The 111,915-nt window shown below is 67.3% G+C and carries 110 protein-coding genes, 2 tRNA genes, 3 rRNA genes and 2 pseudogenes (2 of these 117 cut by a window edge); 51 read left to right on the top strand and 66 right to left on the bottom strand.

Annotated features, from left to right (window positions below):
* From MLG_RS02060 to leuS, 11 genes are all read right to left on the bottom strand, one after another.
* Positions 1 to 432: the 5' end (the start) of a YhdP family protein gene (locus MLG_RS02060; protein WP_041717875.1), read on the bottom strand. Its footprint begins 3,459 nt before the window's first position; the window shows 432 of its 3,891 coding nt (coding positions 1-432); the start codon lies at positions 430 to 432; its stop codon lies beyond the left edge, outside the window.
* Between the two features lie 69 nt (positions 433 to 501).
* Positions 502 to 1,980, bottom strand: a complete 1,479-nt coding sequence (rng, locus tag MLG_RS02055; protein WP_011628159.1) for a ribonuclease G — start codon at positions 1,978 to 1,980, stop codon at positions 502 to 504.
* Between the two features lie 2 nt (positions 1,981 to 1,982).
* On the bottom strand, positions 1,983 to 2,591 hold the full coding sequence (locus MLG_RS02050) for a Maf family protein (protein WP_011628158.1): 609 nt from the start codon (positions 2,589 to 2,591) through the stop codon (positions 1,983 to 1,985).
* A gap of 39 nt (positions 2,592 to 2,630) precedes the next feature.
* Positions 2,631 to 3,116, bottom strand: coding sequence for a bacteriohemerythrin (locus MLG_RS02045; protein WP_011628157.1), 486 nt, complete (start codon positions 3,114 to 3,116; stop codon positions 2,631 to 2,633).
* A gap of 161 nt (positions 3,117 to 3,277) precedes the next feature.
* Positions 3,278 to 3,745 carry a 23S rRNA (pseudouridine(1915)-N(3))-methyltransferase RlmH gene (gene rlmH, locus MLG_RS02040; protein ID WP_011628156.1) on the bottom strand — a complete coding sequence of 156 codons (468 nt, stop codon included), beginning with the start codon at positions 3,743 to 3,745 and terminating at the stop codon, positions 3,278 to 3,280.
* A gap of 3 nt (positions 3,746 to 3,748) precedes the next feature.
* Positions 3,749 to 4,120: a ribosome silencing factor gene (rsfS, locus tag MLG_RS02035; protein ID WP_011628155.1), complete on the bottom strand. Its 372-nt coding sequence runs from the start codon at positions 4,118 to 4,120 to the stop codon at positions 3,749 to 3,751.
* Between the two features lie 12 nt (positions 4,121 to 4,132).
* Entirely contained in the window at positions 4,133 to 4,807 is a 675-nt protein-coding gene (gene nadD, locus MLG_RS02030; RefSeq protein ID WP_011628154.1) for a nicotinate-nucleotide adenylyltransferase, read from the bottom strand.
* Between the two features lie 7 nt (positions 4,808 to 4,814).
* On the bottom strand, positions 4,815 to 6,077 hold the full coding sequence (locus MLG_RS02025) for a glutamate-5-semialdehyde dehydrogenase (protein ID WP_011628153.1): 1,263 nt from the start codon (positions 6,075 to 6,077) through the stop codon (positions 4,815 to 4,817).
* A gap of 73 nt (positions 6,078 to 6,150) precedes the next feature.
* Positions 6,151 to 7,167 carry a DNA polymerase III subunit delta gene (holA, locus tag MLG_RS02020; RefSeq protein ID WP_011628152.1) on the bottom strand — a complete coding sequence of 339 codons (1,017 nt, stop codon included), beginning with the start codon at positions 7,165 to 7,167 and terminating at the stop codon, positions 6,151 to 6,153.
* Positions 7,168 to 7,169: 2 nt separating this feature from the next.
* A complete protein-coding gene (locus MLG_RS02015; protein ID WP_011628151.1) occupies positions 7,170 to 7,709 on the bottom strand; it encodes an LPS-assembly lipoprotein LptE in 540 nt (179 codons plus the stop codon).
* 57 nt (positions 7,710 to 7,766) lie between these two features.
* A complete protein-coding gene (gene leuS / locus MLG_RS02010; protein WP_011628150.1) occupies positions 7,767 to 10,361 on the bottom strand; it encodes a leucine--tRNA ligase in 2,595 nt (864 codons plus the stop codon).
* A 172-nt stretch (positions 10,362 to 10,533) separates the two neighbouring features.
* Here leuS and MLG_RS02005 point away from each other — a divergent pair, with 172 nt between their 5' ends.
* A complete protein-coding gene (locus MLG_RS02005; RefSeq protein WP_011628149.1) occupies positions 10,534 to 11,085 on the top strand; it encodes a zinc ribbon-containing protein in 552 nt (183 codons plus the stop codon).
* Between the two features lie 43 nt (positions 11,086 to 11,128).
* Here MLG_RS02005 and lnt read toward each other — a convergent pair whose 3' ends face one another.
* The 5 genes from lnt to miaB all read right to left on the bottom strand — a co-directional run bounded on the left by lnt (position 11,129) and on the right by miaB (position 16,583).
* Complete coding sequence (gene lnt, locus MLG_RS02000) at positions 11,129 to 12,646, bottom strand: apolipoprotein N-acyltransferase (protein WP_011628148.1); 1,518 nt, start codon at positions 12,644 to 12,646, stop codon at positions 11,129 to 11,131.
* A 2-nt stretch (positions 12,647 to 12,648) separates the two neighbouring features.
* A complete protein-coding gene (locus MLG_RS01995; RefSeq protein WP_011628147.1) occupies positions 12,649 to 13,524 on the bottom strand; it encodes an HlyC/CorC family transporter in 876 nt (291 codons plus the stop codon).
* An 81-nt stretch (positions 13,525 to 13,605) separates the two neighbouring features.
* Positions 13,606 to 14,106: an rRNA maturation RNase YbeY gene (ybeY, locus tag MLG_RS01990; protein WP_011628146.1), complete on the bottom strand. Its 501-nt coding sequence runs from the start codon at positions 14,104 to 14,106 to the stop codon at positions 13,606 to 13,608.
* Complete coding sequence (locus tag MLG_RS01985) at positions 14,087 to 15,073, bottom strand: PhoH family protein (RefSeq protein WP_041718195.1); 987 nt, start codon at positions 15,071 to 15,073, stop codon at positions 14,087 to 14,089. The genes ybeY and MLG_RS01985 overlap by 20 nt, the downstream gene beginning before the upstream one ends.
* Positions 15,074 to 15,236: 163 nt before the next feature.
* The gene (miaB, locus tag MLG_RS01980) at positions 15,237 to 16,583 is read right to left on the bottom strand and encodes a tRNA (N6-isopentenyl adenosine(37)-C2)-methylthiotransferase MiaB (protein ID WP_041717873.1); all 1,347 of its coding nucleotides are present in this window, start codon (positions 16,581 to 16,583) and stop codon (positions 15,237 to 15,239) included.
* Positions 16,584 to 16,800: 217 nt separating this feature from the next.
* Here miaB and MLG_RS01975 point away from each other — a divergent pair, with 217 nt between their 5' ends.
* The gene (locus MLG_RS01975; protein ID WP_011628143.1) at positions 16,801 to 17,142 is read left to right on the top strand and encodes a hypothetical protein; all 342 of its coding nucleotides are present in this window, start codon (positions 16,801 to 16,803) and stop codon (positions 17,140 to 17,142) included.
* 229 nt (positions 17,143 to 17,371) lie between these two features.
* Positions 17,372 to 18,280 (top strand): phytanoyl-CoA dioxygenase family protein, encoded by a 909-nt coding sequence (locus MLG_RS01970; protein WP_011628142.1) that lies wholly within the window; start codon positions 17,372 to 17,374, stop codon positions 18,278 to 18,280.
* A gap of 89 nt (positions 18,281 to 18,369) precedes the next feature.
* Here MLG_RS01970 and MLG_RS01965 read toward each other — a convergent pair whose 3' ends face one another.
* From MLG_RS01965 to MLG_RS15330, 10 genes are all read right to left on the bottom strand, one after another.
* Positions 18,370 to 20,190 carry an ABCB family ABC transporter ATP-binding protein/permease gene (locus tag MLG_RS01965; protein ID WP_011628141.1) on the bottom strand — a complete coding sequence of 607 codons (1,821 nt, stop codon included), beginning with the start codon at positions 20,188 to 20,190 and terminating at the stop codon, positions 18,370 to 18,372.
* Between the two features lie 3 nt (positions 20,191 to 20,193).
* The gene (locus MLG_RS01960; RefSeq protein WP_011628140.1) at positions 20,194 to 20,673 is read right to left on the bottom strand and encodes a phosphatidylglycerophosphatase A family protein; all 480 of its coding nucleotides are present in this window, start codon (positions 20,671 to 20,673) and stop codon (positions 20,194 to 20,196) included.
* 355 nt (positions 20,674 to 21,028) lie between these two features.
* Complete coding sequence (locus MLG_RS01955; RefSeq protein ID WP_011628139.1) at positions 21,029 to 22,717, bottom strand: IS1634 family transposase; 1,689 nt, start codon at positions 22,715 to 22,717, stop codon at positions 21,029 to 21,031.
* A gap of 32 nt (positions 22,718 to 22,749) precedes the next feature.
* A complete protein-coding gene (locus tag MLG_RS15050) occupies positions 22,750 to 23,259 on the bottom strand; it encodes a DUF6998 domain-containing protein (RefSeq protein ID WP_011628138.1) in 510 nt (169 codons plus the stop codon).
* Between the two features lie 41 nt (positions 23,260 to 23,300).
* On the bottom strand, positions 23,301 to 23,894 hold the full coding sequence (locus MLG_RS15340) for a hypothetical protein (RefSeq protein WP_156774620.1): 594 nt from the start codon (positions 23,892 to 23,894) through the stop codon (positions 23,301 to 23,303).
* Between the two features lie 85 nt (positions 23,895 to 23,979).
* A complete protein-coding gene (locus MLG_RS01950; RefSeq protein WP_011628136.1) occupies positions 23,980 to 25,095 on the bottom strand; it encodes a DUF3800 domain-containing protein in 1,116 nt (371 codons plus the stop codon).
* 92 nt (positions 25,096 to 25,187) lie between these two features.
* On the bottom strand, positions 25,188 to 25,763 hold the full coding sequence (locus MLG_RS15045) for an SLATT domain-containing protein (protein ID WP_011628135.1): 576 nt from the start codon (positions 25,761 to 25,763) through the stop codon (positions 25,188 to 25,190).
* A complete protein-coding gene (locus MLG_RS15040) occupies positions 25,741 to 26,622 on the bottom strand; it encodes an SMODS domain-containing nucleotidyltransferase (RefSeq protein ID WP_011628134.1) in 882 nt (293 codons plus the stop codon). The genes MLG_RS15045 and MLG_RS15040 overlap by 23 nt, the downstream gene beginning before the upstream one ends.
* A gap of 85 nt (positions 26,623 to 26,707) precedes the next feature.
* Entirely contained in the window at positions 26,708 to 27,118 is a 411-nt protein-coding gene (locus tag MLG_RS15335) for a hypothetical protein (RefSeq protein WP_156774619.1), read from the bottom strand.
* 168 nt (positions 27,119 to 27,286) lie between these two features.
* On the bottom strand, positions 27,287 to 27,562 hold the full coding sequence (locus MLG_RS15330) for a hypothetical protein (protein WP_156774618.1): 276 nt from the start codon (positions 27,560 to 27,562) through the stop codon (positions 27,287 to 27,289).
* A 280-nt stretch (positions 27,563 to 27,842) separates the two neighbouring features.
* Here MLG_RS15330 and MLG_RS15640 point away from each other — a divergent pair.
* Positions 27,843 to 28,100, top strand: a pseudogene (locus tag MLG_RS15640) (phage integrase N-terminal SAM-like domain-containing protein); the annotation flags it as partial.
* Complete coding sequence (tnpC, locus tag MLG_RS01945) at positions 28,080 to 29,927, top strand: IS66 family transposase (protein ID WP_269490054.1); 1,848 nt, start codon at positions 28,080 to 28,082, stop codon at positions 29,925 to 29,927. The pseudogene MLG_RS15640 and the gene tnpC, both read left to right, overlap by 21 nt.
* A gap of 287 nt (positions 29,928 to 30,214) precedes the next feature.
* Here the strand turns inward: tnpC and MLG_RS15325 are convergent.
* From MLG_RS15325 to glyA, 11 genes and pseudogenes are all read right to left on the bottom strand, one after another.
* A pseudogene (locus MLG_RS15325) lies at positions 30,215 to 30,397 on the bottom strand (IS66 family transposase); the annotation flags it as partial.
* A 173-nt stretch (positions 30,398 to 30,570) separates the two neighbouring features.
* Entirely contained in the window at positions 30,571 to 31,209 is a 639-nt protein-coding gene (locus MLG_RS01935) for a class I SAM-dependent methyltransferase (RefSeq protein WP_041718192.1), read from the bottom strand.
* A 40-nt stretch (positions 31,210 to 31,249) separates the two neighbouring features.
* Positions 31,250 to 32,215 (bottom strand): thiamine-phosphate kinase, encoded by a 966-nt coding sequence (gene thiL / locus MLG_RS01930; RefSeq protein ID WP_011628131.1) that lies wholly within the window; start codon positions 32,213 to 32,215, stop codon positions 31,250 to 31,252.
* A gap of 10 nt (positions 32,216 to 32,225) precedes the next feature.
* On the bottom strand, positions 32,226 to 32,354 hold the full coding sequence (locus tag MLG_RS15635) for a DUF2889 domain-containing protein (RefSeq protein WP_232209274.1): 129 nt from the start codon (positions 32,352 to 32,354) through the stop codon (positions 32,226 to 32,228).
* Positions 32,355 to 32,356: 2 nt separating this feature from the next.
* Complete coding sequence (nusB, locus tag MLG_RS01925) at positions 32,357 to 32,893, bottom strand: transcription antitermination factor NusB (protein WP_011628130.1); 537 nt, start codon at positions 32,891 to 32,893, stop codon at positions 32,357 to 32,359.
* Positions 32,890 to 33,360 carry a 6,7-dimethyl-8-ribityllumazine synthase gene (ribH, locus tag MLG_RS01920; protein ID WP_011628129.1) on the bottom strand — a complete coding sequence of 157 codons (471 nt, stop codon included), beginning with the start codon at positions 33,358 to 33,360 and terminating at the stop codon, positions 32,890 to 32,892. The genes nusB and ribH overlap by 4 nt, the downstream gene beginning before the upstream one ends.
* Positions 33,361 to 33,372: 12 nt before the next feature.
* Complete coding sequence (gene ribBA / locus MLG_RS01915; protein WP_011628128.1) at positions 33,373 to 34,488, bottom strand: bifunctional 3,4-dihydroxy-2-butanone-4-phosphate synthase/GTP cyclohydrolase II; 1,116 nt, start codon at positions 34,486 to 34,488, stop codon at positions 33,373 to 33,375.
* Positions 34,489 to 35,154: a riboflavin synthase gene (locus MLG_RS01910; RefSeq protein ID WP_011628127.1), complete on the bottom strand. Its 666-nt coding sequence runs from the start codon at positions 35,152 to 35,154 to the stop codon at positions 34,489 to 34,491. It abuts the gene before it with no gap.
* Positions 35,155 to 35,185: 31 nt separating this feature from the next.
* Positions 35,186 to 36,295, bottom strand: a complete 1,110-nt coding sequence (gene ribD, locus MLG_RS01905) for a bifunctional diaminohydroxyphosphoribosylaminopyrimidine deaminase/5-amino-6-(5-phosphoribosylamino)uracil reductase RibD (RefSeq protein ID WP_011628126.1) — start codon at positions 36,293 to 36,295, stop codon at positions 35,186 to 35,188.
* A 10-nt stretch (positions 36,296 to 36,305) separates the two neighbouring features.
* Positions 36,306 to 36,758 carry a transcriptional regulator NrdR gene (nrdR, locus tag MLG_RS01900; protein WP_041717871.1) on the bottom strand — a complete coding sequence of 151 codons (453 nt, stop codon included), beginning with the start codon at positions 36,756 to 36,758 and terminating at the stop codon, positions 36,306 to 36,308.
* A gap of 12 nt (positions 36,759 to 36,770) precedes the next feature.
* A complete protein-coding gene (gene glyA, locus MLG_RS01895) occupies positions 36,771 to 38,030 on the bottom strand; it encodes a serine hydroxymethyltransferase (protein ID WP_011628124.1) in 1,260 nt (419 codons plus the stop codon).
* Between the two features lie 272 nt (positions 38,031 to 38,302).
* On the opposite strand from glyA, the gene MLG_RS01890 reads away from it, so the two are divergent.
* Entirely contained in the window at positions 38,303 to 39,154 is an 852-nt protein-coding gene (locus MLG_RS01890) for a hypothetical protein (protein ID WP_011628123.1), read from the top strand.
* Between the two features lie 78 nt (positions 39,155 to 39,232).
* Positions 39,233 to 40,027, top strand: coding sequence for a thymidylate synthase (locus MLG_RS01885; protein ID WP_011628122.1), 795 nt, complete (start codon positions 39,233 to 39,235; stop codon positions 40,025 to 40,027).
* A gap of 12 nt (positions 40,028 to 40,039) precedes the next feature.
* Here the strand turns inward: MLG_RS01885 and nudE are convergent, their stop codons facing one another.
* A complete protein-coding gene (gene nudE, locus MLG_RS01880; protein WP_041717870.1) occupies positions 40,040 to 40,594 on the bottom strand; it encodes an ADP compounds hydrolase NudE in 555 nt (184 codons plus the stop codon).
* Between the two features lie 92 nt (positions 40,595 to 40,686).
* Here nudE and yrfG point away from each other — a divergent pair, with 92 nt between their 5' ends.
* The 3 genes from yrfG to rho all read left to right on the top strand — a co-directional run bounded on the left by yrfG (position 40,687) and on the right by rho (position 43,278).
* The gene (yrfG, locus tag MLG_RS01875) at positions 40,687 to 41,373 is read left to right on the top strand and encodes a GMP/IMP nucleotidase (protein ID WP_011628120.1); all 687 of its coding nucleotides are present in this window, start codon (positions 40,687 to 40,689) and stop codon (positions 41,371 to 41,373) included.
* Between the two features lie 181 nt (positions 41,374 to 41,554).
* Positions 41,555 to 41,881: a thioredoxin TrxA gene (gene trxA, locus MLG_RS01870; protein WP_011628119.1), complete on the top strand. Its 327-nt coding sequence runs from the start codon at positions 41,555 to 41,557 to the stop codon at positions 41,879 to 41,881.
* Positions 41,882 to 42,021: 140 nt separating this feature from the next.
* A complete protein-coding gene (gene rho / locus MLG_RS01865; protein ID WP_011628118.1) occupies positions 42,022 to 43,278 on the top strand; it encodes a transcription termination factor Rho in 1,257 nt (418 codons plus the stop codon).
* A 319-nt stretch (positions 43,279 to 43,597) separates the two neighbouring features.
* Here the strand turns inward: rho and MLG_RS01860 are convergent, their stop codons facing one another.
* On the bottom strand, positions 43,598 to 44,809 hold the full coding sequence (locus MLG_RS01860; protein ID WP_011628117.1) for a class I SAM-dependent rRNA methyltransferase: 1,212 nt from the start codon (positions 44,807 to 44,809) through the stop codon (positions 43,598 to 43,600).
* A gap of 234 nt (positions 44,810 to 45,043) precedes the next feature.
* Between MLG_RS01860 and MLG_RS01855 the strand changes: the two genes are divergently transcribed.
* The 5 genes from MLG_RS01855 to MLG_RS01835 all read left to right on the top strand — a co-directional run bounded on the left by MLG_RS01855 (position 45,044) and on the right by MLG_RS01835 (position 50,876).
* Positions 45,044 to 45,697, top strand: coding sequence for a TIGR04211 family SH3 domain-containing protein (locus MLG_RS01855; RefSeq protein WP_041717869.1), 654 nt, complete (start codon positions 45,044 to 45,046; stop codon positions 45,695 to 45,697).
* A gap of 37 nt (positions 45,698 to 45,734) precedes the next feature.
* A complete protein-coding gene (gene argE / locus MLG_RS01850; protein WP_041717868.1) occupies positions 45,735 to 46,895 on the top strand; it encodes an acetylornithine deacetylase in 1,161 nt (386 codons plus the stop codon).
* A 4-nt stretch (positions 46,896 to 46,899) separates the two neighbouring features.
* Entirely contained in the window at positions 46,900 to 48,234 is a 1,335-nt protein-coding gene (gene argA, locus MLG_RS01845) for an amino-acid N-acetyltransferase (RefSeq protein WP_011628114.1), read from the top strand.
* 549 nt (positions 48,235 to 48,783) lie between these two features.
* Entirely contained in the window at positions 48,784 to 50,133 is a 1,350-nt protein-coding gene (locus MLG_RS01840) for an adenosylmethionine--8-amino-7-oxononanoate transaminase (RefSeq protein ID WP_011628113.1), read from the top strand.
* Positions 50,130 to 50,876 (top strand): 16S rRNA (uracil(1498)-N(3))-methyltransferase, encoded by a 747-nt coding sequence (locus MLG_RS01835; protein WP_011628112.1) that lies wholly within the window; start codon positions 50,130 to 50,132, stop codon positions 50,874 to 50,876. The genes MLG_RS01840 and MLG_RS01835 overlap by 4 nt, the downstream gene beginning before the upstream one ends.
* 29 nt (positions 50,877 to 50,905) lie before the next feature.
* Here the strand turns inward: MLG_RS01835 and MLG_RS01830 are convergent, their stop codons facing one another.
* The 6 genes from MLG_RS01830 to MLG_RS01805 are packed head-to-tail and all read right to left on the bottom strand — an operon-like array spanning position 50,906 to position 59,996.
* Positions 50,906 to 51,466: a chemotaxis protein CheW gene (locus MLG_RS01830; protein WP_011628111.1), complete on the bottom strand. Its 561-nt coding sequence runs from the start codon at positions 51,464 to 51,466 to the stop codon at positions 50,906 to 50,908.
* Positions 51,463 to 56,967, bottom strand: coding sequence for a hybrid sensor histidine kinase/response regulator (locus MLG_RS01825; protein ID WP_011628110.1), 5,505 nt, complete (start codon positions 56,965 to 56,967; stop codon positions 51,463 to 51,465). Before MLG_RS01825 ends, MLG_RS01830 begins: the two co-directional genes overlap by 4 nt.
* Positions 56,960 to 58,642 carry a methyl-accepting chemotaxis protein gene (locus tag MLG_RS15805; RefSeq protein ID WP_011628109.1) on the bottom strand — a complete coding sequence of 561 codons (1,683 nt, stop codon included), beginning with the start codon at positions 58,640 to 58,642 and terminating at the stop codon, positions 56,960 to 56,962. Before MLG_RS15805 ends, MLG_RS01825 begins: the two co-directional genes overlap by 8 nt.
* Before the next feature lie 28 nt (positions 58,643 to 58,670).
* The gene (locus MLG_RS01815; protein WP_049753504.1) at positions 58,671 to 59,219 is read right to left on the bottom strand and encodes a chemotaxis protein CheW; all 549 of its coding nucleotides are present in this window, start codon (positions 59,217 to 59,219) and stop codon (positions 58,671 to 58,673) included.
* A gap of 8 nt (positions 59,220 to 59,227) precedes the next feature.
* On the bottom strand, positions 59,228 to 59,593 hold the full coding sequence (locus MLG_RS01810) for a response regulator (RefSeq protein WP_011628107.1): 366 nt from the start codon (positions 59,591 to 59,593) through the stop codon (positions 59,228 to 59,230).
* Positions 59,594 to 59,636: 43 nt separating this feature from the next.
* Entirely contained in the window at positions 59,637 to 59,996 is a 360-nt protein-coding gene (locus MLG_RS01805; RefSeq protein WP_041718188.1) for a response regulator, read from the bottom strand.
* Positions 59,997 to 60,268: 272 nt separating this feature from the next.
* On the opposite strand from MLG_RS01805, the gene gshB reads away from it, so the two are divergent.
* From gshB to MLG_RS01750, 11 genes are read left to right on the top strand one after another with little or no spacing between them, the layout of a single operon-like run.
* A complete protein-coding gene (gshB, locus tag MLG_RS01800; protein WP_011628105.1) occupies positions 60,269 to 61,213 on the top strand; it encodes a glutathione synthase in 945 nt (314 codons plus the stop codon).
* Positions 61,210 to 62,262, top strand: coding sequence for an FAD:protein FMN transferase (locus MLG_RS01795; protein ID WP_011628104.1), 1,053 nt, complete (start codon positions 61,210 to 61,212; stop codon positions 62,260 to 62,262). The genes gshB and MLG_RS01795 overlap by 4 nt, the downstream gene beginning before the upstream one ends.
* The gene (locus tag MLG_RS01790; protein WP_011628103.1) at positions 62,259 to 62,621 is read left to right on the top strand and encodes a NusG domain II-containing protein; all 363 of its coding nucleotides are present in this window, start codon (positions 62,259 to 62,261) and stop codon (positions 62,619 to 62,621) included. The genes MLG_RS01795 and MLG_RS01790 overlap by 4 nt, the downstream gene beginning before the upstream one ends.
* Before the next feature lie 2 nt (positions 62,622 to 62,623).
* Positions 62,624 to 63,169, top strand: coding sequence for a Gx transporter family protein (locus tag MLG_RS01785; protein WP_011628102.1), 546 nt, complete (start codon positions 62,624 to 62,626; stop codon positions 63,167 to 63,169).
* The gene (locus MLG_RS01780; protein ID WP_011628101.1) at positions 63,166 to 64,053 is read left to right on the top strand and encodes an energy transducer TonB; all 888 of its coding nucleotides are present in this window, start codon (positions 63,166 to 63,168) and stop codon (positions 64,051 to 64,053) included. The genes MLG_RS01785 and MLG_RS01780 overlap by 4 nt, the downstream gene beginning before the upstream one ends.
* A gap of 52 nt (positions 64,054 to 64,105) precedes the next feature.
* Positions 64,106 to 64,681, top strand: coding sequence for a YqgE/AlgH family protein (locus MLG_RS01775; RefSeq protein WP_011628100.1), 576 nt, complete (start codon positions 64,106 to 64,108; stop codon positions 64,679 to 64,681).
* On the top strand, positions 64,674 to 65,108 hold the full coding sequence (gene ruvX, locus MLG_RS01770; protein ID WP_011628099.1) for a Holliday junction resolvase RuvX: 435 nt from the start codon (positions 64,674 to 64,676) through the stop codon (positions 65,106 to 65,108). The genes MLG_RS01775 and ruvX overlap by 8 nt, the downstream gene beginning before the upstream one ends.
* Complete coding sequence (pyrR, locus tag MLG_RS01765; RefSeq protein ID WP_011628098.1) at positions 65,105 to 65,614, top strand: bifunctional pyr operon transcriptional regulator/uracil phosphoribosyltransferase PyrR; 510 nt, start codon at positions 65,105 to 65,107, stop codon at positions 65,612 to 65,614. Before ruvX ends, pyrR begins: the two co-directional genes overlap by 4 nt.
* A complete protein-coding gene (locus MLG_RS01760; RefSeq protein ID WP_011628097.1) occupies positions 65,611 to 66,576 on the top strand; it encodes an aspartate carbamoyltransferase catalytic subunit in 966 nt (321 codons plus the stop codon). Before pyrR ends, MLG_RS01760 begins: the two co-directional genes overlap by 4 nt.
* Positions 66,573 to 67,853, top strand: a complete 1,281-nt coding sequence (locus tag MLG_RS01755) for a dihydroorotase (RefSeq protein ID WP_011628096.1) — start codon at positions 66,573 to 66,575, stop codon at positions 67,851 to 67,853. Before MLG_RS01760 ends, MLG_RS01755 begins: the two co-directional genes overlap by 4 nt.
* Complete coding sequence (locus tag MLG_RS01750) at positions 67,837 to 68,553, top strand: ferredoxin reductase domain-containing protein (protein WP_011628095.1); 717 nt, start codon at positions 67,837 to 67,839, stop codon at positions 68,551 to 68,553. Before MLG_RS01755 ends, MLG_RS01750 begins: the two co-directional genes overlap by 17 nt.
* Positions 68,554 to 68,812: 259 nt before the next feature.
* Here MLG_RS01750 and MLG_RS01745 read toward each other — a convergent pair whose 3' ends face one another.
* Together MLG_RS01745 and MLG_RS01740 are read right to left on the bottom strand one after the other, a co-directional pair.
* A complete protein-coding gene (locus MLG_RS01745; protein ID WP_011628094.1) occupies positions 68,813 to 69,970 on the bottom strand; it encodes a PilT/PilU family type 4a pilus ATPase in 1,158 nt (385 codons plus the stop codon).
* A 60-nt stretch (positions 69,971 to 70,030) separates the two neighbouring features.
* A complete protein-coding gene (locus MLG_RS01740) occupies positions 70,031 to 71,068 on the bottom strand; it encodes a type IV pilus twitching motility protein PilT (RefSeq protein ID WP_011628093.1) in 1,038 nt (345 codons plus the stop codon).
* A 107-nt stretch (positions 71,069 to 71,175) separates the two neighbouring features.
* Here MLG_RS01740 and MLG_RS01735 point away from each other — a divergent pair, with 107 nt between their 5' ends.
* From MLG_RS01735 to MLG_RS01705, 7 genes are all read left to right on the top strand, one after another.
* Entirely contained in the window at positions 71,176 to 71,889 is a 714-nt protein-coding gene (locus tag MLG_RS01735) for a YggS family pyridoxal phosphate-dependent enzyme (protein ID WP_011628092.1), read from the top strand.
* A complete protein-coding gene (gene proC / locus MLG_RS01730; protein ID WP_011628091.1) occupies positions 71,886 to 72,713 on the top strand; it encodes a pyrroline-5-carboxylate reductase in 828 nt (275 codons plus the stop codon). Before MLG_RS01735 ends, proC begins: the two co-directional genes overlap by 4 nt.
* Positions 72,713 to 73,291 carry a YggT family protein gene (locus tag MLG_RS01725; RefSeq protein WP_011628090.1) on the top strand — a complete coding sequence of 193 codons (579 nt, stop codon included), beginning with the start codon at positions 72,713 to 72,715 and terminating at the stop codon, positions 73,289 to 73,291. Before proC ends, MLG_RS01725 begins: the two co-directional genes overlap by 1 nt.
* Positions 73,292 to 73,370: 79 nt before the next feature.
* Positions 73,371 to 74,525 carry a homoserine O-succinyltransferase MetX gene (gene metX, locus MLG_RS01720; protein WP_011628089.1) on the top strand — a complete coding sequence of 385 codons (1,155 nt, stop codon included), beginning with the start codon at positions 73,371 to 73,373 and terminating at the stop codon, positions 74,523 to 74,525.
* Positions 74,522 to 75,130, top strand: a complete 609-nt coding sequence (gene metW, locus MLG_RS01715; protein WP_011628088.1) for a methionine biosynthesis protein MetW — start codon at positions 74,522 to 74,524, stop codon at positions 75,128 to 75,130. The genes metX and metW overlap by 4 nt, the downstream gene beginning before the upstream one ends.
* Before the next feature lie 111 nt (positions 75,131 to 75,241).
* Positions 75,242 to 75,949 (top strand): spermine/spermidine synthase domain-containing protein, encoded by a 708-nt coding sequence (locus MLG_RS01710; protein ID WP_011628087.1) that lies wholly within the window; start codon positions 75,242 to 75,244, stop codon positions 75,947 to 75,949.
* A gap of 19 nt (positions 75,950 to 75,968) precedes the next feature.
* Positions 75,969 to 76,892 (top strand): histone deacetylase family protein, encoded by a 924-nt coding sequence (locus tag MLG_RS01705; RefSeq protein ID WP_011628086.1) that lies wholly within the window; start codon positions 75,969 to 75,971, stop codon positions 76,890 to 76,892.
* 24 nt (positions 76,893 to 76,916) lie between these two features.
* On the opposite strand, the gene zapE is transcribed toward MLG_RS01705, so the two are convergent.
* Positions 76,917 to 78,035: a cell division protein ZapE gene (gene zapE, locus MLG_RS01700; protein ID WP_011628085.1), complete on the bottom strand. Its 1,119-nt coding sequence runs from the start codon at positions 78,033 to 78,035 to the stop codon at positions 76,917 to 76,919.
* Between the two features lie 99 nt (positions 78,036 to 78,134).
* Positions 78,135 to 78,404, bottom strand: a complete 270-nt coding sequence (locus tag MLG_RS01695; protein WP_049753503.1) for a hypothetical protein — start codon at positions 78,402 to 78,404, stop codon at positions 78,135 to 78,137.
* A 79-nt stretch (positions 78,405 to 78,483) separates the two neighbouring features.
* Here MLG_RS01695 and sohB point away from each other — a divergent pair, with 79 nt between their 5' ends.
* The gene (gene sohB, locus MLG_RS01690; RefSeq protein ID WP_011628083.1) at positions 78,484 to 79,482 is read left to right on the top strand and encodes a protease SohB; all 999 of its coding nucleotides are present in this window, start codon (positions 78,484 to 78,486) and stop codon (positions 79,480 to 79,482) included.
* Positions 79,483 to 79,624: 142 nt separating this feature from the next.
* Positions 79,625 to 79,990, top strand: a complete 366-nt coding sequence (locus MLG_RS01685; protein WP_011628082.1) for a phasin family protein — start codon at positions 79,625 to 79,627, stop codon at positions 79,988 to 79,990.
* Between the two features lie 52 nt (positions 79,991 to 80,042).
* Here MLG_RS01685 and MLG_RS01680 read toward each other — a convergent pair whose 3' ends face one another.
* Positions 80,043 to 80,285, bottom strand: a complete 243-nt coding sequence (locus tag MLG_RS01680) for a sulfurtransferase TusA family protein (RefSeq protein ID WP_011628081.1) — start codon at positions 80,283 to 80,285, stop codon at positions 80,043 to 80,045.
* 123 nt (positions 80,286 to 80,408) lie between these two features.
* Between MLG_RS01680 and MLG_RS15520 the strand changes: the two genes are divergently transcribed.
* The 3 genes from MLG_RS15520 to MLG_RS01665 all read left to right on the top strand — a co-directional run bounded on the left by MLG_RS15520 (position 80,409) and on the right by MLG_RS01665 (position 82,720).
* Positions 80,409 to 80,576: a hypothetical protein gene (locus MLG_RS15520; protein WP_011628080.1), complete on the top strand. Its 168-nt coding sequence runs from the start codon at positions 80,409 to 80,411 to the stop codon at positions 80,574 to 80,576.
* Between the two features lie 24 nt (positions 80,577 to 80,600).
* Positions 80,601 to 81,275 carry an OmpA family protein gene (locus MLG_RS01670; RefSeq protein ID WP_011628079.1) on the top strand — a complete coding sequence of 225 codons (675 nt, stop codon included), beginning with the start codon at positions 80,601 to 80,603 and terminating at the stop codon, positions 81,273 to 81,275.
* A gap of 89 nt (positions 81,276 to 81,364) precedes the next feature.
* Positions 81,365 to 82,720 (top strand): TrpB-like pyridoxal phosphate-dependent enzyme, encoded by a 1,356-nt coding sequence (locus MLG_RS01665; RefSeq protein WP_011628078.1) that lies wholly within the window; start codon positions 81,365 to 81,367, stop codon positions 82,718 to 82,720.
* A gap of 201 nt (positions 82,721 to 82,921) precedes the next feature.
* On the opposite strand, the gene rrf is transcribed toward MLG_RS01665, so the two are convergent.
* The 5 genes from rrf to MLG_RS01640 all read right to left on the bottom strand — a co-directional run bounded on the left by rrf (position 82,922) and on the right by MLG_RS01640 (position 88,220).
* Positions 82,922 to 83,038: ribosomal RNA gene (rrf, locus tag MLG_RS01660) — 5S ribosomal RNA — on the bottom strand.
* Positions 83,039 to 83,165: 127 nt separating this feature from the next.
* A 23S ribosomal RNA gene (locus MLG_RS01655) occupies positions 83,166 to 86,055 on the bottom strand.
* A 225-nt stretch (positions 86,056 to 86,280) separates the two neighbouring features.
* Positions 86,281 to 86,356: transfer RNA gene (locus tag MLG_RS01650), tRNA-Ala, on the bottom strand.
* A gap of 170 nt (positions 86,357 to 86,526) precedes the next feature.
* A tRNA-Ile gene (locus MLG_RS01645) sits at positions 86,527 to 86,603 on the bottom strand.
* 78 nt (positions 86,604 to 86,681) lie between these two features.
* Positions 86,682 to 88,220 (bottom strand): 16S ribosomal RNA (locus MLG_RS01640).
* Together the 16S, 23S and 5S rRNA genes with 2 tRNA genes alongside form the textbook arrangement of a ribosomal RNA operon.
* Before the next feature lie 515 nt (positions 88,221 to 88,735).
* On the opposite strand from MLG_RS01640, the gene MLG_RS01635 reads away from it, so the two are divergent.
* Positions 88,736 to 89,548: a DUF1365 domain-containing protein gene (locus MLG_RS01635; protein WP_049753502.1), complete on the top strand. Its 813-nt coding sequence runs from the start codon at positions 88,736 to 88,738 to the stop codon at positions 89,546 to 89,548.
* On the opposite strand, the gene MLG_RS01630 is transcribed toward MLG_RS01635, so the two are convergent.
* The 5 genes from MLG_RS01630 to MLG_RS01610 form a co-directional block, all read right to left on the bottom strand.
* Positions 89,545 to 92,010 (bottom strand): heavy metal translocating P-type ATPase, encoded by a 2,466-nt coding sequence (locus MLG_RS01630; protein ID WP_011628076.1) that lies wholly within the window; start codon positions 92,008 to 92,010, stop codon positions 89,545 to 89,547. The genes MLG_RS01635 and MLG_RS01630 overlap by 4 nt on opposite strands.
* Before the next feature lie 21 nt (positions 92,011 to 92,031).
* A complete protein-coding gene (locus MLG_RS01625; protein ID WP_011628075.1) occupies positions 92,032 to 92,322 on the bottom strand; it encodes a metal-sensitive transcriptional regulator in 291 nt (96 codons plus the stop codon).
* A complete protein-coding gene (locus MLG_RS01620; RefSeq protein WP_011628074.1) occupies positions 92,322 to 92,522 on the bottom strand; it encodes a heavy-metal-associated domain-containing protein in 201 nt (66 codons plus the stop codon). The genes MLG_RS01625 and MLG_RS01620 overlap by 1 nt, the downstream gene beginning before the upstream one ends.
* 115 nt (positions 92,523 to 92,637) lie before the next feature.
* Positions 92,638 to 93,504: an ion transporter gene (locus MLG_RS01615; RefSeq protein WP_011628073.1), complete on the bottom strand. Its 867-nt coding sequence runs from the start codon at positions 93,502 to 93,504 to the stop codon at positions 92,638 to 92,640.
* 15 nt (positions 93,505 to 93,519) lie between these two features.
* Positions 93,520 to 94,356: a hypothetical protein gene (locus MLG_RS01610; protein WP_011628072.1), complete on the bottom strand. Its 837-nt coding sequence runs from the start codon at positions 94,354 to 94,356 to the stop codon at positions 93,520 to 93,522.
* 158 nt (positions 94,357 to 94,514) lie between these two features.
* Between MLG_RS01610 and MLG_RS01605 the strand changes: the two genes are divergently transcribed.
* Positions 94,515 to 94,967, top strand: coding sequence for an Hsp20/alpha crystallin family protein (locus MLG_RS01605; RefSeq protein WP_011628071.1), 453 nt, complete (start codon positions 94,515 to 94,517; stop codon positions 94,965 to 94,967).
* A gap of 74 nt (positions 94,968 to 95,041) precedes the next feature.
* Here the strand turns inward: MLG_RS01605 and fnr are convergent, their stop codons facing one another.
* Entirely contained in the window at positions 95,042 to 95,830 is a 789-nt protein-coding gene (fnr, locus tag MLG_RS01600) for a fumarate/nitrate reduction transcriptional regulator Fnr (RefSeq protein WP_011628070.1), read from the bottom strand.
* Positions 95,831 to 95,954: 124 nt separating this feature from the next.
* Positions 95,955 to 96,818, bottom strand: a complete 864-nt coding sequence (trxA, locus tag MLG_RS01595; RefSeq protein ID WP_011628069.1) for a thioredoxin — start codon at positions 96,816 to 96,818, stop codon at positions 95,955 to 95,957.
* A gap of 129 nt (positions 96,819 to 96,947) precedes the next feature.
* On the opposite strand from trxA (MLG_RS01595), the gene MLG_RS01590 reads away from it, so the two are divergent.
* Both MLG_RS01590 and MLG_RS01585 read left to right on the top strand, forming a co-directional pair.
* Entirely contained in the window at positions 96,948 to 98,204 is a 1,257-nt protein-coding gene (locus MLG_RS01590; protein WP_041717865.1) for an SAM-dependent methyltransferase, read from the top strand.
* 77 nt (positions 98,205 to 98,281) lie between these two features.
* Positions 98,282 to 99,220 carry a Gfo/Idh/MocA family protein gene (locus tag MLG_RS01585; RefSeq protein WP_011628067.1) on the top strand — a complete coding sequence of 313 codons (939 nt, stop codon included), beginning with the start codon at positions 98,282 to 98,284 and terminating at the stop codon, positions 99,218 to 99,220.
* Positions 99,221 to 99,268: 48 nt separating this feature from the next.
* Here MLG_RS01585 and MLG_RS01580 read toward each other — a convergent pair whose 3' ends face one another.
* Positions 99,269 to 99,709 (bottom strand): universal stress protein, encoded by a 441-nt coding sequence (locus MLG_RS01580; RefSeq protein WP_011628066.1) that lies wholly within the window; start codon positions 99,707 to 99,709, stop codon positions 99,269 to 99,271.
* Positions 99,710 to 99,958: 249 nt separating this feature from the next.
* On the opposite strand from MLG_RS01580, the gene MLG_RS01575 reads away from it, so the two are divergent.
* From MLG_RS01575 to MLG_RS01565, 3 genes are read left to right on the top strand one after another with little or no spacing between them, the layout of a single operon-like run.
* Positions 99,959 to 101,719: a carbon starvation CstA family protein gene (locus tag MLG_RS01575; protein WP_011628065.1), complete on the top strand. Its 1,761-nt coding sequence runs from the start codon at positions 99,959 to 99,961 to the stop codon at positions 101,717 to 101,719.
* A gap of 51 nt (positions 101,720 to 101,770) precedes the next feature.
* Positions 101,771 to 102,046, top strand: a complete 276-nt coding sequence (locus MLG_RS01570; protein WP_011628064.1) for a cory-CC-star protein — start codon at positions 101,771 to 101,773, stop codon at positions 102,044 to 102,046.
* A 9-nt stretch (positions 102,047 to 102,055) separates the two neighbouring features.
* Positions 102,056 to 103,012, top strand: a complete 957-nt coding sequence (locus MLG_RS01565; RefSeq protein WP_011628063.1) for an ArsA family ATPase — start codon at positions 102,056 to 102,058, stop codon at positions 103,010 to 103,012.
* Between the two features lie 10 nt (positions 103,013 to 103,022).
* Here the strand turns inward: MLG_RS01565 and MLG_RS01560 are convergent, their stop codons facing one another.
* The 3 genes from MLG_RS01560 to MLG_RS01550 form a co-directional block, all read right to left on the bottom strand.
* The gene (locus MLG_RS01560) at positions 103,023 to 103,847 is read right to left on the bottom strand and encodes a LabA-like NYN domain-containing protein (RefSeq protein WP_011628062.1); all 825 of its coding nucleotides are present in this window, start codon (positions 103,845 to 103,847) and stop codon (positions 103,023 to 103,025) included.
* A 105-nt stretch (positions 103,848 to 103,952) separates the two neighbouring features.
* Positions 103,953 to 104,384, bottom strand: a complete 432-nt coding sequence (gene irrA, locus MLG_RS01555; RefSeq protein ID WP_011628061.1) for an iron response transcriptional regulator IrrA — start codon at positions 104,382 to 104,384, stop codon at positions 103,953 to 103,955.
* A gap of 131 nt (positions 104,385 to 104,515) precedes the next feature.
* Positions 104,516 to 106,174 (bottom strand): BCCT family transporter, encoded by a 1,659-nt coding sequence (locus tag MLG_RS01550; protein WP_011628060.1) that lies wholly within the window; start codon positions 106,172 to 106,174, stop codon positions 104,516 to 104,518.
* A 108-nt stretch (positions 106,175 to 106,282) separates the two neighbouring features.
* On the opposite strand from MLG_RS01550, the gene MLG_RS01545 reads away from it, so the two are divergent.
* From MLG_RS01545 to MLG_RS01520, 6 genes are all read left to right on the top strand, one after another.
* Complete coding sequence (locus tag MLG_RS01545) at positions 106,283 to 107,716, top strand: phospholipase D-like domain-containing protein (protein WP_011628059.1); 1,434 nt, start codon at positions 106,283 to 106,285, stop codon at positions 107,714 to 107,716.
* 19 nt (positions 107,717 to 107,735) lie between these two features.
* Complete coding sequence (locus MLG_RS01540) at positions 107,736 to 109,169, top strand: FAD-binding oxidoreductase (protein ID WP_041718183.1); 1,434 nt, start codon at positions 107,736 to 107,738, stop codon at positions 109,167 to 109,169.
* Positions 109,159 to 110,226, top strand: coding sequence for a ligand-binding sensor domain-containing protein (locus MLG_RS01535; RefSeq protein WP_011628057.1), 1,068 nt, complete (start codon positions 109,159 to 109,161; stop codon positions 110,224 to 110,226). The genes MLG_RS01540 and MLG_RS01535 overlap by 11 nt, the downstream gene beginning before the upstream one ends.
* Before the next feature lie 29 nt (positions 110,227 to 110,255).
* The gene (locus MLG_RS01530) at positions 110,256 to 111,143 is read left to right on the top strand and encodes an MlaA family lipoprotein (protein WP_011628056.1); all 888 of its coding nucleotides are present in this window, start codon (positions 110,256 to 110,258) and stop codon (positions 111,141 to 111,143) included.
* Between the two features lie 73 nt (positions 111,144 to 111,216).
* Positions 111,217 to 111,507, top strand: a complete 291-nt coding sequence (locus MLG_RS01525; RefSeq protein ID WP_011628055.1) for a hypothetical protein — start codon at positions 111,217 to 111,219, stop codon at positions 111,505 to 111,507.
* A protein-coding gene (locus tag MLG_RS01520; protein ID WP_011628054.1) for a DUF2845 domain-containing protein crosses the window boundary here: on the top strand, positions 111,494 to 111,915 show its 5' portion. Its footprint extends 175 nt past the window's final position; 422 of the gene's 597 nt are visible here — the first part of the coding sequence; it begins with the start codon at positions 111,494 to 111,496; its stop codon lies off the right edge, out of view. Before MLG_RS01525 ends, MLG_RS01520 begins: the two co-directional genes overlap by 14 nt.

Genomic DNA, 111,915 nt, shown 5'->3' with positions numbered 1-111,915 from the left:
GGGCTCTTCGGCCAGGGTCAGCCCCTCCAGCCCCCGGACCACCGGCCGGCCGCGCTCGTCCAGCCCGGCCTCCAGGCGCAACCCCACCAGCGCCAGGTCCCGCACCACCGGCTGCCAGTGCACCAGGCTCGCGACCGGGGCCAGCTCCACGCGCAGGGCCTGAAACCCCAGGGCCTGATCGTCGGGGCCCACCTCGACGCCGTCGGCGTACAGCACCGGCCGCCAGCCCTGCCAGTCGAGCCGGAGCGCTTCCACCGCCACCGGCTGATCCAGTTCCTCGGCCAGTCGCAGTTCCAGGGTGGCCCGGTAGTCGGGCACCAGGGCCGGCAACGCCAGACGCAGGGTCCACAACACCAGGGCCAGCAACAGCAGGCCCAGGGCGAGGGCGCGCAGGGCATAGCCGGGAAGCTTGTCAGTGAACGCTGGATGCAAGGGCGACTCTCCGGCCCCGTTCAGGCCTGTACGACCCACCCAGCCCCTGACGGGCGCGCGGGCCGCACCTTACATGAGCACCACATCGAACTGTTCCTGGGTGTACAGGCTCTCGGCCTGCAGTTCGATGGGGCGACCGATGAACTCTTCCAGTTGTGCGAGGCTGGTACTCTCGTCCTCGAGCAGCAGGTCCACCACCTCGGTGGCCGCCAGCACCACCAGGCGGCGGGACTCGAACTGACGGGCCTCGCGGAGGATCTCGCGGAAGATCTCGTAGCTGACCGTCTCGGCGCTTTTCACCGAACCGCGGCCACCGCAGGTTGGACAAGATTCGCAGAGCTGATGTTCCAGGCTCTCCCGGGTGCGCTTGCGGGTCATCTCCACCAACCCGAGGGCCGAGACGCCGCTGATCTGGGTCTTGGCGTGGTCCTTCTGCAGGGCCTTCTCGAGCGCCCGCAGCACCTGGCGCTTGTGCTCCTCCTCCACCATGTCGATGAAATCGACGATGATGATGCCGCCCAGATTGCGCAGGCGAAGCTGGCGGGCAATGGCCTGGGCAGCCTCCAGGTTGGTCTTGAAGATGGTCTCTTCCAGGGTGCGGTGGCCAACGTAGGCGCCGGTGTTGACGTCCACGGTGGTCATGGCCTCGGTCTGGTCGATCACCAGATGCCCGCCGGATTTGAGCGGCACCCGGCGATTGAGCGCGCGCAGGATCTCGTCCTCAATGTTGTAGAGGTCGAACAGCGGCCGCTCGCCGGGGTAATACTCCACCCGCGGCGCCATCTCGGGCAGGAAGCGGCGGCAGAAGGAGACCACGTTGAGGTAGTTCTCCCGCGAGTCCACCCGCACCCGCTCCACCTCGCTGCCGGCCAGATCGCGCATGGCGCGCACGGTGAGCGGGAGGTCCTCATGCACCCGCTGACCGGCAGAGGCATGCGCGGCCCGCTCACTGATGGACTGCCAGAGCCGCAGCAGGAAGTCGAAATCGGCCCGCAGGGCCTCCTCGGCCACCTGTTCGGCGGCGGTGCGCACGATGATGCCCATATCGCCGCGGTCGGCCAGCAGCGACTCGCCGATGGCGCGCAGGCGCTCGCGCTCCGCCGGATCCTCCACCCGGGCGGAGACGCCCAGGGCACGACTGCCCGGGGCCAGGACCAGGTATCGGGAGGGGATGGTGATATGGGTGGTCAGCCGCGCCCCCTTGCTGCCAATCGGGTCCTTCAGCACCTGGACCACGACCTCCTGGCCCTCGGTGAGCAGCTCGTCGATGGGCAGGGGGGGCGGCCGGCCATTCGGTTCGTCCCCCACCGGGGCGGGCTCGGCGCGGGCGATGTCGGAGGCGTGCAGGAAGGCGGTGCGCTCGAGTCCAGCCTCGATGAAGGCCGCCTGCATCCCCGGCAGCACACGCACCACCCGGCCTTTGTAGAGATTGCCCACCAGCCCCCGCCGGCGGGCCCGCTCCAGGTGCAACTCCTGGAGCACCCCGTTTTCAACCAGGGCGACCCGCGTCTCGCGCGGGGTGACGTTGATCAGGATTTCCTGGGCCACGCCTACCAGTGCCGTTGGTAGTCGATTTCAAACTCGTCCAGTAACTGGGCGGCTTCGAACAGGGGCAGTCCCATCACGCCGGAGTAACTGCCCTCCAGGTGCTCGACGAACACGGCGGCGCGGCCCTGAATCGCGTAGCCGCCCGCCTTGTCTTGGGGCTCGCCGGTGGCCCAGTAGCGCTCGATCTCGGCGCGCTCGAGCTCACGGAAGGTCACATGGCTGACCGACAGCCGGGTGGCCTCCCGGTCGTCCACCAGGGCCACGCCGGTAAGCACCCGATGGGTGGTTCCGGACAGGGACTGGAGCATCTCCAGGCCGTGCTCGCGGCCGCGCGGCTTGCCCAGGAGCTCATTGTCCAGCACCACGACGGTGTCGGCGCCCATCACCGGCAGCAACTCACGCTCGGGGTCCTCCTGCAGACTGCGGTAGCCGGCGCGCGCCTTCTCCAGCGCGATACGCAGCACAAACACTTCGGGGCTCTCGTCCTCGCCGAGCACCTCATCCACCCCCGGGTCCATCCAGGCGTAGTGAACGCCGATGCGATCGAGCAGTTCTCGTCGTCGTGGCGAATTCGATGCAAGATAGATGTGCGGTCGATATTCCGGTTGCATGACCATCCTCGGGTGTCAGCTCTTGTTATCTGGCCGGGATCAGTGGCCACGGCCGAAGAAGCGCCGCAGATTGCGCGCCAGCCAGCCCTCCTTCTTTGCGCCGTCGCCCGCCTCGTCGCGCTCCAGGGCCTGCATGTTGGCCTTGACGTCGTCCACGTAGGCTGCATCGTCATGCCTGATGTGGTTGAACAGCCAGCGCTGCAGCAGATTGAGCAGCTCTTCGGCCACGTCCTCGCCGGCGTCGAAGCGGCGGCAGTACTCCCCCACCTGTTTGATGAACAACTGATGGACCCGCCGGTGCCCCCGCAGCAGCGGGTAGCCCGCGTCCTCCATCATCTGCTCCTCGAAGGCGAAGTGGGACTGGGTGTAGTCCACCAGCCCCTCGAGCACCTCGCCGATCAGCGCGCGATCGCCCTGGCTGCGGGCGTCCTCGAGCTGATTGATGTACTCGACAATACGCCGGTGCTGCTTGTCGATGGCGTCGATACCAGTGTCCAGATCGCTGGACCAGGAAAGGTAACTCACGGCGCAAGCTCCTTCTGCGGGACGAGGATACCGCCCGGCGCATCGCGGCCACGCGGAATGGCGGCTGGTGGCCCGGGCGGTCGACCCGGCCGTTTGGATCGCCAGGGCAGGTTAGCAAGAAGTGGCGCCCCGCTCCACCGGGCCCGGTGTCGCAGCGCTGCTCAGGCCCGGTGGTAGGGATGCCCCTGGAGCAGGCTCCAGGCCCGGTAGAGCTGCTCGGCCAGCAGCACCCGGACCAGCATGTGGGGGAAGGTCAGCGGCGAGAGCGACCAGCGGCGCTCGGCGCGGGCCAGGCAGTCCGGGTGCAGGCCGTCGGGCCCGCCCACCAGCAGGGCCAGGTCGCGGCCGTCGTGCAGCCAGCCGTCCAGTTCACGGGCCAGCGCCGGGGTGTCCCAGGCCTTGCCGCGGACGTCCAGGGCCACCACCTGTTCGTCACCCAGGGCCTTGAGCATCCGCCGCCCCTCCTCGTCCAGGGCCCGGCGGGGGTCGGCCCCCTTGCCCCGCCGCCCCAGGGGGATCTCCACCAGCTCCAGGCTGATCCCGCCGCCCAACCGCTGGGCGTATTCCCGGTAGCCCTCGGCGGCCCAGCCGGGCATGCGCCCGCCGACGCTGATCAAGCGGATACGCACCGCTCAGTCGCGGCCGCCCTGGGCCGCCTCGCCGTGCTCCTCCACGCTCCAGAGCCGCTCCAGGCGGTAGAAGTCCCGCGCCTCCGGCGTCATCACGTGCAGCACCGCGTCGCCCAGGTCCAGCAGTATCCACTCTGAACCCGGCTGACCCTCGACGCCCAACGGGCGGATGCCGTGCTCACGCAGATCGTCGGCGACGCTGTCGGCCACCGAGGCCACGTGGCGGGTGGAACGGCCGGTGGCCACCACAATCAGGTCGGTCATGGGGGTCCGTCCCCGCACATCCAGGCACACCACGTCCTCGGCCTTGATGTCCTCCAGGGCCTCGCGCAGCAGGGTCTCCAGCTGTTCCAGGGTGATCTCGGCTTTACTCATGCAATGCAGTCCTCACACCTGCGGATAACCGTACAGGCCTTGCTGATGGATATGGCGGCGCACCGCCTCGGGGAGCAGAAACCGCACCGACCGGCCCTGGGCCAACAGCCGGCGGATGCGGGTGGCGGAGATCGCCAGCGGGGTGACCGGCAGCCGGTAGAAACCGCCGGCGGGGGCGTCCCGCAGCGCCCCGGGCCCATCCAGCCAGCGCCCGGCCACCTCGGCGGCCACCTCACCGTCCGGTTGGGAGGCGTGGCCCGGGCGGTCCAGCACCACCACGTGGGCATAGTCGAAAAGCTCCCGCCAGCGGTGCCAGCGCCCCAGCCCGGCCAGGCTGTCCGCCCCCATCAGGAGCACCAACGGCCGCGCCGAACCCTGCTCCTGGCGCAGGTGGCGCAGGGTGTCCACCGTGTAGGAGGGGCCGGAGCGGTGCAGCTCGCGATCGTCCACCCGGAAGCCCGGCACCTCGCGGGCGCCCAACCGCAGCAGATCCAGCCGCTGGCCGGCATCGCGGCCGGGCCGGGCGCGGTGGGGCGGAAGCCGGCAGGGCAGCAGGCGGACGCTGGCCAGGCCCAGCGCCTGCTGGGCCTCCAGCGCCGGGCGCAGGTGGCCGTAGTGCACCGGGTCGAAGGTACCGCCAAACAGGCCCAGCGGGGTGCGGCCGGTCAGTGCTCGGGGCTCGGTCACGATAGCGCTATTCGCGGATGTGGCCGTCGCCGAGCACGATGAACTTCTCGGTGGTCAGCCCCTCAAGACCGACCGGGCCGCGGGCGTGCAGCTTGTCGGTGCTGATCCCGATCTCCGCCCCCAGGCCGTACTCGAAGCCATCGGCGAAACGGGTGGAGGCGTTGACCATCACCGAGCTGGAGTCCACCTCGCGCAGGAACCGCCGGGCCCGGGACCAGTCCTCGGTGAGGATGCTCTCGGTGTGGCCGGAGCTGTGCCGGGCGATATGCTCGATGGCCTCATCGAGGCCGGGCACGATGCGGATGGAGACGATGGCGTCCAGGTACTCGGTGGACCAGTCCTCCTTGGTGGCCGGCACCGCATCCGGGATCAGCCGGCGGGTGGCCTCACAGCCGCGCAGCTCCACCTCCGACTCGCGGTAGCGGCGGGCCAATTCGGGCAGCACCCGCTCGGCGATGGCCTCGGCCACCAGCAGGGTCTCCATGGTGTTGCAGGTCCCCAGCCGCTGGGTCTTGGCGTTGTAGGCCACGCTGATGGCCTTCGCCGGGTCGGCGGAGTCGTCGATGTAGACGTGGCAGATCCCGTCCAGGTGCTTGATCACCGGTACGGTGGCCTCGGCGGTGATCCGCTCAATCAGGCCCTTGCCCCCGCGCGGCACCAGCACGTCCACGTACTCGTCCATGCGGATCAGCTCGCCGACGGCGGCCCGGTCGGTGGTCTCCACCACCTGCACGGCCTCTCCGGGCAGCCCGGCGCGCTTCAGCCCGGCGCGCACGCAGGCGGCGATGGCGGCGTTGGAGTGGCGGGCCTCGGAACCGCCGCGCAGGATCGCGGCATTGCCGCTCTTCAGGCAGAGGGCGGCGGCGTCGGCGGTCACATTGGGGCGCGATTCGTAGATAATGCCGATGACCCCCAGCGGCACCCGCATCCGGCCCACCTGAATGCCGGAGGGGCGGAAGGCCAGATCACGGATGGCCCCCACCGGATCAGGCAACGCGGCGATCTGGCGCAGCCCCTCGGCCATGCCGTGGATGCGCTCATCGTTCAACTCCAGGCGGTCCAGCAGGGCCGGGTCCAGGTTGTTGGCGCGGCCGTTCTCCAGGTCGTCGGCGTTGGCGCGCTTGAGATCACCGGCGTGCTCCTCCAGGGCGTCCGCCATGGCATGGAGCGCGGCGTTCTTGTGGCCGGTGTCGGCACGAGCCATCTCGCGAGCGGCCTCGCGGGCCTGCCGGCCCAGGGTCTGCATGTAAGCACGGATGTCTTCGGTCATGAGGCTGAGGTTCGTCCTGTTGGCTTGGGGTGACGGTACCTACCGGGTAGTTTATATGCTGTGCGGGCCAGACTCATCCCGCCGCGGCCAGGCGGGCGGCGGCGTCCACCAGCCGGGCCAGTTCATCCCAGGGCCGGCCCTCGCCGACCCCCTTGACGGTGCGGTCCACGCCGGCACAGCGGGCCAGCAGGTGCAGCCAGTCCTCGCGCCGGCCCCGCCGGGCGGCGCCCACCACCCGCGGCACCCGCGGTTTGAAGACACCGTGGGCCCGCAGGAAGCGCTCCCACTCCGGTCGCGGCGGGCGCTTGCAGCGCAGGTCGGCCACCGCCCGCAGGTCCCGGGCCAGGGCCCAGAGGACCAGCGGGGCCGCCGTGCCCTCCTCGCGCAAGCCCTGCAGCACGTGGTAAGCGCGGCCGCGCTCGCCCGCCAGCATGGCGTCACCCAGGTCGTTGAGCTCATAGCGGGCGCTGTCCGCCACCGCAGCGGCGGCGGTATCGCCATCCAACGGACCGCTGCCGTGCAGCAGGGCCAGCTTTTCGATCTCCTGGTTGGCGGCCAGCAGATTGCCCTCGGAGCGCGCCACCAGAAGGTCCACGGCGTCGTCACTGGGCTGCAGGCCGTGGGCCTGAAGCCGCCGGCGCAGCCAGCCGGGGAACTCATGCCCGCCCACGGGCCAGCAGTACACCATCGCCCCCAACCCCTCCAGGGCCTTCACCCAGGCGCTCTGCCGCGTCTTTCCGGGCAACCGGCCGCTGATCACCAGCAGCAGGGTGTCGGGCGGCGCCTGCCGGCAGTAGCCCTGGATGGCCTTGGCGCCCTGGCTGCCGGGCTTGCCGTCGGGCAGGCGCAGTTCGATCAGCCGCCGCTCGGAGAACAACGAGAGGTTGCCGGCAGCGTGGTGCAGCCGCTCCCACTCGAAGCCGGGCTCCACCTCCAGCACCTCGCGCTCGTCGTAGCCCTGCGCCCGGGCCGTGGCGCGGATGGCGTCCACACTCTCCTGGATGAGCAGCGGCTCATCGCCGGCCACCAGGTAGGCGGGCAGCAGGTCGCGCTCGAGGTGGCGGGCGATGTCGTGGGGTTTGATCTGCACGGTCAGTCCGCCGCTGCGGCGTTGTCGTCGGTGATCGGCTCGGCGTCCCGGTGGGCCGCGACCTGCAGCAGCATCAGGCGCACGGCGTCCCGGCGCAGGTCGATGAGCAACTCCTCCTCACGCCCCTCGGTGCCCACCGGGTCGTCCCGATCGGCGCGGAAGCCGCGGACGGCGTTGACCTGGCTGCGTGCCAGCAGGTGTTCGCCGTCGGCGTTGTCCAGTTCGAAGGTCAGGCGGTAACGCAGTTCGTACTCCCGCGCGCGGATATCGCGGTCCACGGTCAGGGTCCGCCGCTCGCGGGCGTCGCCGACGATGCGCAGCACCAGGTCGGCGGCCTCCGCGCTATCCACCTGCCGCGCGCCGCTCACCGACAGGCCCTCGTCCACGGCGTCCTGCAACGCCCGCGCCGGGCTGCCGGCCACGTAGACCGCGGTGCCATCAAGACCGGCGGCACCGCCGCCAACGCCGCGCAGTTGCCAGCCGCAGGCGCTGAGCAGCAGGGCCAGCAGCAGGGCCATTCCAAGCGTTGCCGGGCGGTTCATTCTCCTTCCCCCCATGGGCATGGGTCGGTGGTGGCGTGGCGCCGCGGCGCCGGCGGGTCAGTTGGCGACAATATTCACCAGTTTACCCGGCACCACAATCACCTTGCGCACCGTCTTGCCCTCGGTGAAGCGCTGCACCTTTTCGTCCGCCAGGGCCGCCGCTTCGGCCGCCGCCTTGTCGGCGTCGGCGGGCAGCTGCAGCCGGCTGCGCAGTTTGCCGTTGACCTGCACCACCAGCTCAATGGTGTCGCGGGTCAGCGCCGACTCGTCCACCGCCGGCCAGCGGGCATCGATCACCGCCTCATCATGGCCCAGGGCCTGCCAGCAGACGTGGGTCACGTGCGGCGCGATGGGCGCCAGGATCAGCGTGGCCGCCTCCAGCCCCTCCTGCAGCACCGCGCGCGCGGCCCCGGACGGTTCGTTGGCCGCCGCCTTACCCAGGGCGTTGCACAGCTCCATGACCGCGGCGATGGCGGTATTGAAGGTGTAGCGCCGGCCCACGTCGTCGGAGGCCTTGGCGATGGTCTCGTGGACCTTGCGACGCAGGTCGCGGGCGGCGTCGTCCAGGGACGCCACGTCCAACGCCGGCACCGGGCCGGCGGCCACATGGTCGCGCACCAGCCCGTAGTACCGGCGCAGGAAGCGATAGGCCCCCTCCACGGCGGAGTCGGACCACTCCAGGGACTGGTCCGGCGGCGCGGCGAACATGGTGTAGAGGCGGACGGTGTCGGCGCCGTAGCGGTCGATGAGCGCCTGCGGGTCGACGCCGTTGTTCTTGGACTTGGACATCTTCTCGATGGCGCCCATGACCACCGGCTCGCCATCGTCCTCGAGCACCGCGGAGACCGGCCGCCCGCGCTCGTCCCGCTGCACGGTGACCTCGGCGGGGTTGTACCAGTCCTTGCCGCCATCCCCGCGCTCCCGGTAGTAGGTTTCAGCGATGACCATGCCCTGGGTAAGCAGGTTGCGGAAGGGCTCGTCGCTCTGCAGCAGGCCCTCGTCGCGCATCAGCTTGTGGAAGAAGCGGGCGTAGAGCAGGTGCAGGATGGCGTGCTCGATGCCACCGATGTACTGGTCCACCGGCAGCCATTGATCGGCCCGCTCATCCAGCATGGCCCCCTTTTGGTCGGCGCAGGCGAAACGGGCGTAGTACCAGGAGGATTCCATGAAGGTGTCGAAGGTGTCGGTCTCACGCCGCGCCTCGCCCCCGCATTGGGGGCAGGTGGTCTGGTAGAACGCCGGCAGGTCCTTGAGCGGCGAGCCGCCCCCGGTGACGTCCACATCCTCGGGCAGCACCACCGGCAGATCCTCGTCCGGCACCGGCACGTCGCCACACGCCGGGCACTGGATCATGGGGATGGGCGCGCCCCAATAGCGCTGGCGGGAAATGCCCCAGTCGCGCAGCCGGTAGTTAACCGTACGCTCCCCCTTGCCCAGGCCCTCCAGCTTCTCGCCGATGGCCTGGCGGGCCTCGGCGGAGGGCAGCCCGGAGAACTCGCCGGAGTCGGCCAGCACCCCGTCGTCGGTGAAGGCGCCCTCGCTCACGTCCGCCCGCTCTTCGGCGGAGGGGTGCACCACGGGGCGGATATCCAGGCCGTACTTGCTGGCGAACTCCCAGTCCCGCTGGTCGTGGGCCGGCACGGCCATCACCGCGCCGTGGCCGTATTCCATCAGCACGAAGTTGGCCACCCAGATGGGCACCTGCTCGCCGGTGAGCGGGTGCACCGCCTTCAGGCCGGTGTCCATGCCGCGCTTTTCCATGGTGGCGATATCGGCCTCGGCCACCCCGCCCTTGCGGCAGTCCTCGATGAAACGCTGCATCTCCGGGTTGCCCTCGGCCGCTTCCGCGGCCAGCGGGTGTTCCGGGGCCAGGCCCACGTAGGTGACGCCGTAGAGGGTGTCCGGGCGGGTGGTGTAAACCCGCAGGGTGTCGCTGTGCCCCGCCACCGCAAAATCCAGCTCCACGCCCTCGGAGCGGCCGATCCAGTTGCGCTGCATGGCGCGCACCTGCTCCGGCCAGCCGGGCAGCTCGTCCAGCGCCTCCAGCAGCTCGTCGGCGTAGTCGGTGATGCGCAGGAACCACTGGGGGATGTCCCGCCGCTCCACCACCGCACCGGAGCGCCAGCCCCGGCCGTCCACCACCTGTTCGTTGGCCAGCACGGTCTGGTCCACAGGGTCCCAGTTGACGGTGGCGGTCTTTTTGTAGACCAGGCCCTTCTTGTAGAGGCGGGTGAACAGCCACTGCTCCCAGCGGTAGTACTCCGGGTCGCAGGTGGCAAACTCGCGGTCCCAGTCGTAGGCGAAGCCCAGGCGCTGGAGCTGGCCGCGCATGGTCTCGATGTTCTCGCGGGTCCAGCGGGCCGGGGGCACGCCGTGTTTCATGGCGGCGTTTTCGGCGGGCAGGCCGAAGGCGTCCCAGCCCATGGGCTGGAGCACATTGCGCCCCTGCATGCGCTGGTAGCGGCTGATCACGTCGCCGATGGTGTAGTTGCGCACATGGCCCATGTGCAGACGCCCGCTGGGATAGGGGAACATCGAGAGGCAGTAGAATTTCTCGCCCTCACGCTCCTCGCGGGCGGCGAAGCTCTGCTGCTCGTCCCAGTAACGCTGGGCCTGGGCCTCGATCTGTTCGGGTTGATAGCTTGCGTCCATGGGCCTTTATCACGTTGAACGGTTGGCGGGTTGCGGGCGCGGCGGCGCGCCCCGGGAAACCCGCAAGGATACCGCAGGGGGCGGCGACACTCCACCGAGCCGCCCGGCGGCTGGCCAAGCCGGGCCACACGCGTTTAAATGGGGTGAACGAGCCAGACAACGGAGCGCGGCCATGAACGACGAACAGAAAAAAGAAGAGCAACAGCACCTGCTGCGCGGCTACGATCGCATGCTGGATCGCATCCGCGAGCGCATCAAGGGTGACCGGCACAGCGTGGCCGATGCGCTCCAATGGGCCAAGGAGCAGGCGGTGGAACTGGGCGAGCTCACCCGCGACGAGGCGGAGAACATTGCCGAGTACCTGCGCCGCGACGTGGAGGAGGCCGGGCGCTTCCTGGCCCACACCGACGAGCGCGACCTGCGCGGCTGGTTCCAGATGGACCTGCAACTGCTGGAGAACTGGCTCTGGGACGCCTTCTCCTCGGTGGCCGACCGCACCCGGGTGGAGTGGCTGGAGTTCCAGCGCACCGGCCACGTGCGCGAGGAATACCGCACCGGGGAGATCACCGGCCCCGGGGTGCTCGAATGCCAGGAATGCGGGCGCAACATGACTTTCAGCCAGACGGGCCACGTCCCCCCCTGCCCGGCCTGTCACGGCACACGCTTTGTGCGCCGCACCGGCTGGGACCAAGAGGAGCAGGAGGAGGAGAAGAACGCGAACTGACCCCACCCGGCCGGCCACCGCGCCGGCCGCCCCGGACACCGCCTCAGCCCGGGCGGCGCCACCAGCGCCATCCGGCGAGGCCGGCCATCACCAGCAGTACCAGCCCCACCACCGGCCCGTTGAGCCAGCGGGCGTAGGGGGTGAGGCCGTCCCGGCCCTGGACCGGCTGGGCGGCGTCGGCCAGCGCCAGGCGGGGCAGGCGCTCCGCCACCCCGCCGTCGTGGTCGATGAAGGCCGAGATCCCGGTGTTGGTGGCCCGGACCATGGGCCGCTCCACCTCACGCGCCCGCCAACGCGCCTTTTGCAAATGCTGGTGCGGGGCCAGGGACTGGCCGAACCAGGCGTCGTTGGAGACATTGACCAGCCAGCGCGACTCCCGGGCCAACCGGGCGATGGTGGCGCCATAGACCACCTCGTAGCAGATGGCCACCCCCACGGGCTGACCCTGCACCGTCAGGGGCACCGGGCGCGGCCCGCGGGTGAAATCGGCCAGCGGTGCCCCCAGCACATCGAGGGTGCCGCCCAGCCAATCGCGCAGCGGCACGTACTCCCCAAAGGGCACCAGATGGTGCTTATGGTAGGCCTGCCGCGTCTCGCCAAAGGCCACCAGGCTGTTGTAAATGGCGTCGCGGTCGGACGCGTAGACGGGCAGCCCCACCACCAGCTCGGTGCCCTGGGCACGCAGCGCGTCGGCCAGGGGTGACAGCCAGTCCTCGTCCACCTGGTGGAGAAAGGCCGGCACGGCGGTCTCGGGCCAGATCACCACGTCCGCCACCCCGGCGTGGGGCAGGGTGCGGTCGCGGTAACGCTCCAGGGTGGGCACCAGATACTCCGGCAGCCACTTGATGTCCTGGCCCATGTTGCCCTGGACCATGGCCACCCGCAGCGGCTCACCCGCCGGCGCGGTCCACTCCCGGTCCAGCGCCCAACCGCCGACGCCGAAGGCGACCGCCAGGCCGGCCACCACCCCCCAGTGCCGGGGCGACTGCGGCCGGCGCAGGGCGCAGGCCAGGCCGCCGGCCAGCAGCGCCAGCCAGGCGCTCATCCCCAGCACGCCGAACACCGGCGCCCAACCCACCCAGGGGGTGTCCAACTGGCTGTACCCCAACAGCAACCAGGGGAAGCCGGTGAACAGCCAGCCCCGCAGCCATTCCAGGGCCACCCACACGGCGGGCAGCGCCAGCCACAGGTGGGCGGCCCCGCCGGGCCGGGCCAGCCGGCGGGCCGACTCCACCAGCAGGACCGGGAACAGCGCCAGGGCGAGGACGAAGGCGGCGGTGGTAAGGCCCGCCAGCAGCGGCGGCGCGCCGCCGAACTGGTGGATGCTGACATAGACCCAGGAGACCCCGGCGCCGAAATAGCCGATGCCGTAGCACCAGGCGGCCCAGCGGGCCGCGCGGGCCGGGAGCTCCGCCGCCAGCAGAAAGAGCACCACCGGCGAGAGCAGCGCCAGCGGCCACCAGCCCAGCGGCGCGAAGGCCAGTGGCAGGGCGGCGCCGGCCACCAGAGCCAGCAGGGCGGCCAGCCGCGGGTGGCGGCCCAGGGCGTGCAATCCCCCCATAATCAGCCGGCGCCGGTCCCGTCCGTCGGGGCCCCGTCCCGCTCGGCGCGATAGACCTTCAACAGGTGCACCCGCCGCTTGTCAGCCCGAACGACCTTTACCGTCAGGCCGTCCAGCTCCAGCACCTCGTCGCGATGGGGGACGTGGCCGAGACGACCGGCCACCAGGCCGCCGATGGTATCGAACTCGTCATCGGGCAGCTCGAGACCGAAATGCTCGTTGAAATCCTCCACCGGGGTCAGCGCCTTGACGATGCTGGAGCCGTCATCGTGGGTGAGAATGGCGGTGTCCTCGTTGTAGTCGTGCTCGTCGTCGATATCGCCCACGATCTGCTCGATGACATCCTCGATGGTGACGATCCCGGCCAGACCGCCGTATTCATCCACCACGATGGACATGTGGTTGCGGGCCTCGCGGAACAGCTTGAGCAGGGCGTCCAGGCGCTTGGACTCGGGGATGAACATGGGCGGGCGCAACACCTCCCGGGGCCGGAAGTCCTCCCCCTCCTCCATGAAGCAACGCAGCATGTCCTTGGCCAACAGGATGCCGATCACATCATCCCGGCTCTCGCCGGTGACCGGAAAGCGGGAGTAGCCGGTGCGCACCACCGTCGGCAGCATCTCGCGGGGCGGCATGTCCCGGGGCAGCACCGTGACCTGCGACCGGGGGATCATGATGTCGCGCGCCTGCAGCTCCGAGACGTGCAACACCCCCTCGATCATGGCCAGGCCATCGGCATCCATCAGGCCGCGGTCGTGGGCGTCCCGCAAGACCTCCAGCAGGTCATCGCGGTCGCGGGGTTCGCCCGAGAGCACCTGGGCGATGCGATCCAGCCATCGTCGCGGGTACTGGGAAGGGGTCGATTCGTCCTCGCTCATCAGGCCATTTCAGGTTGCCGGGGAAGCCGTCCATTGCCTGATGGGACGCGGGTGCAACCCATCAGGCAATGGCGGGCCGGGTTATTGTTCGTCAAGGCGGTAGGGGTCGGCAATACCCAGGCCGGCCAGGATCCGCCGCTCCAGCCCCTCCATCGCCTCGGCCTCCTCCGCCGCCTCGTGATCGTAGCCCAGCAGGTGCAACACGCCGTGGACCACCAGGTGGGCCCAGTGATCGGCCTCGGGCTTGCCCTGCTCGCGGGCCTCCCGCTCCACCACCGGGGCGCAGATCACCAGATCGCCCAGCTCGGGCAAGGGCTCGTCCAGCCCCGGGGGCGCCTCAAAGGGGAAGGAGAGCACGTTGGTCGGGTAGTCCCTGCCCCGGTAATCGTGATTGAGCCGGCGGCCCTCGGCCTTGTCCACCACCCGGACCGCCAGCGCCGCGGGGCCCGTGTGCCCCCCGGCCGCCAGGGCCGCGCTCACCCAACGGCGGAACGCCGCCTCCGGTGGCAACCCGGCCCGCCACGCCACCACATACTGGACCTCCAGGTCCAGGGCGGGGGCGTCATTCACTGCGGCTGTCATAGGCCTGCACGATACGCTGCACCAACGCGTGGCGCACCACGTCGCGGGCGGTGAAGAAGGTGAAGCTGACGCCGTCCACATCCCGCAGCACGTCCACCGCGTCGCGCAGCCCCGAGGGCTTGTCCCGGGGCAGGTCGATCTGGGTGACATCGCCGGTGACCACGGCGGTGGAACCGAAGCCGATGCGGGTGAGGAACATCTTCATCTGCTCGACGGTGGCGTTCTGGGCCTCGTCCAGGATGATGAAGCTGTGGTTGAGGGTGCGCCCGCGCATGAAGGCGAGCGGGGCGATCTCGATCACCCCCCGCTCGATCAGCCGACCCACCCGCTCGAAACCCAGCATCTCGAACAGGGCGTCGTAGAGCGGGCGCAGGTAGGGGTCCACCTTCTGGGCCATATCGCCGGGCAGGAAACCGAGGCGCTCGCCGGCCTCCACCGCCGGGCGCACCAGCACCACCCGGCGCACCTCGTCCGCCTCCAGCGCCTGCACGGCGCAGGCCACGGCCAGATAGGTCTTGCCGGTGCCGGCGGGGCCGACACCGAAGTTGAGGTCGTGGGTGAGCACCCGGCGCAGGTAGGCACGTTGGTTGGGGCCACGGCCCCGGACCTGCGCCTTGCGGGTGCGGATGATCACCTCGCCTTCCTTGTCCGCCGCCTCCTCCTCGTCGGTCTCGACGGCCTCGGGCTCGTCCTCCACCCCCACATCCTGGATGCACAGATGCACCGCCTCGGGCTCGATCAGCTTGCGGGCCGAGTCGTCGTAGAGTTCGTGCAGGACACGCTCGGCGGCGGCCACGGAGTCGCCGTTGCCGATAACGCGGAAGTGATGGCCGTTGTTGCGGATCTCCACCCCCAGGCGGCGCTCCACCTGGCGGATATTCTCGTCGAATTGCCCGCACAGACGCGCCAGGCGCTCGTTGTCGGCGGGCTCCAGGTCAAAATCGAGGGCTTGCGGACGATTACTCAATTTGGCGTCTACTGTCTCTCGGCAGGGCCGGGCCCCGAGGCCCATGGCCCGGGGTCCGGCGGGTTATTGGTTTGCTTACCGCTAGCCTAGCGCAACGGCCGGGTGTGTGGAACGGAGGCGAACGTGACGATACGGTGACGGCGCCATGGCCGGCCAGCGGGGCTCAGGCGGCGGCCATGTCGTCGTCCAGGCCCAGCAGCTCGCCGCGCAGGGAATTGGGCTTGGCCTCAGTGATGCGCACCTCGACGAAGTGCCCGATCAGCCGCGGATGGCCGGCGAAGTTCACCACCCGGTTGTTCTCGGTGCGCCCGGAGATCTCGTTGGGGTCCTTGCGCGAGCGGCCATCCACCAGCACCCGCTGCACCGTGCCCACCATGGACTCGCTGATGCGCCGGGCGTTGGCGTTGATGGTCTCCTGCAGCCGGTAGAGCCGTTCGCGCTTGACCTCCGCCGGCGTGCTGTCGGACAGGGAGGCCGCCGGGGTGCCGGGGCGCGGGCTGTAGAGGAAGCTGAAGGACTGATCGAAACCCACCGCCTCGATCAGCCGCAGGGTGTCCTCGAAATCGGCCTCGCTCTCACCGGGGTAGCCGACAATGAAGTCGGAGGCGATGCTGATCCCGGGACGCGCGGCCTTGATGCGCTCGATCTTGTCCAGGTACTCGGCGGCGGTGTGGCCGCGCTTCATCAGCTTGAGCACCAAATCGGAGCCGCTCTGCACCGGCAGGTGCAGGTGGCCGGCCAGTTTCGGCTCCTCGCGATAGGCCTCGATCAGGCTGTCGGAGAACTCCACCGGGTGCGAGGTGGTGAAACGGATCCGGCCGATACCGTCCAACGCCGCCACGTAGTGGATCAGCAGGGCCAGGTCGCAGACGGTGCCGTCGGCCATGGGGCCGCGGTAGGCATTAACGTTCTGCCCCAGCAGGGTCACCTCGCGCACGCCCTGCTCGGCCAGGCTGGCCACCTCGGCGATCACGTCCTCGAAGGGCCGGCTGATCTCCTCGCCGCGGGTGTAGGGCACCACGCAGAAGGAGCAGTACTTGCTGCAGCCCTCCATGATGGAGACAAAGGCCGTGGGGCCCTCGGCGCGGGGCTCGGGCAGGCGGTCGAACTTCTCGATCTCGGGGAAGGAGACGTCGACGACGGAACGGCCACCGTCCCGGGCGCGGTCGATCATCTCCGGCAGCCGGTGCAGGGTCTGCGGGCCGAAGACCACGTCCACGTGCGGCGCGCGCTGGACGATGGCCTCGCCCTCCTGACTGGCGACACAGCCGCCGACACCGATCACGGCACCGTTTCGGGTCTTGTAGTCCTTCCACCGGCCCAGCTCGGAAAAGACCTTCTCCTGCGCCTTCTCCCGCACCGAACAAGTGTTGAGCAGGATCACATCGGCATCGCCCGGACTGTCCACACGGGTATAGCCCCGTTCCTTGACCAGCACATCGGCCATCTTGTCGGAGTCGTACTCATTCATCTGGCAGCCGTGCGTCTTGACGTATACGCGACCAGTCATGGCATCACCGTGGTGTCGTTCGAGAGCGGGTCGGGCCCCGGAACCGGGAAAGCGGAAGTAACCCGGTAGCTTAACCGCCAGCGCCCGTTTCCACAAACCCAAGCCAAGCGCTAAGGTATCCTCCGGGGTGAGCCCGCCCCATCCGGCCCCGCCGGGACTTGCGGCCGACCGCCACCCCATCTAAAAACAGGGATGCGACCCCACCGGGAGGACCTGGATGAGCACCACCCTCGCCCCGCTCTCACAACGCCTGATCGCCCTGGGCAGCATGCGCTGGTTTCTGATGCTCTGCGCGCTGCTCTGCCTGGTGCTGCGCCCCGAACCCGGGACCGGTATCATCACCGAGGGCTGGGCGCTGGTGCCCACGCTCCTGGCGCCGGTGCTGGCACCGCTGGTAGTGGTGGTGATGCTGCTGGACGCGCTGATGGCCCGCGTCTTCATGACCGACACCGCCGGGCCGCAGCGCCAGCACTACCGCCTGGCCATCCTGGTCAATGTGGCCATCGCGGTGGTGGTCACGCTCTACTGGCTGCCCTATTACCTGGCCATCGGCCAATAGGGTTGAAAAATTCCAACCCTGCCATTACATCTATAGGTGGCTGCACCGAAGGGGGGCACTAGAGCGCCCGCCCCCCTCGGGTGTCCGGCCGGTCCCCCACCGGCCCCTGCGGCACGCGGTCGTCGTGCAGCCCCTTAAGACATTTGCCAACAGACATGCCTGCCACCCGGCAGGGTGCGGTCTGCGCATGTCTCCTTGACCTAGGGAACTGGAAGAGGAGGTAGGCCTTATGTTGATGCCAAACGATCTCTATCCCAGCCGCCAGGGGCGTGCGGAGGCCATTGGTGAACGCCAGGACCCCGTGGTGTTCGGCAATGCCTCTGCCCGCAGCGAGTACAGCCTGTCCGAGGACCAGGTCCGCAGCTACGAGCAGAACGGCTTCATCGCGCTGCCCGGGCTGATGAAGGACGTGGTCGAGCCGATGCTGGAGGAGGTGCGCCGCCTGGGCCGCGAGATGGGCCACCGCAAGGAGGTGGTCACCGAGCCGGACTCCGACGAGGTCCGCTCCATCTTCGCCGCCCAGAACTTCAGCCCCATGGTGGACCGCATCTCCCGCGACCGCCGGCTGCTGGACGTGGCCCGTCAGTTACTCGACAGCGAGGTCTATGTCCACCAGTCGCGGGTGAACGTGAAGCCGCCGATCAAGGGCAAGTCCTTCCAGTGGCACTCGGACTTCGAGACCTGGCACGTGGAGGACGGCATGCCCCGCTGCCGGGTGCTGACCGGCTGGGTCATGCTGACCGACAACACGCCCTACAACGGCCCGCTGTTCGTCATCCCCGGTTCGCACCGTTGGTACGTGGCGGTGGCCGGCGAGACCCCGGAAAACAACTACGAGCAGTCGCTCAAGAAGCAGGTGGCCGGCGTGCCGAGCCTGGAGAGCATCGAGTGGCTGACCAAACGCTGCGGCGAGATCCAGGGGGTCTATGGCGAGCCCGGCACCGTGGTCTTCCACGAGGGCAACATCATGCACGCCTCGCCGGACAACATCTCGCCCAACCCGCGCACCAATCTGATGTTCGTTTACAACAGCGTGGAGAACACCCCGCATCGTCCCTTCAGCGGGCAGGAGCCGCGGCCGGCGCACTTGGCCAACCGCGACTTCACCCCGCTGGCGCCGGTGGACCCGCCGCGGTAAGAGAGCGTGGCGCGCCCCGAGCGCGCCCGGCCAAGGCGCTGCGCCCCGGGTCGTCAACGGCCCGGGGCTTTTTCATGGCGCCGAGGCGGTCACCGTGCGGCCACCGTCTCCTGGTTCGTGGCCAGCCGTTGCTGTCGGTCCTGGTAGTGCCACAGGCGCGCATACGGCCCATCCCGGGCCAGCAGCTCGTCGTGGCTGCCCCGCTCCACCACCCGGCCGGCCTCCAGCACCAGGATGGTGTCGGCATCGCGGATGGTGGAGAGCCGGTGGGCGATGGCCAGCGTGGTGCGGTCCTCGGCCACCTCCTGCAACGTGGCGAGGATGGCCTGCTCCGAGGCGGAATCCAGCGACGAGGTGGCCTCGTCCAGCACCAACAGCGGCGGGTTCTTGAGCAGCACCCGGGCGATGGCGATGCGCTGCTTCTCACCGCCGGAGACCTTCAACCCGCGCTCGCCCACCACCGTCTCCAGCCCGTTGGGCAGTTGCTCGATGAAGTGGTCCAGGTGGGCCCGGCGCACGGCATCAAGAATCTGCGCCTCCGTGGCCTCGGGATTACCGTAGGCGATGTTGTAGCGGATGGTGTCGTTGAACAGCACGGTGTCCTGCGGCACCACGCCGATGGCCGCGCGCAGGCTCTCCTGGGTGACATCGCGGATGTCCTGGCCGTTCACCCGGATGCGGCCGCTGTCCACATCGTAAAAGCGGAAGAGCAGCCGGGCAATGGTGGACTTGCCCGCACCGCTCGGGCCCACCAGCGCCACCTTGTGCCCCCGCGGCACGGTGAAGCTCACCCCGTGCAGGATGGGCCGTTCCGGCTGGTAGCCGAAGTGCACATCCTCGAAGGCCACCTCGCCCCCGTTGCCCCGCAGCGGCACCGCATCCAGGCGGTCCGCCACCTGCGGCGGCTGGTACAGCAGCCCGAACATCCGCTCGATGTTGATCAGCGACTCGCGCATCTCGCGGTAGACAAAGCCCAGGTTGTTGAGCGGGATGAACAACTGCAGCAGGAAGGCGTTGATCATGGTGAGATCGCCCAGACTCATCCCGCCGTGCATCACCTGCCAGGCCGCCATGCCCATCATGCCGGTCATGGCCAGGGCGATGATGGCCGCCTGCCCGGTGTTGAGCGCGGCCAGCGACAGGCGGTTCTTCACCCGGGCGTTCTCCCAGGCATCCAGGTCGCGGTCGTAGCGCTCGGCCTCGTAGCGCTCGGCGCCGAAGTACTTCACCGTCTCGTAGTTGAGCAGGCTGTCCACCGAGCGGGTGTTGGAGCGGTTGTCCATCTCGTTGGCCTCGCGCACGAAGCGGATGCGCCACTCGGTCACGTACAGCGAGAAGATCACGTAGAACACCACCGCCACCGCGATGGTGAGCACAAAGTGCACCTGGAAGGCGACCATCAAAATGCCCGCCACCAGCAGCACCTCCAGCCCCGTGGGCACGATGTTGAACAGCGCCGAGCGCAGCACGAAGCTCATCCCCCGGGTGCCGCGCTCGATGTCGCGGGCCAGCGCGCCGGTGCGCCGGGCCAGGTGAAAGCCCAGGTCCAGCCGGTGCAGGTGCTGGAAGACCTGCAGCGAGGCCCGGCGCATGGCCCGCTCCGCCACCCGGGCGAAGATGGCGTCACGCAGCTCCTGAAAGGCGGTGGAGGCGAAGCGCAGCAGGCCGTAGGCCAGCACCAGGAAGAAGGGCAGCAGGAAGACCACCTCCGCCCCGCGGGCCTCGTCCAGGTAGTCCACCAGGAACTTCAGCCCCACCGGCACCCCCACCGTGGCCAGCTTGGCCAGCACCAGAAAGGCCAGGGCGGCGATCGCCCGCCCGCGGAACTCCGCCAGGTAGGGCAGCACGCTGGCGACGATCGCCCAGTTAGGCCGCGCGCCGCTGTAGGCGTTACCACTGCTCCCGCGCATGCCCTACCCCACCAGCCAGACCAGCGCGTGCAGCACCACCAGGGCGAACACCCCGGCCAGGATGTCATCGACCATGATGCCCAGCCCGCCGTGCACGTGGCGGTCCAGCCAGCGGATGGGCCAGGGCTTGAGGATGTCGAAGAACCGGAACAGCACGAACCCGGCCACCACCCAGACCAGCCCCAGCGGCACCGCGATCATAGTGATCAGGTAACCGGCGATCTCGTCCCAGACAATGGCCGGGTGATCGTGTACGCCCACGTCGTGGGCGGCGATATCGCAGATCCAGACCCCCGCCACGCAGACCGCCACCACCGCCAGCAGATAGGCCCACAGGGGCAGCGGCGCCAACAGCAGGTAGACCGGGATGGCCGCCACCGTGCCGAAGGTGCCGGGGGCCTTGGGCGCCAGGCCGGAGCCGAAGCCCAGAGCGAGGAAGTGCCAGGGGTTGCGGAGTTGGAAGCGGTCGGTCGGTGCGGTCACTGAGGTTGGGCTCCCGGGTGGTTGTGGTTGGGCACTGGAACGGGCGCGGCAAAGCCAGGGCGCCCCGTGGATTGCGGGTTAGTGTAACGTCGGGTGGGTTGTTTTCCCCAACGTGCCGGGGCTTGCGTGGTCGGCAGACGCCGGTGCCCGTTCAAGCCAGCGGCTCGGGACCGGCAGCGGAAAAGCCGGTCGGCGTGCGCGCATTGTTCGGGACCAGCATCGGGAGGCGTTGCCCTTCCGGAACCTGCTGCATGACCGCCTTGAGGCGCTTCAGCGAGACCTCCCAAGTTCCACAGTTAACGCCGTAACTATCTGATCCTGTTAGGCCCGGAATTCGAAAAATGCCACAACACGGTCAACGAGGGGCCTTCGGAACCTCCACGCCGGCGGCTTCGAAAAGGTCCAGCTGTTCCTGGTTGGGTCGGGTAAGCCCTTCGTAGGCGCGGCTACCCACACGCACCGTGTGCCGCTGGATTTGCCGCAGGCTCCGTAGCAGCTTTTCCGGTGAGCAGGCGCTGCCGGCGGCCTTGAGGCGCCCGCGCAAGACCCGGTAGAGCACCAGCGCGAGGAAGCAAATCAACGCGTGCGCCCGAATGCGCTCCGGCAGCCGGTGGTAGACCGGCGCGATTTCAATCTCGCTCTTGAGTACCCGGAATCCACGCTCGATATCGGCCAGGGAGCGGTAACGCTCTACCACGGCTTCCGCCCCCATGTCGGTGAGGCTGGTAACCAGCAGTAGCTTGCCGTCCAGACGTTCGGCAGCCGCCCAGGCGGGCTCATCGATGGTGTAGCTGAATTGCGGCGAGCCGAGATCGGCCTTGATGATCGCGCTCATGCGCCTCTCCAGCACGGCCTTGTGGAAGCGCTGGTAGGCACTACGGTCTGTGGAACGCCGCCCACGACCGGGCTGGCCAGCATCCTGATTATCGAGTCGCTCGGCGAGTTGGGCACCAAGGGCGTCAAGCTCTTCGATGGTCTGCCGACGCTGCGCGCTCTGCTCGGCGGCCCGTTCGGCATTGTGGGCCACCACCAGGCGTCGGCCCTGCCAGGTGGTTTCGGTCACCACGTCCTGACTAGGCTCGGTGACGGCGGTTTCCAGTTGCGTATGCAGAGACTCCATCACCTCGGTGAAGTCCCCGTAACGCCGGGCGGGTACAGCCAGAATGTAGTCGACCGCCAGCCCCTGCTCGACGCCCAGTGCCTCCAGAGTGTCGATGTTATCGAAGCTGAGCAGGCCGCGGTCGGCGACCGCCACCACGCGGGCGAGCGCGAAACGCTCCAGCAGACGTTCAATCATTGGGGCCAGGGTGCGCGTCTCGGCGACATTCCCCTCGAAGACCTCGTGGGCGATCGGCAGGCCTTCGGCAGTCTGGACCACCCCCAGCGCAAATTGGCGGCCAATACCGGCGGTGTCCTTGCTGAGGCCATGCTGACGGATATCGTCTTCCATCGCATGGGTGCCGTGGATGCGTACCGTGGTGAGATCGTAAAAGATGACGCTGAGATCCTGGTCAAGCAGCGGCCGCAACTGGCCGGCTACCGCACGCTCCACGGCCTCCTTGTGGTCCTCCAACGCATCCATGGCACGCAGGAGTTGCTCGTGGTGCACGGTCGAGGCATCGAGCCCGGGCATGCTGGTGCTCTCGCGCAACCACTCCAGCGTGCCGCGTTTGCTGCTCGGCTCAGCGAGGCGGTTGAAAACCATGGCTCGGATGAGTGCCTCGGCATCGAACTGTCGTCGGGAGGAGCGCAGAGCCCGTTTCAAGGCCCCATCCAGGCCTAACTCCTGCCAGAGCTGATGGAGGGTCCACACATCGCCAAAGGCGCGGGCGGTCTCGAACTGAGGCGCTTCAGGCAATGATTCAGGACGCCCCACCGCCCGTTGGAGTCCCTTGATGAGCGGCTCTAGGTCGGCTGCCTCAAGCTGATCAAGGCGACCCAGGCTGGCTACCACACGCTGTTTAACCTTGCCGTTGGCGTCTCGGTAGCCCTCGACCAACTGCAAATAGCGGCGCGGGCCGGACTTTGTGATGCGCGTGTACATGGCATGACATTATGCCACCCAGAGACCTGCAATCAATAGCCAGTATAGGATTCGCGTGACACAACAGCGGCTTGGCTGGTTCTGGCCGCGCAGATCAATCGCTTCAAGCACTTACGTCCCACAACCCCTTGGGTTTTCGATCTGAAGTGTGGAACTTGGGAGACCTGGTACTGGCCATTACTCGGCCGTGGCTTACGCTCCAGCTCTTTCCAGACGGGTCTGCCGGGGCCATTGTAGACCTCCGAGAACCCGCCCCGCTTATTCAGTTTGAGAACCAGCAGGTGCTCCGGGCCGCTCCGAAGCGCAACGCGTTGGCCTTGGGTTGCCTTGATTTCGACCTTCAGCTCGCCTTTTATGGCATCCACGCCCGGGGAAGAGGCTGTCAGCAGTTCCAAGCCGTAGTGGTGTGCCGCCAGACACTCGCCAAGGCTCCCAACCAGATGACCATCGGGGGTGAAGTGCCTGCCGGGGAACATTGCCTCCAGCTCGCCCACGACGCGGTAAAGTTCTTCTATCAGTTGTGGAAGGCGTTTCTGATCCACCTAGCCCCCTGTGTTGCCCAACGCCAAGCTCAGCGGCGAGTTTACGAATCCGCTGGAGCTACTTGTTGGGCGATCTTCGTAATACACCCGCTCAGCTTATGCTGCCGCGCCTTCAAAAGGCTAAATGTATTCAGAACATCGTTCTCAAAGTGGTCTGGCCAGTTGGTAGATGAAGTCCACGGATACTCACCTCCCTCCTTTTCCCACCGAGCATATCTAAGCCTCCATGAACTTTCGTGCTCAATAAAATCGGAATAGGACTGTGGTATGCCATCATCTTCTATAAGGTGCGCATTCAACTCCAACAAGTCACGAATTCTCTTATTTCTTGGCAAGAACTCGTATTCAACCCAGAACCTCCAAATTTCTTGCTCGTCTTCTGGTATCTCACTGGCTCCATCGAAGACAATATCCCGCCCAAGGACCGCCAAAAGGTCAGACCAAGTTCGTCTACCTTCAAGTATTACAAATGCCAACGGACCGTAAAGCTTTTCCAGTTGCTCTTTTGTGAAATTCAAATTTTCTTGAACTTCGACACGTATTGCTTCTCTGCGTGAGTTCAATATGTGGTTTATTAACCAACCGAGGGCCGTGATTGATCCGGCTATAAGTGCGACAGCGATATTAATGTCCATGCTCTTCTAAGCCCAACGCCTGCGTAATGGGCTGGTTTGGAGCGCTAGCGGAAAACCAGTCCCGTTAACGCATTGGTTATAGGTGTCAGATTTTGAATAAGGTTGTGACATCAATTCCGTCTACCTCGTCCTCACCAAGCTGAAGATCTAGCGCGTGAATAACCCTGCCAGCCATCTCATCTTTGTAGTTTTTATCACCGGTGTGGTTAAGCCTTCGGTTAATCGCGCCTGCGATGAGATCGGCAAGCTGCACCATAGGGCTTTTTCGAGAAGAAACCGATTCCAGCGTGCCCATCGCCATCTCATCACCAAACCTGTCTTCAAAATGAGAATTAACCCTACGTTTCACCTCAGCGAGAGTAATTGCATCTAAAGACTGCTCTTCGTCCAAAGTAACGTTGATAGTCTGAGGCGGGCTAATGCGATGATGTTCGACCTCGTGCTCTACGCCATTTATGAGCATATGCTCGTGCAGCTTCTCGACAACAGCTTCAATCTTTCGCTTTGTGCGACTGCGCTCTACTGCTATAGCCTTAAAGCTTAAAAATTCACGATTCGCCTGAATTATGTTCAGATATTCAGCGAGCGTGTCACTGTCTCTTTTGCCAAACTTTGTGAAGTGGATTTCTCTGTTGGCCCATAGGGATGAGCTTTGCCAGTCTAAGATGCTCTTGCTTATTGTATAAACCGCTCTTCCGGTAAGAACCCAGACTGAGGCCACAACGACATAGTTTTGGTTCTTACCTGTTTCGTCGGCAAAGACAGTGACAACCTTCCGAGGGCTGGCGTCTTTCAGAACCTCATCCTGCATTTCCTCTTCACGCTTCTTGCGGAATTTTTTTACGGGTGAGTCAGAGGTGAATAGGCCATATTCATTCTGAATTTTCGCTCTCGCGCGCACTATGTAGTGCAACCTTTCCAATTTAAAAAGGTCCTTGGGGAGAATGCCCGATTCGTTATAAATATCAGGCTGAAAAGTTTCCCAGTATTTTATTGATAGAGTAATGTCGCTGTTGCGAGCCTGCGGGTACAAATTCAGGATATAGGCGACTTTCGTCTTCAGCGTGGAGAAATCGCCTCCGGCCAACGATGCCAAAAGCTCCTTCTTTTCTTTTTCTAGCTTCGCCAGCTTTTCTTCCCGCTCAGCCTGTTCTTCCTCGCTGAGCAGATCGATTTCTTCTTCGTTCTCTTCTTCCCTCATGCCTACATCCCTATTTGACTACGATGACCTATAACGCTTGACTTTGCGGCGTGCTGGAGCGAAGCGTAGGCACGTCCGCCAACAGCCACTTGTTAGCACTTTTTCAGACTCTTTGGCAAAAATGCGTCAATTTCCTCATCGGAAAAAGTCATATCTTCAAGGTTCTTCAGGGCTTCTTGTGCTTTTTTATATGCTTTAAAATTAGTGCTGGGCGCACCTGAATAAAGAGCATGCAACTCGGTTAATAAGTCATCTCTCTTTTCTCGCAATTCATCTTCACTGCTTGAATTGGAACGCAAGTCGGTCAGAAGGGAGAGATACTGCTCGCGAATCAGCCAGAGGTCAGCAGCAGCTTGACGATGCTTCTGCGCCAATTGACCGAGGTCGTAATCTTTTGTGTACCCATTCAGAACAAGTAATGCAACCGACACTAAGCCGCCAGCAATCGCCCCAACTTCCCCAGTTCCAAAAATTATCGAAACGAAACCGGCTGTACTAAGCGCAGACAATATAATTTGTGCAATCTTTATACTTGAAAGCCGACTCAGAAGAATATCGGCGCATTTCTCATGTGTTTTATGCGAATAAACGACCCGGCCATAGCACTCCCGAATCTGCTCTTCGAGGTATGCCAGTCCTTTATTGCTAGTTTGGGAATTTGGTTCCAAAAATTTCTCTCCAGCTCTGTTTGGCTGACCATTCACGTTTAGGGTCTGCTGACTCGTGCTTACATGCCTCTATTGCGATATTGCAACAACGTCTTGCTTTCCATTGGAACAAATCTTTGCCATAAACGTACTGACCACTACCGGGGGCTTTCCAGTATTCCTTTGTTTTATCCTGATTTGCCATAAAATTAAAAAAGTCGCGACACATCCAATCATAGTACACAAATGATTTATCTCTATACTCCCAATTTTCAATAAACTGGTAGGCCAACGTGTCTATCAGCAAGCCTCCTATCGGAACATCCCATTTTCTTTTCCAAATACGCATCATCCTACAAAGCCAAATCAGGTTTTTGTTACACTGGTTGTTCCTCGTCCTGATTGCTTCAATTTCTGGTTTTGGATTGGTGGTACGCCAACGGCCGCCATTATTTGCATCAGGATAGGTGAAGCTATCATCTTTATTAACAAATGCAGGAACAACCTCGTAAGTGAGACCATCATCAAATGGAACCAGAATTACTTGACCGTCACCACGAATCTTGGTGGTGGCATAGGTTCGTTCTATGGAGCGCTTTACTTCCTGGAGCAATGCAGACTGGCCGTTTCCATTATAATTGTTGTATCGTTCGTAGACGCTATATGGCAAACGAAACAACATATCAAGGTCACTAAAGCCCCCCACGGCGGTGTTTCTACCATAGGATCCGACATAAAGACTGTGCGAAGTGTCAGAAACTGTATCCCAAAAATCAGTATTCAGTCTTCTTGTAATAGCTTTATATCGTCTTGATATTGAGTCCTTATTACTGACCTTGATATTCCCACAGAATGTGCTGAACCAATCTCCTACGGCCATCTTTGCTCCTTCTTGCTAACGCCAGTGGTAACGGGCACCAACGGAGCGCAGCGTAGTTGGCGTCCCGTTGACCACCTTGTTAGCACTAGATTTTGTCGACCTCAGCAATGGCCTTCTCGACCTTGCCATCAATTTGTTTGAGAACTATTGGGGTTGAATAGCCCAGGACCAATGCTAGCAACCAAACTCTGCCAACTGCACTGCTTGTTGGCTGTATAGCCCCAAGGAAAAGTAGAGCCAAGCCCAAACCAATTCCTGCCCCGGCCAGTAACATCCCAACTACCCAGTAGCTTCGTTGTCTTTTATTTTCGGAGGTTTGTTTTGGTTTTCTATCTTCTTCGTCTGGACTAAGGGTTTCATATACCGGGGGTTTCACTAGATCTAACTCAGAAGTCCACCCCCTAACCAAACTGGCCGCTCCGGCGATAACCGGACAAGTCCAAAGTAACGCAACGTCCTGGCAAGTCATATTGAAGGTTTCTACGAGGCCAGACACTTACACTCTCCCTGAAAATCTGAGTATTGCTAACGTTTGAGCTAAGCGGCGGCTTTGGAGCGCAGCGGAAAAGCCGTCCGGCGGAGGCCCGCCAGGGCCGTAGCGAACTTGAGCGACTTGTTAGGCGATCCGAAGCTGCTAAGGATCGGCGGAAACACCAAGCTCACTCTACTGGTGTTCTTTGTAGAACCTGACAGGCGGCAAAGAGTCCGAACCCTCGGGCAGTATCTCCGAAGCCAAGTCGATGCACCACCCCCTCTCAGAACCCCAATTTCTCAGAGAGACATCATCAATCATTGGATGTTCAAAGGTGCGAGGATGCGGATTCGAGGAAGGGAAAGCCTTAGCGATCTGACCATAAGGAATCACCAAATCGGTCTTGTCGGTTGCCTTAAGCTCCGCTTCGAGCGCATCTCTCCATTGGCTGGACTCACAATCACTCATTGTTGAAACTCCTTACTTCATTCGCCTAACAGGTAGTAGACGGAATGTTTCCGGTTTTAAACACGGACGGAGGCCACCTTTCCACGCACGGACCTAGCGTGCCACAGACCGCTGTGTGCCGGTAATTTCTCCATCCACCCAGCAAGTTGGCTTTGCGCAGCAGGCTTCCCCAAGCGGCCGGACCCTGCACGATAGAGGGAACGCGTCCGCCCATCTCCGGTTGCGTACCCCTAGGTCTCACGCTAGTGTATATAAATACAGCACTCAGGGAGGAGCCGCCATGGCTAGACGATCGCCGTTTCTCGATCAGGTACGTGATGCCATCCGGGTTCGGCACTATAGCATCCGCACTGAACAAGCCTATCTGACATGGATTCGCCGCTATATCCTGTTTCACGGAAAGCGCCATCCGGGGGAGATGGGCGCGGCACAGGTGAGGGCGTTTCTCACCGACCTGGCCGTCGAGCGGCATGTCGCCCCAGCGACGCAGAATCAGGCACTGAACGCGCTGGTCTTTCTGTATTCGAAGGTCCTTGAGCAACCACTCGGGGAGATTGGCGGCACAGTACGAGCGAAACGGCGGGAACGGCTCCCGGTTGTACTGAGTCGCGACGAGGTCTCCCGGCTGCTTGCAAATCTCTCCGGGGCGTACTGGTTGATCGCCTGCCTGCAGTACGGCTCGGGACTTCGGCTTCTGGAGAGTGTTCGACTGAGAGTGAAAGATGTCGATTTCAGGCACCGGGCCGTCTTCGTTCGTCGGGGAAAGGGTGGCAAGGATCGGGTCGTCACACTGGCCGACGAGTTGATCACGCCCCTGCAGCGTCAGGTCGCTGAGCTGGAGAAAAAGCTCGCCGAAAAGGACGCCCTGTTGGCCACCAAGGAAGCCCACTGGGCTGCCCGCGAGTGCTCCATGTTCGAGCAGATCCGGCTGCTGCTCGACAGCCGTTTCGGCCCCTCCACCGAACGCTACCACGTCGATCAGCAGCAACTGCAGTTCGACGAGGCCGAGCAGTATGCCGATGCACCGGTCACCGAACCGGAGGCAGAGGCCGCTCAAGCCGGCGAGACGGCCCCGAGCGTGCCGGCCAAGCGCCGGAACCGTGGCGGCCGCGTGCGGCTGCCCGCGGAACTGCCGCGGGTCGAGGTGGTGCACGATATCCCCGAGGCACAGCGCTACTGCCCGCATGACGGCAGCGAGCTGACCTGCATCGGCGAAGAGGTCACCGAGCAACTGGATGTCATCCCCGCCCGGGTGCAGGTCCGCCGCCACATCCGCCGCAAGTACGCCTGCAGATGCTGCGAAGAAGGCGTGCACACCGCAAGCATGCCGCCCCAACCGCTGCCCCGGAGCATGGCCAGCCCCGGATTGCTGGCCTACATCGCCACCGCCAAGTACGAATACGGGCTGCCGCTCTACCGCCAGGCCAAGGGCTTCGAGCGCAAGGGCATCCCGCTGCCGCGTAACACCCTGGCGCGCTGGATGGTGGGCGTCGGCGAGCTGCTCACCCCGCTGGGGCAGGCCCTGCAGGACCATCTACTGGCCCAGCCGCTCATCCACATGGATGAGACCACGGTCCAGGTGAACACCGAGCCGGGGCGAACGGCCTCCAGCACCTCCTACATGTGGGTCCAGCGCGGTGGTCCGCCCGGTGAGCAGGTGGTGCGCTACGACTACGACACCAGCCGCTCCGGCCGGGTCCCCCAGCGCCTGCTCGGCGACTATGCCGGCGTGCTGGTTACCGACGGCTACGAGGGCTATGCCCAGGTGGTGCGGGAGAATGGCATCACCCATGCCGGCTGCTGGGCGCATGCCCGGCGGAAGTTTGTCGAGGCCCAGAAGGTCCAGCCCAAGGGCAAGACCGGCAAGGCCGACTGGGCGCTGAGTCTGATCGGCAAGCTCTACCGCGTCGAACGCGAAGGCAAAACCCTGGACCCGGAGGATCGTCTGGTACTGCGTCAGCAGCAGAGCCGGCCGCTGATCGATAAACTCCAGCGCTGGCTGGAGAAGTCCATCACCCAGGTGCCGCCGAAGACCGCCATCGGCAAGGCCCTACGCTACCTCCAGACCCAGTGGCCCCGGCTGACCCGCTTTCTCGATGATGGGCGCATCCCGCTGGATAACAATCCGGCGGAGAACGCCATCCGGCCTTTCGTAGTGGGCCGAAAAAACTGGCTATTCAGTCACACCACCCAGGGCGCGGCGGCCAGCGCGATGATCTACAGCGTGATAGAGACGGCCAAGGCCAACGGGCTGGAGCCCTACGAGTACTTGGAAGATGTCCTCACCCGCCTGCCGGCTGCGGACACCGACCAGGCGATTCAAGCCCTGCTGCCCTGGAACTGGGGGAAGACCATACAGGCCTGAGACCGAGCTCGGTAAGTGGGCGGGGTGGACCGCTTACCCTTATCGAAGGCCCTACGTGGGATCGATGGTGGTCAGCCGGAGCCTCAGCCGGACCAGGCCGGTGCCTTTCAGTGGTGGCGACGGGCGCGTATGGCTGGGGGAACAGGCCCCGGTGGTCCAGCAGGCGTGGGCGACGCCCATCGGCACGGTGCTGGTCATCGGCCTGCTGCTCGGTGCGGCCGGCCTACTTTGCGGTGTTAGCGCATCACCATCTGAGGCGGTTTTTTTCGGCCCACCACGAAGGGCCGGATGGCGGTCTTCGGCGGCACCTGGGTGATGGACTTCTCTAGCCAGCGCTGGAGTTTGTCGATCAGCGGCCGGCGCAGCGCCAGGCAGCCGTCGGCATCGAGGGGCTTGCCCTCGCGTTCGATGCGGTAGAGCTTGCCGATCAGGCTCAGCGCCCAGTCGGCCTTGCCGGTCTTGCCTTTGGGGGTGTCACTTCCATATCGGAAAGGCGCGGCGTTACGTGGCGAGGTGGCGCACTTGGGGGCATTCATGGTTTCGGCCTACATTGCCGCTCGTGCACTTCTCCAGGCGGTCGGGGCGGCAGCGGGGCTGGTACTTGGTTTACACCAAACCTAGCGCGCTCTTCTGTGCGAATCCACTAAGGGCGTTGGTGGGTTGGCCACGGTCCTGATGCATGCGCTGGCCGCGCGACCGCGATGCAAGACGCACGACTGCCGTGGTGTGCCAACAGGGTAAATTCCTCCAACGCCAACCCGGCCGCCCGAATCTCCGCCCTGAATTCGTCCTCGTAGGTCACTCGGCCGAAGTCGATGGTGGTGACCCGCTTCAGCATCGGCTTAAGGGTTTCCATCCACCGGCTGGGCCGCTTCTGGATGGTCTGGGTGAAGTAGATGCGCCCGTCCGGTTTCAGCAGCGAGGCGCAGTGGCGCAGCGCCTGCTCGGGCTCCGGTAGCAGCATAAAACTGCCGGAGAAGTAGACCGCGTCGTAGGGGCCGCCCTGGTGGTCGTAGACGGACTCCAGTTGCACGCCGACGCGATCGGCCAGGGCGGAATCGCGAATCCGGCTGCGGGCGCGGTCCACGTAGTCGGTGTCGATGTCGATGCCGGTGATGCGCAGCCGTTTTTGCACGACCCGGTCCGCGTTTGCCAGCAGCGCACCGGCGGTGCCGATACCTACATCCAGCAGGGTCGCGTCTTCAGGCAGGCGATCAAGCACCTCGGCATACCACCGGGAGGTGAGCCTGAGGATGAGGGTGTCGTATATGAGGCTTCGAATCATGCCGTCCGATTGGCTTGGGGCCGGCCACCCCGGCCGGCTAGTTGAAGTGCTGATACCCCTGGCGGGTCAGGACCTGCGCCTTTCCGTCCCCTTGCAGGGTAATCGCCGAATCCTCGGTGATCCAGCCAATGCAGGTGCATCCAGCCGGCACATGTTGCAGGGCCGTTTGGAATGCCGCCTCGTTCTCGGGGGCCACCGCAAACAGCAACTCGTAGTCGTCGCCCCCGGACAGGGCCGCCCGCCCCGGTAAAGAGTCTTCGCAGTGCGCGCGGTACGCGGGCGAGAGCGGCAGGCTGTCGGCCTGCAGCACGGCCCCCAGCCCTTCGCCACCTTCCAACAGGTGCCCCAGGTCCGCGAGCAGGCCGTCGGAGATATCGATGGCGGCCCGAGCCAGGCCCGCCGCCGCGCGGCCTGCGGCCATCCGGGGGGTGGGGCGGTGCAGCCGGTCGATCAGAAAGCCGGCCGGGTCATCTCCGCCGGCAGACCGCACGCCCCGCTGCCACAGGGCCAGCCCCTGGGCGGCATCACCCAGGGTGCCGGTCACGTAGAGCCGGTCGCCGGCGCGGGCGCCGGTCCGGCGCAATGCCTGCGCGGGCGCCACCTCGCCCATGGCCTGGACCGTGATGGTGAGGGGCCCGCGGGTGGTGTCGCCGCCGACCAGGGCCACGTCCTGCTCGGCGGCCAGGCGGTGCAGGCCGCTGGAGAAGGCCGCCAGCCAGGCCTCGTCGATCTCCGGGAGGGTGAGCGCCAACTGGAACCAGCGGGGGCGGGCGCCCATGGCGGCCAGGTCGCTGAGGTTCACCGCCAGGGCCTTGTGGCCGACGGCGTCCGGCGGGGCGTCTTCGGGGAAGTGCACGCCGGCCACCAGGGTGTCCACGCAGGTGACCAGCAGTTGGCCCGGGGCGGGCTGCAGCAGGGCGGCGTCGTCACCCACCCCCAACACCACGCCCTCGCCCCTGGCGTCGGGCTGGAAGTAGCTGCGGATGAGTTGAAATTCGTCCATCCGCCGGGCCTCACTCCTCGGGGCGGAAGTGGCGCGGGTACAGCACCTGGACCGCTTCGCCAGCCTCGCGCCGATAGCCGTCGCACTCGATCTGGCGGCGGTGGATGGGGGTGCGCTCGGCGGCGGGTGGGAGGGGCATGGTCAGCGCCCCCGGCGTTTGCGGTCGGCCTCGATCTCGGTGGCGCGCAGGGGCAGGCCGCGGGCGAGCTTGTCCAGTACGCCGTTGATGTAGCGGTGGCTCTGCTCGGCGCCGAAGCGCTTGGCCAGGTTGACCGCCTCGTTGATGATCACCCGCCAGGGGGTGTCCATGCGCTCGGACAGTTCCCAGGCACCCAGGCGCAGCAGCGCCTTCTCCAGCGGGTCGAGGGTGCGCAGCGGGCGGTCGAGCAGCGGCTCCAGCGCCTGGTCCAGGTCGTTGAGCCGGGCGGGCACGCCGTGGAGCAGGGCCCGGAAATAGGGCCGGTCCAGGCCGTCGTGGGGATAGCGCGGGTAGTGCTCGTCGTCGCCCGCCTCCACCGGCGGCTCCTCCGGGTCGATCTCCAGGTGCTGGGCCTCGATGGCGCCCAGGTCCTGGCCGGTCATCTGCCACTGATAGAGGGCCAGCAGGGCCAGTTCACGGGCCCGGGCGCGGGCGCGGCGGCCCTGGCCGGGGGTGTTGGGGGACTCCGATGTGCTCATTCCGCCAGCTTCTTCATCAGCGAGACCATCTCCAGCGCCGACAGGGCGGCCTCGGCCCCCTTGTTGCCGGCCTTGGTGCCGGAGCGCTCGATGGCCTGTTCGATGGTGTCCACGGTCAGCACGCCGAAGGCGATGGGCAGGCCGGTGTCCATCATGGTGGCGGCCACGCCCTTGGTGCACTCCGAGGCCACGTACTCAAAGTGGGGGGTGCCGCCGCGGATCACCGCGCCGAGGGCGATGACGGCGCTGTAGCGGCCGGCCTCGGCGGTCTGTTGCACCGCCAGCGGCAGCTCAAACGACCCGGGCACGCGGATCAGGTCGATGTGGTCGTCGGGCACGCCGTGGCGGCGCAGGGCGTCGGCCGCCCCTTCCACCAGGTGGCCGACCACGAAGTCGTTGAACCGCGCCGCCACGATGGCGAAGCGGGCCGATCCGGGATTCTGAAAGTCGCCTTCGATGATATTCATGGGCCGTTCCGTCTATTCAGGCTCTACGTATTCCACCACTTCCATGCCGAAGCCGGAAATGGCGTGCATACGCTTGGGGGCGGACAGTACGCGCATACGGCGCACGCCCACGTCGGTGAGGATCTGCGCGCCCAGGCCGTAGGTGCGCAGATCACTGCTGGAGCGCGCCTCCTCGCTCTCGTCGGCCTGACTGGCCTGCACCTGGTAGGCGCGCATGCGCTTGAGGATGTCGTCGCTGTCGTCGCGCCGGCGCAGCACCACCACCACGCCCTCCCCGGCCTCGGCCACCTGGCGCATGGCGGCGCGCAGCGGCCAACCGCAGTGCGGCCCATCGCTGGCGAAGACGTCGGAGAGGGTGTTCTGGACGTGCACCCGGACCAGGGTGGGGGTGTCCGGCTGGGGCCGGCCCTTGACCAGGGCGAAGTGCAGGGCATTGTCCACGTTGTCCTGGTAGGCGTAGAGGTGGAAGATGCCGTGCTCGGTGGGCAGGTCGCATTCGCCCACCCGTTCCACCGAGCGCTCGTTGCGGACGCGGTAGGCGATCAGGTCGGCGACCGTGCCGATCTTCAGGTTGTGCTCGCGGGCGAAGGCCATCAGGTCGTCGCGCCGGGCCATGGTGCCGTCCTCTTTGAGGATCTCGACGATCACCGCCGAGGGCTCGAAACCGGCCAGGCGGGCCAGGTCGCAGCCGGCCTCGGTGTGCCCGGCGCGGGTGAGCACGCCGCCGGGCTGGGCCATGAGCGGGAAGATGTGCCCCGGTTGGACCAGGTCCTCGGGCTTTGCGTGCGGCGCCACCGCGGCCTGCACGGTGCGCGCCCGGTCCGCGGCGGAGATGCCGGTGGTCACGCCGGTGGCGGCCTCGATGGAGACGGTGAAGTTGGTGGACTGGGCCTGCTCGGTGTCCTGGACCATGAGCGGCAGCCGGAGCTGCTCGCAGCGCTCGCGGGTGAGGGTCAGGCAGATGAGACCGCGGCCGTAGCGGGCCATGAAGTTGATGTCGTCGGGCCGGACCATGCTGGCCGCCATGACCAGGTCGCCCTCGTTCTCCCGGTCCTCGTCGTCCAGGATGACCGCCATGCGCCCTTCGCGCAGGTCCTCGATGATCTCGTCGATGCTGTTGAACGCCATTCACTTGCTCCCCGGCACCCGGCCAAAGCCGTGCGCCTCCAGGAATTCTCGGGTCACGCCCTGACCACCCGTGCCGCCGGCCGTCAGCAGGCGCTCCAGGTAGCGGGCGATGATATCCACCTCGAGGTTCACCCGGCTGCCCGGGCGCAATTGCCCCAGACGGGTGACCTCCAGGGTGTGGGGCACCAGGTTGACCTCAAACTCGGCGCCGTCCACCCCGTTCACCGTGAGGCTTACACCGTCCACGGTGATCGAGCCCTTGGCGGCGATGTAGCGGGCCAGCCCCTCGGGGGCGCGGAAGCGCCAGACCTCGCTGCGCCCGGCGGGGCGGCGCGAGACCACCTCGCCCAGGCCGTCCACGTGGCCGCTGACCAGATGGCCGCCCAGCGGGGTCTGCAGGGTGAGGGCCAGCTCCAGGTTGAGCGCATCGCCCTCGCCCAGGTCACCCAGGCTGGTGAGCCGCAGGGTCTCCACCGAGACATCGGCGGCGAAGGCATCGGCCGTCAGCTCCACGGCGGTGAGACAGACGCCGTTGACGGCGATGCTGTCGCCCAGCCGCACGCCGGTCAGGTCCAAATCGCCGGCGGCGATCCACAACCGCATGTCCTCGCCCCGGGGGTCCCGGCGCTGGATACGGCCCACTGCTTGTACGATCCCGGTGAACACGACACCCCTCCCACAACAACCCGCGAGTCTATCAGGTCCCGCTCCCCAGCCGCAGCGTCAACCGCAGATCCGGCCCCACCAAGCGGCAGTCCTGCACCCGGAGGGGCTGGCGCTGGCTCATCGTCTCCAGCCCCGGCCAGTGCAGCAGCGGCCGCGCCGCGTCGCCCATCAGGTGGGGCGCCAGGTAGAGCAGCCATTCATCCACCAGACCGGCGCGGCTCAAGGCCCCGCCCAGGGTCGGCCCGGCCTCCACCAGCACCTCATTGCACCCCTGACCGCCCAGCCAGTCCAGGGCCGCGCCCAGGTCCAGGCGCCCGTCCGCCAGCGGCAGCGCCACGCAGTGGGCGCCGGCGTCGGTCAGCCGCCGGATCTGTCCGGCGGCCACGTCCGGGCCGTGGAACAGGGTCGCGCCCTCGCCGCGGAGCAGGACCGCGTCCGCGGGGGTCCGCAGGTCGCGGTCGAGCACGCAGCGGCGCGGCTGGCGCGGCGCCTCGATGCCGGCATCGCGGACATCCAGGCGCGGGTCGTCCGCCAGCACGGTGCCGATGCCGGTGAGCATGGCGTCGCTGCGCGCCCGCCAGCGGTGGACGTCGGCCCGGGCCTGGGGCGAGGTGATCCAGCGGCTCTCGCCGGAGGCCATGGCGGTCCGCCCGTCGAGACTGGCCGCCGATTTCAGCCGCAGCCAGGGCCGCCCGGTGCGCATCCGCTGGGTGAAGCCGGGGTTCAGCGCCGCCGCCTGCTCGGCCATCAAGCCGGTGGCCACCTCCAGCCCGGCGGCGCGCAAGCGGCGCAGCCCGCGGCCGGCCACCTGCGGGTTGGGGTCGGTCATGGCCGCCACCACCCGGACCACGCCGGCCGCCAGCAGGGCCTCGCTGCAGGGCGGGGTGCGGCCGTGGTGGCTGCACGGCTCCAGGGTGACGTAGGCGGTGGCGCCGCTGGCCTGCTCGCCGGCCCGGTGCAGGGCCATGGCCTCCGCGTGGGGCTCGCCCGCCCGCTCATGCCAGCCCTCGCCGACGATAAGCCCGTCGCGCACCAGCACGCAGCCGACGGCGGGGTTGGGATGGGGCGGCTGCTGCGGGCGGCGGGCCAGGCGCAGGGCCCGGCCCATGAAGAGGTTGTCGGCGGGGGAGAAACCGGACATGGCGGGCGCGCTACCGCTTCTCCAGCCCTTCGATGACCTCCCGGAAGGCGGACACGTCCTCGAAGCTGCGGTAGACGGAGGCGAAACGCACGTAGGCCACCTGGTCGAGCTCGCGCAGCTCCTCCATGACCCACTCGCCGAGCTGCGAGGCCGACACCTCGCGCTCGCCGGTGGCGCGCAGGCGCTGACGGATGCGGAACAGCGCCGCCTCCACCGCCTCGGTGGCCACCGGCCGCTTTTCCAGCGCCCGCAGCATGCCCTGGCGCAGCTTGCCCTCGTCCCAGGGCTCGCGGGTGCCATCCCGCTTGACGATGCGCGGCAGCGCCAGCTCGGCGGTCTCGTAGGTGGTGAAGCGCTCGCCGCAGCGGTTGCACTCGCGGCGGCGGCGCACCTGCTCGCCCTCACTGGCCAGGCGGGAGTCGATCACCCGGGTGTCCTCGAACTGGCAGTAAGGGCAACGCATCACGTAAAGGCCTCAGCCCTGTTGGTAGACCGGCAGGCGGCGGCAGACCTGGGTGACCTGCTCGCGCACCCGCGCAATCACGTCCTCGTTCTCGATGTCATCCAGCACGTCGGCCATCCAACCAGCCAGCTCGCGGCACTCCTCTTCCTTGAAGCCGCGGGTGGTGATCGCCGGGGTGCCAATGCGCAGGCCGGAGGTGACAAAGGGCGACTGCGGATCGTTGGGCACGGTGTTCTTGTTGACCGTGATGTGCGCCTTGCCCAGGGCGGCGTCGGCGGCCTTGCCGGTCAGCCCCTTGTCCACCAGGTCGATCAGGAACAGGTGATTGTCGGTGCCGCCCGAGACCACCTTGTAGCCGCGCTCGATCAGCCCCTGGGCCATCGCCCGGGCGTTTGCGACCACCTGCTGCTGATAGGCCTTGAACTCCGGCTCCAGGGCCTCTTTGAAGGCCACGGCCTTGCCGGCGATGGCGTGCATCAGCGGCCCGCCCTGGGTGCCGGGGAAGACCAGCGAGTTGAGCTTTTTCTCCACCTCGGCGTTGGCCCGGGCCAGGATCAGGCCACCGCGCGGGCCGCGCAGGGTCTTGTGGGTGGTGGTGGTGGTGACATCGGCGATCTGCACCGGGCTCGGGTAGACACCGGCGGCGACCAGGCCCGCCACGTGGGCCATATCCACCAGCAGGTAGGCGCCCACCGAATCGGCGATGTCGCGCAGGCGCTGCCAGTCCACCACCCGGGAGTAGGCGGAGAAGCCGCCGATAATCATCTTCGGCTGGTGCTCCTTGGCCAGGCGCTCGAGCTGGGCGTAGTCCAGCTCGCCGGTGTCGGGGCAGACGCCGTACTGCACGGCGTTGAACAGCCGCCCGGAGAAGTTCACCTTGGCGCCGTGGGTCAGGTGCCCGCCGTGGTCCAGGCTCATGCCCAGGATGGTGTCGCCGGGCTGGAGCAGCGCCAGATAGACGGCCGCGTTGGCCTGGGAGCCGGAGTGCGGCTGCACATTGGCGTAGTCGGCGCCAAAGAGCTGCTTGGCCCGCTCGATGGCCAGGCGCTCGGCCTCGTCCACATGCTCGCAGCCCCCGTAATAGCGCTTGCCCGGGTAGCCCTCGGCATACTTGTTGGTGAGTACGCTGCCCTGGGCCTCGAGCACCCGGGGGCTGGCGTAGTTCTCGGAGGCGATCAGCTCGATGTGATCCTCCTGCCGACGGCGCTCGGCCTCCATGGCCTCGGAGAGTTCCGGGTCAAAGCTGGCGATGGTCATATCACGGGAGAACATTGAGGCTCCTGCACTGCACGAGACTGACGTGGTTGTCGGGTAGGCTTGGGACGGACGGGCTCCGGCCTCGCCCAGGATAGACCCGCCATGATAACCGATGCGGTGGATCGATGCATCGCCTCCCCGCCCTTTCCGGCCTGCCGCTGGAGTGGCGCAGCCAGGCACGATAGTATAAAAGGACTAGAGATGGGCCGACTGCGCCGCCGGGTGCCTGTGGCTCCGGGCGGCGACCCCCCGGTGTGGTCCGCCGCCCCCTTCAGGCTGAGGCTGATATGCAGAGCGCGAAATCGGGCGACCCGAACCCCACGCATCAGCAGGAGATAAACCGGCTCCGGCGCGAGCTGCAGGAGGCGCGCGCCCGGCTGGCGGAGGACGCCGCCTATTACCGGGCCGAGCTCGAGGCCAGCCGCCAGCGTATCGAGAACCGCCACCTGCGCTCACAGGCCAGCGAGGTGGCCAAGCGCCGGCGCGCCGAGGAGAGCCTGGCCCATCTGCGTGGCGAGCTGAAACGCACCAAGGCGGAACTCACCCAGCTGCGGGAGCAGCATGAGGAACTCACCCAGAAGCTGCTGGATCAGGAGGAGGCCCTGCAGGGCCGGGCCGGCGTCGACCCCGAGCGGGTGCACGAGGCCAGCCGCGCCGCCTGGGCCAACACGGAGCAGGAGCTGCACCGGATCCGCACGGAGAACGAGCGCCTGCGCAAGGCGCTGAGCCGGGAGCGCACCCTGCGGCGCCAGCTCGAGGCCACCCTCAGCCGCATCCACGCGGCGGGGCGACACCAGCGGCGCGAGCCCCTGCGCGGCGCCCCACAACCGGCCGGCTCCATCGGCACCAGCCGGGCGGGCCGCGGACAATACCAGGAGCTTTCGGCCCGGGGCATCCAGAGCGTCTATCAGGCCTACCTTCGCCCCACCGGGGCGCAGGAGGAGTATCGCCGGCCTTCCGACCCCGGCGGCTTCAGCGAGCAGATGCCGCGGCTACGCCGCGCCCAGGACGAGAGCATCTGGCAGCAGCAGCGGGTGCCGCTGCCGGTGGACGATATCGACGAAAGCTTCCTGGAACTGCCCTCCGACCGCTCCATCCAGGCCACGGACGAAGACACCGAGTCGGATCCCAAGGCATAATCCCGGTGGGCACCCGCTGCCGCCGCCCCCACTGGTGCGGCGGCGGGCACTCTCTGAACCCCGGACCTCACGGAGCTTATGCAAGCCTACCTGGACCTCATGGCGCACGTGCGCCACCACGGCACCCCCAAGAGCGATCGCACCGGTACCGGCACCCTGTCGGTGTTTGGCCATCAGATGCGCTTCGATCTCAGCCGCGGCTTCCCGGTGGTCACCACCAAGAAGTTGCACCTGCGCTCGATCATCCACGAGCTGCTCTGGTTTCTCAGCGGCGATAGCAACATCGCCTACCTCAAGGCCAATGGCGTCAGCATCTGGGACGAGTGGGCGGATGAGAACGGCGACCTGGGGCCGATCTACGGGGTGCAGTGGCGCTCCTGGCCCACCCCCGATGGCCGGCGGGTGGATCAGCTGGCCCAGGTGCTGCGGGACCTGCGCGAGCACCCGGACTCCCGGCGCCACCTGGTCTCGGCCTGGAATGTGGGTGAACTGCCCAATATGGCGCTGCCCCCCTGCCATACCCTGTTCCAGTTCTATGTCGCCGAGGGCCGGCTCTCCTGTCAGCTCTACCAGCGCAGCGCGGACATCTTCCTGGGGCTGCCCTTCAACATCGCCAGCTACGCCCTGCTGACCCATATGGTGGCCCAGGTCTGCGACCTGAAACCGGGGGAGTTCATCTGGACCGGCGGCGACTGCCACCTCTACACCAACCACCTGGAACAGGCGGACCGGCAGCTGCAGCGCGAGCCGCTGCCCCTGCCGCGATTGCGCCTGAACCCGGAGGTCCGGGACCTGTTCGCCTTCCGTTACGAGGACATCGCCCTGGAGGGTTATCAGCACCACCCGCCGATCAAGGCGCCGGTGGCGGTCTGAAGCGCTGGCCGGTTACCGGGCCTCGCGGGCCCGCAGGTGGTCGCGGGCCAGGTAGAGGGCGGCGAGGCTGCGCGCTTCGCTGAAGTCCTCCTGGGCCAGTAAGCCCTCCAGGTCGTCCAGCGCCCAGGGCACCACCTGGATAGGCTCCGGTTCGTCGCCGGGCAGACGGGAGGGGTAGAGATCCTGCGCCAGGATCACCTCGGTGCGGTGGGCGAGGTAGCCGGGCGCCAGGCTCAGCGAGCGCAGCCACTCGAGCCGCCGGGCGGCCACGCCCACCTCCTCCTGCAGTTCACGGTTGGCGGCATCCAGCAGCGGCTCGTCCTTCTCCACCCGCCCCTTGGGCAGGCCCAGCTCGTAACGCCCGGTGCCGGCCGCGTATTCCCGGATCAACTGCGCCCGCCCCTGGCCGTCCACGGCCACGATCAGCACCGCACCGTGGGAGGTCCCGCCCAGACGTTCGTACTCCACCTCGGCACCGTTACTGAAACGCAGCCCCACCGCCTCGACGCGGAAGAGCCGCGAACGGGCCACCGTGCGGCGATGCAGGATCTCGGGGTACTTGCTCATGGGGCGCGGCACTCTCAATCCGGTAACCAGGTTTCGATTGTACACGCCCGCCGCGCATACCCCAGTACCGCCCCGGGTGGTAGAATCCAGCCATGGCAACCACCGCGCCCACCATCGATTGGTCCCGCACCGACACCGTCCTGCTGGACATGGACGGCACGCTGCTCGATCTGCGCTTCGACAACCTCTTCTGGAAACACCACCTGCCCCACCGGCTGGCGACCCTGAAGGGCCTGGAGCCGGCTCAGGCCGAGCAGGAGGTGTTCCCGCGGATGGCACGGCTTCAGGGGCGGATCGAGTGGTACTGCCTGGATTACTGGAGCCGGGAGCTGGCGGTGGATATGATGGCGCTGAAACGGGAGATCGCCCACCTGATTGACTGGCGCCCCTACGCCCGGGACTTTCTCCAGGCCCTGGGCCGCAGTGGCAAGCGCCGGGTCCTGGTGACCAATGCCCACCCGGATGTGTTGCGACTGAAGATGGCGCACACGGGCCTGGCCGCCCACCTGGACGCGGCGGTGAGCGCCCATGAGCTGGAGCGGCCCAAGGAGGAGGACGGCTTCTGGCACCGGCTGCAACAGCGCGCGCCCTTCCGGCCCGGGCGCAGTGTGCTGATTGACGATAACCTGGCCGCATTGGCCAGCGCCCGGCGCTATGGCATCGCCACGGTACTGGGCATCCGCCAGCCGGACAGCGGGTCCGCGCCGCTCATGGCCGCCGACGTGCCGCTGCTGGGCTGCTTCCGCCAGGTGCTGCCGCCGGCCCAGGTCACTGGATAAACGCGACATTACGCCATTTGACACGCCAACCCGCGCCCGCTATCGTTAGCGCAAAATAGGTAGGCTCATACCTGCAGCCAGCGTCATCCCGGGTACCTGCTCAGCCAATAAGCGAGTACTATCCCCTTAAATCCCCTAAGCGCATCATTTTACGCCGAACAGCCAATCGGGAGGCTTTATCGTGAGCGGACAGATCGTGCACGCCACCGATCAGAATTTCGAAGACGAAGTGATCAAGGCCGGCGAGCCGGTACTCGTGGACTACTGGGCCGACTGGTGCGGTCCGTGCAAGATGATCACCCCGATCCTGGACGAGGTCGCCTCCGAATACGCGGGCAAGCTCAAGGTGGTCAAGCTGAACATCGACGAGAACCCGGAAACCCCGCCGAAGTACGGCATCCGTGGTATCCCCACGCTGATGCTGTTCAAGAACGGCGGTGTGGAGGCCACCAAGGTGGGTGCCCTGTCCAAGTCGCAGCTGACGGCTTTTATCGACAGCAACCTGTAAGCCCCCAAAGCCTTTAGCCGGGGCGCCCCTGCGGCGCCCCGCCTCCCCAGCTCAAACAGCACCTGTATCCAGACTCCCAGTCGCAAAGGCACCGCCCGGTGCGCTTTGCCCGACCCCGCCATGATCCGAAAGCAGACACCATGAACCTGACGGAACTAAAACAGAAACCCGCCGCTGAACTGATGAAACTGGCCCAGGAACTGGGCGTGGAGGGGACGGCCCGCTCGCGCAAGCAGGACGTCATCTTTTCCATACTCAAGTCGCAGGCCAAAGGTGGCGAACCCATCTACGGCGATGGCGTGTTGGAGATCCTGCAGGATGGCTTCGGCTTTCTGAGGTCTGCCGACAGTTCATACATGGCGGGGCCGGACGATATCTACGTCTCGCCGAGCCAGATCCGGCGCTTCGCGCTGCGCACCGGCGACACCATCGCGGGCAAGATCCGCCCGCCCAAGGATGGTGAGCGCTACTTCGCGCTGCTCAAGGTCAATGAGATCAACTTCGAGCCGCCGGAGAACGCCAAGCACAAGGTGCTGTTCGAGAACCTCACGCCGCTGCACGCCACCGAGCGTATGCGCATGGAGCGCGGCAACGGCTCCACGGAAGATCTCACCGCGCGGATCATCGACCTGATCGCCCCCATCGGTAAGGGCCAGCGCGGCCTGCTGGTTTCGCCGCCCAAGGCGGGTAAGACGATGCTGCTGCAGCACATCGCGCAGAGCATCACCGCCAACCACCCCGAGACCTATCTGATCGTGCTGCTGATCGACGAGCGCCCGGAGGAGGTCACGGAGATGCAGCGCTCGGTGCGCGGCGAGGTGGTCTCCTCGACCTTCGACGAGCCGGCCAGCCGCCACGTGCAGGTGGCGGAGATGGTGATCGAGAAGGCCAAGCGGCTGGTGGAGCACAAGAAGGATGTGGTGATCCTGCTGGATTCCATCACCCGTCTGGCCCGGGCCTATAACACGGTGGTGCCTTCGTCGGGCAAGGTGCTGACCGGCGGTGTGGACGCCAATGCCCTGCACCGGCCGAAGCGTTTCTTCGGTGCGGCGCGCAATGTGGAGGAAGGCGGCAGTCTGTCGATCATCGCCACGTCGCTGGTGGACACCGGCTCGCGGATGGATGAGGTGATTTACGAGGAGTTCAAGGGCACCGGCAATATGGAGCTGCACTTGGACCGGCGCATCTCCGAGAAGCGGATCTACCCGGCGGTGAACATCAACCGTTCGGGCACCCGCCGCGAGGAGTTGCTGATGAAGCCGGACGAGTTGCAGAAGGTGTGGATCCTGCGCAAGCTGCTGCACCCGATGGACGACCTGGCCGCCATCGAGTTCCTGCTGGACAAGCTGAAGGACACCAAGACCAACGGCGAGTTCTTTGACTCGATGAAGCGGTGACCTGCTAGCGGGACCCCGCTGCGCTGACCAGCCGGCCGGTGCGGGGGTGTTTTTCGGGCTCAGTCCGGGGTGCACGCTCTGTCAGGCTTACGGTATATCCGGGTCGGTCCTGCCGAGAGGCCCTTGGGGTGCTTCGGTTGCGGATCGTAGGCCGCAGGGATGCGGCCTTCGAGCGTACAGGGATGTATTCACAGCGTATCCGCAACCGAAGCACCCCAAGGGCCGACCCGCACCCCCCGAAGCCCCCGGCAGACCCAGCACCCGCCATACCAAAGCGGAGCCCCAGCACCAACTAGCGGAGAGGGCCGCCAAAAGCCCGCTAAGGCATGCTCCCCGCCGGCAACACCCGGCAGAAGGCGGCCTTCAGGTAGCGGGTCTCGGGGATCGCCGGGTGCACCGGGTGGTCCGGCCCCTGGTGACCCAGGGCCACCACGCGCAGGCTGCGCTCCAGGTGGCGCGCCCCCGCCTGGGCCGCGTCCAGCAGCCGCTGCTCCGGCAGGTGCGCCGAGCAGGAGGCCGTCACCAGCAGGCCCTCCTTGTTCAGCAACTGCATCGCCATCCGGTTCAACCGCTGATAGGCCTTGAAACCCTGACGGAAATCCTTCTTGCGCTTGATAAAGGCCGGCGGGTCCACCACCACCACATCGAAGCGCTCATTGGCCTGGCGCAACTCCGCCAAGGCATCGAAGGCGTCCCCCTGTACCCCCGCCACCTGGTCGGACACGCCATTCAGGGCGGCATTCTCCGCGACACCGTCCAGGGCCTGCTCCGAGCTGTCGACGCAGAAGACCTCGGCCGCGCCGGCCACCGCCGCCTGCACCCCCCAAGCGCCCATGTAGCTGAACACATCCAGCACCCGCCGCCCCGGGACCCAGGGCCGCAGCGCCTGACGGTTCATCCGGTGGTCGTAATACCAGCCGGTCTTCTGCCCGGTGGTCGCGGGCACCTGGAAGCGCACCCCGTTCTCCACCACCTCCAGGGTCTGCGCCTCCGGCCCACTGCCCCAGGCCTGATACCGCGTCAGCCCCTCCAGCTCGCGCACCGCGCTGTCACAGCGCAACAGCACCGGCCCCTCACCCAGCACCCGGCCCAGCGCTGTGACAATGCTGTCGCGGACCCGCTCCATCCCCGCCGTGTTCACCTGCACCACGCAGGCATCACCGAACCGGTCGATCACCAGCCCCGGCAGGCCGTCCGCCTCACCATGCACCAGCCGGTAATAGGGCGCATCGAACAACCGCTCCCGCAGGCCCAGCGCCAGCTTCAGCCGGTGGACCAGCAGCGACTCATCCAGCCGGTACCGGCTGTCCCGGCTCACCAGCCGGGCGCAGATCAGCGAGCCCGGGTTGACGTACACCGTGCCCAGGGCGTGGCCGCGGCTGTCCACCAGGAGCGCGTCCTGGCCCGGTTCGAAGGCCTTCAGCGGGGTCGCGTCGATATCCACCTCGTTGCTGAACACCCACAAGTGGCCGGCGCGCAGGCGCTTGTCCTCACCGGGTTTCAGGCGTAATGGGGGCAATGCTGCCGTCATCGGGACCTCCTCGAAGCGGGCTTGGTGGGCGGGGCGGCATTGTCGCACCCCCGCCCGCGTTCACCAAGCAGCGCCGCGTGCCGCCGGCCGCACGCAAGCAACCCGCGCACGCACGGTTTTTACCCGCCCGCCCATCGGCTAAACTCTGCCCTCCCGCCCCGTTTTCCGCGGGCTCCGGGAGGGCGAAGCGACTCTCGCCCCAGTCCACCCCACTCGAAGCCCTGGAGGTTGCCGGTGCGCCGGATTTGCTTGCTGTTGCTCCTGTTACTCACCGCCCTGCCCCTGACCGCCCATGCCCAGGTCTACGTCAGCGATCAGCTCGAGGTGGCCAAGCGCAGCGGCCCGAGCATGCAGCACCGCATCCTGCGCTTCGTAAGCTCCGGCACGCAGTTGCAGCAGCTGGACAGCAGCGGTGACTGGACCCAGGTGCGCGACGGCCAGGGCCGTGAGGGCTGGATCGAGACCCGGCACCTGATGAACGAGCCCAGCGCCCGGCAGCGGCTGGAGGCGGCCAACCGCCGGGTGGAAGCGGCCGAGGAGGCGCGCGAGGAGATGGCGGCGCAACTGGCCGAGACCCGCGAGCACGCCGACGAGCTGGCCGAACGGGTGGCGGCGCTGGAGAGCGAGCGCGACCGCCTGGAGGCCCGCCTGGAGGATGCCCGCGAGGGCCTTGAGCTGGCCGACGAACACCAGCGCCTGCAGACCACCATCAGCGATCTGCAGGCGGAGATCCGTGAACTGGAGGCGGACAAGACCGCCCTCGCCCGCCAGACCCAGCGCGACTGGTTCCTGGCCGGGGCCGGCGTGCTGCTGGTGGGGCTCATTCTCGGCCTTATCCTGCCGCGGATCCGCTGGAAGCGCCGCCGTGGCTGGGGTGATACCCTGTAACGACCTGGGACAAGCAGCGGAGAACAACGGGGTGGCCATGAGCGGTGAGGCGCCGGCATTGATGGACATGCTGAGGGGGCTGATTGCCACCCCCTCGGTCAGCAGCGTGGACCCGGCCCTGGACCAGGGCAACCGCGAGGTCATCGATCTGCTCGCCGGCTGGGCCGAGGCCGCCGGCTTCGTGTGCGAGATCCAGCCGGTACCCGGCCATCCGGACAAGGCCAACCTGATCGCCACCCTGGGCCGCGGCCCCGGCGGGCTGGTGCTCTCCGGGCACACCGATACCGTACCCTACGACGGTGCGCTCTGGACCTCTGACCCCTTTGTGCTCACCGAGCGCGACGGCCGCCTTTACGGCCTGGGCACCACCGACATGAAGTCCTTCCTGGGCCTGGCCCTGGAGGCCGCCCGCGGCCTGCGCGCGCAGGACCTCAAGCAACCGCTGGTGCTGCTGGCCACCGCCGACGAGGAGTCGGGCATGACCGGCGCCCGCGCCCTGGTGGAGAGCCAACACCCCCTGGGCCGGCACGCGATCATCGGCGAGCCCACCAACGGCCGCCCGGTGCGCACGCACAAGGGCATGATGATGGAGGCCATCCGCATCGAGGGACACTCCGGCCACTCCAGCAACCCGGCCCTGGGCCGCAACGCCCTGGAGCTGATGACCCGGGTGCTCAACGCCCTGCTGGAGTGGCGCGGCGAGCTGCAGGCGCAGTACCAGGACGCCCGGTTCGACGTCCCGGTGCCCACCATGAACCTGGGGCACCTGCACGCCGGCGACAACCCCAACCGCATCTGCGGCGAGGCGGAGCTGCACATCGACATCCGCCCGCTGCCGGGAATGGGCCTGGAGGAGCTGCGCTACCTGCTGCGCCAACGGCTGGAGGCGGCGCTGGGCGAGCAGGCCCGCTACCTGCACCTGCGCTCGCTGTTCCCGGGGCTGCAGCCCATGGCCACCCCGGAGACGGCGGAGATCGTGCGCGCCAGCGAACAGCTCACCGGCTTCCCGGCCGAGGCGGTGGCCTTCGGCACCGAGGCACCCTTCCTGCGCGACATGGGGCTGGACGTGGTGGTGATGGGGCCCGGCGACATCGCCCAGGCCCACCAGCCGGACGAATACCTGGCGCTGGACCGGCTCACGCCCACGGTGGAGCGGCTGCGCCGGCTGATCAAGCAGTTCTGCGTCGACCCGGCCTGACCCGATGAAGACCAGCGATCTGGACCCGGAACTCTACGTGCGCTGGTTCCGCAACAGCGCGCCCTATATCAACGCCCACCGGGGGCGCACCTTTGTGGTGGCCTTCTCCGGCGCGGCGCTGCAGGACGGCGACTTCCCCGACATCATCCACGACCTGGCGCTGCTCTCCAGCCTGGGTGTGCGCCTGGTGCTGGTGCCCGGGGCCCGGCCGCAGGTGGAGGCGCGCCTGCGCGAGCGCGGCGCCGAGCTGCGCTATGTCAACGGCCTGCGGATCACCGACGATGCGGCCCTGGCCTGCGTGAAGGAGGCGGTGGGCGCGGTGCGCCTGGAGATCGAGGCGCTGTTCACCATGGGCCTGGCCAATTCGCCGATGGCCGGCGCGCGCCTGCGACTGGCCTCCGGCAATCTGGTGACGGCCCGGCCCCTGGGGGTGCGCGACGGGGTGGACTACCAGCACACCGGTGAGGTGCGCCGGGTGGATGCCGAGGGCATCCGCGCCCGCCTGGACGATGGCGATATGGTGCTGCTCTCGCCGCTGGGCTGTTCGCGCACGGGCGAGGTGTTCAACCTGGCCGGCGATGAGGTGGCGCTGGAGGCGGCGCGGGCGTTGCGGGCCGACAAGCTGATCTTTCTGCAGGAGGGCGAGTCGGTCTGCGATGACCGGGGCCAGCGGGTGGGCGAGATGACGCTGAGCCAGGTCCGGGCCCTGCTGAACGCGCCGCCGCGCTGCCTGACGAAGGAGACCGGCCGCCTGCTGGAGCGCGCGCTGCGGGCGTGCAGTTCCGGGGTGCATCGGGTGCACCTGCTGGACCGGCACCGAGACGGGGCCCTGCTGTTGGAGTTGTTTACCCGCGACGGGGTGGGGACGCTGGTGACGCCGGAGCGGTTTGAGACCCAGCGCCGCGCCACGCCGGAGGATGTGCCGGGGATTGTGGCCCTGCTGGAGCCGCTGGAGCGGGATGGCACGCTGGTGAGCCGGCCGCGGGATCTGCTGGAGACGGATATCGACCACTTCATTGTGGTGGAGCGCGATGGCAGCATTATCGCCTGCTCGGCGCTCTACCCGATCCCGGGCTCGACCACGGGCGAGCTGGCGGGCTTCGCGGTGCATCCCGATTACCGGGGCGGTGGCCGGGGCGACGCCCTGCTGGCCCAGGTGGAGGCCGACGCCCGGGCGGAAGGGCTGGACCGGCTTTACGTGCTGACGACCCGGACGGCGCACTGGTTCCAGGAGCGGGGGTTCCAGCCGGCCGCGCCGGAGGACCTGCCCGAGGCCCGGCGCAGGGCCTACGATCAGAATCGGGCGTCGCGGGTTTTCGTCAAGTCCCTGGTTGGTTGAGTGTCGGGCCCGGTAGGTTTCGGAGCATGTGCCGGCTTCGGGCCTTCGGGCCTTTGGGGCTCTCGGGGGCTTCGGAGGGGGGTCTTCTCCGGGGCGGGGATAACGGTCGCGGACACGCAGCAAGTACGTCCCTGTAGCTCGTAAGCGGCATCCCTGCCGCTTACGGTCCGCGACCGTTATCCCCGCCCCGGAGAAGACCACGACACATGATTGGCGCCGGTGTCATTCCTTTGAGTGTCCCCCTCCCAATGCAAGGCGGCGAACAGATAGCTGGGGGCACCGGCGTGTCTGCGTGCGCATCACCAGCGCCGAGAGGAGTAGGGCTAACGAAGGAGACGGCATCGGGGACACCCCGGCCCCAAACGGATGACAGGGGGAGCGGGGGCTTCCGTTACGGATCGTAGGCGGCAGGGATGCCGCCTACGAGCTACAGGGACGTACTTGCAGCGTATCCGTAACGGAAGCCCCCGCTCCCCCGACCCACACCCCCACGAAGCCCCGACACAACAATCTCACACTCACACCCACGCCAACCCCAAAACGATACCCATGAAAAACAGCGATATCGTCAAACGCGACCTGGACGTCCTCTGGCACCCCTGCACCCAGATGAAGGACCACGAGTGGCTCCCCCTCATCCCGGTCAAAAAGGGCGAGGGCGTCTGGCTGGAGGACTTCGACGGCAACCGCTACATCGACGCCATCAGCTCCTGGTGGGTCAACCTCTTCGGCCACTGCCACCCCCACATCAGCGGCGCCGTACAACAACAGGCCGCCGAACTCGAACACGTCATCCTCGCCGGCTTCTCCCATGAGCCCGTCGTGCGCCTGTCCGAGAAGCTGGTGCAGATCACCCCACCCGGGCTCAGCCGCTGCTTCTACACCGACAACGGCTCCTCCGCCGTCGAAGTGGCGCTGAAGATGAGCTACCACTACTGGCGCAACACCGGCAAGCCGGAAAAGCTCAAATTCATCACCCTGTCCAACAGCTACCACGGCGAAACCCTGGGCACCCTCGGCGTCGGCGACGTCGCCCTCTACAAAGAGACCTACAAGCCCCTGCTCATGGAGGCCATCACCGTCCCCTCCCCCGACGCCTTCCTGCGCGAGCCGGGCAGTAGCTGGGCCGAGCACGCCGAGCGCATGTTCGCCCACATGGAAGCGGCCCTGGAGCGCCACGCCCACGAGACCGCCGCCGTGATTGTTGAGCCGCTCGTCCAGTGCGCCGGCACCATGCGCATGTACCACCCGGTCTACCTGGAGCGGCTGCGCGAGGCCTGTGACCGCCACGGGGTGCACCTGATCGCCGACGAGATCGCCGTGGGCTTCGGCCGCACCGGCACGATGTTCGCCTGTGAGCAGGCCGGCATCAGCCCCGATTTCATGTGCCTGTCCAAGGGCCTGACCGCCGGCTACCTGCCCCTGGCCACCGTGCTCACCCACGACCGCATCTACCAGGCCTTCTACGACGACTACGCCACCCTGCGCGCCTTCCTCCACTCGCACAGCTACACCGGCAACCCGCTGGCCTGCGCCGCGGCCCTGGCCACCCTGGAGCTGTTCGAACGCGACGACGTCATCGCCCGCAACCGGGAGCTGGCACGCGAGATGGGCGAGGCCTTCGCCCACTTAGCCGATCACCCCCACGTGGGCGAGGTGCGCCAGACCGGCATGGTGCTGGCCGCCGAGATGGTGCCCGACAAGCACAAGCCCGAGCCCTACCCCTGGGAGGAGCGCCGCGGCATGATCGTCTACCAGCACGCGTTGAAGAACGAGGCGCTGATGCGCCCGCTGGGCAGCGTGGTCTACCTGATGCCGCCCTACGTGATCACCCCGGAACAGATCCGCCACCTGGCCCGGGTGGCCACCGAGGGCATCGACCTGGCCACCCGGGCATGAGCCGCGCACGCATCCACGTGGACACCCCGCTGGCGGCGGGTGCGACACTGACCCTGCCGGCGGAGACGACCCAGCACCTAAAGGCCTTCCGGCTGCGCCCCGGCGACGAACTGGTGCTCTTCGACGGTCGCGGCGGCGAGTACCGGGCTCGGCTGGAGGCGCTGGAGCGGCGCGAGGCGCGCCTGGCCCTCCTCGGTCACCACCCGGTGGAGCGCGAATCACCGCTGGCGCTCACCCTGGTCCAGGGCGTGGCCCGCGGCGAGCGCATGGACTTCACCGTGCAGAAGGCGGTGGAGCTGGGGGTGCGGCGCATCGTGCCGGTCTTCACCGACAATGGGGTCGTACGGCTGGAGGCGCGGCGCCGGGAAAAGCGGCGTCAGCACTGGCAGCGGGTGGCGGTGGCCGCCTGCGAGCAGTGCGGGCGTAACCGGGTGCCGGAGGTGGCACCGCCCCGCCCCCTGGCCGAGGTCTGGCCGGAACTGGCCGGGGGGGAGGCGGGTCAGGGGCTGGTGCTGACCCCGGGCGGGCGCTCCCTGCGGGCCCTTGCCGACGCCCACCCCGAATTACGACGGGCCTGGCTGCTGATCGGCCCGGAGGGGGGGTTGTCCGACGCCGAGGTGGCCCGGGCCTGCGAGGCCGGCGCCGAACCCGTCGGTCTGGGCCCGCGTATCCTGCGCACCGAGACCGCCGGCATCACGGCCCTGGCGGCCCTGCAGTTGCTCCACGGCGACCTGGCCGGCTGACGGCGCCCGGTGCCGCGACCGGCTGGCGGTCAGTCCGCTTCGCCGTCCATCGGGGTCTCCCCCGCCGCCGGCAATACCGCCATCAGCCGGTCCTCCACCGCGGTCAGGTCAGGAATCAGGCCGGGGGCGCCCCCCACCATCACCGGCCGGCCCGGCAGGTCCTGCGCCCGCGGTTCATCGTCTTCCGGGTCGCGCACATTGCCGGGGCGGATCGCCACCAGCTGCGGGATGTCCTCGGCCGCGATGCCGTAGAAGGGCAGGTCCCGGTGGTGCTTGAGCCCCTTGACCACGACGATGCGGCTGGCCGGCCCCGGTTCCGGGGCGGCCACCCCCTCGGCCAAGCATTGCACCGCGACCAGCGGCAGTCGCATCGCCCGCCAGTCGAAGGCCCCCAACAACCACTCGGGCACCTCCTGGGGGTAGGCCAGCGGTGTCACCCAGGCGATCACCTCGGCCACCACCGCCCCGGGCAGCAGCAGCTCGGTCTGGTCTGCATCCACCCGCATACCCGGGATCAGGTCGGACCCGGCCGCCTCGCGGCCGGTGGGCGCCGCCGCCCCGGGGTGATCCGGTCCGCTCGACTCGCTCATGACGGGCGCTCCTCCTCATCCTGCGGACGACGGCCCTCCACCAGTTCGCGGATGGCCGCGAGCAGTTCGCTCTCCTGGTACGGCTTGCCCATGTAGCGCTGGACGCCGATGTCCTCGGCGCGGCGGCGGTGTTTGTCACCGACCCGGGAGGTGATCATGATAATCGGCACCTCACTGAACTCCGGCTGATTGCGCATGTGCGTGGCCAGCTCGAAGCCGTCCATGCGCGGCATCTCGATGTCCAACAGCATGACGTCCGGCACCTGCTGCTCCAGCCGGGTCAGCGCCTCCATGCCATCGCGGGCGGTGACCACGTCCATGTGGTTGCGCTCCAGCAGGCGGGTCGCGACCTTGCGCATGGTGATGGAGTCGTCCACCACCATGACCAACGGCCGCTCGGTGTCCCGCTCCGGCACCGCCTCGGCCTCCGGCAGCCAGTGCGGCACGGCGGCCTGCTCGGCGTCCATCCGGGCCAGCGCGGAGACATCGAGAATGAGGATAACGCGGCCGTCTGCCATCACCGTGGCGCCGTAGATCCCGGGCACGGCACTGATCTGCGGCCCCACCGACTTGACCACGATCTCCTGGTTGCCACGGATGGCATCCACCTGCAGCGCCAGGCGCCTGCGCCCGGCGTTGACCAGCAGCAGGTGCACCGGCCGCCCCCCGGCCGGCCACTGCGCCCGGCCACCCCCCAGCAGCACCTGCAGGCTGCGCAGGTCGTAACGCTGGCCGGCAAACTCGTACCGGGCCCCCTCGGGATCGGCGAGCTGCTGCAGCGCCTCCTGCCGGTCCATGCGCGCCACCCCCTCGATGCTAGACAGCGGGATGGCGTAGACCTGATCGCCCACCTCGCAGAGCAGGGCGTGGTTGATCGCCAGGGTGAAGGGCAGCCGGATGGTGAAGGTACTGCCCGCGCCCGGCTCGGATTCGATCTCCAGGTTACCGCCCAGCTCACGGATGGCGGTGTCCACCACATCCATCCCCACACCGCGCCCCGCCACCTGGGTCAGCGACTCGGCGGTGGACAGGCCCGAGGCCAGAATCAGCCGCAGGGCCTGCTTTCGGCTGAGCGAATCGTCCGGGCGCACCAGACCGGCGGCCTCGGCCTTGGCGCGGATGGCGTCCGGGTCGATGCCGCGGCCATCGTCGCTGACGGTGACCACGATGTCCGCCCCCTCGCGGTAGACATCCAGCGAGACGGTGCCGGTCTCCGCCTTGCCCGCCGCCCGGCGCTCCTCCGGCGGCTCGATGCCGTGGGAAAGGGCGTTGCGCAGCATGTGCTCCAGCGGCGGGGTGAGCCGCTCGAGCACGGTGCGATCCAGCTCCCCCTGGCTGCCCAGCAGCTTCAGCTCGGCCTTTCGGCCCAGCTCCTGCGCGGTCTGGCGCATGATCCGGCGCAACCGCGGCAGCAGGTTGGCGAAGGGCACCATGCGGGTGCGCATCAGTCCATCCTGCACCTGGGCGTTGAGCCGGGCCTGGTCGGTGAGCAGGGACTCGGACTCGCGGGCCAGGTAGCCGAGCATCTCCTCGAGGTTGCTCAAATCAGAGACGCTCTCCGCCAGCGCGCGGGAGAGCTCCTGGATGTGGGAGAAACGGTCCAGTTCCAGAGGGTCGAATTCCGCCCGGCGGGCATCCTCCTGGTCGCGGTTGAAGCGGTAGAGGATCTGCGCCTCGGTCTCGATCTCCAGGTCGCGCAACTGCCGGCGCAGACGGTTGACCGTCTCGTCCAGTTCATTGAGGTTGAAGCGCAGGGCGCCGCTGTTCTGCTCCAGGCGGGCCCGAACGATGCTGACCTCGCCGGCGTAGGAGACCAGCTGATCCAGCAGCTCCGCGCGCACCCGCACCGCGTCCTGGTGCGCCACGCGCGGCTGTTCCCCGGCACGCTCCGCGGCCTCCGGTTCGGGCGGGGTCGACTCCGCCTCGTAGACCGGGGCCTCGTCGGCGAGGGGTTCTGCCGGCGGGGGGGGCTCCGCGGTCTCCACCGTTGGCTCTGGGGCCGGAGGCTGCGGGGCTTCGACAGGGGCCGGCCCGGCGGTCTCGGCCTCGGGTTCCTCCGGCTCGGGTAGCTGCGTCGCAGGCTCCTCCGCCTGGGGCGCTTCCGTCTCGGGCGCCTCCGCCTGGGGCGAGGCCGGCCCCTCGCCACGGACCCGGCGCAGCAGGGCCTCGTCCGCCTGCGGCCAGTAGCCCTGCTTGACCTCCTCGGTCATCTCCGCCAGGCGATCCAGGCCGGCGTTGAGCAGGGAGAAATAGGCCGCATCGGCGCTCTGGGGGGCCCCGGCCACCTCGGCGGCCCTGGACTCCAGGGCGTGGCAGAGATCGCCAATGGCCCGGAAGCCGGCCAGCCGGGCACCGCCTTTGAGGGTGTGCAGTGAGCGGTGGACCTCCCGCAGGGCGCCTTCGCCGCCCGCGCCCGAGGCCCAGTCGTGAATGGTGGTCTCGAGAAAGCCGAGCAGGTCCTCGGCCTCCTCGGTGAACAGCGCCACCAGGTCCGGATCCATGCCGTCGCTGGCGGTCCAGCGCCGGGCCGCCTCTTCGTCGTCGAGTTCCATGGCCGATCCCGCCGCGCTCTCGGCCTCCAGGTCCGCCAGCTCCCGGATCAGCTCATCGGCCTCGTCGTCCGGCTGCTCGGCGCTCGCCACCCCGGCGCCCTCGACGTAGCGGTGCAGCAGGTCCACGCCCCGGCTGAAGGCATCCACCTCGGCCGGACTCAGCGGTTGCCGCAGTTCCATCCGGTGGCGGGCGAGGGTCTCCAGCGCCCGGCCCAAGCGCGCCATACCGTCGATGCCGGCGGTCCGCGCGCTCCCCACCAGGGTGTGCAGGGCCCGGTTCAACCCCTGACCGATCTCGCATTGCCCCTCGGTATGGCAGCGTCCGACGAACTCGCGGACGGTGGCCAGATGGGTCTCGCTCTCGGTATGGAAGATCTCGAGCAGCGCCGGATCCACGTCCTGTTCCTGGGGCGCCGCTGCTTCTGTCGGTTCCGTGGGCTCGCGGGGCTCGTCGGACACGGCCGTCTCCGGCTCCTCCTCTTCCGCCTCCGACCCGCTCTCGGCCAACGCCTCCTCCGATGGCGGGACCACCGGCGCCGGTTCGGCCGCCACCGGGGGCAGCCAGTCGTCCAGAGCGGGATCGGCCAGCACCGCGGCGCGCCGGATCAGCGGCCGCACCCCGGCCGGCGGCGCTGTCCCGTCCCGGAGGTGGGCCACCAGTCCGGGGAGGTGATCGAGCGCCTCCGCCACCACGGCAAAGAGATCCGGCCCGGGGGTGAGCTTGCCGGCCGTGACCCGATTGAGGAGGTTCTCCACCGCCCAGGCCATCTCGCCCATGAGCAGGGCGCCCGCCAGCCGGCCGCTGCCCTTCAGGGTGTGGAAGGCGCGCCGGGTCTCCACCAGGGCGTCGTGATCGTCGGGGTTGCGGTGCCAGCGCTGGAAGGACTCGCGCAGGGGGCCGGCCAGGTCGCCGACTTCCTCCAGGTAGATCTCAACGATCTCCGGGTCCGAATCCTCGGCCAGGGCCGGCACCTGGGGGTCCGGGGTGCCGGCCTGCTGGCGCGTGGCGGCCGGGGGCGCCGACGCGGGCCCCTCCGTTGCCGGTGCCTCTGCTGCAGGCTCCTCTGCTGCGGGCTCCGCTCCAATCGGCTCCGCTTCGATGGGCTCCTCGGTGACCGGGATGTCCGCCGCCGGCGCCTCTTCCTCTGGGGCCGGGGCGGTGTCCGCCGCGGTCTCGGCATCCGGGGGCCCAACCGGCTCGCCGCCGGTCTCCGCGGCCGCTTCGTCCACCGCCCCGGTCGCCGGCACGGCCTCGCTCAGGCGCTCCGCCGCCGCCTCGGCCACGGCCAGGGCGGCGTCACGGTCCGCCCGGTCCTCGGCGATCCCCTGGAGGTGGTATTCCAGTCCGGTGACGGCCTCCGCCAGCGGTTCCAGTAAGCCGGCCTCCGCAGGCGCCAGGCCGTCCCGGATCGCCTGCACCAGCCGGCGCAGGGCCGCATCGGCCCGTTCCAGCCCGACCACGCGCAACAGCCCGCCGACCTCCTCCAGGCTGTCGCCCGCTTCCCTGAGGGCATCGTGATCGGCGTTATCGATGTAGCGGGTGAGCGCCTGCTCGATGCGTTCGAAGCCGTTCAGCGCCTCGTCCAGCGCCTGCGCCAGCGCCTGGCGGTACTCGGCCTCGAACACGGTCTGTTCGGTCTCTCCGGGCGCTTCCCCCGGTGCCTGGACACGGGTGGCGGCCCGCGCCGGGCCGGCCCCGGTGATGTGCTCGACCCGCCCCTGCAGCGCGGCCTCCACGTAGAGCAGGGCGCGCGCCACCTGGTCCAGGCTGCCCTCATCGGCCGGCCGCTCGCCGCCGCGGATGGCGTCAACGGTAGCCATCTGCTCCCGCACCTCGCGGACCGCGGGCTCCAGCCCCAGGGTGTCCAGGGTATGGGCCAACGGCTCCAGCAGGGTCTGCAGGGAATCCAGCCGCTCGGTGTCCTCACCATTTGAGCGCGCGAAAAGGTCCAGGGCATCCTTCGCCGAGGCGATCTCCTCGCGCAGCACGCCGGCCACCGCCTCCATCACCTCGCCGTTGAGGCCCTGTGGCCCGGCCTCGGTCGCCGGCGGGAGCTGTTCCTCCAGCCGGTACCGCTCCGCGATGGCCCGGAGCCGTTCCGTCTCCGGTCGGGCCCGGGCGATGTGGTAGAGCAGCTCGCGCAGGAGCCCGGCGCGGGCCTCGCCGCCCTGGTCGTCCTGCCCGGTGTCGGCCACCCGGCGCAGTTCGCGGTCGACCCGCCCGAGCAGCAGGCGCAGGGACTGATCCAGGGTCAGCAGGCCCTGCTCCAGGGCCTCCACCACCCCCCCGGCGATCCACCAGAGCGCGCCCTGTTGATCGTCCGTGCAGGCCCGGTCCAGCTCATCGAGAACGGCACGCAACCGCCCCAGGTCCGCCTGCGGTTGCTCGGCCCGCAGGACGCCCAGCAGGGCCCGCTGGTAGGGCGCGCGCAGTCGCCGCGCCGCAGCGGCCAGGCGCTCGCCGCCGGGCTCGCCCTCATGGGCCCGTTGGTCCTCCCCGCCGTCCGCTGCCGGGTCCGGGCGGAACCAGGCGCTGGCCGACAGAGGCGGCTCGCCACCCGCCTGACGCAGCCGGTTGATCAGCCCCAGAAGGTGCACCGGGTGGTCGCGCAGGCGCCCGGACTGCACCTGCTCCAGGTAGTCCGGCAGTTGCAGCAGCGCCCCCATCAGCGCCTCCTGCGCCGGCGCCGGTTCCGCGATCGCCTCGTCCAGCAGCCGGGAGGTCAACTGTTCCATCGCCTCGACCAGCCGTTGACCGCCCTCCAGGCCGAGCAGGGCGAGCACACCACGGACGTGGCGCAGCGCCTCGAGCGAGGCCTCCAGGTCGTCCACCGCCTCCCGGTCCTCGCTGGCGCACTCCAGGGCATCGGCGGCCTGGCGCAGGGCCTCCCTGAGCTCGTGGCGGACCCAGCCCAGGCCGCTGCGGTGGATGGCGGCGGAATCAGTCATGGTCCGGCAGTTTGAACCCGGCCACGGAGCTGCGCAGATCGCTGGCCAGCGCCGTGAGGTTTCCGATGGAGTCGGCCGTCTCCCGGGTGCCCGCCGAGGTCTCGTCGGTGATCCCCTGGATGACCTTCATGGTGTCCGAGACGTTGGCCGCGGCATTGGCCTGCTGGCGGGAGGCCCGGGAGATGCTCTGGATCAGCGCCGCCAGGTCAGTGGAGACGGATTCGATCTCGCGCAGGGCATCGCCGGCGTTTTCGGCGAGCTGCGCCCCCTCCACTACCCCGGCGGTGCTCTGCTCCATGGACAGCACCGCCTCGTTGGTGTCGGTCTGAATGGTCTTGACCAATGCCTCGATCTGTTTGGTGGCGTTGCCCGAGCGCTCGGCCAGGCGCTGCACCTCGTCCGCAACCACCGCGAACCCGCGCCCGGTCTCGCCGGCCATGGCGGCCTGGATGGAGGCGTTGAGCGCGAGGATATTGGTCTGATCGGAGATGTCGTTGATCAGTTCGACGATGTTGCCGATCTCCTGGGAGGACTCACCCAGGCGCTTGATGCGTTTGGCGGTCTCCTGGATCTGCTCGCGGATGGTGTCCATGCCCTCGATGGTGGCCCGCACCGTCTCCGCCCCCTTGGTGGCGATATTCACCGCCTGCTGGGCGACCCGCGCCGACTCCTCGGCGTTGCGGGAGACCTCGTCGATGGATTGGGCCATGTCCTCGATGGCGGTGGAGGCGCTGCTGATCTGCTGGGCCTGCTGGCCGGAGGCCTCGGCGAGCCGGGTGGCGGTGGCCTGGGTCTGCTCGGCGGAGGCGGAGACCTGCTCGGCGGTGCGGTTGATGGTGGCCACCAGGCTGCGCAGGTTGTCGATGGCGTCGTTGAAGGCGTCGGCGATGGCGCCGGTGATCTCCTCGCCCACGGAGGCCTGGGTGCGCAGGTCCCCCTCGCGCAGGTCCTCGAGCTCGTCGAGCAGCTTGAGGATGGCCTCCTGGTTGCGCCGCGACTCCTCGTCCACCCGTCGCTTATCCTCGGCGCGGGCCGCCAGCACCTCGCGGAACACCCGGGTAGAGAAGAGCGCGGCGCTGGCCAGCAGAATCAGTGTGATGCCGCCCAGTCCGCCCGCCAGCGCCGGCTGCAGCCAGCGGTCATCGGCCCGTTGCCGCAACCGGGTACTGAGTTCGCCGGCGGGCTCGCGGAGCTGGTCACTGGTGCGGAGCAACTCCCGGGCAACCTCCCGCACCGCCAAGTCCGGCGCCTCCTGGCCCGCGGCGCCAGCCAGCCGGCTCAACAGCCGCTCGCCGGCCGACGTGACCGCCGGCAGGCCCTCGCTGACCGTGCGACGGGCCTGCACCAGCGCCGGCGGGGCGCCGTATCCGGCCACCGGGTCGACCGACGTTAGGGTGTCGGCATGGCCCCTGACATCGGCCAGCGCCTGTTCCAGCCGGGCCACCTCCACCGGGTCGCCGCGCCCGGCGCGCGCCGCCTGGTCACGAAGCTCCAGCAGCTCCACCTCGAGACCCTGGCCGGCCGCCAGCTGCCCCCGGTCGGCCGCCTGCAGGTGCAGGGTCAGGCCGATCACCAGCGCGGTGAGCACCGTGGTGATCGCCGCCAGCGAGGTAAAAAGGCGCGCCTTCGACTGGGTGGATCCCTGCTGTGGTTTGTCTGTTCGAGCCGCCGTCATACTGAATCAACCTCTCTGTGCATCCTGCTCAGGCCGCCACCCGCATGAAACGGGGGTCACGCACCAGCCGCACCGGGCGAAAGACCGGCCAGTCACCATCCTCGCGCTGAAACACCCCGGCGATGCAGCGCGCCAGGTCGGACGACAGCCCGCCCGGCACCTGGGCCAGCCAACCGCCGCGAGCACAGGGGCGCAGCCCCAGCACCTCGTCCACCAACAGGCCGGCCACCACCTCCCCGGCGCGCATGATGACAATGCGTGTCAGGTGGGACATGTTGACCGGGCCCTGGCCGAAGAAGCCGTCCAGGTCGATGACCGGGATCAGGGTGCCACGGACGTTGGCCACGCCCTTGACCCAATCGCGGGTGTGGGGCACGGGGGTCAGCGGGGGGCAGGGCATCACCTCCGCCACTTCGTGCATCGGCAGCAGGAAATGGCGCCCGGAGAACCGCACCGCCACCCCGTACCATTCGGACTCGCCCCCCTCGTCGACCGTCAGGTCCAGGGGATGGGCACGGCCCATCCGATCCAGGGCCCGCAGGGCATCGAAGGCGGTGGGCTGTTCCTCCAGGCTCAACACAGCGCTCAGCCGCCCAACACCGCGCGTACCTTCTGGAGCAGTTCATCGCGCTCCACGGGCTTGGCGATGTAATCCACCGCGCCCTGGCGCTTGGCCCAGATCCGGTCGGTGGCCTGGTCCTTGCTGCTGACCATGATCACCGGGATCGAGGCGGTCTCGGCGTCGCGGTTGAGCCGCCGGGTGGCCTGGAAGCCGTTCATGCCGGGCATGACGATGTCCATGAGGATAAGATCGGGATGGGCGCTGCGCGCCTGTTCCAGCCCCTGCTCCCCGTCACCGGCCTCAATCAGCTGGTGCCCCTCCCCCTCCAGGATGGAGCGGATGGCGTGGAGATCGGTGGGTGAATCGTCGATAACCAGAATGCGCGCCATGGTGTGAACTCCCCGTCCTTAGATGATGTCCTTAAAGAGTGTGTCAGGCCGTCTGCGTGATATGGCGGCGAATGGCGTCCAGCAGCTCGCCCCGGGTAAACGGCTTGGTGAGGTACTGCTCGGAACCGACAATGCGCCCCCGCGCCCGGTCGAACAGGCTGTCCTTGCTGGAGAGCATGATCACGGGCGTGGCCCGGAAGGCGGGGTTGTTCTTGACCAGCGCGCAGGTCTGGTAGCCGTCCAGGCGCGGCATCATGATGTCAATGAAGATGATATCCGGCCGATGTTCGGCCACCTTGGCCAGGGCCTCGAACCCGTCGGTGGCCGTGATCACCTCGCAGCCTTCCTTTTTGAGGAGTGTCTCGGCCGTGCGGCGGATGGTCTTGCTGTCGTCGATGACCATCACCTTCAGGCCCTGCACGTCCTGCTCTGACGCTTCGCTTTCCACCCGCGCCCCCTCGTCGATGGCAGAAATCCCGCTGCCCGCCGGACGGCAGCGGCACGAGTTCCTCCCCCAGGTATTTACCATAGGTGTCCGACCGAATACTACCTTACGACTAACTGGGTACCGGCGCCGACGCCGCCCCGCCCCTCATACTCAGCGCCGACACGCGGTATCATGCGGCCATCGTATTCACTTGACGCGGGCAACCGCCCCGGCCCCGAGGAACCTTCATGAGCGTACGACTGGGCGTGGTCATGGACCCCATCCACGCGATCAAACCCTGGAAGGACACCACCCTGGCCCTGTTGCTGGAGGCCGAGCGCCGCGGCTGGGTACTGCATTATCTGGAGACCGGCGATCTGGCCCTGCGCGACGGCCGACCCCTGGGCCGAAACCGGCCACTGACGGTGCGGGACGACAACCGGGACTGGTTCGAGCTGGGCGAACCGGCCTGGGGCCCGCTGGAGGCGCTGGACGTCATCCTCATGCGCAGCGATCCACCGGTGGACACCGCCTATGCCTACGCCACCCACGTACTGGAGCTGGCTGAGCTGGCGGGGGTCCAGGTGATCAACCGCCCGGAGGCGCTGCGCGACTGCAATGAGAAGCTCTTTACCGCCCAGTTCCCGCAGTGTTGCGCCCCCACCCTGGTCAGTGCCGATGCCGGGCAGCTGCGGGCCTTCATGGCCGAGCAAGAGCATGTGGTGCTGAAGCCGCTGGATGCCATGGGCGGCGCCTCGATCTTCGTGGTCCGGGATGGCGACCCCAACACCAGTGTCATCCTGGAGACCCTCACCCGGGAGGGCACCCTCCAGATCATGGCCCAGCGCTACCTGCCGGAGATCGAGGCGGGCGACAAGCGGATCCTGATGATCGGCGGCGAGCCGCTGCCCTGGGCGCTGGCCCGTATCCCGCGCGAGGGCGAGACCCGGGGCAACCTGGCCGCCGGCGGGCGCGGCGTCGGGGTGGAACTGACCGACCGCGACCGCTGGATCTGCGAACAGGTGGCCCCGGAATTGCGCCGGCGCGGGCTGGATTTCGTCGGCCTGGATGTGATCGGTGATTACCTCACCGAGATCAACGTCACCAGCCCCACCTGCGTCCGGGAGCTGGACGCCATTTACGAGACCAATATCTCCGCACGCCTGATGGACTTGGTGGAAACCCGGCTATGAGCCGTTTCCGCCTGATACGGCTGGCCACCCTGCTCGGTCTCGCCGCGCTGGTGCTCAACGCCTGCAGCGGTGAGGAGCTGCAACACCGGGAACGCTTCTACGCCCTGGGCACGCTGGTGGAGGTCACCATCCACGGCCAGCCCGAACGCACCGCCCTGGCGGCGGCCGATCGGGTGCGCCGGCGGCTGGAGGATTACCAGCAGCGCTGGCACCCGGCCGGCGATGGCGAACTGGGCCAGATCAACCGCGCCTTGGCCGCCGGCGAAACCAGCCCCGCGGCCAGCGACGAGCTGCTCGCCCTGCTGGCCACCGGCCGGGAACTGGAACGGCTCAGCGGCGGCCTGTTCACCCCGGCCATCGGGGAGTTAATCCGCCTGTGGGGTTTCGAGGACGACGGCCGCGACGCCCAACGGCCCGACCCGCAGGCGCTCGAGGCCTGGCTGAGCGCCCGGCCCAGCCTGCGCGACCTGCGCGAGGAGGATGGCCGTCTGGCCAGCGACCACACCGGGCTGCGGCTCAACCTGGGGGGGTACGCCAAGGGCTATCTCATCGGCCAGGCGGTGGACGATCTGCGCCGTCAGGGCATCGAGCGTGCGGTGGTGAATGTGGGCGGTGATCTGCTCACCCTGGGCGAGCCCCGCGGCCGCCCCTGGCGCATCGGCATCCGCCACCCCCACCAGGAGGGCATTATCGCGTCGCTGGAGGTTGGGGCCGACACCGCCGTATTCACCTCCGGCGACTACGAACGCGATTTCGAGCAGGACGGTGAGCGCTACCACCACATCCTCGACCCGCGCAGCGGCCACCCGGCCCGCGGCCTGAGCGCCGCCACCGTGGTCCATTCGGACCCGGTGCGGGCCGACGCCGCCAGTACCGCGCTGATGCTGGCCGGCCCGGAGGACTGGCCGGCCGTGGCCCGGCGGCTCGGGGTCCAGCGGATCATGCTGGTGGAGCCGGACGGGCGCATCCACCTGACGGAATCGATGCAGGCCCACCTGCGGGTGGAGCAGACCCCGGAGGCCGGCGTGCGGAGCTGGCCCGACCCGTGACCTGGACCGACCGGCTGGTACTGGTGATCGCGATCAGCGGGGTGGCCCTGCTCTACCCCTGGCTCTGGGACGGCCGGGAGGGGGAGGCGGAAACGGTGCGGATCTGGGCTGGTGACAGCGAATACGCCCGTTACCCGCTGGATCGGCCGCGCACGGTGGAGGTCCCCGGGCCGCTGGGGACCACGGTGGTGGAGATCGCCGATGGGGGCGCGCGGGTGGTCTCCGACCCCGGGCCGCGGCAGATCTGCGTGCGCGCCGGGCGCCTGGACACCCCCGGCGACCAGGCCCTCTGCCTGCCCAACCGGGTCGCGGTGGAGATCCTCGGCGCCGAACCCCGCTACGACACCATCCATTACTGACTATGACAGCGCCCCGCTACCGCCGCCTGAAGAGTGACCGCGACGACCTGCGGATCGCCACCCTGGCCGCCCTGGCCCTGGCGATTCACGTGGCCGAGGCGGCGTTGCCCAGCCCGCTGCCCGGCATCAAACCGGGGCTGGCCAACATCATCACGGTGGCCGCGTGCTGGCTCTACGGCTGGCGGGTGGCCGTCTGGATCACCGTGCTGCGGGTGTTGGCCGGCGGCATCCTGATGGGCACCCTGCTCTCCCCCACCTTCTTCCTCAGCCTGGCGGGCGGCCTGGGTGCACTGGGCGGCCTCGCGCTGGCCCGGACCCTGCCCGGCGCCAGCGCGGTCAGCTACAGTCTGCTGGCCGCCCTGGCCCACATGGGGGCCCAGTTCACCGCGGCCTGGTGGTTGTTCATTCCGCACCCGGGGCTCTGGCTCCTCTTTCCGCCCTTCATGACCGCCGCCATCGTTTTCGGGCTGGTCAACGGTATAATGGCCAGCGCCATGATCCGCGAACTCGGCCGCCCGCCGCGCCGGGATGGCCACGAGGCAGCATGACCGCAGCCGCCCGACAACCCCGTTTACATCGGCCCGCCTGGACCGGGACCGACCACGGCCGGCTGCTGGTCGCGATGGTGGTGGCCGCGCTGATCCACGCCGCCGTCATCTTCGGGCTCGGTCTGTCATTCCCCGAACCGGAACGGGCCGAACGGCCGCCGCTGATCGACGTCACCCTGAGCCGCCATGACAGCGGGATGCCCGAGGACTACGACTTCCTGGCGGAGAGTGATCAGTTGGGCGGCGGTGCCGCGGAGACCCCCGAGCCCCATGTACCGGAGACGCCCGCCTCGCGGATCGCCCGGGAGACGCCGCTGCCGGAGCCGGAGCCCGACCCCGAGCCGACCCCCACCGCAGAGACCCCGGCGGAGGTACCCGCGCTGACCACCGAGGAGGCCCCCGTGGACAGGCCGGAGAGCGAACAGGCCGAGCGCGAGCCGGAGCAGCGCCAGCCGCTGGACCTGGCCGCCGCCCGCCGGGCCGCGATCAACGCCCCCACGCCCGAACGGGCCCAGCCCGATGCCCGCGGCCCCAGCCGCCAGTTCATCAGCTCCAGCACCCGCAGCCATCCCGCCGCCGAGTACATGCGCCAATGGGTGGCCCGGGTTGAGGACGTGGGCAACCGTAACTACCCCAATGAGGCCCGGCGGCGTGGGCTGTCCGGGCGCCTGGTGCTGCAGGTCACCCTGGAGCCCGACGGCGAGGTCGCCGCGGTGCGCATCCTGGAGCCCTCGCGCCACCGCTTGCTGGACGAGGCGGCGGTCCGCATCGTCCGCCTTTCCGCCCCCTACGCCCCGGTGCCGGACGATGTCCTGCAGGGCAACGATCAACTGGTGATCACCCGCACCTGGGAGTTTCTGGGCAGCGATCTCTCGGCGCGCTGACCGGAGGGCCGGCGGCCTTGTCCCCCGGCCACTGGACAGGGATACTAAACGCATGAGCGAGACAAGCGACAACGGGGGCTGGCTGAGCGACCACTTCGCCATCGCAATGCCCAGCCTGCAGGACCCCAACTTCGCGCACGCCGTGATCTACATCTGTGAGCACGGCCCGGAGGGCGCGATGGGCCTGGTGATCAATCACCCCTCCGATCTCAAGCTGAGGGACCTGTTCGAGCACATGGACATCGAGCCGGGCCCCGACGCCCCGGTGGACACCCCGGTCTTCCTCGGCGGCCCGGTACAGCGCGAACGCGGCTTTGTGCTCCACCCACCGGACGATCAGTGGGAGGCCTCAGCACAGGTCTCGCCCCAGGTCAGTGTCACCACCTCCCGCGACATCATCACGGCCCTGGCCCAAAACCGCGGCCCCCGCCGCTTTCTGATGGCCCTGGGTTACGCGGGTTGGGGCGCCGGGCAGCTGGAGGAGGAGATGACCAGCAATGCCTGGCTGACGGTGCCGGCGACCAGCACCATCCTCTTCGACACCCCGGTGCCGCAGCGCTGGGAGGCCGCGGCGGCGCAACTGGGGGTGGATATCAGCCGCATGTCCGGCGAAAGCGGGCATGCCTGACCCCGTATCGGGCACCTGGCTGGCCTTCGATCACGGGGACCGGCGCATCGGCGTGGCCGTGGGTGAGGCCCTGACCGGCGGCGGCCGGGCCCTGATCACCCTGAGCGCCCGCGCCGGTCAGCCCGACTGGGAGGAGGTCGGCCGGCTCCTGGCGGAGTGGCGGCCGCAGGGGGTGGTGGTGGGGCTGCCGCTGCACGCCGACGGCAGCGACTCGGAAAGCACCCGCGCCGCGCGCAAGTTCGCCCAGCGCCTGCACGGCCGCTACGGGCTGCGGGTGGAGCTGGTGGACGAGCGGCTCTCCTCCCACGAAGCGGCGGCACGGCTCTCCGAACGCCGCGGCCGCCCCACCCGCCGGCCCGGCGCCCTGGACAGCGAGGCGGCACGGGTCATCCTGGAAACCTGGTTCAGCCAACAGGGGTGCGCATGACCACACCCGAGGTAACACCGCTACTCGAGCGCGTCCAACACGATCTGGAGGGCCGGCTGCAGGCCCTCGATGCCCCCCTCGACGAGGCCGCCATGGTCGGCATCCACACCGGTGGCGCCTGGGTGGCCCGGGCGTTGCACCAGCGGCTGGGCCTGGCGCTGCCCCTGGGCACCCTGGATATCGCCTTCTACCGCGATGACGTCGGCCAGGCGGGGCTCAACCCCCAGGTGCGCCCCTCCAGCCTGCCCTTCGACGTGGACGATCGGGTCATCGTGTTGGTCGATGACGTGCTGCACACCGGACGGACGGTGCGCGCCGCACTCAACGAGATCTTCGACTACGGCCGCCCGGCCGCCGTGCTGCTGGTGGTGCTGGTGGACCGCGGCGGACGCGAGTTGCCCTTCGCCGCCGATGTCGTCGGTACCCGGCTCTCTCTGCCCCGGCACCGACGCATTAAACTGAGCGGCCCCGAACCCCTGCACTTCATCATTCAGGACACGGCATGAACGCACAGTTGGACAACCAGGGCCGGTTGCGCCACTTCCTGACCACGGAAGGCCTGCCCCGGCCGCTGCTGAACCAGATCCTCGACACCGCCGAGAGCTTCACCGGCGTCATCGGCAAGTCGGTCAAGAAGGTCCCGCTGCTGCGCGGCCGCACGGTCATCAACCTGTTTTTCGAGCCGAGCACGCGAACCCGCACCACCTTCGAGTTGGCCGCCACCCGGCTGTCGGCGGACGTGCTCAACATCGACGTGGCGGTCTCCTCCCAGTCCAAGGGCGAGAGCCTTCTGGACATGCTGCGCAACCTGGAGGCCATGCAGTGCGACGCCTTCGTGGTGCGCCACGGCGACAGCGGCACCGCCGAGTTTATCGCCCGCCACGTCCGGCCCGGGGTGAGCGTGCTGAACGCCGGCGACGGCCGCCACGCCCACCCCACCCAGGCCATGCTGGACATGTTCACCATCCGCCAGCACAAGGGCGATTTCGAACCGCTGCGGGTGGCCATTGTCGGCGACATCCTGCACTCGCGGGTGGCCCGCTCCCAGATTCACGCCCTCAATGGCCTGGGCGCCGGCGAGGTCCGGGTGATCGCCCCGCGCACCCTGCTGCCACGGGATGTGGAGACCCTGGGCGTGCGGGTGTTCCACGACATGCAGGCCGGGCTCCGCGATGTCGACGTGGTGATGATGCTCCGGCTGCAACGGGAGCGCATGCGCGGCGCCCTGCTGCCCAGTGAGGGCGAGTACTTCAAGCTTTACGGCCTGACCGAGGAGAAACTCTCGGTGGCTCACCCGGACGCCATCATCATGCATCCCGGTCCCATCAACCGCGGTGTGGAGATGAACTCGGCGGTGGCCGACGGGCCGCGTTCAGTCATCCTGCAACAGGTCACCAACGGGATCGCCGTGCGCATGGCGCTGATGTCCATGCTGCTCGGCCGGGCCGGCGGAGGGGAGGACGCATGACGGCATGGAGCATCACGGGGGCCCGGGTGGTGGACCCGGCCAGCGACCGGGATGAGGTCGTGGATCTGCACATCGCCGATGGGCGCATCGCCGCCCTGGGGGCACCGCCCAGCGGCTGGCAACCGGAGCATATCCTCCAGGCCACCGGCCTGGTGGCCTGCCCGGGGCTGATCGACCTGGCGGCGCGGACCCGAGAGCCGGGGCAGGCGCGCAAGGCCAATATCGCCAGTGAGGCCCGGGCCGCGGCGGCCGGGGGAATCACCACGCTGATCTGCCCGCCGGACACCCGCCCCGTCACCGATACGCCTTCGGTGGTGGAGCTGATCCGCAACCGCTCCGCAGCGGCGGGCGGGGCCCGGGTGCTGCCGCTGGGGGCGCTGACCCGGAACCTGGACGGGGGGCAGTTGAGCGAGATGGTGGCCCTGAGCGAGGCGGGCTGCCCCGGGCTGTCCGACGGCGGCCGGCCGATCGCCGACAGCCTGGTGCTGCGCCGGGCGCTGGAGTACGCCGCCACCTTTGATCTGCCCGTGCACCTGACCCCGGAGGAGCCCATCCTGGCCCAGGGCCTGGCCCACGAGGGGCAGCTGGCCACCCGGATGGGCCTGCCCGGGATCCCGGTGGCCGCCGAGACGGCCGGGCTCGGCCGCATGCTCGCCCTGGCCGAGGAGATCGGGGCCCGGGTCCACTTCGGCCGGTTGTCCAGCCGCCGCGGTCTCGAGCTGATCCTGGCCGCCCAGCGCAACGGTCAGCCGGTGACCGCCGACGCCGCCATTCATCAGCTGTTTCTCACCGAGATGGACATCTACGGCTACCAGAGCCAGGCCCACGTGCGCCCGCCGCTGCGTTCCACCGGCGACCGCGACGCCCTGCGCCGGGCGCTGGCGGCCGGCGAGCTTCCGGTCCTCTGCTCCGACCACCAGCCCCACGATCCGGACGCCAAGCGTTGCCCCTTCGCCGAGAGCGAACCAGGCATCTCCGGGCTGGACAGCCTGCTGGCGCTCGTCTTGCGCCTGGCCGACGAGCTCAACCTGCCCCTGACCCGCGCCCTGGCACCGGTCACCAGCGGCCCGGCACGGGTCCTGGACCTGCCGGGTGGGCGCCTGACCGAGGGCGCCCCGGCGGACATCTGCCTGTTCGATCCGGACGAGGTCTGGTGGTTCAAGGCCAGCGACATGCACAGCCGGGGCGAGAACAGCCCGTTTACGGGCTGGGAATTCACCGGCCGGGCCCGCTACACCATCGTCGACGGACTCCGGGTCTATGACGCCCACAACTGAGGCGCCCTTCCGCGGCCGGGTGGTGAGCACCGCGGGCCTGCCCGACGGCCAGCTGCTGATCCGCCTGGCGCTGCCCGAGCTGGCGCGGGCGGTCCCGGGCCAGTTCCTCTACCTGCAACTGCCCGGGGGCCCGCAACCCCTTTGGCTGGTCGAGGCGCACGGCGGCGAGGGCTGGCTGGCGGGCGTACTGGACGGCCGCCGGCTGCCGGAGGGGTACGCCCCGGCGCCGGGCGGGACCCTGGCGTGCAGCCGGCTGCAGGGCGAGGGCTTCGGGGAGCTCAGCGGTGACAAGCTGGTGGTGCTGGGTCAGGACGAGGGGGTGGCCGCCGCGCTGTTCCTGGCCCAGCGGCTCGGCCGCGGGCGCGCACGGCTGGTGCTGCTGGGCACCGCGGGCGAGCGCCTGCCCTTCCGCCCGCGGCCATCCCGCTTCGTCATCCCCGGCATGCCGCCGGGCACCATCGCCGGCAACGGGGTCATGGAGCAGGCGGGGATCGCCAGCCGGCTGGCCATCACCGGCATGGAGCAGCCGGGGTGCCACCACGGCACCGTGGCGGAGCTGCTGATCGCCTGGTGGCAGAGTGTGCCGGACTGGGACCGCCAGGGCTGGGCGCTGGCCGCCGCCGGCCCCTGGCACTGGCTGGAAGGCCTGCAACAACAACGGCCCGCTGGACTACCCCTGGCCGACTGCCGCCTCCCCTGAACCCCATAGGGCCTTATCCCCGTCACCGCGAGGCCCAGACCCACTACCACCGTCACCGCGGGAAGGCCCACCCCCACCGTCACTGCGAGGAGGCGAAGCCGACGCGGCAGTCTACCGCCTTGGATCGCCACGGGCCTTCGGCCCTCGCGATGACGGGGGGAAAGCCTTCGGCCCTCGCGATGACGGGGGGAAAGCCTTCGGCCCTCGCGATGACGGGGGAAAGCCTTCGGCCCTCGCGATGACGGGAGGCAGAGGCCGGTCAGCGCAGTTTGGGGCCGCGGGGCGCCTCCTCCTCATCGTCCACCAGCGAAAGCCCCTCCGTGTTCTTCTCCAGCGACGCCTGCGGCGCCTCGCCGCTTTCGTGCAGCTTGGCCATCAGCCGCACCTCGTTCTCCGAGTCGGCGTGGCGCAGCGCATCCTCGTAGGTGATCTGGCCGTTGCGGTAGAGCTCGTAGAGGTGCTGGTCGAAGGTGCGCATGCCCTGCTCGTTGGAGCGCTTCATGATGTCCTTGAGCTCGTGCACCTCGCCCTTGCGGATCTTGTCGTGCACCAGCGGCGTACCCAGCAGGACCTCCACCGCCGGCACCCGGCCCTGGCCGTCCACTGTCGGGATCAACTGCTGCGCCACCACCGCCTTGAGGTTCAGCGACAGGTCCATGTAAAGCTGCTTGAGCCGGTCGGAAGGGAAGAAGTTGACGATGCGGTCCATCGCCTGGTTGGCGTTGTTGGCGTGCAGCGTCGCCAGGCAAAGATGCCCCGTCTCGGCGAAGGCAATGGCGTAATCCATGGTCTCCTTGGAGCGGATCTCGCCGATCAGGATCACGTCCGGGGCCTGGCGCAGGGTGTTGCGCAGGGCCACGTCGAAGGATTCAGTGTCCACCCCCACCTCGCGCTGGGTGACGATGCACTTGTTGTGCTGGTGGACGAACTCGATCGGATCCTCGATGGTGATGATGTGGCCCGAGGCGTTGCGGTTACGATAGCCAATCATCGCGGCCAGCGAGGTGGATTTGCCGGTGCCGGTGCCGCCGACGAAGATGATCAGCCCCCGCTTGGTCATGGCCAGCTGCTCGATGAGCTTCGGCAGCTTGAGCTGCTCCACCGTCGGGATATTGGTCTCGATCCGGCGCAGCACCATGCCCGGTGTCGAGCGCTGATAGAAGGCGCTGACCCGGAACCGCCCCAAACCGCTGGCGGAGATGGCAAAGTTGCATTCGTGGAACTGCTCAAACTCCTCGCGCTGGGCGGGGGTCATAATCGATTGCACCACCTGACGCGACTGGTCGGCGGTGAGCGGTGTCTTGGAGACCGGCATGATCTGCCCGGAGACCTTCATGCAGGGCGGCACACCCGTGGTGATGAACAGGTCCGAGCCCCCTTTCTTCACCATGAGTTCGAGCAGGGCGTTGAAATCCATCGATTACCTCTGACTGCCGGGCCACGGCCAGGCTCAGCGCCGACCCCTGTGCCCGATAAGCTAGTTGAACAAATCCCGGTTGACCGCCTTGGGCCGGGCATCGGCCTTGGTGACCAACCCCTTGGCCACTAGGTGCTGCAGGCATTGATCGAGCGTCTGCATGCCGGCGGTGTGCCCGGTCTGGATGGCCGAGTACATCTGCGCCACCTTGTCCTCGCGGATCAGGTTGCGGATCGCAGCGGTGCCGATCATGATCTCGTGGGCGGCGATCCGGCCACCGCCGATCTTCTTGAGCAGTGCCTGGGCAATGACCGCGCGCAGCGACTCGGAGAGCATGGAGCGCACCATGGACTTCTCGGCGGCCGGAAAGACGTCGATGATCCGGTCGATGGTCTTGGCCGCGGAGCTGGTGTGCAGGGTGCCGAAGACCAGGTGCCCGGTCTCGGCGGCGGTGAGTGCCAGGCGGATGGTCTCCAGGTCGCGCATCTCACCCACCAGGATGATATCCGGGTCCTCGCGCAGGGCCGAGCGCAGCGCCTCGTTGAAGCCCAGGGTGTCGCGGTGCACCTCGCGCTGGTTGACCAGACAGCGGTGGGACTCGTGGACGAACTCGATGGGGTCCTCAATGGTGAGGATATGGCCGTACTCCTTCTTGTTCACATAGTCCACCATGGCGGCCAGGGTGGTGGACTTGCCGGAGCCGGTGGGACCGGTGACCAGCACCAGGCCCCGGGGGTTATCGGCAATCTCCTTGAACACGTCCGGTGCCCCCAGGTCGTCCAGGGTAAGCACCTCGGAGGGGATGGTGCGGAAGACCGCGGCCGCGCCACGGTTCTGGTTGAAGACATTGACACGAAAGCGCGCCAGGCCGGGGATCTCGAAGGAGAAATCGGTCTCGAGAAACTCCTCGTAATCCTTGCGCTGCTTGTCGTTCATGATGTCGTAGATCATCGAATGCACCTGCTTGTGTTCCATCTCAGGCAGGTTGATTCGACGCACATCACCGTCCACGCGTATCATGGGCGGCAATCCGGCTGCGATGTGCAGGTCCGAGGCGTTGTTCTTGACCGCGAAGGCGAGAAGGTCTGCGATATCCATGATAAAAATAAGCCCCTTCCGAAGGCTGGCCGACACACCCGGACTCGGCTGCTTGGCCATGGCGCACGCCCGCTAAGTTACAGCGATACCAGGACCCCGGCAACCGCATGGACATCGCCCAGAGACTGCAAGTCGTGCACGAGCGGCTGCGCGCCGCTGAACACCGTTTCGGCCGTGACCCCGGCAGCGTGAAGTTGCTCGCGGTCAGCAAGACCCAACCCGTATCCGCCATCCGCGCCGCCCTGGCCGCCGGCCAGCACGCCTTCGGCGAAAACTACCTGCAGGAGGCGCTGGACAAACAGCAGGCGCTGGCCGACACCCCCGCCGAGTGGCACTTCATCGGCGCGCTGCAATCGAACAAGACCCGGGACGTGGCCGGCCACTTCGACTGGTGCCACACGGTGGACCGGCTCAAGATCGCCCGCCGGCTGTCGCAGCAGCGGCCCGAGGAGCGGCCGCCGCTAAATGTCTGTATTCAGGTCAACATCAGCGGTGAAGCCAGCAAGGCCGGTGTGCTCCCCGCGGGCGCGGCCGAACTCGCCGCCCAGGTGGCGGAACTGCCCCGCCTGCGCCTTCGCGGCCTGATGGCCCTGCCCGCCCCTGCCGAGGGCCTGGCGGCACAACGCCGGCCCCTGGCCGCGCTGCGCGAGCTGCAGGAGCATCTGGTGAGTTCCGGCCTGGCATTGGATACGCTATCCATGGGCATGAGCGGTGATCTGGAGGCCGCCGTGGCTGAAGGCGCGACCCTGGTACGCATCGGCACCGCCATTTTCGGTCCGCGCCAGACCACCCCGGCAAATGGCAAGGAGAACAAGCGATGAGCAACAACACCCTGTGCTTTATCGGCGGCGGCAACATGGCCCGCTCGCTGATCGGCGGCCTGCTGGCCGACGGTTTCGACCCGCAGGCGGTACGGGTGGCCGACCCGGACGCCGGCAAGCGCGATGACCTGGCCAACCGTTTCGGCGTTCGGGTCTACGCCGACAACCTGGAGGCGGCCGCCGACGCCGACACCGTGATCCTGGCGGTCAAGCCCCAGGTGGTGCGTACCGCCTGCGAGCAGTTGGTGGCCGGCAGCGGCGACGCCGGGCGGCTGTTTATCTCCATCGCGGCGGGCGTGCGCGAGCCGGACCTGACCCGCTGGCTCGGGGGCCAGGCCGCAGTGGTGCGGACCATGCCCAACACCCCCTCGCTGGTGGGCACCGGCGCCACGGCGCTGTACGCCAACGACCGGGTCAAGGAGCGGCAGCGGGAGCTGGCGGAATCATTGATGCGCGCCGTGGGGCTGGTGGTCTGGCTCGACGACGAGGCCCAGATGGATACCGTGACCGCGGTTTCCGGCAGCGGCCCGGCCTACTTCTTCCTGCTCATGGAGGCCATCGAGGACGCCGCGCGGGACCTGGGTCTGCCCGGTGAGACCGCCCGCCTGCTGACCATCGAGACGGCGCTGGGCGCGGCCAAGATGGCCTTGGAGAGCGATGAGTCCCCGGCCCAATTGCGCCAGCGGGTGACCTCCCCCGGGGGCACCACCGAGCATGCGCTGCATGTGTTGGAGGATGGCGAGTACCGCGCCCTGATGACCCGTGCGGTGCAGGCCGCCGCCAAACGCGCCCAGGAGCTGGGCCAGATGCTGGGGGAGCAGTGATGAACGGGTACCTGGCCAACCCGATCACCTTCCTGCTGGAGACCCTCATCACACTCTACATCCTGGCGGTGATGGTGCGCTTTCTGCTGCAGTGGGCGCGGGCCGATTTCTTCAACCCCATTTCCCAGGCGGTCGTGAAGGTCACCCAGCCGGCACTGCGGCCGCTGCGCCGGGTGATTCCCGGTTACCGCGGGCTGGACTTGGCGGCCGTGGTGCTGATGATCCTGCTGCAGATGCTCTCGCTCTACCTGACCTACCTGATCGGTGGCAATTATGTGCTGCCGGTGGGCTATGCGTTCATGAGCGCGATCATCCAGGTGCTCAGCCTGCTGTTCACGCTCTACACCGTGATCATCATCATCCAGGTGATCATGAGCTGGGTGAATCCGCACAGCCACCACCCCGGGGTGGCCATCCTGCACAGCCTCACCGACCCCATCATGAGCCCCATCCGCCGCATGTTGCCGGACCTGGGCGGCCTCGACCTCTCGCCGCTGGTGGCGCTGCTGGGCATCCAGGTGCTGCGTATGCTCATCTTCCCGCCACTGCAGGCGCTGGTGCCCCCGCTCACCGGTTGAGCGGGGCGCCAGTTGTTCCCGCCCCCCGCCACCTTTAGACTCGGTAGGTTCTGATAAAACAAGATTATTCCGGGAGCCGATGCCTAAGCACCTGCCCGCCGACTCGGTCGGCATTGTGGAGCAACACAGCCTGCACTTCGACGAGCCGCTGCCGCTGGACTGCGGGCGCTCGTTGCCGGCCTACGACCTGGTCTACGAGACCTACGGTGAGCTCAATGCCGAACGCAGCAACGCCATCCTGATCTGCCACGCGCTCTCGGGCAGTCACCACGCGGCCGGCTACCACAGCGAGGAGGACCGCAAGCCGGGCTGGTGGGAGGCCTGCGTGGGGCCAGGCAAACCCATCGATACCGACCGCTTCTATGTGGTCTGCTGCAACAACCTGGGGGGCTGCCACGGCAGCACCGGGCCCAGCAGCATCAACCCGGAAACCCACCGCCCCTACGGCCCGGACTTCCCCCTGGTGACGGTGCGCGACTGGGTCCACAGCCAGGCCCGCCTGGCGGACGCCCTCGGCATCGAGCGCTGGGCGGCGGTGGTCGGTGGCAGCCTGGGGGGCATGCAGGCCATTCAATGGGCCATCGACTATCCGGACCGGCTCGGCCACGTGGTGGCCATTGCTGTCGCGCCACGGCTCTCGGCGCAGAACATCGGCTTCAACGAGGTGGCCCGCCAGGCCATCCTCACCGATCCGGAGTTCCACGGCGGCCGCTACTACGAGCACCACACGGTACCGCGCCGCGGTCTGGCGCTGGCCCGCATGCTCGGCCACATCACCTACCTTTCCGATGACGCCATGCGCGACAAATTCGGCCGTGATCTGCGGGCGGACGGCGGGCGCTACAAGTTCAACTTCGATGTGGAGTTCGAGGTGGAGAGCTACCTGCGCTACCAGGGCCGCTCCTTCGTCGACCGCTTTGACGCCAACACCTATCTGCTGATGACCAAGGTGCTGGACTACTTCGACCCGGCCGCGGAGTACGACCACGACCTGTCGGCGGCCCTGGCCCATGTGCAGGCGCGCTTCCTGCTCATCTCCTTCAGCAGCGACTGGCGTTTCCCGCCGGAGCGCTCACGGGAGATCGTCCGGGCCCTGGAGGACAACCAAAAGCCGATCAGCTACCTGGAGGTGGAGACCAGCCAGGGCCACGATGCCTTCCTGAAGCCCATCCCGGTCTACACCGAGGCCTTCAGGGCCTACATGCAGGGCATTGCCCGGGAGGTGGGGGCATGAGCGCACTGAGACCGGACCTGGCCATCATCAGCGATTGGATCGCCCCCGGCAGCCGCATCCTCGATCTGGGCTGCGGCGACGGCACCCTGCTGGCGCACCTGGCGGGCGAGCGTGAGGTCACCGGCTACGGCCTGGAGATCGAGCCGCGCAAGATCGTCGCCTGCCTGGAGAAGGGGGTGAGCGTCATCCAGGCGGACCTGGACAAGGGCCTGTCGGATTTCAAGGACCAGGCCTTTGACTATGTGCTGATGACCCAGACGCTGCAGGCGGTGCACTACCCGGATGAGCTGCTCCAGGAGATGCTGCGGGTCGGCCGCGAGGGCATTGTCACCTTCCCCAATTTCGGCAACTGGCGCATGCGACTTTACCTAGGCTTCCACGGGCGCATGCCCATAAGCCGGACGCTGCCGCACACCTGGTACAACACCCCCAACATCCACCTGTGCACCGTGCGCGATTTCGAGGCCCTGTGTGCCGAGCGCGGAATCGAGATCCTGGAGCGCCACGTCACCGATCAGGCGATGCACGACAACGCGCTGATGCGGCAATTCCCCAACCTGCTTGGGGACGTGGCCCTCTACCGCATCCGCCAGGCTGCCCGCTGAGCCGGGGGCAACCGGGCCACCGGACGCTCTGATATCATGAGGGCAAACCCGCATCAGTGGCGTGCCGGGGCATCCCCGCCCCCCGGCCACCCCGGATCATGGGAGGCAGGCTTGGCAACACCGCTTCGACCCACAACCCCAGAATATATCCAGCACAACCAGCAAGTGCTGGAGGACCGGCATTCGGACTTCCAGCATATCGTCATCGCCGAGGACCCGGACTACGGCCGGCTGCTCTACCTGGACGACGATCTGCAGATCTCCGAGGCCGACCAGCCCTACAACCAGGCCATGGTGGACCCGCTCGCCCGGCACGGCAGCCTGGGCCGGGTGCTGATCCTGGGCGGGGGCGACGGCGGGGTGCTGCGCGAGGCCATCAGCCGCGGCGCCCGCGAAGCTATTCTGGTGGACATCGACCGGGCCGTCATCGATCTCTGCCGCCGCTACTTGCCCCAACTTTGCGGCGATGCCTTCGATGCCCCCCAGGCGCGGGTGGTGGTGGATGACGCCCTCGCCTGGCTGCACCGGGAAGACGAGTACGACGGCATCATCTACGATCTGACCATGGAGCCCTTCAGCCCGGACCAGAGCCGCACCCGCTTTATCGACCAAGTGCTGGCGCACGCCGGTCGGCGGCTGCGCCCCGGCGGCACCTTCAGCATGCAGTGCTGCGGGGCCAATGAACCCGCCCTGCGCGAGGAGATCCGCCAGGGGCTGGCACGACGTTTCCGGACCTGGGAAGACACCACAGTCTCCATCCCGTCCTATGATGTGGATTGGGTCTTCGCATGGGCCCGACACCCCCGCCTTGGGGCATGACGGTCGCAGGAGGAGAGGCATGACGACCTGGCTCATCACCCACCCGGCCTGCCTGGAGCACGATACCGGCCCAGGGCACCCGGAAAGCATCGCCCGACTGCAGACCATCCTGACAGCGCTGCAGTCGTCCACCTTCGAGTTCCTGATCCGTGAGCCGGCGCCGCGCGCCGAGGTGGAACAGCTCAACCGGGTACACGACCCGGACTACGTGCGCGACATCCTCGCCCGGATCCCCGAACAGGGCCAGGCCTTCATCGACAGCGACACCGTGGTCTGCCCGGCCACCGGCGAGGCGGCGCTGCGGGCGGCCGGGGCCGTCTGCCATGCGGTGGATGCGGTGGTCGGCGGCCAGGCGCAGAACGCCTTTTGCGCGGTGCGCCCGCCCGGCCACCACGCCGAACCCAACCAGGCGATGGGCTTTTGTTTCTTCAATAACATCGCCGTGGGCGCGGCCCACGCTATCGCGGCGCACGGCCTGGAGCGGGTGGCGATCATGGACTTCGATGTCCACCATGGCAATGGCACCCAGACCATAGCTGAGCGCAACCCGAAGATGTACTACCTCTCCACCCACCAGGCACCGCTGTTCCCGGGTACCGGCGATCCCTCCGAAACCGGTCAGGGCAACATCCGCAACGCGACCCTGGAGGATGGTGACGGCTCCGAGATGTTCCGCTTCCAGTTCGAGGAACGCATCCTGCCGGAGCTGCACCGGTACAAGCCGCAGCTGGTGATGATCTCCGCCGGCTTCGACGCCCACCGCTCCGACCCCCTGGCCACCCTGCGGCTGGACGAAACCGACTTTGCCTGGGCCACAAGGGAGCTGGTGGCCATCGCCCGCAAGTACTGTGACGGCAAGGTGGTCTCGGCGCTGGAGGGGGGGTACAGCCTGAACGCGGTGGGCCGTTGCGCCCGCGCCCATGTGGAAGCACTGATGACCTGAGCGCCCCCACCGTCGCGCCGGGCCTCAGGGTTGGTGCGGCGCCGCCAGATAGTCGTGCGACTGCATCTCCTGGAGCCGGCTGACCGTGCGCTCGAAGGCGAAACTCAGCCGCTTGCCCTGATAGAGCCGCTCCGCCGGCGCCTCGGCGGAGAGGATGAGCTTGACGCCCCGGTCGTAGAACTCGTCCACCAGGCTTATGAAACGGCGGGCCTGATCGTCCCGGAAACGGTCGAACACCGGCACCCCGGAGATGATCACGGTATGAAAGGTCCGCGCCAATTCGATGTAATCGGTTTGGCTTCGGGGGCCGTCGCAGATCGCCGCGAAATCGAACCACACCACGCCGTCCGCCATCCGCCGGGTGGGGATCCAACGCCCCTCCACTTCCAGTGACTCACCACGGCTACCGGGCTCCGGCGCCACATGCTCGAAGTCATCGGCGAGCACCTCATCCGCCTCGGCATCCAGCGGCCAATGGTAGATCTCCGCGCGCTCGAGAAAGCGCAACCGGTAGTCGACGCCGCCATCCACATTCATGACCCGGGTGTGGCGCTTGATCTGTTCGATGGCGGGCAGGAAGCGGGCCCGCTGCAGCCCGTCCTTGTAGAGCTCGTCCGGCGGGATGTTGGAGGTGGCCACCAGGGTCACGCCCCGGGCAAAGAGGGCCTGCAACAAGCCGCCGAGAATCATCGCATCGGCAATGTCGCTGACGAAGAACTCATCGAAACAGAGCACCCGGGCCCGTCCGGCGAAGCGATCCGCCACCCGCTCCAGGGGATCCTGCTCGTCGCGCAGCCCCTTGAGCTCGTCGTGGACGGCGTGCATGAAACGGTGGAAATGCATCCGCCGCTTCTCCTCGAAGGGCAGGGTCTCGAAGAAGCTGTCCACCAGGTAGGTCTTGCCGCGCCCCACCCCGCCCCAAAGGTAGAGCCCGGTCACCGGCTCCACGGGCTCCGGTGCCCCACGCCGCACCCGGCGAAGCAGCCCCCTGACCCCGCCGGCGGGTTCGGGCCGGGGCCGCGGCGGGGCGTCGATCAGCGCCTGGTGGAGCGCCTGGAGGGCCTCGACTGCCTCGGCCTGAGCGGCGTCCGGGCTGATCAGGCCCTGATCCAGATCCTGCTGGTAACGTTCGCGGGGCGTCATGCGGCATCTCGCTCCTGCGGCTCCGAAGTGGCGCGATTATCGCACAATGCGGGTGGGTTAAGGAGCGCCCCCGAGGTGGCTCGCCCCCCGGTGGTCCCGTTACCGGTTGAGCACCCGGGCGCAGGCGCCGGCACGGATCAGCAGCACGCGGGCCGGCGCCGGGTAGGCCCGTCCCTCCTCGGCCAGCCGCGCCAGCAGTTGCGCGTCCTGCTCCGGGTCCAGTTGCAGGAAGTCCCGGCCCTCCACCAGGCCGGCCCGGCGGAAGCGGCGGAAACTCGTACCCTTGGGCGCGCCCAGGTGCTCGTCCAACTGGCGCAGGGTGTAGTAGCGCTCACCGCGATAACACACCGCCGCAGAGGACGGCATCATTCCTTCCGGCTCCATCGCCCGTATACTCCCACTGAGGTGCACTGACTCATTTGGCGGCAATCAGTATAAGGGGTAGCACATGGCCGGCCTGGAGGAATACCTGCTCTTTCTCGCCAAGGGGCTCACTGTGGTCGCCCTGGTGGTCGCGGCCGTCGGCATGATCCTCAACAGCCTGCGCTGGGAACGTCCACCGGGGATCGACGGCGGACAACTCACAGCGCGGCCCCTTAACCGCCACTATCACCAGCTCGATCAGAGCGTACTGGCCGCCACCGAGGGACAGCGGGCGGCACGCCGCTATGCCCGCAAGGCCGCCCGCGCCCGGCGCCGCCGCGACGACCCCGAGAGGCCCCGGGTCTACGTCCTCGACTTTGTCGGCGATATGCGGGCCAGCCGCGCCCAGACCCTGCGTGAGGAGGTGACCGCCATCCTCAGCATGGCCCGGGCGGAGCGGGACGCGGTGCTCCTGCGCCTGGACAGCCAGGGCGGTACCGTGCCCGGCTATGGCCTGGCCGCATCGCAACTGGCCCGCCTGCGCGAGGCCGGCATCCCGCTGACCGTGAGCATCGACCGCGTGGCCGCCAGCGGCGGCTATCTGATGGCCTGTGTCGCCGACCGGATCGTCGCCGCCCCCTTCGCGGTGGTCGGTTCGATCGGGGTGATCGGCGCGCTGCCCAACTTCAACCGCTTCCTGCGCCGGCATGACATCGACTTCGAGCAGCATACCGCCGGCGAGTGGAAGCGCACCCTTAGCCTTTTCGGCGAGAACACGGACGAGGCGCGGGAAAAGTTCCGGCAGGACCTGGAGAGCGTCCACCGCCATTTCAAGGGCTTCATCCAGCGCTACCGGCCAGCGCTCGACCTGGACCAGGTCGCCACCGGGGAGTACTGGCTGGCCGAGGAGGCCCTGGGGCTCGGGCTGGTGGACGAACTGGGCACCAGCGACGACTGGCTGCTGCGGCGCCGGGACGATCACCGGCTGGTTCAGCTCCGTTACCGGCACCGGGAACCCTTCGGCCAACGCTGGCTCAAGGCCGCGCAGGGCGCCCTCGGCAGCCGGCTGCAGCGGCTGAGATGACGACTAAGTCACTCAGGAAAAAGGAGAAAAACCCCAGGCGGAATGACGTTGCAGTGCAGCAATCCCGTGCTATATTGCAATGCAGTAAGGCTCGCAATGAGCCCTCTGCACTTCAAACCACAGGCAACGTCGGGGAACGATCATGCAAGACCAGATGATGAACCAGATGCAGGAAATGATGAGCCCGGTGCGCAAGCTGAACGCGCTGATGCTGGACAACACCGAGAAGTTGGTCTCCTTCCAGCTGGATCGCGCGCGCAGCTACGCCGATTTGGGCATCAAGCAGATGCGGGCCGCGTTGGAGGTCAACGACAGCAAGGGCCTGCAGAGCTTTATGAACGAGCAGACCAAGCTGGCCAGCACCCTCTCCCAGCAGCTTACCGATGACGCCAAGACGCTGGCCGCCATGGGCGAGCAGTTTGGCAAGGAGCTGCAGGAAGTCAGCAAGGAGAACGTCTCCACCCTGCAGGAGACCGCCACCAAGGCCACCAGCCGCAAGTCGGCCTGAACCGGTACCGGGTCACGGGCCGGCCCTTGCGGCCGGTCCATCCTGTCGCCCCCTACCCCCGATCATCCTCCCCGCGACGAATCCAGAACTGAAACTCGCCCGCCGTCTCTTCCTGCCTCAACAGCTCATGGTTGCTGCGCTCGGTGTAGGCCATGAAGTCCACCGGTGCATGGGGATCGGTGGCCCGCACCCAGAGCACCTGGCCCGGTGACAGGGTGACCAGCCGCCGCTTGGTCTTGAGTATCGGCATGGGGCAGCTCAGGCCCCGGACATCCAATTGCTCGTCGTAGTCCACGTCGCGTTTTTCCAGTCGCCGCCGGTGGAGGCTTATTGTTACAATCCCACTGAGTGCGTCAAGCGCGCGGGCCCGCCCAGGCCCCGCGAATCGCTCCGAAACAACCGCGACAGGGATTTCCCGATGAGCCCGTTAAAGCAACGAGATACCGGCAACGACCCGCGCTCCGTCACCGATAAGGAGCTGCGCCGGCAATACCAGCAAGAGCAGGTCGAGCAGTGGCGAAAACAGGCCGACGAGGCCCATGACCGCTGGATGGACGTGATCGACAACCCCTACGGCAAAGACTGACGCCGTCATCAAGGGAGCACTCCCATGAACACACCCTATCGGCTGCTACTGGCCCTGGCCATTGCCCTCGCCTTGGCCCTCGCCGGCTGCACCACCCTGGACCCCTACACTGGCGAAGAGCGTACCGCGCGGGCCACCCTGGGGGCAGGGATTGGCGCCGCCGCTGGCGCGGCCGCCGGCGCGCTCACCGGCAGCGACTCCCGGGACCGGCGGCGGCGGGCGCTGATTGGCGCCGGCATCGGTGCGCTCAGCGGCGCCGCTGTCGGCGGCTACATGGATCGCCAGGCCGAAGAACTGCGCCAGCGGCTCCGCGGCACCGGGGTGAGCGTCACCCGGGACGGCGAAAACGTTATCCTCAACATGCCCGGCCATGTCACGTTCGCCTTCGACAGCGCGGACCTGCGCTCCGATTTCTTCGAGGTGCTGGACTCCGTGGCCATTGTGGCCAATGAATTCGACCAGACCATGATCGAGGTGGCCGGTCATACCGACAGCACCGGCCCTGCGGAATACAACCAGCGCCTCTCGGAACGGCGCGCACAGACCGTGGCCCGCTACCTGGTCGGCCGGGACGTGGCCGAGATGCGCATGATCGCCGTCGGCTTTGGTGAGGAGCGGCCCATCGCCAGCAACCAGACCGAGGAAGGGCGCCAGCAGAACCGCCGGGTGGAGATCACCTTCCTCCCGATCACCCAGTAACATTCACCACGCCGTGGCGGCTGTGACCGCCACGGCAGCCTCCCACCCACGCCGCCGGACGTGCGGCCCAGGTGCACACAGGGTTTGCCGTGAGCGATACCAAGATCTACCTGCCCGAATCGGACATCCCCCGTCACTGGTACAACGTCATTCCGGACATGCCGACGCCGCCGCAACCCTACCTGGGGCCGGACGGCAAGCCGATCACCGGCGCCGCCATGGAGGCCATCTTCCCGCCGGCCATCATCGAGCAGGAGACCAGCAGCGAGCGTTGGATCCCCATCCCGGAGCCGGTCCGTGAGGCCCTGACCCTGTGGCGGCCCTCACCGTTGATCCGGGCCCGGCGCCTGGAGCAGGCACTGAATACCCCGGCGAAGATCTACTTCAAGTACGAGGGGGTGAGCCCGGCCGGCTCCCACAAACCCAATTCCGCGGTGGCCCAGGCCTACTACAACGCCGAAGCTGGTATCAAGCGGCTGACCACGGAGACCGGCGCGGGCCAGTGGGGCTCCTCTCTGGCGCTGGCCGGACAGATGTTTGGCCTGGACGTACGCATCTACATGGTGCGTATCAGCTACGAGCAGAAACCCTACCGCCGCTCCATGATGGAGACCTGGGGCGGCGAGGTCATTCCCAGCCCCTCCAACCACACCCAGGCCGGGCGCGACGCCCTGGCGCAGGACCCGGACTCCAACGGCTCTTTGGGCATGGCCATCTCCGAGGCGGTCGAGGAGGCCGCCTCCCGGGGCGACACCAACTACGCTCTGGGCTCGGTGCTCAACCATGTCCTGCTCCATCAGACGGTGATCGGCCTGGAGGCCAAGCGCCAGATGGAGATCGCCGGCGACTACCCGGACGTGGTCTTTGCCCCCTGCGGCGGCGGCTCCAACGTCGGCGGGATCATGTTCCCCTTCCTGGCCGACAAGGCCGCCGGCCGTGACCTGCGGCTGGTAGCGGTGGAGCCGGCCTCCTGTCCAACCCTGACCCGCGGCCACTTCGCCTATGACTACGGCGACAGTGTCGGCCTGACGCCGATGATGAAGATGTACACCCTGGGCCACGACTTCATGCCCCCGGGCATCCACGCCGGCGGGCTGCGCTACCATGGCGACTCCGCGCTGGTCTCCCAGCTCTACCACGACGGTGTGCTCGAGGCACGCTCGGTCCACCAGACCGCCACCTTCCAGGCCGGGGTGCTCTTCGCCCGGACCCAGGGGATCATCCCGGCGCCGGAGTCGGCGCACGCCATCCGCGCCGCCGTGGATGAGGCGGTGCAGGCCCGGGAGGAGGGGCGGGAGCGCACCATTTTGTTCACCCTCTCCGGCCACGGCCACTTCGATATGTCCGCCTACGACCGCTATTTCGCCGGTGAGCTGGAGGATATGGACTACCCCACTGAGGCCCTGGAGACGGCCAAGGCGAACCTGCCGAAGGTCGAGGGTTAGCGTCACCGGCCCTTGCCAGCCCCAGCGCCTAAGCCTACCTTGGCCCCTGGCCCCTTCTGAGGGCCGGGGCCTCCTTCAGCCCGCCCCATCGCTTCCCTGCCCACGCTCATTCTCCGCGACGCGCAGCTTCAGCGTTGAGCGCGAAACGGGCGCATAAAAAAAGCCCCTGTCCGATGTATGGACAGGGGCTTTGGTGTAGGAGCCTGGCGATGACCTACTTTCGCACGACAGCGAGGCCGCACTATCATTGGCGCTGAGCAGTTTCACTACCGAGTTCGGGATGGGATCGGGTGGTTCCCGCTCGCTATGTTCGCCAGGCGAAGCGGTGCATGAGGCCTTCTTGGCGGGCCGCACGCGTGTGTCTGGATTGGCCGTCAGGGCCGATTTGAGGCATGTCGGTCGTTGATGGTTGGCCTGGCGCTCACCCCAAACCATTTGGGGTTATATGGCCAAGCCTCACGGGCAATTAGTACCGGTTAGCTTCACGCATTGCTGCGCTTCCACACCCGGCCTATCAACGTGGTCGTCTTCCACGGCCCTTCAGGGGGATCGAGTCCCCAGGGAGGTCTCATCTTGGGAGGGGCTTCCCGCTTAGATGCTTTCAGCGGTTATCCCGTCCGCACATAGCTACCCGGCAGTGCCACTGGCGTGACAACCGGAACACCAGAGGTGCGTCCACTCCGGTCCTCTCGTACTAGGAGCAGCTTCCCTCAAACCTCCGACGCCCACGGCAGATAGGGACCGAACTGTCTCACGACGTTCTAAACCCAGCTCGCGTACCACTTTAAACGGCGAACAGCCGTACCCTTGGGACCTGCTACAGCCCCAGGATGTGATGAGCCGACATCGAGGTGCCAAACTCCTCCGTCGATGTGGACTCTTGGGAGGAATCAGCCTGTTATCCCCGGAGTACCTTTTATCCGTTGAGCGATGGCCCTTCCATACAGAACCACCGGATCACTAAGGCCGGCTTTCGCCCCTGCTCGACGTGTCAGTCTCGCAGTCAGGCACCCTTATGCCTTTATACTCTACGCGCGATTTCCGACCGCGCTGAGGGTACCTTCGCACTCCTCCGTTACTCTTTGGGAGGAGACCGCCCCAGTCAAACTACCCACCACACACTGTCCCTGACCCGGATCACGGGCCGAGGTTAGAACCTCAAGCATGCCAGGGTGGTATCTCAAGGTCGGCTCCACCAGAACTGGCGTCCCGGTTTCAAAGCCTCCCACCTATCCTGCACAAGCAGGCTCAAAGTCCAGTGCGAAGTTGTAGTAAAGGTTCACGGGGTCTTTCCGTCTAGCCGCGGGTACGCTGCATCTTCACAGCGATTTCAATTTCACTGAGTCTCGGGTGGAGACAGTGTGGCCATCGTTACGCCATTCGTGCAGGTCGGAACTTACCCGACAAGGAATTTCGCTACCTTAGGACCGTTATAGTTACGGCCGCCGTTTACCGGGGCTTCGATCAAGAGCTTCGTCCGAAGACTAACCCCATCACTTAACCTTCCGGCACCGGGCAGGCGTCACACCCTATACGTCCGCTTACGCGTTTGCAGAGTGCTGTGTTTTTAGTAAACAGTCGCAGCCACCTGGTCACTGCAACCCCCGTCAGCTCCAGCCGCAAGGGCCTTCACCTACCAGGGGCGTACCTTCTCCCGAAGTTACGGTACCATTTTGCCTAGTTCCTTCACCCGAGTTCTCTCAAGCGCCTTGGGATTCTCACCCTGCCCACCTGTGTCGGTTTGCGGTACGGTCAACGGCTACCTGAAGCTTAGAGGCTTTTCCTGGGAGCCTGGCATCAATCACTTCGCGCCCTTGGGCACTCGGCATCACGCCTCGGCATTGAACGACCGGATTTGCCTGGCCGCTCTGCCTACACGCTTGCACCGGGACAACCAACGCCCGGATGACCTAGCCTTCTCCGTCCCCCCATCGCAGTAACAGTTGGTACGGGAATATTAACCCGTTTCCCATCGACTACACCTTTCGGTCTCGCCTTAGGGGCCGACTCACCCTGCGCCGATTAACGTTGCGCAGGAAACCTTGGGCTTTCGGCGTGAGGGTTTTTCACCCTCATTATCGTTACTCATGTCAGCATTCGCACTTCCGATACCTCCAGCGGCTCTCGCGAGTCCGCCTTCGTCGGCGTACGGAACGCTCCCCTACCATGCAAGCAAGCTTGCATCCGCAGCTTCGGTACGTGACTTAGCCCCGTTGAATCTTCCGCGCGGGCCGACTAGACCAGTGAGCTATTACGCTTTCTTTAAAGGATGGCTGCTTCTAAGCCAACCTCCTGGCTGTCTCTGCCTTCCCACATCGTTTCCCACTTAGCCACGATTTCGGGACCTTAGCTGGCGGTCTGGGTTGTTTCCCTCTCCACAACGAACGTTATCACCCGCTGTGTGTCTCCCGTGATTGCACTTCCCGGTATTCGGAGTTTGCATCGGTTTGGTAAAGCTCGGAAGCCCCCCTAGCCGAAACAGTGCTCTACCCCCGGGAGTGAGACACGAGGCGCTACCTAAATAGCTTTCGGGGAGAACCAGCTATCTCCGGGCTTGTTTAGCCTTTCACTCCTACCCACAGCTCATCCCCTAACTTTTCAACGTTAGTGGGTTCGGGCCTCCAGCGAGTATTACCTCGCCTTCACCCTGGCCATGGGTAGCTCGCCCGGTTTCGGGTCTACTTCCAGAGACTATGGCGCCGGTTAAGACTCGGTTTCCCTACGGCTTCCCTACACGGTTAACCTTGCCACTGAAAGTAAGTCGCTGACCCATTATACAAAAGGTACGCAGTCACCCTTGCGGGCTCCCACTGCTTGTACGCACACGGTTTCAGGTTCTATTTCACTCCCCTCTCCGGGGTTCTTTTCACCTTTCCCTCACGGTACTGGTTCGCTATCGGTCGGTAGGGAGTATTTAGCCTTGGAGGATGGTCCCCCCATATTCAACCAGGATAACACGTGTCCCGGCCTACTCGATTTCACACTCGGCGCCCTTTCGCGTACAGGGCTATAACCTTCTATGGCCGACCTTCCCAGATCGCTCCGCTAGAACACCGAATGCTTAAGGGCTAATCCCCTTTCGCTCGCCGCTACTCAGGGAATCTCGGTTGATTTCTTTTCCTCCGGGTACTTAGATGTTTCAGTTCCCCGGGTTCGCCTCGTACACCTATGAATTCAGTGCACGATAATCACCCAAAAGGTGATTGGGTTGCCCCATTCGGAAATCCCCGGATCAAAGCTTGTTTGCCAGCTCCCCGAGGCTTATCGCAGGCTACCACGTCCTTCATCGCCTCCTACCGCCTAGGCATCCACCGTGTGCGCTTAACCGCTTGACCATATAACCCCAACCAGTCTGAGGGCTACATGGGCGCTGGCTCCACGAACAACTGACATGCCTCACACAGCATCCTAGACGACGATGCTGTGCTTTCTCGTTTGACGGTCAATCCAGATTGTTAAAGATCAGTCTCTTCGCCCACTTAAGGCTCAGAGGCCAGCACCCGATCCAAATCAGATGCTGGCCTGTGAACCCCTTAAACGCGACCACGCCCGCTCAATAATGGTGGAGCCAGTCGGGATCGAACCGACGACCCCCTGCTTGCAAAGCAGGTGCTCTCCCAGCTGAGCTATGGCCCCTGACTTGTCTTTTTACCGCCTGGCCGCGTTGCGCCTTCTCCGGCTTTCGGTCGCGTACTTATGTACGCTCCCTCAACCCGGATCGTCGCGCCTTGCCAGCCGGCAAAAATCCTGCGCCAGCTACCTTGCCGACCCTATCGGCCCAGCTCACGATCGCCGTGCCCTAATAATGGTGGGTCTGGGTGGATTTGAACCACCGGCCTCACCCTTATCAGGGGTGCGCTCTGACCAACTGAGCTACAGACCCGCTTGGTCTCGAGACTTAACCCTGGATCAGATGACTTGTGTTGGATGCTCGCACCGCAAGAACTGCAGCGCTCTCTTTAAAGGAGGTGATCCAGCCGCAGGTTCCCCTACGGCTACCTTGTTACGACTTCACCCCAGTCATCGACCACACCGTGGCAGGCGCCCTCCCGAAGGTTAGACTACCTGCTTCTGGTGCAGCCAACTCCCATGGTGTGACGGGCGGTGTGTACAAGGCCCGGGAACGTATTCACCGCAGCATTGCTGATCTGCGATTACTAGCGATTCCGACTTCACGGAGTCGAGTTGCAGACTCCGATCCGGACTACGACCGGCTTTCTGGGATTAGCTCCACCTCGCGGCTTGGCAACCCTCTGTACCGGCCATTGTAGCACGTGTGTAGCCCTGCCCATAAGGGCCATGATGACTTGACGTCATCCCCACCTTCCTCCGGTTTGTCACCGGCAGTCTCCCTAGAGTTCCCGACCGAATCGCTGGCAACTAGGGACAAGGGTTGCGCTCGTTGCGGGACTTAACCCAACATCTCACGACACGAGCTGACGACAGCCATGCAGCACCTGTCACTCGGTTCCCGAAGGCACCCAGCCATCTCTGGCTGGTTCCGAGGATGTCAAGGGCAGGTAAGGTTCTTCGCGTTGCATCGAATTAAACCACATGCTCCACCGCTTGTGCGGGCCCCCGTCAATTCCTTTGAGTTTTAACCTTGCGGCCGTACTCCCCAGGCGGAGAACTTAATGCGTTAGCTGCGCCACTAAGTCCATAAATGAACCCAACGGCTAGTTCTCATCGTTTACGGCGTGGACTACCAGGGTATCTAATCCTGTTTGCTACCCACGCTTTCGCACCTCAGCGTCAGTCTTGGTCCAGGCAGTCGCCTTCGCCACTGGTGTTCCTCCGGATATCTACGCATTTCACCGCTACACCCGGAATTCCACTGCCCTCTACCAGACTCTAGCCCGACAGTATCGGATGCAATTCCCAGGTTGAGCCCGGGGCTTTCACACCCGACTTATCGAACCGCCTACGCGCGCTTTACGCCCAGTAATTCCGATTAACGCTCGCACCCTCCGTATTACCGCGGCTGCTGGCACGGAGTTAGCCGGTGCTTCTTCTGCAGGTAACGTCAAGACCCACGGCTATTAACCGTAAGCTTTTCCTCCCTGCTGAAAGTGCTTTACAACCCGCAGGCCTTCTTCACACACGCGGCATTGCTGGATCAGGCTTTCGCCCATTGTCCAATATTCCCCACTGCTGCCTCCCGTAGGAGTCTGGGCCGTGTCTCAGTCCCAGTGTGGCTGATCATCCTCTCAAACCAGCTACCGATCGTCGCCTTGGTAGGCCTTTACCCCACCAACTAGCTAATCGGACGCGGGCTCATCCCTCGGCGTGACCTTGAATCAGAGGGCCACTTTGCCCCGTAGGGCGTATGCGGTATTAATCCGAGTTTCCCCGGGCTATCCCCCACCGAAGGGCAGATTCCCACGCGTTACTCACCCGTCCGCCGCTCGTCAGCACCCCGAAGGGCCTGTTACCGCTCGACTTGCATGTGTTAGGCATGCCGCCAGCGTTCAATCTGAGCCAGGATCAAACTCTTCAGTTCAATCTCTTAAGCCAACACCCGAAGGCATCAGCTAATTCCAGCTCGACACGCAAGCATCTCTCTTGACGGAAGATACTTGTGCCGATAAGTCTCTGCACCACAGAGCCTCACAGCGCAAGCACCCACACAAATCATCTGATCCAGCTTGTTAAAGAGCGCAAGGCCTTCGCCTCGCAAGGGCTGCATATCTTACCGCAACATGACAGCCTGTCAACCCTCCCTGGCACCCCTCAGGGCCCGCCCCGTAGGGCCTCGCAGCCTCCCTGGCCGCCGTTCAAGAGCGCGCATTCTACACCGACGCACCCCCTTGTCAATCCCTCTCGTCGCACCCCCGGAGAACAACCCCAGAGACCGGCGAAATCACCGCCTCGCCGTGACGAGAGGCGGCATTATAGGGCCTGCATGCGCGGTGTCAAACCCCTTTCCCGCGCCAACGGGGCAAGCCATGGATCCGTCAGGGAAAACCGGTGCGCAAGGGCTTGGCAGGCCGGCCGCGCGGGCGCATGATGCGTACTATGACAAACCTTATACAAACCCTGGCCGAGGCGCCCGCGTGGCTCTTTCCGGGGCGGGTGATGCACCGACGAAGGACCGCGCCCGGCTATCGCTTTGAGTATAGCCACTGGGCCCTGCTGGTAAACCTGGATCGGCTGGCGGCCCTGCCGGAGAGCACCGGGCTGGTCCGGTACAACCGGAGGGGCCTGGTGAGCTTCCACGACCGCGACCACGGGCCGTGCGACGGCTCACCGCTGCGCCCCTGGTTCGACCGGGTGCTGGCCGGGCAGGGCCTGGACCGGGCCGGCGGGCCGGCCTGGCTCCTGATGCAACCGCGGGTGCTGGGGGTGGGCTTCAACCCATTGAGCCTCTGGTTTGGCTGGCACCGGGATGGGCGACTGCTGGCCGTGCTGGCGGAGGTGCACAACACCTTCGGCGACCGGCACGGCTATCTGCTCCATCGGCAGGGCGCGGACTTGGGCGGTGCGGTGCGCAGTCGGGCCAGCAAATGTTTCCACGTATCGCCCTTTCTGCCGCTGGCCGGCGAGTACGACTTCCGCATCCGCATGGACGAGGCGCGGCTCACGGTGGGGATTCGCTATAGCCGGGAGGGGGAGAACACCCTGACCGCGGTGCAGACGGGCAGCCGCCGCCCCCTGACCGGCCCGGCACTGCTGCGGGCCCTCGCCCGACCACTGCCGGGCGGTGCCGGGACGCTTGCCGCCATCCACTGGCAGGCGCTGAAGATCTGGCTGCGGGGCGGACGCTACCACCCCCGGCCGGCGCCGCCGCAGCGCCACATCACCCGGGGCGGACAAGGCCCGCCCCGCTAGACCTCGAGTGGGCCACCGAGCCGGGCACGGCGCAGGCGCAGGCTGTTGCTCACCACCAGGATGCTGGAGAGGCTCATGGCCGCGGCCGCCATCATGGGCGAGAGCAACAGCCCGAAGGCGGGGTAGAGCAACCCCGCGGCCACCGGCATCAGGGTGATATTGTAGAAGAAGGCCCAGAACAGGTTCTGGCGGATGGTCCGGAAGGTGCGCCGTGCCAAACGGATGCCGGCGGCGACCCCTCGCAGGTCGCCGGACATAAGCACCACCTCGCCGGCCTCGATGGCGATATCGGTCCCGGTGCCGATGGCCATGCCCACATCGGCCCGGGCGAGGGCCGGCGCGTCGTTGATGCCGTCGCCGACGAACACGACACTGTGACCGGCCGCCTGTAGCGCTCCCACCTCGCGGGCCTTGTCCTCGGGCATGACCTCCGCGATCACCTCCTCGATCCCGGTCTCCCGCGCCACGGCCTCGGCGGTGCGCCGGTTGTCACCGGTGATCATGACCACGCGCAGGCCCAAGGCCTTCAATGCCCGGACCGCCTCCGGGCTGCCGCTCTTGACCGGGTCGGCCACCGCCAGCAGCGCGACCAATTCCCCGTCGACCGCCACGTACAACGGCGTACGACCGCGATCGGCCAGCGCCCGGGCGCGGTCGGCGAAGGGGGAAAGGTCCAGCCCCGAGCGGCTCATGTAGCGATCCGCCCCCACCTGCAGATGGCGCCCCTCCACCCGGCCCTCGACCCCGAGCCCGGCGTGGGCGGTGAAGCCCTCCACCACCCGCTCGCCCGGGTCGTCCAGGCCGCGCACGATGGCCTCGGCCACCGGGTGTTCACTACGGGACTCGAGGGCCGCCACCAGGGGCGCCAGCGCGTCCTGGGACCAACCGCCATGGCGTTCGAATTCGGTGAGCGCAGGCCGGCCCTCGGTGAGGGTACCCGTCTTGTCGACCACCACGGTATCCACCCCGGCGATGGCCTGGAAGGCGGCCCCGCGCCGGAACAGGATGCCCTGGCGGGCCCCGCGCCCGGAACCGACCATGATGGCCATGGGGGTGGCCAGGCCCATGGCGCAGGGGCAGGCGATGAGCAATACGCTGGCAGCGGTGACCAGAGCGTAATGCGGCCCCGGCCCGACGGCGAACCAGATCAGCGCGGCCACCAGGGCGATGGCGATGGCGCCCCAGACCACGACCCCGGCGATCCGGTCCACCAGGGCCTGAATCGGTGGCTTGGAGGCCTGGGCCTCCTCGACCATGTGCACGATCCGCCCCAGCACGCTGTCCTCGCCAATGCCGGTGGCGCGGAAGCTGAAGCTGCCCGAGCCGTTCACGGTCCCGCCCACCACCGAGGCACCGACGCCCTTTTCCACCGGCACCGGCTCCCCGGTGACCATCGACTCATCCACGTAACTGCCGCCGTCCAGCACCTCGCCGTCGACCGGGATGCGCTCGCCGGGGCGCACCACCACCACATCGCCGGGCTGGAGCGCCTCCAGCGGCACACTGACCAGACCACCCTCCCGGCGGACGCGGGCCTCGCGCACCTGCAGGGCCAGGAGCTGACGGATGGCGTCGGAGGCCCGGCCCCGCACCCGCAGCTCGAAGTAGCGCCCCACCAGGATCAGGGTGACGATGACGCCCACCGCCTCGAAGTAGACGCCGCGCGCGGCCTCCGGAAACAGCCCCGGCGCCAATAGCACCAACATGGAGTAGAGCCAGGCGGAGGAGGCACCGAGCATGACCAGACTGTTCATGTCCGGATTGAGCCGGCGCAGCGCCGGCCAGCCGTGACGGAAGAAGCGCGCACCGGCCCAGAACAACACCGGCGTGGCGAGCACGGCCTCGACCCAGCGCCAGCCCGCCGGCGGCAGAAGCCGGTGCATCACCTCGGCCAGCGGCGGGATCATCATCGGCCCCATGGCGATCATCACCAGGGGAACGGTGAGGAGCAGGGCGACCCGCTTGGCGATGCGCAGCTGTTGCAGTTCCCGCTCTGCGGGCGATGGGCCCCCGGGCTCCGTCTCGTCGGTCTCCAGCACGGCACCAAAGCCGGCCTTTTCCACCGCCCGGATCAGCGCCTGCGGCTCCGCCACCCCCGGCAGGGTGCGCAACCGCGCCTTGCCGGTGGCGAGGTTGACCGAGGCGGAAATCACCCCGGGTTGGCGCGCCAGCACCCGCTCCACCCGGCCAACACAGGAGGCGCAGGTCATGCCCTCCACGGTCAGGTCCAGATCCTGGACCACCGGTTCAAAGCCGGCCTTGCCGACAGCATCCAGCAGCGCCCCCAGCTCCAGCCCCTCCGAGGCCTCCACCCGGGCCCGCTCGGTGGCCAGGTTGACGCTCACGGAGCGCACCCCCGGCACCCGCCCCAGGACCCGCTCCACGCGGGCCACGCAGGAGGCGCAGGTCATACCCTGCACGCCCAGGTCGAATCCCCGTGCGTTACCGGTTTCGGTGCTCATCGGCCCTCCGGGCGTCGTCGATCAGCGGTATTTGAGGACTTCCATCAGCTCCTCGACCATCTCCTCCACATCACCCCGCTCATTGGCCGTGGTGACGTGGTCGCGTAGGTGGGCGCGAAGCACCAGCCCCCCGACCCGGTCCAGGCCACCCTGCACCGCCTTGATCTGCTTCAGCACATCGACGCAGTAGGTGTCCGGGTGGTCGAGCATCTTCAGGATGCCGTCCACGTGGCCGCGGACCGAACGCAGCCGCTGGCGTGCATCCTCCCGGGCGCCGTCATCCAGACGCAACCGCTGGCAGCAGCCGGCCATCACTCCTCCACGCAGGCGTCGAAGCCCTGCTCGTCCAACGCAGCCACCAACGCCCGGGGCTCGGCCTGGCCGCTGATCTCCGCCTCACCTTCTGCGGCGGAGACCCGGACCACGCCCTCCACACCGGGCACCGCTGCCAGCGCCTCACGCACCGCCTTTTCGCAGTGCCCGCAACTCATGCCCTCGACCTTCAGTTTCATGGCAACCTCCTGGATAACTCACCCCTCCTGGGGTGGGGCTGGGGACAACAATAGGGCCAGCACGCCCGCCCAGTCAACCGGTATCCGCGAGCGACAGCCGCGCCCCGCCCTTCGGTTACCGCTTGCCGGAGCGACGTTCCAGCCGGTCGACCTTGCTGCTGAGATCGCGGATCAACTGCAGCATCTCCAGGCGCTCGTCGTGGGCCCGCTGCTCCTGCTCGATCCGCTTGGCGTCCTCCGCCTCCCAGTGGGCGGATTGCATGCTCTCGATGATGATGCCGATGAACAGGTTCAGCACCGTGAAGGAGGAGACCAGGATAAAGCTTACGAAATAGATCCAGGCCCAGGGGTAGGCCTCGATCACCGGGCGGGCGATGCCCATGGACCAGCTCTCCAGGGTCATCACCTGGAACAGCGTGTACATGCTGGCCCCGAGGGTGCCGAACCACTCCGGGAAGCTCTGGGCAAAGAGCTTCGTCCCCATCACCGCGAACACGTAGAAGATCACCAACAGCAGCAGGGCGATCCAGGCGATCCCCGGGATGGCGCGGAGCAACGCCTCGACGATCCTGCGCAGGCGCGGGACCATCGAGAACAGTCGCAACACCTTCAGGATGCGCAGCGCCCGCAGCACCGAGAAGGCCCCAGAGTCCGGCACCAGAGAGATCGCCACTACGGAGAAGTCGAACAGATTCCAACCGCTGCGCACGAACCGGGGCCCATCGGCGATGATTCGCAGGGAGATCTCCACCACGAAGGCGGCGATGATAAAGGTGTTCACCCAGCCCAACCAGGGCTGCAGGTAGGCGGTGACCTCCGGCGAGGTCATCAGCCCGAGGGTGATCGCATTGACCAGGATCAGGCCGACGATAAAGTACTGCGTCCCCGGCCGGTCGATAAACCAGGCCAGGCGACCACGCAGGGTCTCATCCTCCGGGTGCTGTACTTTATGCCCCACCAAATCCGGTTGCCGCTCGCTCATCGCCTACCCCCGCAATTACTCCCGCAGCGCGCGCACCCGCGCCTCGAGCCGGGCCGGGATCGCCTCCGGACTGACCATGGCCATCGCCACCAGGTCGAGCAGGGGGACCGGTTCGGTGGGTTGCGCCTGCAGCTCCAGGGCCACCGGATCGCGCAAAAAGAGTGACACCGCCTCGGCGGTCTCCAGGAAGAAGGGCTCATCAAACCGGGCGGCCCAACCCTGGACCAACGGAATCATGGGTTCCGTCCGGCCCTCATCCGCCAGCCGGCGGAAGAAGCCCTGATCCCGGTACCGCAGGGTCAGCCCGGCCACCTCAAACTCCGGGAGGCTCAGGGCATGGGTGGTCAGCGTCTCCTCCAGGTCGAAGCGAGTCAGGTGCAGCCGCCCGACGGCCCAGCCCCGCCCCGGCACGGTCAGTCGGAATTCCTCCACCTGCAGTGACCGGGCCTCCGGGTCGTAGCGGTAGGCGAAGGCCCATTCGGCCGAATCATCCGACCATGCTGCCGCCGGCACCGGCCACCCTTCCGCCGGCTTGCCGTGCAGGCCTATCGCCCGCAGGCGCATGTGGCGGGGCGGGCTGTGTGCGCGGTCCAGATCCACCACCACCAACTCATCCACCCGCAGGGGCGGCTGATCCTCGTGCCCCACCGTCAGCCCGAAGACATGCAGCCGACGGGTCCAGAGGTTGACCGAGGCCTCTTCATAGTCCGCGGACCATTCGGCGGGCAGGCCGTCAAGCGCATCGTCCAGTGCCTGCCGGCCCTCACGATTCGCCCACGCCTGCACGGCAAGCCCCGCCACCACCAGCAGCAAGGCCGCCAGCACCACACCCTGCCAGACTCGCCATCTCATAGCCGCGCCTGTCCCCATCGTCGCTCAGAGGGCAAACCTTACCACGCACACTGTGGCAGTACGCCACTTGAAAAACGGCCGCGCCACCCTATCTACAGGAATGAGGGCGACGCCCTGGGGACACCATGGTAATGACCTGAATTTAGGAGGTGATGGATATGGCCATCATGCGCTATGACCCGTGGTCCACCCTGCGCCAGATCCAGACCGACCTGGACCGGATGTTCGGACAACGCGGGATGATTACCGCCGGCGAGGGCGAGAATGCCGAGTCGGCCGGCCAGTGGCTGCCGGCGGTGGATATCTCCGAGGACGACAAGGCGTACCACATCCATGCCGATCTGCCCGGGGTGGCCCCGGAGGATATCGAGATCAGCATGGATCAGGGGGTGCTTTCCATTAAGGGCTCCCGCGAGTCCGAGAGCACCGAGAGCGAAGAGGGGTGGAAACGTGTCGAGCGGGCCCGCGGCACCTTCTACCGCCGGTTCGCACTCCCCGAGTCGGTGGACGCGGACAACATCGCGGCGCGCTCGCGCAACGGGGTGCTGGAGATCACCGTCCCCAAGAAGGTGGCACCACCGGCGCAGCGCATTGAAGTCAAGTCGGAGTAAGCGGGGCCTGCCTGCTGTAAACCGGGGCCGCGTGGCGTTCTCGCCCGCGGCCTCATTACGTGGGTGCCCGCCCGCTACCCGCCACCTGAGGGGCGGGACAGATCGGGCCGATCACAGGGGCGCTCCTGGCAATGCCCGGCCAGGCGCTCCAGACTGGCCATGTCCTTGAGGGTGATTTCCTTACCGCGGCTGTGCAGCCAGCCCTGCCCCTGGAAACGCTTGAACAGGCGACTCATGGTCTCGGGGGCCAGGCCGAGGTAATTGCTCAGGTCACTGCGGGACATGGGCAAGCGGAAACGCGTAGCGGAGAGCCCGCGACGGGCAAAACGATGGGAGAAGTTCAGCAGCAGGATGGCCAGGCGCTCCTCGGCGTTACGGCGTGCCAGTGCATGGAGCATTTCGTGGTCCTGGAAGATCTCCTTGCTCATCAAGCGCAGCAACTGACGCTGGAGCGCCGGAATGGCCCGGGCCAGCTCTTCCAACTCGTGGAAGGGCAGTTCACATATGCTGGAGGTCTCCAGGGCCTTGGCCTCGCAGGGGTGCGCCCCCAGACTGACCGCGTCCAGCCCCAGCATCTCCCCAGGCATATGGAAGCCGGTGACCTGCTCCTCACCCTCGCGGGAGATGGTATAGGTCTTAAGCGACCCGGCCCGCACCGCGTAGACGGTGCGAAACTCGTCCCCCTCCCGGTAGAGCACATCCCCCCGGGCCAGCGGGCGCTGGCGCTGAAGGATCACATCCAGACGCTGGACATGTTCGTTGTCCAGCCCCTTGGGGAGGCAAAGGTTGAACAGGGAGCAGTCGCTACAGGCGCCTCTCGACCCTGCCAATTGCACTACCCGTTCTCCCTGCCATTGCGCCATCTGGATACCCCGCTGGCGGCCGGCCGCGCGGCCCGCATGAAATCTGCACAACAGAATACCGCCATTGGGCCGGCCGGTACAAAGCCGGGTGCCTGGCAGAACGTCGCGGGCCCCGTCACCGGAGTCAATACAGGCTCTGGAACAACCGGCTGCGGTACTGACGCACCAGCGGGTCGTCGGCGCCGAGCAGATCAAAGACCGCCAACAACGTCTGCCGACCGCGGTCGTTGTCCCAAGCCCGGTCGTGGCGAACGATCCAGAGCAGGTTCTCCAGGGCGGCGTCGTGCTCGCCGGCCAGTACCTGGTGCAGGGCCAGGCCGTGGCGGGCCTCGCTGTCGCGCGGGTCCTGCTCCACACGGGCGGCCAGGGCCTCACGCCCGGGCAGATCAGCCAATTGCTCGGCGAAGGCCCGCCGGGCCTTGATGCCCTTGCAACGCGGGTCGTGCCGGGCCTCATCGGGGAGTTCCGCGACGATGGCCTCGGCCCGATCCGGCTCCCCGGCCTGCATCAGCGCGTGGGCCAGCTCCAGGGCCACGTCCTGGTCGTCCGGGCGTTGCCCGTGCAGCGCCTCCAGCAGGGGCACGGCGGCCTGCGGCTCGCCGGCGGCCAAGTGCTCGCGCGCCTGCTCCAGGGGATCGGCCTGCGGCGGTTCTACATGCTGCTCGAGAAAGCGGCGCAGTTCCCCCTCCGGCAGGGCACCGGTGAACTGATCCAGCACCTGGCCCTGTGATACCAGGATGACTGTGGGCAGGCTGCGGACCCCCACTTGGGCGGCGATGGCCTGCTGCTCGTCGCAGTTGACCCGCGCCAGCCGGAACGCGCCGCGGAACTCCTCCGCCAACTTTTCCAGCAGGGGCATCAACGTCTTGCAGGGCTCACACCACTCGGCCCAGAAGTCCACCAGGACAGGCTGCTGCATGGACCCTTCCAGCACCTCCGACTGGAAGTTATCCATGGTGATATCAACAATATAGGGTGAGTTCGTCACAGGCACTCCCGGATTGTGTATCGGCATTACCGACGAAATGAATCTATCCTGAATAACAGATTGAGTTGACAACCGACAGCCGGCCGGCGGTACCAGGCCGGAGGCCTCCGGCCGCCGAAGGAGGTGGCGATGCTTTTGGCACACCTGTTGAACCGCATTGTGACCGAGGGACGGCTCAAGGTCATCCTCCCGGATGGCCGGCAACGTACATTCGGCCCCGGAGCCCCCCCGAAGGTCACCCTGCGCATCAACGACTGGCGGACCGTCCGCCGGCTCGGCGTGCGACCGGACCTGGAACTGGGTGAGGCCTGGATGGACCAACGCATCCAGCTCGAGGAGGGCACCCTGCGCGACCTCCTGGCCATCGCCTGCCGGGCCCTGCGGGAGCTGGAGCAAACCCGCTGGCACCAAGTGCAACGCCGGTTGTTACGCCCACTGCGCTATCTGGCCCAGTTTAACCCGCTGGGGCGGGCGCGGCGAAATGTCGCCCACCATTACGACCTCTCGGACGAGCTGTTCGACCTCTTTCTGGACGAGGACCGGCAGTACTCCTGCGCCTACTTCCAGAATGGCGACGAAAGCCTGGAAACCGCGCAGCAGAAGAAGAAGCGGCACATCGCCGCCAAGCTTTGCCTGGAACCGGGCCAAGAGGTGCTGGATATCGGCAGCGGCTGGGGCGGCATGGGACTGTCGCTAGCCCGCTATGCCCCGGTCAACGTCACCGGGGTCACACTCTCCACCGAGCAACTGCGGGTCGCCCGGGCGCGGGCGCAGGAGGCCGGACTGGATGATCGCGTCGCCTTCGAGCTTCAGGATTACCGCGAACGCCAGGGTCCCTACGACCGGATTGTCTCGGTGGGCATGTTCGAGCATGTCGGCGTCACCCACTACCGCGAGTTCTTCGGCCATCTGCGCCGGCTGCTGAAACCGGACGGCATCGCCCTGATCCACGCCATCGGCCGCATAAGCCCGCCGGCGCGCACCAACCCCTGGATCGCCAAGTACATCTTTCCGGGCGGCTACTGCCCGGCACTCTCGGAGGTGCTACGGGCCGTGGAGAAGTCCCGCCTTTGGGTCACCGATGTGGAGATCCTCCGCCTGCACTACGCTGAAACCCTTCGCGCCTGGCACGACCGCTTCGTCGCCAACCGCGAGCGCATCAAAGCGCTCTATGACGAGCGCTTCTGCCGCATGTGGGAGTATTACCTGCTGGCCAGCGAGGCGGCCTTCCGCCACCTCGATCATATGGTCTTCCAGATCCAGCTCAGCCGCGACCGCCGGGCCGTGCCCCTGACCCGCGATTACATCAGCGAGGCGGAGGACCGCCTGGCCGCTCTGGATGGTGAGGACCGCCAGGGGTTAAAGGCGGTCAAGCGCACAGGCTAGCCCGACACGGCCTGCGGCGGGGCCGATGTCCCGGTATACTGACGGCCCTATCAACCTTTCAAACATAGGGAGCCGCGATGACGGGCAAGCTGCGCTGTGCCGTGGTCGGAACCGGGCACTTGGGGCGGTTTCACGCCGACAAATACGCCGCTCTGCCGGACTGTGAGTTGGTGGCCGTGGTGGACGTGGACGAGGCCGCCGGCCGGGCGGTGGCCGACAAGCATGGCGTACCGCTGCTGGACGACCATCGGGCGCTGCTGGGCCAGGTCGACGCCGTCAGCGTGGCGGCACCCACGTCGCTGCACTACCGGATCACCCGGGACCTGCTCTCCGCCGGGGTCCACGTGCTGGTGGAAAAGCCCATCACCACCACCCTGGATGAGGCCGACGAGTTGATTGAACTGGCCCACCGGCACGGTGCCCTGCTCCAGGTGGGGCACCTGGAGCGGTTCAATGCGGCGCTGATGGACCTGGACATGAAGAACAAGCCGCCCCGGTTCATCGAATGCCACCGACTGGCACCGTTCAAGCCGCGGGCCACGGATGTCAGCGTGGTCCTCGATCTGATGATCCACGACATCGACATCATTCTCTCGCTGGTCAACGAGACGCCGGAGCGGATCGATGCCAAGGGCGTGCCGGTGCTCACCCAGGACACCGACATCGCCAATGCCCGGCTGCAGTTCCCCGGGGGCTGCGTGGCCAACGTCACCGCCAGCCGGGTCAGCATGAAGGTGGAGCGCAAGGTGCGGCTCTTCCTGCCCCACGGCTATGTCTCCGTGGACTTCCAGAACCGGGTGTTGACCCACCACCGGCCCGGTGACCGGGAGATGTTCCCGGGCATACCGGAGATCATCAGCGAGGAGTCGGTGTTCGAGGATGGCGACGCCCTGATGGCGGAGATCCGCGACTTCACGGCATGTATCCGGGAGGGGCGAACGCCGCTGGTGGACGGCCACGCCGGTCGCCGGGCACTGGCCACGGCCATCCAGATCAGCAAACAACTGCAGTACTAACCCAAAGCCCCCCACCCCGAGCAGGCCGGGGCGAGGGCGGGCTGGGCATCAATGTGCGCCGCGCGGCACCACCAGCACTGGACAGTCGGCAAACTGCAGGACCTGATGGCTCACCGAGCCCAACAACAGGCCGGCGAAGCCACCGTGGCCGCGGCTCCCCACCACCAACAGTTCGGCGTCCGAGGCGTGGTCCAAGAGGGTGCGCGCGGTACCGTGCTTCTCGGCCAACACCACCTCCTGTTGCACGTCCACGCCCTTGGCCTGATCGGCCACCGAGGCCACGAGCTTCTCCAGAATACCCCGGGCCTCTTTCTCCAGCTCTTTGATGGGCGGCGCCACCAACACACCCCACTCCGGATCCAGGTACCGGCGATCCAGCACGTAGACGGTCCGCAGCGGCAACTTACGCAACCGCGCCTCCTCCAGGGCAGCCAGCAGGGCACGGCGGGACCCTTCAGAGCCGTCCACCCCCACGACAATCGAGCCCATAGTTACACCCTCCTCGTCAGTCATTGAATAATGCGAAGGCCGCTTCCGAGCTGCAGCATGATTCTACAATCACCCGGGCGACGCACCTACAATTTACACGAACTGGTTTGACCATATAAGGTAATACCGCGCAATGGTCTTCCATATTGCAGCATAGACGGCTCCACTTTAGACAAGAACCGTCCCTGAACAACGATTCCAACAACCATAGTCCAGAAACGGATAAGCCCCCACTGGGAGACGACGATCATGAACGCAGTTTGGCTTGCCTTTATTGCCGGCCTGATCTACATCCTTGGCTGGCGTTACTACTCCAAGTTCCTGGCCGAGCGCATCTACCGGCTCGATCCCAATTTCATCACGCCGGCCAACCGCTACAACGACGGGGTGGACTTCGTCCCCACCAATAAATGGGTGCTCTGGGGCCACCACTTCACCTCCGTGGCCGGCGCCGCTCCCATCGTAGGGCCGGCCATCGCCATGTACTGGGGCTGGCTGCCGGCCATGCTCTGGGTGGTGCTGGGCACGGTGTTCGCCGCCGGGGTACACGATTTCGGTGCCCTGGTGCTGTCGGCGCGGCATAAGGGGCAGTCCATCGGCACCCTGGCCAATCGGCTGGTGGGGCGGCGGGCCAAGCTGTTGTTCCTGTTTATCATCCTGATCCTCGTGCTGATGGTGAACGCGGTCTTCGCCTGGGTCATCGCCAACCTGTTCATCAGCAACCCGGCAGCCGTGCTCTCGGTCTTCATTCAGATCCCGCTGGCCATCTGGATCGGGTACGCGGTGCTGCGCCGTAAGGGCAACATGCTTATCCCCTCACTGGTCGCGCTGGCGGTAATGTACGGCGCGGCAGTGGTCGCGACCTACGTGCCGGCGCTGCAGATCGACCTGGTGGGCTGGATGGGGGGCGAACAGGCCACCAACGTCATGTTCGGTCTGGACGCCGTGGGGGCATCGTTCCTGATCTGGATCCTGATCCTGCTGGCCTACGTCTTCGTCGCCAGCACGCTGCCAGTCTGGAAGCTGCTGCAGCCGCGCGACTACATCAACGCCCAACAGCTGGTGGTGGGTCTGCTGCTGCTCTACGGCGGTCTGCTGGTCGCCGCGCCCACCGTCACCGCCCCCGCCTTCAACAGCGAGGCCACCACGTCCTGGTTCCCGCTGCTGTTCATCACCATCGCCTGCGGCGCCATCTCCGGCTTCCACGGGCTGGTGGCCTCGGGGACCTCGTCCAAGCAGCTCAATAAGGAGACCGATGCCCGTACCATTGGCTATCTGGGCGCCGTGGGCGAGGGCACACTGGCGTTGATCACCATTCTGGCGGTGGCCACCTTCTTCGCCAGCACCACGGACTTCCACGAGGCCTACTCCAGCTTCGCCGCCGCCGGCGCCGGTGGGGTGGGCAACTTCGTCGGCGGCGCCGGAGAGCTGATCTCCGGGCTGGGCATCCCGGCGGCCGTGGGCCAGACCATCGTGGCCATTATTATCGTCAGCTTCGCCGCCACCACCCTCGACTCCGCGGTGCGCCTCCTGCGCTACATCATCGGCGAGCTGGGGGTGGAGTACGGCGCGCCTAAGCTCTCCCAGCGCTACGTGGCCACCTTCATCGCCGTGTTCCTGACCGCCCTGCTGGTCCTGCTGCCGGACGGGGGCCGCGGCCTCGGCTCCGGCGGCTTCCTGCTCTGGCCGCTGTTCGGCACCTCCAACCAGCTGCTGGCCGGCATCACCCTGATGCTGATCTCGCTCTGGCTCTACCGCCAGGGCCGTAGCCCGCTGCCGACCCTGGTACCCATGGTCTTCCTGCTGACCATGACCGTCTGGGCCATGATCCAGCAGGTGGTCTTCACTTGGTCCGGTCTCGGTGAGGCCGATGCCCAGTGGCTGCTCTTCATCCTCGGCGCCATCATCCTGGGCTTTGCCATCTGGATCCTGCTGGAGGCGGTGCGCCTATTCCGCAACCCGGAGGAACTCAAGCGCCTCGCCGAGCGCGAGGCGCGTGAAGCCGAGTGACCGTCACGGCGGGGGCCTCAGGCCCCCGCCCTGCCCATTTGGGAGGCCGCCATGAGCGACCCGAATGAACCCCGTAACCCCATCGCCCGCTGGCTTTATCGCTACGACCGGATGCTGCGGCTCGGCCATGAGGCCGAGGTCATCCGCGAGCTGCGGGATGAGGACGACCTGTTCCTGTTCATGTGCTTTTCAGAGATGCTCGGGGTGCCCAACCCCGTCTCCTACCACACCCTGGAGCTCTACCCGCTGATCATTGAGGAGTTCCACGAGTGGCACCGGCGCATGGGTATGGAGCATTCCCCACTGGACCACATCCGCTGCTGCTGAGGGGGGCCCATGGATAACGCACTGCTGAACCGGCAGGTGGTGTTCTTCGCCGGCAAGGGCGGGGTCGGCAAGTCCACCTCCGCTGCGGCCTTCGCCCTCTATGCGGCGGACCAGGACCGGCGGGTGCTGCTGGTCTCCACCGACCCGGCACACAACCTGGCGGACTTGTTTCACACCCCCATCGGCGGCGAGGGCATCACCCGCGTCGCCCCCAACCTGGACGCCGTCGAGGTGGACGTCCATCGGGAGACCCATCGCTACCTGGACGGGGTCAAGGAGAATATCCGGCGCACGGTGCGCTCCACCATGCTGGACGAGGCCCTGCGCCAGATCGACCTGGCCGCGCACTCCCCCGGAGCCGCCGAGGCCGCCCTGTTCGACCGTATGGTCAGCCTGATTCTGGAGGAGTCCCAGGCCTATGACCTGCTGGTGTTCGACACCGCCCCCACCGGGCATACGGTACGGCTGCTCACCCTGCCCGAACTCATGGGCACCTGGGTGGACGGGCTGCTCAAGCGGCGCCACAAACGCAACAGGGACTACTCCCACTGGCTGGGCGACGGCGAGGTCCCGGACGACCCGCTCTACGACGTGCTCAGCCGACGCCGCCAGCGGGCCGCGGCCATGCGTGACATCCTGTTGGATGACCAGACCACCGCCTTTGTCTTTGTCCTCGTCCCGGAATACCTGCCCATCACCGAGACCCGCAACGCCATCCGGGAGCTGGCCGACTGGAACATCCACGTGCGCCACCTGGTGGTGAACAAGCTCCTGCCTGAAGGCGTCACCGATCCCTTCTTCCGAGAGCGGCTGGCCCGGGAGCACCGCTGGCTGGCACGTATCGATGAGTACTTCCCGGATCTGCACCCGTTGCGCCTGCCGCTGTTGCCAGGCGACGTGGACAGCCGCGAAGCGCTCGACCAGGTGGCGCGGGAGATGGCCCGGGCCCTGGACCCGGGGCGCTGACCGGCCGGGCTCAGCGCACGCGCTGGATGTCGCTGGCCTCCAGCGCCCCCTCCTTCACCGACGAGGGGTGGATGTCGAACTCAAGGATGATGCCGTGGCTTGGGAGATCGCCGGGCTTGAGATTGGCGGGCAGGTCACTGTCACGGAAATAGGCCGAGGCGTAAGGCGAGTGGGGATGGCGGGTGTCGGTCACCCAGAGGTGGTCGGCGATCCGCCGCATGAAACGCAGAAACCCATACCCGTCCGGGCTGTGGTAATAGCAGATGCCCCGCACCCGTGAGCCCATCTCCCCCCAGACCGGGCGCCCCTGCTGCTCACGCGGTGGCAGCAGGCCGGGCACCAGATAGCCGGAGACGAACACATCGGCCTCGCGGCGAAGCTCCGAGGAGATATTGTCGAAGGCCAGCAGCTCCACCCGGCAGCCCTGGTTCTGCAGCGCCCTTACCACCTGAACGAAGTCCCCGTCGCCGGTGACCATCATTACCCGGGTCAGGCTCTGCGACTGCAGCAGGGCATCCACCGCCATATCCAGGTCGGCGTTGGCCTTGGCGTAGGCATTGCCCTCCTCGTCCCGGTACCAGCGGTACTTCTTGATGATGACCTTGTAGCCGAACTCGCGGATGGACTGAAAGAAGTTGTTCACCCGCTGGTGGTAGCCGCGGTCGCGCTCGGCCCGCTGCTCATCGTAGGTCACATAGGCATTGAGGCGGATGGGCTCGGCCCCGGTCCGACAGGCAAACTCCCGCAGCACGTCGTACTGCATGCCGAAGCCGCCGTTCATCTGGATGTTGGCGGCATCCACATAGATACCGACGCCGCCCTGGCTACCGGCCATGGCCATTCCCCCGGCAAAAGCTGCATCCTATACGAGCCCGGGGGTGGAGGGGAACGGGGGCGGCCTGCCCCCGGAGCACGGTGCGCGGGGTCAGGACCGGGGGGATCACTGGCTGCGGCGCAGCCTCACCACGACATCGACGCCGGTGATCTCATGCCCCTCGGGCACAGCGATGCGGCTGGCGAGTTCCTCCGCATCCAGGCTCAGCTGGACATCGTCGATAGCCCCGGTGTCCTCGTTGAACACGTGCTGGTGGGCCTCGGTGTTGGTGTCGAAATAGGACTTGCCGGAGTCCACCACCACCTCACGGAGCAACCCCGAGGAGGTGAACTGGTTCAGGGTGTTGTAGATGGTGGCCAGCGACACCCGCACCCCCTGGCCGAGGGCTTCGTCGTAGAGCGATTCCGCCGTCACGTGGCGATCGCCGTGGGAGAACAGCAGATCGGCCAGGGCCAGGCGCTGCCGCGTGGGTCTCAGGCCCGCGTCCCGCAGGCGCGAGACGATGTCGTCGTGCTCGTGTTCGTGCATATCGTTCATGGGCAACCTCGTGCAGCGGAATGCCGCGGGTTCTTGACTTTATTGAAGTCTAAAGCTAAGCGCCTGCAGCAGCAAGCCTCTTGGCCCCACACCCGCCCGAGCCGCACGGGCCCGCCGGGGCCGGACCGGCGCTAGCCCTCGGCGCCGGTCCGGGCACTGGGCTGGTACTCCCCGGCCGCCCCGGCCGTGCCGCGGGGCTCGTGCAGGGTATCGCCGGCCTGGTCCATGCCCACCCAGGGTTCGGTCGGCGCCAGCGTACGGGCACCGGGACGCGGTGCGTAGCGCTCCTGCTCCAGGGCCTTCACCAAACCGAGCAGCATCGCCACCATCACTAACGAAAAGGGCAGCCCCGCCAGAATGACCGCCGCCTGCAGCGTCTCCAGCCCACCGGCCACCAGGAGCACCGCCGTCAGCAGGGCCAGCACCACGCCCCAGAGGATCCGGTGCCCGGTGGGCGGATCGGTGTCCCCATTGGCCAGGAGCGTGTTGATGACCAGGGTGCCGGCATTGGCGGAGGTGATCAGATAGGTGGCGATCAGGACCGTGACCAGCACCCCCGCCGCCTGCCCCAGAAGGCCCAATTGCATCCCCTCGATGGTGTGGAAGATGGCCACCGAGACATCCTGACTCACCGCCGCAACCACGCCACCGTCGCCGAACAGCTCCTGGTGCAGGGCGGTGCCGCCGAACAGCCCGATCCAGACGAAGGTGATCACCGTGGGCATCAGCAGCACCCCGAGCATGAACTCGCGCACCGTGCGCCCGCGGGAGATGCGGGCGATGAACATGCCCACGAAGGGCGACCAGGCAATCCACCAGCCCCAGAAGAAGACTGTCCACTCCGCCTGCCAGCCGGTGTCCTTGTTGGCGTGGGTGTAGAAGGTCATGGCCAGCAGGTTCTGCAGGTACTCGCCGGTGGACTCGATGGTCAGCGCAAACAGGTAGTGGGTGGGGCCGAAGATCAGGAAAAAGAGCACAATGACCACACTCAGCCAGAAGTTGGCCTCGGAGAGCAGCCGAACCCCGCGCTTCACCCCGGAGACCACCGACGCCGTGGCGATGAACATGATCACCGCGGTGACCCCCAGTTGCAGGGTGAGCGTGGTGTCCAGTCCGAAGAGCTGGCCCAGTCCGGTGTTCATCTGCTGCACCCCCAACCCCAGGGTCGTCGCGATGCCGAAGACCGTGCCGAACACCGCCAGGCTGTCCACCAGATCACCGATCGGGCCGTGGATACGGTGCCCCAGGAAGGGGTAGAGGGCCGAGCGGACGGTCAACGGCAGGCTGTGACGGAAACTGAAATAGGCCAGCACCAGCCCCACCAGCCCGAAGATCGCCCACCCCGGGAGCCCCCAGTGAAAGAAGGTCAGGCGCATAGCCACTGCCGCCGACTCGGGGCTGCCGTCGGCAGCGAAGGGGTTGGAGTCGAAGTGCATGATGGGCTCGGCGATGCTCCAGAAGATGATCCCCACCCCCGTTCCGGCCGCAAACAGCATGGCCACCCAGGAGAAGGTGGTGAACTCCGGCCGCTCGGTATCGCCACCCAGGCGCACATTCTTGTACCGGCCCACGCCCAGCCACAGGCAAAAGACGAAGAACACCGCCACCAGCACCACGTAGTACCATTCCAGGAAGGGGTTCAGGGTCTCACGCGCCGTGCTGATGGCAGCGGCGGATTGCTCCGTCCAGCCGGCGCCGAGGATGACCGAGACCAGCATGACCACCACCGTCACCACGGTGACCGTTGGGTTCATCCCCTTGAGCAATCCGGATTTCGCCTGTACTGCCATGGTCGCTTTATCCTTCGGGTTGGCTGTGTCAGGGGGCGCGCAAGCCCCGCGCGTGGTAGGGTAACCGGTCAATGAGGCTGGCCACCACAAACCGGACACCGGGAGGCCATGGAACCGCTTACCCTACTGCTGGCTCTGCTGAGTATCGCCCAGGCCGTGGTCGGTCCGATCGCCGCCGGCCACGCCCTGCTCAACAAACGCGAGCCCTCCGTGGCCATGGCGTGGATCGCCGTCTGCCTGGCCTTCCCGGTAGCCGGCCCGCTGATCTACTTTTTCTTCGGCATCAACCGGGTACGCACCCGTGCCCGCAAGCTGCTCTCGCCGGGCGCCGAGGTGCCGGACGTTCCGGCGGCACACGCCTCCCCCTGCCCGGCCGGCGGTGCGGCCAGTTGTTCCGAACTGGTCCGCAGCGCCGATGCCATCACCGGACGGATGCTCTACCAGGGCAACCACCTGGAAGCCCTGCAGAACGGCGAGCAGGCCTATCCGCGCATGCTGCAGGCCATTGACCAGGCCCGCCACCGGCTCTATCTCAGCACCTACATCTTTAACAACAGCCCCACCGGCCGGCGCTTCGTCCGGGCCCTGGCCCACGCCCACCGGCGCGGGGTCGATGTGCGGGTGCTGGTGGACGGCTTCGGCGAGTGGTACACCTTCCCCCACCTCCCCCGGATCAGCCGCCTGCTCTACCGTCAGGGTATTCCCCACGCCCGCTTCCTCGCGCCCCGACTCCTGCCCCCGGAGATCTACGTCAATCTGCGCAACCACCGCAAACTGCTGGTGGCCGACGGCGAGACGGCCTTCACCGGCGGCATGAACATCAGCGAGCACCACCTCACCGGCGTTGGGGCCGGCCGCCGCCCGGTGCAGGATCTGCATTTCCGGGTCACCGGCCCGGTGGTGGCCAACCTGGAGCAGGTCTTTCTGGAGGACTGGGCCTTCGCCACCGGCAGTGAACAGAGCGTGCCCCCCGTCCCGCTTCAGCCCCAGGGCCAGGCGGCCTGCCGCGCCATTGTCGACGGCCCCAATGAAGATCTGGACCGGCTGTTGATGATTATGGTGGCGGCCATCAGCGCCGCGCGGGAGTCCGTATGGATCATGACCCCCTATTTCCTGCCCCCCCGCCCCCTCACCACCGCCCTGCAGGCGGCGGCGCTTCGGGGCGTAGAGGTGAATATCCTGCTCCCCCGGCGCAGCAACCTGCCTTACGTGGACTGGGCCAGTCGCCACATGCTCTGGGAGCTGCTTCACTGGGGGGTGAAGGTCTGGTATCAGCCGGCACCGTTTAACCATACCAAACTGTTAATCATCGATGAGCATTACACCCACATCGGCTCCGCCAATCTGGACCCGCGCAGCCTGCGGCTGAACTTTGAGCTCACCCTGGAGACGCACGATCGCAGCTTTGCCGGGCAGATGGTGGCACACTGCCGGGAGACCCAGCACAGGAGCGAGCCCGCCGACGCCGCGCAACTACATGAGCGCACTCTGCCGGTGAAGGCCCGGGATGCCCTGTTCTGGCTGCTGAGCCCTTATCTGTGACCGGACCGCTGGAATGACCATGCCCACCACAACCACCGCCCCCCTGGATCAACTCCGTGACTGCCTCGGCGCCGAGGCGGTGATCGGCCCCGGCCCCGCCATGGCACCCTACCTGCGCGAGTGGCGCGGCCGCTTTCCCGGCGCGGCGCTCTGCGTGCTGCGCCCGGATTCCACCGAGGCGGTGAGCCGCGCCGTGCGCTGCTGCGCCGAACTCGGCCTGGCCATTGTCCCCCAGTCCGGCAACACCGGCCTGGTGGGGGGCGGGGCCCCGCAAAGCGAGCAAGGGCAGGTGGTACTGAGCCTGGAGCGGATGGACCGGGTCCGCGCCATCGACCCGGAGAACAACACCCTCACCGTGGAGGCGGGCTGCCGGCTGGTGGACGTCCAGCAGGCCGCCGCCGGGGCCGACCGCCTCTTCCCTCTGAGCCTGCCCTCGGAGGCGCAGTGCCGCATCGGCGGCAATCTGGGCAGCAATGCCGGCGGCACCAACGTGCTGCGTTACGGCAATGCCCGCGAACTCACCCTGGGCCTGGAGGTGGTGCTCGCCGATGGCCGCGTCTGGGACGGTCTGCGCGGACTGCGCAAAGACAACAGCGGGTTGGACCTGCGCGATCTGTTCATCGGCAGCGAAGGCACCCTGGGCATCATCACCGCCGCCGTGTTCCGCCTCTTCCCCCGGCCCCGGGACATTCAGACGGCCCTGGTGGCGGTCACCGACCCGCGCCGGGCCATTGCCCTATTGCGCCGCCTGCAGGCGGACAGCGGTGACACCGTCACCGCCTGCGAGCTGATGAGCGCCCTCGCCTTCCGATTGGGCCGGGAGGAGGCCGGCGCCCCCCCGGCACGACTGCCGGAGGATGCCCCCTGGTATCTGCTGGTGGAGCTGGCCAGCCCCAGCCCCCGGGCCGGGCTGCGGGCGGCGCTGAGCGAAAGCCTGGCCACTGCCCGGGAGCAGGGCGAGGTGCTGGACGCGGTGCTGGCCGCGGATGCCCAGGACGGGCGGCGCCTGTGGGCCATACGCGAGGGCATCCCGGGCGGTCAGAGCCGCGCTGGCGCCAGCATCAAGCACGATATCGCCGTCGCCACCTCGCGCCTCCCGGACTTTCTGACCGCCGCGGAGGCACGGATCCGCGCCGAGGATCCGAGGGTGCGCCTTTGCACCTTCGGCCACGTGGGCGACGGCAACCTGCATTTCAACCTCAGCCAGCCCGAAGGCGAGGCCCCGGAGGTCTTTCTCGCCCGGTGGGATCACTACAACGAACTGATCCATGAGTTGGTGACCGAGATGGGCGGCTCCATCGCTGCCGAGCACGGCGTGGGCCTGCTCAAGGCCGATGCCCTGCGCCGCCATAAGTCGCCGGTGGAACTGGACCTGATGCGCAGCATCAAGCGCGCGCTGGACCCGGATCAGCGGCTCAATCCCGGCAAGCTGATTCCCGGCGATGAGCGCTAAGGCCCTGCAACTCGGTGTGCCCGCCCTGGTCGCCGGCCTGCTGTACCTCGCCGGCACCGCCTGGGTCGGCGACCGGGAACACTGGGTGCCGATCAGCCCCTATCCCGGCGAACACTTCATGGCCCTCACCACCGCCCCTGACGGGCGCCTGTTCGCCGGGGCCCAATCCGGCGCCGTGCTGGAACGTGACCCGGGCGGTCCGTGGCGCCTGCACAATACCGGCCTGCCCGCGATCACCTGGCTGCTGCCGGACGGTGATGGGCTGCTGGCCGGAACCATCCGAGGGGTGTACGCCTCGCCGGACGGGCGCCAGTGGGCACCGGTGGAGCGGGGTCTGCCGGAGGGGCTGTGGGTGCTGCAGTTCGAGCCTCTGCCGGACGGCCTGCGCCTGCTTAGCCCCGACCAGGGGCTCTACCGGCGGGATGACCAGGGGCGTTGGCACGCCGACCACAGCCGCGGGCTGCCGGCGGGGGTCCACATCTATCACTACGCCCGGGATACCCAGGGCGGGGACCACGTGGGGACGGTGGCGGAAGGCGCCTATTACCGGCCAGACCCGGGGGCCGACTGGCGTCCCAACAGCGAGGGTCTGCACCGCCATGCCCGTGGATTCTCCCTGCTCCGCCGGGAGGGTGGCATCATCCTGGGCAGCGACCGCGGCGCCTGGTGGCAGTCCCAACCCGGGGAACGCTGGCAGGCCCTGGGCACCGGACGGCATGGCTTCCGGGTGCTCGATCTGGCCGCGGACGCCCGTGGCCGGGTCTGGGCGGCCAGCGACGAGGGGATTTGGGTCGCCGACGAGAGCAATCGCGACGGCCGGCCGACACCCTGGCGCAGTGTCCCCATGCGCGACGAGGGCCCACAGGCGCCGGTCAGCCGTTTTCACATCGACGGTGATCAGCACCTGGCCGCCGCGGGCGCCATCTACCAATTGGAGCGGGACCGCGGCTGGCAGGTCCCTATCCTGGTGATGGCCATCCTCGCCGGGGTCATGACCTGGGCTATGATGCACGTGCCGGCGGTGACCGGCCGGCGACCACCGCCGAACCACCCCTGAGCCACGATCGATAGGGACACCCTGCTGTGATGAGATTGCCCACCCGACTGTTGCCCCTGCTCGCCGCCCTGCTGCTGCTCAGCGCCTGCGCCAACGGTGGGGACGGGCCGGCGCCGGCGTCCACGGCGCCCGGCGACGGCGCCACCGGGGACGCCGGTACCGCGACCGAGGCCACCGATTGGGACGAGGATTGGGCCGCCTGGGAGGGCGAACCCCGCACCCGGGATCCGCTGGAGCGCTACAACCGCGTGGTGTTCGCCTTCAACGACTTCTTCGACCGCACCGTGGCCCGTCCGGTGGCCCGCGGTTACGTCAGGGCCGTGCCGGAGCCGGGACGGAACCGGATCACGAACTTCTTTGCCAACCTGGGTGAACCGGTCAACGTGGTAAACCACGGGCTGCAGGGCAACGCCGGGGCCGCCACCGAGGGCACCTTGCGCTTCCTGTTCAATTCCACCTTCGGCCTGCTGGGGCTGTTCGACGTCGCCGGCGGGCTAGGCCTGGAGCGCCAGCGGACCGACTTTGGCCTCACCCTGGGCACCTGGGGTCTGGACACCGGCCCCTACCTGGTCCTGCCCTTCCTCGGGCCCAGCAACATCCGCGACGCCACGGGGTTGGGCGTCCAGTACCTGACCCGGGAGTATACCGGCCCCACCCATTGGACAGACCAGGAGCGCGACGTGCGCTGGACCCTGGCCGCCGTGGACATCATCGACACCCGGGCCCGCCTGCTGCCCGCCACCCGGATCATGGAAGAGTCGGGGGCCGACCCCTATGTCTTCATGCGCGAGGCCTACCAGCAGCAACGTGCGGGGCGTCTGACCGGGCGGGACGACGAGTGGGACGACGAATGGGATGACGAGTGGTCCGATGAATGGGACGAGGAGTGGGACGAAGGTGACGGCGACTGGGACTGAAGCCGACCGGCGCATGGGGTACACTTTCCGGTAAGGGCATGAGGTCGTAGGCGCTCGGCGCCGGGAGGTTCCCATGCTGCAGGTGCCACCGCTGGTGGACCCGGTGCGCAACGCCGCCAAACCGCGCACGCCACCCACCATAGAAAGCATCCTGCCGGTCAGCCCCTACCCGGTGGTTCACCCCCGGCAGCAGGAGGACACCGGCGAGGAACGTCGCGAGCACCGGCCGCTCACCGCCGGGTCGCGCCCGCGGCGGGCCGGTGCGCCCACGGACAGCGCCGTCCGCCGTGACCAGCGCACCGACGATCAGGCGCCGGCGGCACCACGCGACCGCCCCTCCCTGGGGATCGATGAATACGCCTGACCGCAATGCCATGCTCCACACCCTCACCCTCGGCCTAATCGCCCTGGTGCTGTTGGCGGTCGCAGCGCCGACCGAGGCCAGCATGCGCTGCGGCGCCCGCCTGGTCACCACCGGGGATCGGGACTACGACGTGCGCTCCGCCTGCGGCGAGCCCGATCACCGCAGCATGGTTTGGTCCAGCTATCTGCCGGCACGGGGCTGGATCGCCGAAGAGGAGGTCTGGTATTACAACCTCGGGCCGCAGCGCCTGATGCGCGTACTGCGGTTCCGCCACGGCCGCCTGCGCCAGATCGAGACCGCCGGTTACGGCTTCAATCCGGACAGCCCGGGCAGTTGCCGGCCGCGCGATCTGCGCGCGGGCATGAGCGAGTTGGAGTTGGTGGCCCGCTGCGGCGAGCCCGACTCGCT

The sequence above is a fragment of the Alkalilimnicola ehrlichii MLHE-1 genome (assembly GCF_000014785.1).
GTDB classification, from domain to species: Bacteria; Pseudomonadota; Gammaproteobacteria; order Nitrococcales; family Halorhodospiraceae; genus Alkalilimnicola; species Alkalilimnicola ehrlichii.
The sequence above is the reverse complement of the archived record's forward strand: the minus strand, read 5'-3'. Positions and strand labels throughout refer to the sequence as shown.

Excerpts from the sequence above, each read along its gene's own strand:
- MLG_RS02050 (WP_011628158.1), bottom strand. The coding sequence starts at position 2,591 with ATGCAACCGGAATATCGACCGCACATCTATCTTGCATCGAATTCGCCA.
- rsfS (WP_011628155.1), bottom strand. The coding sequence starts at position 4,120 with ATGAGTAAAGCCGAGATCACCCTGGAACAGCTGGAGACCCTGCTGCGC.
- MLG_RS02025 (WP_011628153.1), bottom strand. The coding sequence starts at position 6,077 with ATGACCGAAGACATCCGTGCTTACATGCAGACCCTGGGCCGGCAGGCC.
- MLG_RS02015 (WP_011628151.1), bottom strand. The coding sequence starts at position 7,709 with ATGAACCGCCCGGCAACGCTTGGAATGGCCCTGCTGCTGGCCCTGCTG.
- leuS (WP_011628150.1), bottom strand. The coding sequence starts at position 10,361 with ATGGACGCAAGCTATCAACCCGAACAGATCGAGGCCCAGGCCCAGCGT.
- MLG_RS02005 (WP_011628149.1), top strand. The coding sequence starts at position 10,534 with ATGAACGACGAACAGAAAAAAGAAGAGCAACAGCACCTGCTGCGCGGC.
- lnt (WP_011628148.1), bottom strand. The coding sequence starts at position 12,646 with ATGGGGGGATTGCACGCCCTGGGCCGCCACCCGCGGCTGGCCGCCCTG.
- MLG_RS01995 (WP_011628147.1), bottom strand. The coding sequence starts at position 13,524 with ATGAGCGAGGACGAATCGACCCCTTCCCAGTACCCGCGACGATGGCTG.
- ybeY (WP_011628146.1), bottom strand. The coding sequence starts at position 14,106 with ATGACAGCCGCAGTGAATGACGCCCCCGCCCTGGACCTGGAGGTCCAG.
- miaB (WP_041717873.1), bottom strand. The coding sequence starts at position 16,583 with ATGACTGGTCGCGTATACGTCAAGACGCACGGCTGCCAGATGAATGAG.
- MLG_RS01975 (WP_011628143.1), top strand. The coding sequence starts at position 16,801 with ATGAGCACCACCCTCGCCCCGCTCTCACAACGCCTGATCGCCCTGGGC.
- MLG_RS01970 (WP_011628142.1), top strand. The coding sequence starts at position 17,372 with ATGTTGATGCCAAACGATCTCTATCCCAGCCGCCAGGGGCGTGCGGAG.
- MLG_RS01965 (WP_011628141.1), bottom strand. The coding sequence starts at position 20,190 with ATGCGCGGGAGCAGTGGTAACGCCTACAGCGGCGCGCGGCCTAACTGG.
- MLG_RS01955 (WP_011628139.1), bottom strand. The coding sequence starts at position 22,717 with ATGTACACGCGCATCACAAAGTCCGGCCCGCGCCGCTATTTGCAGTTG.
- MLG_RS15340 (WP_156774620.1), bottom strand. The coding sequence starts at position 23,894 with ATGGACATTAATATCGCTGTCGCACTTATAGCCGGATCAATCACGGCC.
- MLG_RS01950 (WP_011628136.1), bottom strand. The coding sequence starts at position 25,095 with ATGAGGGAAGAAGAGAACGAAGAAGAAATCGATCTGCTCAGCGAGGAA.
- MLG_RS15040 (WP_011628134.1), bottom strand. The coding sequence starts at position 26,622 with ATGGCCGTAGGAGATTGGTTCAGCACATTCTGTGGGAATATCAAGGTC.
- MLG_RS15330 (WP_156774618.1), bottom strand. The coding sequence starts at position 27,562 with ATGAGTGATTGTGAGTCCAGCCAATGGAGAGATGCGCTCGAAGCGGAG.
- thiL (WP_011628131.1), bottom strand. The coding sequence starts at position 32,215 with ATGGACGAATTTCAACTCATCCGCAGCTACTTCCAGCCCGACGCCAGG.
- MLG_RS15635 (WP_232209274.1), bottom strand. The coding sequence starts at position 32,354 with ATGCCCCTCCCACCCGCCGCCGAGCGCACCCCCATCCACCGCCGCCAG.
- nusB (WP_011628130.1), bottom strand. The coding sequence starts at position 32,893 with ATGAGCACATCGGAGTCCCCCAACACCCCCGGCCAGGGCCGCCGCGCC.
- ribH (WP_011628129.1), bottom strand. The coding sequence starts at position 33,360 with ATGAATATCATCGAAGGCGACTTTCAGAATCCCGGATCGGCCCGCTTC.
- ribBA (WP_011628128.1), bottom strand. The coding sequence starts at position 34,488 with ATGGCGTTCAACAGCATCGACGAGATCATCGAGGACCTGCGCGAAGGG.
- ribD (WP_011628126.1), bottom strand. The coding sequence starts at position 36,295 with ATGTCCGGTTTCTCCCCCGCCGACAACCTCTTCATGGGCCGGGCCCTG.
- nrdR (WP_041717871.1), bottom strand. The coding sequence starts at position 36,758 with ATGCGTTGCCCTTACTGCCAGTTCGAGGACACCCGGGTGATCGACTCC.
- glyA (WP_011628124.1), bottom strand. The coding sequence starts at position 38,030 with ATGTTCTCCCGTGATATGACCATCGCCAGCTTTGACCCGGAACTCTCC.
- MLG_RS01890 (WP_011628123.1), top strand. The coding sequence starts at position 38,303 with ATGCAGAGCGCGAAATCGGGCGACCCGAACCCCACGCATCAGCAGGAG.
- MLG_RS01885 (WP_011628122.1), top strand. The coding sequence starts at position 39,233 with ATGCAAGCCTACCTGGACCTCATGGCGCACGTGCGCCACCACGGCACC.
- nudE (WP_041717870.1), bottom strand. The coding sequence starts at position 40,594 with ATGAGCAAGTACCCCGAGATCCTGCATCGCCGCACGGTGGCCCGTTCG.
- yrfG (WP_011628120.1), top strand. The coding sequence starts at position 40,687 with ATGGCAACCACCGCGCCCACCATCGATTGGTCCCGCACCGACACCGTC.
- rho (WP_011628118.1), top strand. The coding sequence starts at position 42,022 with ATGAACCTGACGGAACTAAAACAGAAACCCGCCGCTGAACTGATGAAA.
- MLG_RS01860 (WP_011628117.1), bottom strand. The coding sequence starts at position 44,809 with ATGACGGCAGCATTGCCCCCATTACGCCTGAAACCCGGTGAGGACAAG.
- argE (WP_041717868.1), top strand. The coding sequence starts at position 45,735 with ATGAGCGGTGAGGCGCCGGCATTGATGGACATGCTGAGGGGGCTGATT.
- argA (WP_011628114.1), top strand. The coding sequence starts at position 46,900 with ATGAAGACCAGCGATCTGGACCCGGAACTCTACGTGCGCTGGTTCCGC.
- MLG_RS01840 (WP_011628113.1), top strand. The coding sequence starts at position 48,784 with ATGAAAAACAGCGATATCGTCAAACGCGACCTGGACGTCCTCTGGCAC.
- MLG_RS01835 (WP_011628112.1), top strand. The coding sequence starts at position 50,130 with ATGAGCCGCGCACGCATCCACGTGGACACCCCGCTGGCGGCGGGTGCG.
- MLG_RS01830 (WP_011628111.1), bottom strand. The coding sequence starts at position 51,466 with ATGAGCGAGTCGAGCGGACCGGATCACCCCGGGGCGGCGGCGCCCACC.
- MLG_RS01825 (WP_011628110.1), bottom strand. The coding sequence starts at position 56,967 with ATGACTGATTCCGCCGCCATCCACCGCAGCGGCCTGGGCTGGGTCCGC.
- MLG_RS15805 (WP_011628109.1), bottom strand. The coding sequence starts at position 58,642 with ATGACGGCGGCTCGAACAGACAAACCACAGCAGGGATCCACCCAGTCG.
- MLG_RS01810 (WP_011628107.1), bottom strand. The coding sequence starts at position 59,593 with ATGGCGCGCATTCTGGTTATCGACGATTCACCCACCGATCTCCACGCC.
- MLG_RS01805 (WP_041718188.1), bottom strand. The coding sequence starts at position 59,996 with ATGGTCATCGACGACAGCAAGACCATCCGCCGCACGGCCGAGACACTC.
- gshB (WP_011628105.1), top strand. The coding sequence starts at position 60,269 with ATGAGCGTACGACTGGGCGTGGTCATGGACCCCATCCACGCGATCAAA.
- MLG_RS01795 (WP_011628104.1), top strand. The coding sequence starts at position 61,210 with ATGAGCCGTTTCCGCCTGATACGGCTGGCCACCCTGCTCGGTCTCGCC.
- MLG_RS01785 (WP_011628102.1), top strand. The coding sequence starts at position 62,624 with ATGACAGCGCCCCGCTACCGCCGCCTGAAGAGTGACCGCGACGACCTG.
- MLG_RS01780 (WP_011628101.1), top strand. The coding sequence starts at position 63,166 with ATGACCGCAGCCGCCCGACAACCCCGTTTACATCGGCCCGCCTGGACC.
- MLG_RS01775 (WP_011628100.1), top strand. The coding sequence starts at position 64,106 with ATGAGCGAGACAAGCGACAACGGGGGCTGGCTGAGCGACCACTTCGCC.
- ruvX (WP_011628099.1), top strand. The coding sequence starts at position 64,674 with ATGCCTGACCCCGTATCGGGCACCTGGCTGGCCTTCGATCACGGGGAC.
- pyrR (WP_011628098.1), top strand. The coding sequence starts at position 65,105 with ATGACCACACCCGAGGTAACACCGCTACTCGAGCGCGTCCAACACGAT.
- MLG_RS01760 (WP_011628097.1), top strand. The coding sequence starts at position 65,611 with ATGAACGCACAGTTGGACAACCAGGGCCGGTTGCGCCACTTCCTGACC.
- MLG_RS01755 (WP_011628096.1), top strand. The coding sequence starts at position 66,573 with ATGACGGCATGGAGCATCACGGGGGCCCGGGTGGTGGACCCGGCCAGC.
- MLG_RS01750 (WP_011628095.1), top strand. The coding sequence starts at position 67,837 with ATGACGCCCACAACTGAGGCGCCCTTCCGCGGCCGGGTGGTGAGCACC.
- MLG_RS01745 (WP_011628094.1), bottom strand. The coding sequence starts at position 69,970 with ATGGATTTCAACGCCCTGCTCGAACTCATGGTGAAGAAAGGGGGCTCG.
- MLG_RS01740 (WP_011628093.1), bottom strand. The coding sequence starts at position 71,068 with ATGGATATCGCAGACCTTCTCGCCTTCGCGGTCAAGAACAACGCCTCG.
- MLG_RS01735 (WP_011628092.1), top strand. The coding sequence starts at position 71,176 with ATGGACATCGCCCAGAGACTGCAAGTCGTGCACGAGCGGCTGCGCGCC.
- proC (WP_011628091.1), top strand. The coding sequence starts at position 71,886 with ATGAGCAACAACACCCTGTGCTTTATCGGCGGCGGCAACATGGCCCGC.
- MLG_RS01725 (WP_011628090.1), top strand. The coding sequence starts at position 72,713 with ATGAACGGGTACCTGGCCAACCCGATCACCTTCCTGCTGGAGACCCTC.
- metX (WP_011628089.1), top strand. The coding sequence starts at position 73,371 with ATGCCTAAGCACCTGCCCGCCGACTCGGTCGGCATTGTGGAGCAACAC.
- metW (WP_011628088.1), top strand. The coding sequence starts at position 74,522 with ATGAGCGCACTGAGACCGGACCTGGCCATCATCAGCGATTGGATCGCC.
- MLG_RS01705 (WP_011628086.1), top strand. The coding sequence starts at position 75,969 with ATGACGACCTGGCTCATCACCCACCCGGCCTGCCTGGAGCACGATACC.
- zapE (WP_011628085.1), bottom strand. The coding sequence starts at position 78,035 with ATGACGCCCCGCGAACGTTACCAGCAGGATCTGGATCAGGGCCTGATC.
- MLG_RS01695 (WP_049753503.1), bottom strand. The coding sequence starts at position 78,404 with ATGATGCCGTCCTCTGCGGCGGTGTGTTATCGCGGTGAGCGCTACTAC.
- sohB (WP_011628083.1), top strand. The coding sequence starts at position 78,484 with ATGGCCGGCCTGGAGGAATACCTGCTCTTTCTCGCCAAGGGGCTCACT.
- MLG_RS01685 (WP_011628082.1), top strand. The coding sequence starts at position 79,625 with ATGCAAGACCAGATGATGAACCAGATGCAGGAAATGATGAGCCCGGTG.
- MLG_RS15520 (WP_011628080.1), top strand. The coding sequence starts at position 80,409 with ATGAGCCCGTTAAAGCAACGAGATACCGGCAACGACCCGCGCTCCGTC.
- MLG_RS01670 (WP_011628079.1), top strand. The coding sequence starts at position 80,601 with ATGAACACACCCTATCGGCTGCTACTGGCCCTGGCCATTGCCCTCGCC.
- MLG_RS01635 (WP_049753502.1), top strand. The coding sequence starts at position 88,736 with ATGACAAACCTTATACAAACCCTGGCCGAGGCGCCCGCGTGGCTCTTT.
- MLG_RS01630 (WP_011628076.1), bottom strand. The coding sequence starts at position 92,010 with ATGAGCACCGAAACCGGTAACGCACGGGGATTCGACCTGGGCGTGCAG.
- MLG_RS01625 (WP_011628075.1), bottom strand. The coding sequence starts at position 92,322 with ATGGCCGGCTGCTGCCAGCGGTTGCGTCTGGATGACGGCGCCCGGGAG.
- MLG_RS01620 (WP_011628074.1), bottom strand. The coding sequence starts at position 92,522 with ATGAAACTGAAGGTCGAGGGCATGAGTTGCGGGCACTGCGAAAAGGCG.
- MLG_RS01615 (WP_011628073.1), bottom strand. The coding sequence starts at position 93,504 with ATGAGCGAGCGGCAACCGGATTTGGTGGGGCATAAAGTACAGCACCCG.
- MLG_RS01610 (WP_011628072.1), bottom strand. The coding sequence starts at position 94,356 with ATGAGATGGCGAGTCTGGCAGGGTGTGGTGCTGGCGGCCTTGCTGCTG.
- MLG_RS01605 (WP_011628071.1), top strand. The coding sequence starts at position 94,515 with ATGGCCATCATGCGCTATGACCCGTGGTCCACCCTGCGCCAGATCCAG.
- fnr (WP_011628070.1), bottom strand. The coding sequence starts at position 95,830 with ATGGCGCAATGGCAGGGAGAACGGGTAGTGCAATTGGCAGGGTCGAGA.
- MLG_RS01590 (WP_041717865.1), top strand. The coding sequence starts at position 96,948 with ATGCTTTTGGCACACCTGTTGAACCGCATTGTGACCGAGGGACGGCTC.
- MLG_RS01585 (WP_011628067.1), top strand. The coding sequence starts at position 98,282 with ATGACGGGCAAGCTGCGCTGTGCCGTGGTCGGAACCGGGCACTTGGGG.
- MLG_RS01580 (WP_011628066.1), bottom strand. The coding sequence starts at position 99,709 with ATGGGCTCGATTGTCGTGGGGGTGGACGGCTCTGAAGGGTCCCGCCGT.
- MLG_RS01575 (WP_011628065.1), top strand. The coding sequence starts at position 99,959 with ATGAACGCAGTTTGGCTTGCCTTTATTGCCGGCCTGATCTACATCCTT.
- MLG_RS01570 (WP_011628064.1), top strand. The coding sequence starts at position 101,771 with ATGAGCGACCCGAATGAACCCCGTAACCCCATCGCCCGCTGGCTTTAT.
- MLG_RS01565 (WP_011628063.1), top strand. The coding sequence starts at position 102,056 with ATGGATAACGCACTGCTGAACCGGCAGGTGGTGTTCTTCGCCGGCAAG.
- MLG_RS01560 (WP_011628062.1), bottom strand. The coding sequence starts at position 103,847 with ATGGCCGGTAGCCAGGGCGGCGTCGGTATCTATGTGGATGCCGCCAAC.
- irrA (WP_011628061.1), bottom strand. The coding sequence starts at position 104,384 with ATGAACGATATGCACGAACACGAGCACGACGACATCGTCTCGCGCCTG.
- MLG_RS01550 (WP_011628060.1), bottom strand. The coding sequence starts at position 106,174 with ATGGCAGTACAGGCGAAATCCGGATTGCTCAAGGGGATGAACCCAACG.
- MLG_RS01545 (WP_011628059.1), top strand. The coding sequence starts at position 106,283 with ATGGAACCGCTTACCCTACTGCTGGCTCTGCTGAGTATCGCCCAGGCC.
- MLG_RS01540 (WP_041718183.1), top strand. The coding sequence starts at position 107,736 with ATGCCCACCACAACCACCGCCCCCCTGGATCAACTCCGTGACTGCCTC.
- MLG_RS01535 (WP_011628057.1), top strand. The coding sequence starts at position 109,159 with ATGAGCGCTAAGGCCCTGCAACTCGGTGTGCCCGCCCTGGTCGCCGGC.
- MLG_RS01530 (WP_011628056.1), top strand. The coding sequence starts at position 110,256 with ATGAGATTGCCCACCCGACTGTTGCCCCTGCTCGCCGCCCTGCTGCTG.
- MLG_RS01525 (WP_011628055.1), top strand. The coding sequence starts at position 111,217 with ATGCTGCAGGTGCCACCGCTGGTGGACCCGGTGCGCAACGCCGCCAAA.